Source organism: Sorangium sp. So ce131 (assembly GCF_051519095.1).
GTDB lineage: Bacteria > Myxococcota_A > Polyangia > Polyangiales > Polyangiaceae > Sorangium.
Genome location: NZ_CP150455.1, coordinates 5,168,945 through 5,284,048 on the forward strand (window position 1 = coordinate 5,168,945; position 115,104 = coordinate 5,284,048).

Consider the following 115,104-nt stretch of genomic DNA (forward strand, 5'->3'; position numbering starts at 1 on the left):
AGCACCTTCAGCCGAATCTCGTACTGTTCTTTGCGACAGGTGGAATTCCCTACGTTCTGCCGCTTCTACACTGTCTCGCCGATCGCGGACGCCTCAACTTCCTGGATGGGAAGACGTTCCATATGTTTCCCGGGCTCGTGTGGGAAGGGAAGATTGAAGGCGGCTCATCCGAGGACTACTTCTGCCGTACGTTTGCGGGACTGCTGCCGCTTGAGAAATGCGAGCGACTCAGTGTTCTTGTGATCGATACGACCAACACTGGGAATGCTGTCAACAACGCAGTCAAGGCGCTAGACAAGGCACTCAGCAGTCGATTGGAATCCAGGCCCGACCGCGTTGAGATTCGCGTGGTGGGAATTGTGAACGGCTCCCACCCCGTAAAGGAACGTGACCGCCGCAAACGCGCACAAATTGCCACGCCACAGGGGGCCGCGTGGGTGAAGTTGCCGGACGGATATTCCAACGTATCGCCCCTTGAAGCGCGCGCTTGGGTCGCGTTCACTCGCGACGCGGGTCCAGCGCCTTTTCAGCTATACATTTCATATTGGGTAGAGAGCGCGTTGCCGACAGAGGACGAGGCGGAACTACTTGGGGCCAAGAGCGATCATGCGGCGCTTGCAGTCGAATCAACTGAAGAAGCGGGCCGGCTGGTGATTCTGCACGCGAATGGCTGTAGGTCGCCGATAGCACTCGGCCGCACGCCCGGTTCAACGCTAAGCAAGCTTGTGGCCTCCGCCGATACGGCGACGCCTTGGCAAACACTCATGAGAACGGATTCGTTTGCCGAGGCAGAATGTGCAAGCCTTGATGAGGCGGCGGAAGTCACCGAGGACTATCTGCGGTTGATGGAGTTGGACAATGCCGATGCGGCAACAACAATCGCGGCGCTAGCGGTTGCTGACTACGGGCTTAGGCAGGTGGATGTCTATTGGCTATCCAAGCAGCACCGGAATGTCATTCTACCGCACGCGTTGCAGCTTTTGGGGAAGACCCGTTCCCTTTTGGCGCGAAATGAGTGTCGCGACGAGACAGTTGAAGCCGCGATTGCTCTGTTCGCGAACGTCTACCCGGACCTTGCCGCAGATGCTCCCCGTGGCACGGACCAGCAGGCGCTGCATTGGTGGCTGGAGCGTATAGGGGAGAGGCTTGCAGACACTCGCGAAGCAGCACGACGACGAGGTCCCTGATTGCCGTGAACTGCCTGCCGAAGCTACTAAGCTACCGCCACGTCCATCGAAGAGCCGGCCGCGCCGAACGCAGCTTCAGCCACGCCGACCAGGCAGCCCCGGCTAACCAGGGCTTGCAGGCGACGGCGGTGCGCGCCGCGCCTGAAGCCCAAGCCGTTCGGCAGACGGGCGCTGTCTCAAAGCGGGCCAGATCGGAATCGCTCACCTGCGCGAGAGGCAGCGTAGCCGAGCCCGCGCTGCGCTGGCAGCCTCCAGGCGCGCCGCACCCGGTCGACGCGGCCTCGTCTTCCGTGCGAGCACCTACGAGATTGAGGGGAAGCGGATCCCCCCCCAGGACGAAGTGGGTCAGCGGGGCGAGGAAGCGGCCAGGGCGGGCCACGTCACCCGACGTTGACGATCGGCCAGTAGAGCTGCTTGAGCGGGACGAGAGCACGCGTTTGCGGGTCGAGCTTCTCGTAGAAGTCGACGAGGATCTGCCTCAGCTTCGGGAGATTGATGAGCGTGACGGCGACCGAGGCACGCTCGGCCTCGTACAGCGCGTCCTTCGAGAAGCCGCCCGTGCTCACGTAGAGGCACTTATCTCCGGCCTTCCGGCCGCCCACGAACGCCCGGATCTCCTTCGAGCCGATCGCCTGTGTTCGGTGCTTGACCTCGACGAAGATCCTCGGCTCCTCCAGACCGAGACCATCACGGGATGCGAAGACGTCGACGCCTCGATCGGGCCCGGGCTCCGAGACGGTCGTGCGGTAGCCCATCGCTCGCAGGATGCCCGCCACCAGCTCCTGCATCTCCTTCCAGTCGAGTTTGTCGATCTGGTCTTCAATGAACTGGTCGGCCTTCTCGAACGTCTCCGCCGAGAGCATCTCAAGGGCCTCGTCCTCGGTCTCGTTCTCCGAGGGCGTGGGCTTCGCGATCGGCGGCGGTTCGAGCTTACCGAGCGGCACCGCGCGTTGGAGCAGGTCCTTCGCCGCATCAGCGTTGACCTTAAACACCGTGAGCACGGACCCGAGCGTGTTCTTGGACGCCGTCGACAGCGCGTCCCGCGAGACCTCGTGCGTCCAGTCGACGCGGCGGTAGTGCCGCTCAGCCGCGTTGCTCGAGTTCCACTGGTAGTCAGACTTCACCTTCCCGAGGACGTATCGGCGCCGGTCGCGGTCGCCGGTGACTACGTCGTCGCCGACCTTGATCTCGGAGATGAAGCGCAGGATCTGGCTCGCCCAGGACTCTCGGCTGCCCTCCTTCTCGTCCGGGTAGACCTTCGCGAAGCGCCCGCGGAGGTCGTCCTTGGTCACCCCTGTGGGGATCTGGCCCAGGTCCCGGTCGTCAGCGAAGGCGGCCACGCCGTCCTTAAGGAACTCGTCCACGTTCTCGCCGCCACGCCCAGCCCGGATCATCCACATGGCCGAGCATTGTACCCGAACCGGCCCGGAGCGGGTGCTTGACGATGTTGCCCACGCCGGTCCCCGCGACCTGGTCCTCGCCTCCCAGCGGGTCCCCAACGGGCGATTCCACGGCCGCCGAACCAGCCGCTGCACCCGACGCGCCGAGCACCCGCGCTGCGCGCGGCTGCTCGGCCCGCGGGTGAGCGGTATAGCGTTAGGCCGGTGACCGGACCGAACCGTGTACTTCGGTTGAGCCTGCCCGTCGCGGACTCGGACGCCTCCTTGGTCCATCGCCATCGCCACCCTCGTGCTCGCAAGTGGTGGCGCAATCGTCGATGTTCACCTTTGCGGCGGATTGAACGGGACAGCGGCCGAAAGATCGACGATCCGCTTCGAGGAGCACTCAATGAACAATGTCCTCTCCATCGAGCAACTCTTCTCAGAGCGCGTCCTACGGATCCCCGACTATCAACGCGGATACGCCTGGGATGAACCGCACCTCGACGAACTCTTGGAAGATCTCGAACTCCTGCCGTCAGGCAAATATCACTATACAGGCACTGTGGTTCTGCACGCCGCTGGTGGTATGGGATTGCTCGACGAGGAGGGGAAAAGCTACTCCGTGTTCAATGTCGTTGATGGTCAGCAACGTCTGACGACTCTCGTCATCCTCCTGGACAGTATCCGGCGGGAGATGCTAGCCGAGGGGCTCACCAAGCTCGCGGACGGGATCAAGAAGACCTACATCGGCGTCCCCGCTCTAAACGGGCAGCCACTGTACAAACTGACGCTTAATTCCGACTGCCATCGCTTTTTCGTTGAAAACGCGCTGGCCGATTCGCCTGGTCCGGAGGGGCCCGCCATCTTCTCGCAGCAGCGACTCGCGGCCGCGAGAGGTCATTTTAAGGATTTCCTGGTCCAAAGACGAGAGGAACTCGGCGATTCCTTTAGGCAGTGGCTTCTCGAACTCAGAAATAAGGTAACGCAACAGCTCAAGCTGGTTGTGTACATTGTGGGCGACGAATCCGAAGTGGGCGTCGTCTTCGAGACGATGAACAATCGGGGCAAGCAGCTTACTGAACTCGAGAAGGTAAAGAACTACCTTCTCTACCTGGCAAGTAAGATGGAGGTCGCGAACGACAGCGTTCGGGCGGCGATAAACGACACGTGGGCTGAAGTCTTCAAGAACCTGATGGCCGCCGGACTGGCACACGAGGCGGATAGACTCCTGCGTATGCACTGGGTTATGGTTTATAACCCGCGATCAAAGGACTGGGACGGCAGCAAGTCCATCAAAGCTCGGTTTAACCTGCGAAGGCATCAAGGCAAACACAGGCTCCTCCTTGAAGAGCTCACCCAGTACACGCGTACCCTGAGATCCGCGTCCGTTGCGTTCTGCGACATCCAAAGCCCGGCCCGTACCGAAGCGTTCGCGGGGCTCAAGCGGAATCCCGCAATGCGCGCCGAGATTGTCAACGTCAGCGAGAAACTGCGTCGCCTGCGCGTAATTGCGCCCTTTTTGCCGCTGCTTATGGCAGCGCGCTTGCGCTTTGCGGAGGATGCTGGTGCCTATCTCGACCTTACACGGCTCTGCGAGATCTTCGGCTTCCGTGTTTATCGATTTCTGGAAAAGCGCTCGAACACCGGCCAGAGCATGCTGTGGTCGCTCGGGCACAGGCTGTATGGGCAGCAGGTTTCGGTCGAAGAGGTTTCAGCGTCGATCCGTTGGCACATTCTGCACTACTGTCCGGACGATGTATTCACCGAGTCGTTTACTGCCGCAAACGGTGACAGTTGGTACCATTGGTCTGGGATTAAGTACTTTCTGTATGAGTATGAAGAACATCTCGCTTCCATTGCGAAGACGCCTGTGCAAGTGCTCTGGAAGACGGTGCAGGAGATGCCTCTGGAGGACTCTATCGAGCACATACTGCCGCAGACTGCCGATGACCCCTACTGGACGGCGCGCTTCAAGACGGCGGACCGGAAGTTGTATACGCACGACTTCGGCAACCTCTGTCTCACGCTCCACAACAGCAGCTATGGCAGGAAGTCGTTCCCCAACAAGAGGGGAACTCCGGGGGCGAAATGCCCGTGCTACGCCAACGCTGGTTTCTTTATGGAGCGGGCGCTTGCGGCCCTGAACGACTGGACGGTCAAGGATCTCTTGGATCGCAAGGCGACGATGGCATCGTGGGCGGTCGAGCGGTGGCACGTCGATGCCGTCGCTGATGATCAGGGCGCCGAGATCCAAGGCGACGACGAGGACGCTGATGAGTGACGAATCGGCGACTGCGACGTCTGCACGGCCCAACGAGGGCTTGCAGGCGACGGCGCTACGCGCCGCGCCTGAAGCCCAAGGCGTTGGACTGCGAAGCCCCGGAGATGATCAGCATGAAGAAAAGTAAGCTCTCTCGCGCAGTCGGGATCGCGCCACCTGGAGGCATCTTGCGTCGGACAGGCTCGGCGACGCGTGCCTGGGTCGCGCAGGCGCCTCTGGATGTCGATGGGCGCCGTGCGACCACCCCCTCGCGGGCGAAAGCCGTCATCTTTGCGGTAAGTGTGAGCAGTGATGTCCCACCGACAACAACCGCGCGGATCGATCTGATGTCCCACGTCGCGCAAACCATGCGGGGCCGAGTTGGGCGGGGGGTGTCGTCGTTGTGGGTCTTCCCGGGAGGGTACTTCGGATTCGATCCGAGACGCAAGGTATGGCTTGGTCTGCGTGATAGTGACGTCCAACAGATCGAGTGTGAAATCCGCCGCGCCGCCATGGAATTCCCGCGCGCGAGCGTGGTCGCGGTCGGCGTCGACTATCTCGACTGGCAGCAGGTATGGATACTGGAAGACTCTTCTGGTCAGGTGCAAATCCGTCAGATTACGCGAGAAGTGACATCGCTGGACCAGCGGATCTTCTCTGTCGGCCAGTTTCGCGCGGCAGCGTTTGTGTGTGGCGAGTTCACTGGCAGCCGAACGCGTCGGAACGGCCCCTTCTTTATCGATGCTGCCGGTCACCCCCACTATTTGGACGAGCCCGACAGGCAGCTCCGTAACTGCCACATTCTGATCGACCTCGCCCACCAGCGTGTTGCAGGAACGGTGAATGCGCCGCCGAACCGTCGGATGGTCCAACAGCGCCAAATGGAACGCTTTTCACGCCATGGCGTTGCCGTGCTGACCCATCATCATGACGGAAGACAGAGCAGCGGGCGCGCACATTCCAAGCATCAGTCGAACTGGGTCGTGTTCCCAGAAGGCGACTGGCTCAGCGGTGCCGACGTGGTGGAGATCCAGTGATGACTGGCTAGCGAGTGGCCGCACCCGACCGCGCAGTCCAACGAGCCGCTGGTGCTGACGGTCCGGGCAGCCTCGCTCCGCTAGGCAACCCGGCCCGCAGCACACCGACCATCCGTTCGGCGACTTGCGTTGTGCCGAGATGAGTCGGGAGAAAGAGAGGGCCAGTTTCAGGAAACGCCCGAGACCGTATCGATGGTGCATCCGTTGCACCTCCCCAGCGCGTAGGTAAAAGAAGCCGGATCGCAGCGCGAAGAAGTGTAGCGCAGCAAACCGAAAGGGTGGGAGCGCTGCCTCGGGCTCGCCGTCCTCCTCGACGTCGTGCTCGATTTCGAGATGCCCGTGCCGCCGAAGGGTTCGGAGCATCCGCCCGACGGCGTGCTCTATGACCTGACCGACCGCGCGGGTTGGAAGATGACCGAGTTCGTTCCACACGAGCTCGGTGCCGTCTTCGTGATAAGCCCCGTCGAGGAAGACCACGTGCAGATGCGGATTGAGCCGCATGTCGCCGGACGTGCGTTGCACGGCGGTCACCGCGCCGCTCTTGACCGCGCCGCACGCGCCTCGGCGCGCGGCGCGTTTTTCGTAGAACCGCTCCACGCTCTCGACGAAGAGGCGGGTCAGCACGCCGAACAACGCCCCGTCCTGGGCGAGCCTGCGCCGCCACGGAAACGGAAACGTCAACACCCACGGACGGTGCGCCACCTCGGGCAGGATGTCCTCGATCAGGTTCGCCGCCGTGGAACACATGCCGTCGGCCCAGACACGACGGGCAGAAACCGCGTCCTTTACAGCTGAAGGCCACCAGCCGACTCTCTTCGCAGCGCTCGCACCGGAGCCGCGCGAACCCGCGGCAGAGCAGCCCGCAGTCGAGGTAGGCTTCGATCTCCTTCTTCGCGTGCTTGGGTATCCGGACGGCGATGGCGCCGTCGTCGATGGCCCCGTACAGCGTCTCCACGTTGTCGCGCACGATCTCGTAGAGCGTCGTCTTCTCAGGGCGACGGCGCTCGTAGACGACGCCCGTGGTGCGAGCCGCGCTGGCCACACGGCGCCGACACCGCACGCCACACGCCACGCGGTGAGGGCGCGTTTTCGCCGCGAATTTCGACAACCCGCCGGGCTATAGCCCATGGCGGCGCCATGGCGGAGCGGCGGGCCGGGGGGCGGCGGGCCGCGACGCTCGCTGCCGCGGCGGCGGAGGCGCTCGCCGAGCACCCGCCTCGCGCTCGATATGTCGGCGCGCGAGAACGCGAGAGCGCGAGCGCGCAGCGTTGCAGGAGGAGATCATCCGGGTGCAGCAGAGCCGGCTAGCGGAGCTGTCTACGCCGATGATCCCGATCACCAAGCAGGTGATGGTCATGCCTCTCATCGGGACCATGGATGAGCCGTGTCAGGCTCGTGCTTGAATCTGCGCTCTGGCGCCGAGGCGCATGGTGCGCGTGCCGCCTCCGCGCCAGCATGCAGGAGCCGCTTCGCCACTCGTTTTCCCACCGCTCCCCGTGGCGTCCGCAGTTCCGCCATGGCGTCGCCATGCAGCAACGCGGCGAGAGGGTCGTCGCCTGCGCACGCCGCCGCGCTTGCCTCCCGGCACAGGCCTGCTGCTTGCCGGCATCACTTTCCGGATGCCTCCGGGGCGCTTCGGCACGCAACCGCCGCGTGCGGGCGATCCCAGGTGAGCCTGCGGGCACTGGCGAGCGGCAAGGCTCCGGCAGCGAGTCGACGCGAGCGGCGGGCTCGACGTTCGGCCCAAGCTTGCTCACCGCTTCGGTGCCACCGGCAGCCCGAGCAGCTGACCCATCGCCTCGTGCACGACCCGGGCCGCCACGTCATCCCCGAGGGCGACGGCTCGGCTCAGGGTGGCGGCGAGCGACGCAACCACGGCGGCTCGAGGCGATGGATCGACCGTCGCGAGTTCTCCGGGCCCAGGGCTCGGCGGTTGGACCGGGGTTGGGTCCATCCCTCCCGAGGGCGAGCGATCCGTCGTCACGCCCCCCTGAAATCCCGAAGAAAGCGACGGTCCGCGACGGTTCGCCCCCGCAGCGGAATCCTGGCGGGATTTCTGACACGCGGAACTAGCGGAGGTGGCCGACATCCGCGACAACCCGAGCGTGCCTAGGTAGACGACGGCGGCCCCGAGTTCGTGCCCGGGGACCTCGGCGTCGCCTAGGTGCGGAGCGGCCGTCCGGCGGCCCGACGCCCGCGCCGCGGCGAGGCACCGCGCCGATCGGCTCCGGCGCCCTGCGCTCGACGGCGGCCGCGCCGAGTTCCTCCTCACCGAGCCGCTGGATGGTGAACGACCACTGGCCCGAGCGCGTCCCCGGGCGCAGCGATCCGAAGCCGCGCCCTTACGACCCGCGCCGCCGGCACCGGCACGGGCGCCCCCATGGCCCCGTACAGCTCCCCCGGCCTCCCCGCGCCTGCCACGCAGCTGTCGGGCACAGCAGCCAACATTTCGAAACTATTCAGGTTTATTTCTGCGTCTCCGAATTGTTTTTCCCTTGCAGCACATGTCCCCGAACACGCTCGCCGCGCGCAACAGCCGCCGCGCTGCCTCGTCGAGCGCCCCGAGCCGCGACTCGACCATAGCGACGACCGTCTCTGGCATGTTCGAGCCCTTGCCCTCGGCCGTCCAGCGGATCAGCTCCTCCAGGTAGAACGCATTCCCTTCCGACAGACGCACGATCCTCTCGATTACCTCGGCGTGTGCGCGCTCACCCAGCACGTGACGTGCGAGCCGCTCGCTCGCGCGACGACTCAGCTCGCGGAGCCGCATCTCGTGCAGCCGGCGATCGCCCCAAAGCTTCGGCGAGACCTTGCGCACCTCAGGCCGCGCTAAGGCCAGAACCAAGAGCGGACGCTCTCTCAGATCGCGCAACGCCGCGTCGAGGAGCTGCACCGTGATCTGGTCTCCCCAGTGCAAGTCCTCCAGCAAAACGAGCACCGGCGCCCTTTCGCATGCGGCGTCGATGAATTCGAGCAAGGCCGCGCGGACCTGGTCAGCCATCAGCCGCGCATCGAGCCGCGCGGCCTGTAGCAGCAGGCTATCCTCATCCGGGAACGGCGCGCCCACGACTTCGCCCAGAAACTCCGCTACGCGCTGCCGCTCGTTCGGCGCGACCCACTTGGCCACCTGGGCCGAGAGCCTGTGCCGCCGGAGCTCCAGCGCCTCACCTTCGCGAATCCCGCATGCGCTTCGCAGCGCCTGCGCCAGCATTCCCATGGGCGACCCCGCCCGCAGCGGGTCACCGCGCGCCACCCAGATCGACACCTCTTCGACGCGCCCCCTGACATCCTGCACGAACTCCTGCGCCAGCCGCGACTTGCCGACTCCCGGCGGCGCCACGATCAGCGCGGCTTGCGCCGTGCCTTCTTCCACAGTCTCGGTGAACAGCGCCCGCAGCGTGCCAAGCTCGTGATCGCGGCCCACGCAGGGCGTGGCCTTGCCCAGGAGCAGCCGCGCGCCCTCTGCGAGCACCCGCTCTCCACGCAACGCGAAGCATCCATCCTCCTGTACATCGAAGCGAGCGTCCAGGAGCCCCGCGACCATCTCGTCGATCACCACCACGCCTTCCGGTGCAGCGTCGCGCGCCTTGGTATCCAGGAGCCGCGCTGCCCGGTCGATCGCCCGCCCCCAGGACCGCGCCCCGCGCTCGCCGCGCCCCATGGACAGCACCACGCGGCGCCCTCCGGCACGCGCGCGCAGCGAGAGCGCGCACCGCGCCGCCTGCGCGCAGAGATCGGTCGCCAGGCCCGCTCCCTCCAGCATCACCACCACCGAGCCGTCGAGCAGGCGCTCGCTCATGCCGCCATGCACCTCGGCCTCGCGCAGCATCATCATATCGTCAGAGGCCACAGCCACGGTTGAAGCATCATCGAGCGGCTTCGTCTCGGCATTCGCAGCTGCGCTCACCAGGATCACCGCCACCGAGCGCTGCTCATCGCGTGTCAACGACGACGCCCGGATCGAGGCTCCGAAGGCAACCGCTGGAGCGCATGCAGCGCCGTCGCTGCTGCCTGGCCATCAATCGGCCGCTCTTCTCGTTGCTTGGACAGCATCCTTCGCAAAAGCTCGTCAAGCAGCTCCGGGATCGCGGGCCGCACGCTCCGCGCCCTCCGCGTCTCCTCGAGGAGCACCTTGGTCAGGATCGCCGCCACGTGCTGACCGCCAAACGCAGGTTCGCCCGTCAGACACTCGAAGAGCACACAGCCAAGGGAGAACACGTCCGCGCGCGCATCGATACTCGCCTCACCGCGTGCTTGCTCGGGCGCCATGTACCCTGGCGTGCCGATCAGCATTCCCGAGCGCGTCATCCGCGTCGCGTGCCCGAGCCACGCGATGTCGCACGGGGCGATTATTCGCCCACCGAGCCGAGCGTGTAAAGCCTTAATGCCAGGCGCGGAGCCGCGTCGAGAAGCGCGATCGCTTGCAATGACACCGCGGCCCGGGGGGACTCGCGGCGGCTGCGCGACGCACGACCACGGCGCAGGCGCAGGCGCAGGCGCAGGCGCAGCGTAGAGTAGAGTAGAGTACGGCGTGCCGGTGATGGATTCGCACGAGCTCGGCGTCGCGCTGTACGAAGTTTTGAGCCGCTGCCTGGCTTTGGGGGGCGATGTGAGATTACAGTCTCCAGGCGCGCTTCGGCGATCGCCGGACGGCTCGGGGCCACGCGCGATCGACTGGACGCTCCAACCCGAAATCCGCTGCCACGCGGTTCCACGTCGTTCCCGATCGCCTGGGACGCAGCGCCGGACTTCACGGCATGAGTCGTTCGATTCATCGGGTTGCGCGTGCGCCGCGCGTCCGGAGCCTGCGCTGATAGGCCCCGCAGAGCAGGCGCCTCAGGTGCGCGTCATGGGTTCACGACGGACGCTTCGAACGCGGTCGTGGCGCTCTCGTGCCTCCACTGGAGGCGCGCCTTGTCGCTCGCTTGAAGGAACGACTCGCACGCCGCGGAGGGCGTCGCCCCGGGCGAGTCCGAGGCGCACTCGTCCACGAGCGCGGTGAAGTCGTCGCGCGTCTTCCAGAGGCTCTCGCCGGCCAGGAAGGCGTGCTCCAGGCTGGTCCTGGCGAGCTTCTTGAGCTCGGGATACGTGAGCCCGTGCTCCTCGACGGCGCGGGTGTACTCGTGGGTGATGTCGATGCGCAGGATGCCTTGATCGTCCGTCGACAGCGCCACCGGTACGCCCTTCGCCATGTACCGCTTCAGCGGGTGCTCGCTGCCCTCCACGTCGAGCAGGGCGTCGTTGGAGGTCAAGCAGATCTCGACCATGACGCCCATGCGCGCCATGTCGGACAAGAGGTCGTCCGCGCCGTCGCCGGCCATCTCGCCGAGCGCGTCGACCCCGTGGCCGATGCGCTCCGCGCCCGCGATCTCCACGGCGTTCCGGATATGATAGTCGAGCTCCAGCTGTCCCTCCGGCGTCATCGGGAGCACCTCGGGGATGAGCTCTCCCGCGTGAAGCCCGACGTGGACCGGCTTCCGGGTGGCGTCCTCCTCGTTGAAGCGATCGAGCACGTTCAGCGCCATCATCTCGTCATTGTAGTAGCGCAGGGAGTTCGCGTTCTCCTCGGGCGAGACCAGGTTCACCCCGACGATCTGCGGGACGACCTGGGCGAGCTCGAAGGCGAAGACCCATTGCCCGAAGACGTGCGCGCGGGGCCGGGTCCGGTTGGCCGCGACGAGGAAGCGGACGTCGACGTTGCACCCCGGGTCGGCCGCCGCGGTGCCGCAGCCGAGCAGCACGTCGGAGCCCGAGAGCGCGCTCTCGATGCTCACCTTCGCGGCGTCGATGGCCGGCCCGAACCCGGGATCCGCGATGATGTCGGCGCGCTTCTCCAGGAGGTACGGCTCGTCCCATTCGTCGTCCGGCAGCATCGTGCCCTCCGCGATGGTGCCCGCCGTGCCGGAGCCGAAGCCCTGCATGAGCTCGATGTACACCTGGTTGTTCGTCCCGGCCGTGGAGCGGATCTGCGCCACCATGTCGTCGCCCCGCGCGTCGATGAGGACCCCTCCGAACTTGCCGAAGGAGTCGAAGAAGTGCTGGTGGCCTTCGAGGAGCGTGCCCATGAAATCCTCCATGGACCATGCCTGGACGATGCTGTCGTACAGGGCCGGATCCGCGAGCGCGTCCAGGATGGGCACGCTGCCGTCCGTGCAGGGGCCCGACGAGGCCACGAAGGTCGTCGTGTTGATGCAGGCCCCGTCGGCGGCGCCCCACGCGATCATGCTCTCCGGGGTGACGGCGCCCGAGGTGTGGCTGTGGAGATCACCTCCCTTGGGCATGGCCAGCACGAACGCTCGGACCGCGTCGTGATCGCCGCGGATCTCCTCGAGCTTCGCGGCCACCTGCTCCTCGGCCGTTTCGCCCGGACCGCCGCCAGCGCCGCCGGTACCGCCGGTGCCGCCGTCGCCGGTGCCGCCGGTGCCGCCGGTGCCGCCGGTGCCGCCGTCGCCAGCGCCTCCCTCGCCACCAGCGCCGCCGGTGCCGCCGGCGCCGCCGGCGCCGCCGTCTGAGTCATCCCCGCAGGCGGGGACGCCGAGAAGAAGGCCGAAGAGGAGTGGAACGAGGTGTCGGCTATACATTCTGGTCCTCCGATGCCTATGAAAAGGCAAACACGATGTGAATGAGGTAGGGGCCAGCGCCCGGGACCGGCCTGGCAAGGCGTCAAACCTTCCGGCGTCGCACCCGGAACGAAGACCGGGCCCCTGCGAGCCGAGGCGGACCGATTACAACAGCGCGTCGGCGCTGCCTATAGGACCTTGGTCCTACTTCTCGCCGCGCGGGCTGCGCGGTGGATCCGGGAGGTGCGCGGCCTGGCCGAGGAGCTCCGGGTCCACGAGCTCGGCGCGCGGCTCGGCGCGCCGGAGCGCGCCCGGCCCTCGGCCTTGGCGGATGGGGGTGATGGACGCTGACGGCGGCAACGGCCGAGCGTCAGCCCGGCGTGAACTCGATTTCGTACCGGGTGACGCTCCCGCCCGCGCGCTTCGCCTCGGCCTCGTCGAGGATCCGGTACCTGGGCTTCTGTCGCGAGAACGCGCGCGCGATCCCCGCCACGACGCCTTCGTTGACGTAGCAGGGGTAGGGCGTGTCGTCGGCGAGCACGATGCACGTCGAGGTCTCGCGCTCGACGCGCCAGCAGCCCGCGAGCCACCGGGGCGCCCTCATGTGCGACTCGAAGTACGCCACCTCCGTGAAGCGCAGGGCGTCGGCGACCGTGCGGACCTGGAGGGGCCACGGCATGGTCTCATAGATCTTCTCCCCCGCGTGCTTCGCGACGCCCTTGCCGATGCTCACCTCGAGCAGATAGAAGGCGGCGACGAGCTTCCACATGGGCCAGTCGGTCCCCTCGACGTACTTCAGGCGCTTGAAGAGCCCGGTGATGAGGCCCGGGAAGACATCGAATCCGCTCCGGAAGATCTGCGCGTTTCGCGGCGACGCCAGCACGCTCGCCGGCAATCGATCGCGAAACTGCGGCGGGAGCGCGTCATAGATCCCAGGGCACTCGGACTCCATCACCCGCCGGGTGACATGCTGGACGCTCGCCCTGGCGCTGAGAGGCGGCCCTGCCGGATGCTCGAAGAGCTGCCCGCTCGGCGCCGCCGCGCCGTCGTGACGGACGCCGTGCCCCACGAGGTGGGTCCCATGCGCCAGCTTGCGCTTGCAGTAGGGACAGCCGCTCAGCTCCAGCGTCCGCATCATGGCACGTTCCTCGAGCTCGGGTCTGATGGTGCCAGGATCATGCCCGTACCGCGAAGCACCACGCGTACCGAGGGAGCTCGCCAGGCCCAGCACCGCAAACGTCGCGGAAACGCGCAGGCTGGATGGCGATGTGAGGCCCCGGGGCCCTGCTCCAGGGCGCTCCGGTGCCTGATCGAGCATGCAGCAGGTGCTTGCTCGAGCAGGCACCCACGCCGCCTCCGCGCCGAGCAGCTGGGGCCGCGCGCGCGGCACGGCGGACGATTTCGTGCTCGCCATCGCCCGTCATCGCCGTGCGCGCGCTCCTCGCGCGGATTCGCGCGGATCGGCGCGGATTGTTCGACCGCCGGTCAGCTGCTATCGCGCGGTGCCCTAACACACGGCGCGCGACGAGCGCAATGGGACCAAGGTCCCATGGAAAAGTCCCGGCGCTCGCGGGTATCCACGGCGTGCTTCCCGGCGGCGCGCGGGCAGCGCGCCTCGCCGGTCGTCGCCTTGCGTCCCGGGCGAATGCGAGGTCGACGGAATGACGTTTTAACAAAGAACCCCGATCGACGGATCGCGGAGCGGGGCAGACATGACGGCAACGAGCAACGCGCAGCACTTTCTCCGGGTTCCTCTCCGGCTACAGGCCATGTGCCTGGACGACGGCGACGACGACGCGGCCAGGGACCGGAGGCGTGTGGTCCGGGCCATGGCGGACTACCGCCGGCTGCCGTTCCGGGCCGGAGGGGTCGACTACGACGACAACCCCAACCTGAGCGAGCACCTCCTCGCGCCGCCGTTCTCGCGGGACCTGCCGCTCCTGCCCGGCATCCACCTGCACTGGCTCCTGCCGGACGCCCTCGCCCGGGGGGAGCACGAGGCGCAGGGGACGCGGTTCCCCGAGGTGCCGAACCGCTGGCTCGTCCTGCGCAGCGGCGGGGGGAAGCCGGAGCGGCAGTGGGTGGTGGAGAGCGATTACCTCTATCCGGAGGGCTGGGGCGACGACATCGAGAGCGAGGGGGAGGCGCCGGTCAACGTGATGGCCGTGCCCGATCCGGCGCCGGGAGAGGGGTATCGCTATCGCTTCCTCGGGCGCGCCCTGCCGCTCGCGGAGTGGCGCACCACGCACGCGGATCCGAAGAACGAGCACCTCGCGGCGCTCACCGCCGTCGGGCCCGAGACGGAGGTCGCGGTCCTCGATCCGGTGCGGGCGACGTTCGCGTCGTTCTACCCGAACTGCCGCACCGTGTTCGGGTTCCGGGACGCGGACTTCCCGACGCGCACGCCGCCTTCGGGGCTGCGCTACGACGTCATCGGCTGGTACGGCGACCCGCGGCGCGACTGCCTGGCCCCGCTGCTCGCCGCGGCTGACACGCCGGCGAAGCTGAAGGCGCTGCTCGAGGAGAAGCTCGAGTGGACGCTCGCGGCGGCCCCGCCGGGCGAGGCGCTGCCGCAGGCGACGCTCTTCCACGCGCGGCTCACGTTCGCGCCGGGCGCGCGCGCGGCGCGGGATGTCGTCCGCGACCTGCCCCCGCCGCAGCTCGCCGTGGGGCAGACCGAGACGGAGGCGCTGGCCGCCTACCTGGCGTACCTGCACGCCCCCGAGACCAACGAGGAGGCCCTCGAGAAGCGCCGCCTCATCGAGGACCAGCTCGAGGCGCTGCAGCTCGCGGACCGGCTGGAGGGGCACCGGCTCGACCTCGACGCGATCCTCTACGAGGCGCGCCACGAGCGGGGGTTCGCCTCGCACGCGGCCGGCGTCCGGTGGGCGGTGCAGCCGGAGACCGAGGGCGCGGGGGACCTGTTCGCGCGGCTGCGCCGGGCGCCGGCGCGCGCGGCGCGGACGCAGCCGCCCGAATGGGCGGGCCTGCTCGAGGCGCTGAACACGCTCCAGGACGAGCACCAGCGCGCGCTCGACGAGCTCGAGCACCTGCGCCAGCGGATGTACGTCCGCTGGCACGCCCTCGTGAACGCGAGGGAGGTCGTGGGCGTCAACTTCTTCGAGGGCTACGTCGTGCCCGTGCGGCGCCGGCGCACCTCCCTGGGGCAGCTGGCGCTCGAGCAGGACGAGGCGACCGGCGGTTTCCGCGCCCGCGTCGAGCCCGTGGTCCACCGGATCGTCTCCCGCCTGAGCAGCTACTACGCCGACTACGTGGCGAGCCTCAACGCGGGGGCCCCCTTCGATCTGGACGAGTCGGGCGACGATTACTGGGTCTGGCCCGTCGAGTTCCCCAACTGCATCGACGAGGCGTTCAGGCTGTCCGCCGATCACACGGTCGCGGTGCTGCAGAGGGACGAGGCGTGGGAGATCCACGACCGCGGCGTCGTCTATCCCGTGCGCGCGGACGCCGAGGGGCTCCTGCTGGAGATCCCGCCGCCTTCGTCGTCGATCGCGGGGCGGCTCGCGGCGGCGCTCGAGGCGCTGCAATCGGCCGTGCTGGCGTACAACGCGACCGAGGCGGGGGCGGCCGCGCCGTTCGCCGTGCGCACGCTGCCGGCGGCGCCTTATTACGAGCCGGCCGATCCGGTCCTGCTCATCACGGGCGAGGCGGCGGCGGGCGCGATCTGGAAGGGCGGCGCAGACGAGGACCTGCTCCCGTGCGACCGCGTGGACGCGGCGCTCGACCTCGCGGCGCTGCCGGACGCCACCGTCGCCGCCTTGCAGGCCTACCTCGCGGGGCTCGGCGCGGACGAGGGGAGCGTCTGGGCGGAGCCGCCGTGGAACCCGTTCCTGATGCACTGGTCCTTCCACGTCGCCTCCTGCGGCCGCGACGAGAACGGCGACTACGACCCCGAGCTCGTGCGCACGCACTACAAGCTCGACACGCAGGCGGTGGATCACGCCCTCCTGCCGGGGCAGGAGGACAGCTTCTCGTCGATGGTCAGCAGCTACACGGGCGTCAGCCTGCTGACGCCGTCGGCGGGCCTGGAGGTGCGCGAGCGCCTCGTCCACTACCTCGAGCACGGCGTCTTGCAGGACTACTACGAGGAGCACGGCGTCCCCGACGACGAGCGAGGCAAGGGCTACCTCGAGCAGCACTTCGCCGAGATCAAGGCGTGGTACCTCGGGCAGACGACGCCGGCGCCGGGGATCGAGGACCCCGTGTTCACCGCGCTCTGGGCCTACGAGGAGCTGGAGCGGGCGCCGTGCCTGGCCCAGTCGCTCGGCAACTTCAACAAGGTGCTGCTCCTCCGCGAGCCGACGATGCAGCTCGGGATCGCCTTGCCCACGGCCCGCGACGACTCGGAGGACCTTTTCTACACGGACACGGCGCGCGACGTGATGGGCCGCAGCATCCAGCGCCGGCCGCTCGCGTTCGACCGCTTCAACCCGCTGCGCGCCGGGGCCATGTCGATCACCGGCCTCAAGCTGGTGGACACGTTCGGGCAGGCGAAGGACGTGGTCGACCTCGAGTCGTCCGCCGACGCGAAGGTCATCACCACGACCGACCAGACACCGTCCGAGGGGCTCCTCTACCACGTCCTGCTCACGCCCCGGCTCTCGCAGCCGGCGCGCCTGCGCTTCGAGTGGCTGCCGGCGGAGCCGCTGGAGGGCGCGCGCCAGCGCACGAGCGAGCACCCGGACACCAATCCAGTCTGCGGCTTCCTGCTGGTCAACACCCTCGACGGCGCGCTCGCGGTCTACGACAAGGAGGGCCGCGCGCTCGGCGCGCTCGACCGCGGCAACACGTGGCGCACCGCGCCGGAGAGCGGCGGCCGGGTGCGGACGGACGCGCGCGGCGACTTCCAGCTCCCGAACGCCCACCTCGATCGGGTGGTCAAGCACGTGCGCGCAGAGGGCCCGGACTTCCTGCGCCTCTTCCTCTCGGCGCAGCGGACGGCGCTCGACACCATCGATCCCGAGGCGAACGCCGCGAACCCGGGCCGGGCGCTGCTCGTGGCGCGGCCCGTGGCGGTGGTGCGGGCCGCGTTCGCCCTGGAGCTCCAGGGCCCGCCGGCCTTCGATCCGAGCGCGGTGGCCGACGTGACGGGCGAGGGCACGACCACGACCCGCGGGCTGGAGCAGGTGAAGATCCCCGTGCGTCTCGGCGAGTTCGCGCAGCTCGACGACGGCCTCGTGGGCTACTTCCTGGAGCAGGACGACGGGTCGTACGCGGACGGGGTGTTCTACTCGCCGCAGCTCCGCGCGATCGGGCACGACAAGATCCGCACCTACGCCGACGGATCGCTGCATGTCGAGCGGACGCCCGACGGGCCGGAGCAGCGCGTGACGCTGCTGCTCGACCCGGGGGGCCAGGTGCACGCGACCACGGGCGTGCTGCCGAGCTCGCAGCTCCGCCTGGCGCCGGCGCACTACCGCGAGGCCCTCGACGCGATGGAGGTCAGCTTCCTGACGGCGCCGCTGCTCACGGACCGGGGGGCGCTCCGGCTGGAGGTGCCGCGGCAGCCGGGGCACGTGTGGTCGTGGGTGACGCAGGAGGCCGGCGGCGGCTGGGCCGAGACGAGCGAGCTCGCGCCGCCGAACCCGCGCGCCGCGTTCGCCGCGCCGCAGGAGCTCCGCGAGGGCTGGCTGATGCTGCGGCGCACCGAGGGATCGGGCGGTTGAGGCGATCTCGACGTCATCATCGAGCATCGACCCCACCTGGCGAACCCAGAGAGGGGCTCTAGCGGGTGCGGCTCGTGGCGAGCGAGTGAGGGGCCGCGCGGCCTTTGGTGGAGAGGGAAGACATCATGACGGAAGAGACCAATAAGAAGATGCCATTCGGGTTCGAGGTCAGCTACGAGCTGTTCAACGCGCGCGGCGAGCGGCTGCGGGACACGCTGCTCCTCGAGAACCCGGGCGCCGGCCACACGCTCCGGCTCGACATCGAAAACCTCCTGACCGACGAGGCGATCGTCCTGCGCCAGCGGCCGACCGCGGGCGAGGTGCTGGGCGCGCATCACTTCCGGCTGCGCTTCGCGGCGGGCGCGCTGGCCGCGCGGGAGACACGCGTGGTGGGGGCGGACTGGGACATCCGGCGCGTCGACCGCGAGGACGGCGCGACGGACGTGTACCTGGCCTGGCGCAGCCCGGACGTCCGGATCGCGCCGGGAGACCGGCTGATGCTGCTGGTCCAGGGACTGTACGCGGCCCCCGACGCCGGTACGGAGGTGATCGTGGACCTCTCCTGGCCGGCGCTCGTCGTGCCGGAGGGCCCGGACGATCCCAACGTCTTCCACCTCGTCCCGCCCGAGGGCAGCGCGGGCTCGGACTGCTCCCTGGCCCAGCAGCTCGCCCTCGGCGTGCGCGACCGGCGAGGGAGGCCGGACATCCCGCTTCGGGCGCGCTTCGAGGGGTCCAATCAGGTGATCAACATCGCCACGACCCCGAACACCACGCTGACCCTTCGTCTGGTCAACAGCGCTTCGCCGCAAAGCCAGGAGATCCTCCGCTTCCACCGCGACCCGAGCGATCCCGCGAAGAGCTCCCGCCTGGTCGTGGCGCTGCCCGTGGAGACCGCCGAGGCGCAGCCATGGGCGCTTGGTTACAAGTCTTTTCTAGAACGTACGAAGATCACGCTCGCCGACTGGACGGTCTCCGGGCCCACGCTGAACGCTGACGGCGACCTGCTCGAGTGGGAGCTCACCCCCACGAAGGACGTGACGATCGCGCCGCGGGAGTCCCTCACGCTGACGCTGAGCGACATGGCGACGACTCACCCGAGCGGGACGGCGTACCTCGAGCTCCGCTACAGCGCCGTTCCCGGCTACTCGGACGGGGAGATCCTCTGCCCGGTCGAGAAGTCGCCGATCCACTTCGGTCGGGTCGGCACCTACACGAATGTCGGGATCGGACATGCCGAGCCATCCGCTTCGCTCCACCTGCACAGGGGCGACATGATGATCGACACCGGTGAGATCCAGCATGGCAACTGGTTCATGTTCCGGGCCTTCCAAAAGACCCACGATGACAACCCCGTCGCGCAGTTCTCCCACCAAGATGCTCTTCTGATGACGCTGTCTCGCCTCGGAAAGTTGCGCTTGCACGCGCCCTACGCGGAGCTCCACGGCGCGCACGCGCTCACGTTCCGTGCCGACGTGGAGGAGGGCGACACCGTGGCCCGCTTCCTCAAGCAGAACGAAGCGGTTCCCCTGATGGAGCTGCTCGGCGACGGCACGTTGCGCCTCCTGCGCGGCAGGTTCAAGGACGATACCGGCTTCGTGGTCCCGGTGGGCACCGTCGTCGCCTACGCCGGCACCGCGCCTCCCGCCCCCGAGGGATGGCTGATGTGCGACGGGGCCGAGCATGACAGCAAGGACCACCAGGAGCTGTCTGACCTCCTCGGCACCACCTATGGCGACGCCGGGGAGGGCAAGTTCCGTGTCCCCGACCTGAGCACCAGCGCTCCGGCGCAGTCGAGCCAGCTCCTCCACTACATCATCAAGGCCTGACCCCAAGCCGGCAACCCAAGGAATAGGGAACGACGATGACGCCACAGACTGAAAAGAAGATGCCGTTCGGGTTCAAGGTCAGCTACGAGCTGTTCAACGCCCGCGGCGAGCGCCTGGAGAACGTGCTGCTCATCGAGAAGCTCGGCTCCGGCCATGCGCTCCAGCTCGACATCCTCAACATCCTGACCGACGTGACGATCCTCCTGCGCCAGCGGCCGTCCGCGGGCGAGGGGGGAGGCGCGCACCATTTCCGGCTGCGCTTCCCGGCGGGCGCGCTGGCCTCGCGGGAGACGCGCGTGGAGGGGGCGGACTGGGACGTCAAACGCGTCGACCGCCAGGACGGCACGACGGACCTGTACCTGGCCTGGTGCAGCCCGGACGTCCAGATCGCGCCGGGAGACGGGCTGGTGGTGCTGCTCCAGGGCGTGTCCGCGACGCCCGACGCCGGCGCCGAGGTGGTCCTGGGCCTCTCCTGGCCGAAGCCCAACGTGGTGGAGAGCTTCGACGCTGCCAATGTGTTCCCCCTCAACCTGCGCGGTCCCGGGCAGGGCGGGGACTACCTCCTGGAAGAGACGCTCCACCTCGGGGTGCGCGACCGGCGGGGGAGGCCGGACATCCCGCTGCGGGTGCGCTTCGACGGGCCGAGCCGGGTCCTCAACGTGGACAACCAGACGAACACGTTGACCCTGCGCCTCGTGAACAGCGCCTCGCCGAGGAGCCAGCAGAAGCTGCGCTTCGTCTACGACGCCAACCAGCCGGAGCGGACATCCCGCCTCGTGGTGGCGCTGCCCGTGGGGACCCCGGCGGCGCAGCCGTGGGCGCTCGGCACCAAGGATCAGGTGAACGGCGTGTCGATCGCGCTCGCCGGCTGGACGGCCTCGGGTCCCACGGAGAGCGCCGACGGCGACCTGCTGGAGTGGGTGCTCACCCCCGGGAGCGCCGTGGAGCTCGCGCCGCAGGAGTCGCTCACGCTGACGCTGAGCAACCTCGCGACGCTGCACCCGAGCGGGACGGCGGACCTCGAGCTCCGCTACAGCGCCGTGCCCGGCTACTGGGACGGGGAGATCCTGTGCCCGGTCGAGAAGGCGCCGCTCGTCTTCGGCCGGGGGGACGAGCGCGACCGCATCGGGATCGGGGGGAACGTGCCGGACGCCAGGCTCCACGTGCGCAACGGAGACCTGCTGCTCGACAGCGGCCAGCTCCAGAACACGGGTCCGCTCAGGTTCCGGTCCGATACGAATGGGACCGGGGAAAGCCAGGTCGCGCAGTTCTTCAAGAAAGACGAGGAACAGCCCCTGATGGAGCTGCTCAGCGACGGCAAGATGCGCCTCGGCGTCGGCACGACGGCCCCCGGCAAGCTGACCATCCACGGCACCAGCGGCGTCAGCAACGAGCCCGTCCTGTGGGCCGACGCCCGCACCGGATCCCTGGCCAGGGTCGAGCTCCCCGGGGACGTCCAGCTGCGCGAGCGCGCCACGAGCAACCTGGCCTATCTTCAGGCATACGACGACAGCTCGACGCGCGACATCGGGCTCGTCCTTCGCACCCAGAAAGGAAGCCAGCGCGTCGATGCGCTGCGCCTCACCCCCGAGGGGAGGGCCAAGGACAGGACCGGCTTCCTGGTCCCGGTGGGCACCATCGTCGCTTACGGCGGCAGCGCGGCCCCCGAGGGATGGATCGTGTGTGATGGAAGGTCGGTGTCGAGCACGGAGTACGCAGAGCTGTTTGCCGTCCTAGGCACCAAGTATGGCGGCTCCGGGTCGAGCTTCAATGTCCCCGACCTGAAGACTCGAGTCCCGGTCGGGGTCGGCTCAGGCTTCGCGCTGGCAGCGAGCGGGGGATCGGCCACGCATACCCTGACCATCGACGAGATGCCGGTCCACAACCACGGGGTGAATGACCCTGGTCATTCTCATCGGAGCCCTGTCTATCATGGGAGCGGTGACGATAACAGGCACTCAGATGGCGATGAAGGCGACCGTGACGGGTGGAGCCCGACAGAGAGCTCAACAACGGGAATATCGATCCAGAACTCCGGCGGAGGGCGGGCCCACAACAACATGCCGCCATACCTGGTCGTCAACTACATCATCAAATACTGACCCCCAGCCAGCGGACCCAGGAGGCGGACCATGGCCCTCGATATCGTGATCGGCGAAGACGATCTCGCCAGCATCCGGACGCTGCGCGAGGCGCTGTACGCCCAGTTCCAGGTGGACTTCTTCCCCGGCTTCCTGGGCACCCTCGACGAGCAGCTCCCGCTCCAGAGCGCGACGTTCTACGCCAACACCCAGAAGAACCAGTACGAGATCGCCTTCGCGATCGGCATCAAGGTCTCCGAGGACAACGAGGGCGAGGCCCAGCACCTGATCCTCGGGATGAACATCGTGATCAAGCCGGACAAGAACACCGGAGGGAAGCGCCTCGCCGAGTACGGGGGCAAGATCGACGTCCCGGTCTCGGACGACGTCCGGATCGCGTTCGAGGGGCAGTTCACGAGCAAGATGGGCGACATGTACGTCGCCCAGCTCAACGTCACCGGCGAGCCGGCCATCCCCCTGCACGCCCTGTTCGGCGGCGTCGCGCCGGGCCTCGCCGCGCTGATCCCGGAGGAGCTCGCGATCCCGCTCGGGGGCAACGTCGTCGCGGTCCTCTCGGGGCGCGCCGGCAGCGGCCTGGGGAGCAGGATCCTCGTGGGCGTGGGCTTCCACGCCGGCGTGAACCTCGGGCAGCTGCCGCTCGTGGGCCTGTACTTCGAGGACGGGAAGGCGCAGGCCGACTTCACGCTCGAGCTGCTCGCGACGACGCACGACTTCACGCACAAGGAGCTCAAGGCGCTGAACGGGGTGCTGGAGGAGCTGAGCTCGCCGTTCCTCATCCGGCCGTCGAGCTCCAGCGCGCAGGACCTCACGCGCGGGGCGCACCTCGTCGGGTACGCCGCCTTCGGGGACATCCGACAGACGTGGTACACGCCGCTCCGGCCGCGCTCGGGATCGTCGAACCCGTTCCTCGCGGCGTCCGCGCGGTCGGCCGGGCGCGCGGCGCGGAGCGCGCCGGAAGACGCCCTCGTCACCGTCGGCCAGAACGGCGCCTGGATCGACGTGCAGCGCGCCGTGGGCCCGGTGCACTTCGCGCGGCTCGGCCTGACGTACAGCGACGGGGCCGCGGAGCTCGTCCCGGAGATCGTCCTCTCGGTGGGCCCCCTCCGCCTGCTGCTGAACGGCGTCTCGGTGCGCCTCCCGCTGCCCGGGGGCGACCCGGAGCTCCGCCTCGACGGCTTCGGCCTCGCCTACGAGAACGACGCGCTGCGCGTCGGCGGCGCGTTCCTGCGCAGCGAGCGCGACGGCTTCGAGGAGTACGCCGGCATGGCCGCGCTGGAGCTCCGCCTGAAGGCGAGCGGCGGCAAGCCGCCCGCGTCGATCGGCCTCGCGGCGATCGGGGCCTATGCCTACGTCGAGGACCGGCCGTCGCTGTTCCTGTACGCGACGCTCAAGTACCCGCTCGGCGGCCCGCCGTTCTTCTTCGTGACCGGCCTGTCGGCCGGCTTCGGCTACGGGCGCTCGCTCGAGGACCCGCGGCTGGAGGACGTCGCGCGCTTCCCGCTGGTGGCCCAGGCGATGGACGGCTCCGGCGACGACGACACGGACGACCCCGGCGTGGTCGCCGCGGGCCAGCTCCGCGAGCTCTCCCGGTACATCAAGATCGCCCCGGACGCGGGCTTCCTGGCGATCGGGGTCAAGTTCACCTCGTTCAAGATGCTCGAGGGGTTCGCGCTGCTGACGGCGGAGCTCGGCGACCGCTTCGAGCTCGGCCTGCTCGGCCTGACGCGGCTGGAGGTGCCGTTCGGCGTCCCGGAGCCCCTCGTCGTGATGGAGACGGCGTTGCAAGCGCGCTTCGCCCCGTCTGAGGGGACCCTCCTCGTGCAGGGGCAGCTCACGGACGCGTCGTACCTGCTGTCGCCGTCGTGCCGGCTGACGGGCGGGTTCGCCTTCGCCACCTGGTTTGCCGGCGAGAGGGCCGGCGACTTCGTGTTCACGATCGGCGGCTACCACCCGTCGTTCAAGGTCCCGAAGCACTATCCCACCGTGCCGCGCGTCGGCTTCGACCTGAGGCTCGGGAGCACGCTGTCGCTCCGGGGCGAGGCCTACATGGCGCTGTGCGCCCACGCGGTGATGGCGGGCGGCAGCTTCGCGGCCGACTTCGAGGCCGGGCCCGCCTGGGCGTCCTTCCGCCTGGGCGCCGACTTCCTCATCTGCTGGAAGCCGTACTGCTACGACGTGCACCTGCGCCAGCACTTCAAGTTCGGTCTGGGCCCCCTGTCGGCCAGCCTGGGCGCCGAGCTGCACGTCTGGGGCCCGGACCTCGGCGGCTACGCCAAGCTCAAGGTCTTCCTGTTCTCGGTGACGGTCAGGTTCGGCAACCGGGACGCGTTCGGGCCGACGCCCATCGGCTGGGGCGAGTTCCGCGCGTCGCTCCTGCCCGCGGACGAGGAGATCTGCAGCGTCGCGGTGGCCGAGGGCCTGATGCGGCAGGTCAAGACGGTCACGGGCGAGGCGCTGTGGGTGGTCAACCCGAAGGAGGTCGCGCTCACGACCGACTCGGTGATCCCGATCAAGGAGGCCTACCACCCGGGGGTGAGCTCGCCGGCGAGGGGCAACGCCGGGTTCGGGGTGGCGCCCATGGGCGTGACGGCGGGCAACCTCCGGAGCGAGCTCCGCGTCTCCATCTGGCGCGACGGGGTGGACGTGGAGCGCGACAAGTTCAGGCTCACCGCCCTGCAGCGGAGGGCGCCCGCCGCGGTGTGGGGGGAGCCGCGGATGAACGGCGACCGGCTGCGTTTCCCCGACGTCAACGGGACCCCGTTCGTGGAGGGCGCGCTGAGCGGCCTGCGCATCGAGCCCGCGCAGCCGCCGAAGGGCGGGGACACCGACGACGTGGCCGTGAGGCTCCTGCTGTTCGAGCCGGGCGACGCCCTCGGCGCCCACGCCTTCGCGGCGCTGCCCGCGTTCCGCGCGGCCGCGGGGGACGATGCCGCGCGGCGCGCGGCGATCCAGGGCTCGATCGCGGGTCACGCAGGCAGGGACGCGCTGCTCGCCGCGCTGGGCTTCGACCCGGCCGCGGACGTGGCGCTGGACGCGGGCGTCGCGGACACCTTCGTGTTCGCCCCCCAGGTGAAGGACACGAGCGCCGCCGCGTAGGCGGCGCCCACCACGGATGCACGAGGGAGAGCCATGCCGTCTGTCAATTTGCGCGCGTTGCGGGGGTCGGGGCTGCGCGTCCGCGGGTCGCTCCGGACGCCGAGCGAGGACGGGACGATCGAGTTCCTGGAGTTCCACCAGCCGGCGCTGGAGAGCGGGACGTACAAGGTCGAGATCCAGCAGACCCTCGAGGCCGACGGGAAGATCCCGAGGCAGGTCTTCACCAAGCGGCTCAGCTTCGCGGTCCTGGGGGAGCGCTTCGGCCCGCTCGGGCCGGAGGACATCGTCGCGATGTTCCCTCCGCCCGGCAGCGTGGGGGAGCACGCGAACGTGCTCCCGCACATCACGCTGAGCCGCAGCACGCTCCCCTGGGAGCGCCTGCCGGGCCTCGTGGACGAGAACCGCTCCTGGATGGCGCTGCTCCTGTTCCGCGCGTCGGACTTCGTCGACCAGGGCGTGGAGAAGCCGCGGGTGCAGACCCTCACGCTGGGCGAGCTCGTGAAGACGCCCGCGGCGACGGCGCGTTTCCCCGAGGGGGTGGCCCTGGAGGAGGGACAGCAGGCGTCGGACGAGGTCACGGTGGTCGACGTGCAGTGGAAGACGCTGCAGCACCTGCTGCCGACCGCGGCGGAGCTCGCGCTGCTCGCGCACGCCCACCAGCGCAAGGACGGCAACGCGGTGCCCGAGGGGGACCTCGACGCGACGGTGGTCTGCAATCGCCTTCCCGAGCCGAACGGCACGAGCACCGTGCACCTGGTCTCGCTGGAGAAGTGTTATCCGAACGGGGTCTTCCATGCTCAGGGCGCCGGGCCGGACGAATGGATCCGGCTGGTGAGCCTCGCGAGCTGGACGTTCGACAGCGTGGACCCGGAGCAGAGCTTCAGCGAGCTGCTCAAGGGGCTCGACCGGGCGCCGGCCGAGCTGCGGGCGCCTGTGCCGGAGGCGCTGCCGCTGGCGAGCCCGGCGGCGCCGTACCTCGAGCAGGGCTACGTGCCGCTGCCGCACCGGATGCGCCGGGGGAGCAAGAGCGTGTCGTTCTACCGGGGGCCGTTCGCGCCCGGGATCGGCGCGGAGGAGGTGAAGCTGCCGGCCGAGTGCGCGGACGAGCTCGTGCGTTACGACCCGGACACGGGCATGTTCGACGTGTCGTACGCGGCCGCGTGGGAGCTCGGGCGGCTGCGGACGCTGGCGAACACGCGCGTGGCGCTGGAGCTGCTCCGCTGGACGCGCGAGAGCGCGCAGCAGCGGCACGCGATGCGGCAGCGGGCGGCGCGGCGGCTGCCGCTGCGGCAAACGCGGTCGGAGCCGGTGGAGATGCCGGAGGCCGTGGCCGAGTGGTTCGCCGACCTGGAGCACCTGGTGGGGCTCCCGTTCAGCTACCTGGTGCCGGACGAGCGCCTGCTGCCCGTCGAGGGGCTGCGGTTCTTCTGCGTGGACCCGGCCTGGGTGGAGTGCCTGCTCGACGGGGCGCGCAGCGTGGGCCGGGTGACGAACGCGGATCTCGAGCACGCGCGCACGGTGCGGGCGAGCCGGTCGGAGGGGCCGCAGCGGGTGAGCGGGTTCCTGATGCGGTCGAGCGTGGTCTCGGGCTGGCCGGGCCTGGTCGTGGAGGGCTACCCGGAGCGGCTGCTGGACCCGAGCGTCATCCCGCCGGCGACCGACGCGCTGACGCCGCTGCGGTTCGACCGGCTCGCCTCGGACACGCTCCTCGTGCTCTTCGCGGGGGAGGTGAAGACGCTGGACGTGTTCCAGGCGCCGGAGGCGATGCACTACGGGCTCGACGCGCAGGAGGACGGAGGGCAGGAGTTCACGAAGAACCTGCGAGACCCGTCGGGGGTCAGCCAGCCGGAGGCCGTCGTGGTCCCGTGGCGCCACGCGGACAGGCAGGTGGTCGACATCGCGGGGCTGGCGGAGCGGATGAAGGCGGCGCTTGCGCCGGTGCGGGCGGAGCTGCCCTTCACGGGGGCGCAGTTCGCGCTGCAGATGATCGAGGGGACGGAGCGGGTGCGGTTCGTGGGCAGCGGCTGAAGCGCGGGTCGCCCTGGATCGGCGCCGCCGCTCTTCAGCCACCTCATGAGCGCAGGGCGCTCACCAGCGCCGCCGTGTCCCAGTAGAACGGCCTCAGCTCGATCACCTTCCCGTCGCGCAGCCTCCAGTACTCGGCCACCTTCGTCTCGAACTCCCTGTCGCTGCCCTTGAGCCCGAGCTTCAGGCGCAGCATCACGATCACCTGGTCCCCGTCGGCGATCATGCCGTCCACCTCGACGTGGAAGCTGCGGACGCTCTCGAAGACCCTGGCGAGGAGCCTGCGAAAGCCCTCGGGACCATGGTAGGTCCCCCCGTAGGGGAGCGACTCGGCCTCCTCGATCACGAGCTCGGGATCCATGAGCGAGAGCATCGTCTCGAAGTCACCAGCCTTGCCCGTGTCGTAGATCGACTGAATCACCTGCTGGTTGGTCAGCTTCATCGTCATCTCCTGGTGAGCGCCCCACGACAGCGTGGATACGGGTCGGCGCCGTGGACCTGCATCCGCGGCGCAAGCTTACCAGCCCGGTGACCTCCGGCGGTCCCTACTCGACGACGATCGCGACGGAGGCCGGGAGCGTGCCGACATCGACCTCGAGCATTCCCCCCTCGTACGTGAACTCTGCCTCGCGGTCTGCCTCGAAGTCGAGCGAGGCGAGCGTGACCCGGGACGGCCTTTCGTCCGTGCGGAAGCTCGCCCGGAAGCCCGTGAGCTCCACCACGCCAGCATCGTAGGTGTGGTTGATGACGTGGAGCACCGTGCGGCCGTCCTGCAGCCGCACGAGGTTGTGGCTCGCCTTCCTGGAGTCCGGACACACCGCCGGGTTCTCGGACGACACGCACTCTCCGAAGGAGAGGGTCACCGTCTCCGCCAGGTCGGTCGCGCCGTGGTACGGGTCCTCGTGGGATTTGTAGTGGTCGCGGAAGCGCGCGAAGAAGTCCATCATCGCGATTGCACCTCCGAGGTAGCCGATCCAGATCGGTGTAACCGAGGTTGGGTAGCCCACTTACGATTTCCCGGTTTGTTCCCCCGCCGAGCCCGCTTGTCCGAGGTTGGCTCTCGGATCACGTCTGGATTCGGCATCCCCGGCGACGTCGAAACACGCGTGGTTTCAGCTGGTTACCGCTCATCTGGACGTGCGCCGGGCAATGTGGGCCCAGGGCCGAGGTGGTGCGCGGCGCCTCCGCGCGGCCCCGTCGCCTCTTGACAAGGTGCCGCTCGATCGCGCTTGCTGACGTGATCCCTCGCCGTCTCGGGGTGCATCGCGGGCGAAAGGCGCATGATGACCGGTCTGGATCTCTTCGCAACGCTCCATCACATCGTGAAGGAGGCCGTGGGCATCCTGCCCTCCGCGCAGCGCGGGATCCTGCTCACCCGCGACGGTGAGCGGCTGGTCCACAGGCTCTCTGTCGGCCTCGATAACGTGCTCGCGAGCCCGCCGAGCCTCTTCGCCGACGCGGGGCCGGCCGCCGAGCTCTCGACGCTCGAGTCGGCGGACGGCGCTCGCGTCGTGGCGGCCGCCGCGTGGTACCGGGCGCACCTGCCGGGCGAGCCGGCGCTGCATTGGGTGCCCGCGGGCGCGGCCGTGGTCCTCGTCCCGGTGCGCGTGCAGGGACAGACGTTCGGCGTGCTCGCCGTCGAGCAGGCGGACGAGCAAGCGCCTTCGGACGAGCGCTCGGCGCGGCTCCGCTCGCTGGCCGAACGCGCCGCCGCGGCGCTGGAGCGGCGAAAGCTCTACGACGACAAGGCCCAGTCGGCGCAGGAGATCCGCGTGCTCGAGGCGGTGCTGAACACCGTGGCCGCGCGGACGAGCCCGCATGAGCTCGTGGAGGTGATCTCGAAAGGCATCAAGAGCGTACAGCTCAGGCCGCAGTGGAGCTCTGTGCACCTCGTCCTGCTGAGCGACGCGCCCCGCGGGGGCTCCGCCTCGGGCGGCGGCGCCGCGGCTCCCGAGACCCGCAGCTACTACGTCCCGCGGCGACCGCCGGTGGCGTACTGGAACAACATCCGTGACGGCGCCCTGACCGCGGGGCGCAACCTCGGCATCAACCTGGACGTGCGCAGCGCCCACATCCTCAGCGGCGGCGCCCCAGCCGACATCGCCCAGCGCGAGCTCGTCGACGAGGGCGTCGAACGGGGAGTGGACGGCATCATCGTGTCGCCGATCAACCCGGAGCTCATCGAGCCGGCGATCCGGCGCGCGACGGCGGCCGGGATCCCGGTGGTCACGATCGATACGCCCCCTGTCGAAGGCAGCAGCGCTCTGGCCTACGTCGGCACCGACAACACGGCGGCGGGGCGGATCGCCGGGGAGCTCTTGGCGCGGCTGCTCCCGGACGGAGGCAAGATCGGCGTGCAGACGTACTCGGTCGGATCCATCCACAGCATGGAGCGCATCACGGGGTTCGAGGCGGCGCTCTCCGGCACGTCGCTCGACGTGCTGCCGCCGACCGAGGACCTCCACGATCTGCCTGCCGCGATGCGGCTCGTCCGGGAGGCCGTCGAGGACCAAGGCGTCGCCGGCGCGTTCGGCGTCTGCGCCGCGAACGGCCCGTTCTGGGGCGCGGCCGCCAGGACGCTGGGACGGGAGGGGAGGCTCAAGGTCATCGCCTTCGATCTCCTCATGGACACGATCTCGATGCTCAGGGAGGGCACCATCCACGCGGCCATCGTCCAGCGCGAGCACGACATGGGCTATCGCGCGGTGCAGCTGCTCCACGACATCGTGTCGAGCGGCGCCGAGGCGGCCCTGGCCGGGCTGCCGACGCGCGCGGCGGCCGGGAAAGGGCACGCGCTGCGCTTCATCGACACCGGCGTCGACGTCGTGACCGTCGAGAGCACGCCGTGGTCCATCGCGCTCTCGGATTACCTGACGCTGGACGCGACCCGCAGGGCGACGAAGCGGCGGCGCCGGTTGAACCGGGCCGGCCGGCCGATCGAGATCCTCGCCGCCGGCATGAACGTGGGGGAACAGGACTTCCGCGAGGAGCGCGCCCCGCTCGAAGCGGGGTCGCTGGTGGAGCGCGTGCTGAGCACCGCCGGATCGATCATCGTCGACACGCACGCGAGCGAGCTCCACGCCGCGCCCGATGTCGTCGAGGCGCGCGGGCGGGGGGTGCACACCCTGGTCGGCGTCCCGCTCCTCGCGGGAGGAACCCCGTTCGGCGTCCTCGTCCTGGAGAGCGAGCGCCGCGCGGCGTGCTCGCTCGAGGAGGCCGCGCTCCTCGAGCGTGTCGCCGACACGGTGGCCGTGGCGGTCGAGAACGCGCAGCTCGTCCACCGGATCACGGAGCGGACGCATGAGCTCGAGCAGGCGAACCGGCACCAGGAGTCGCTGCTCGACACGATCCGCGAGCTCTCGAGCCCCGTCGTGCCCATCGCGCGGAACATCCTGGTGATGCCGGTCATCGGGACGATGGACGCGCAGCGGTCCGGCCGCTTCATCGAGTCGATGCTGCGGGACATCACCGAGCGTCAAGCGCGCGTGGTGCTGGTCGACGTCACGGGGATGGCGGCCGTCGACGCCGCCCTGGCGGAGTACCTCCTGCGGGCGGCGCGGGCGGCGCGGCTGCTCGGCGCCGAGGTCGTGCTCGTCGGCATCACGCCGGCCGCGGCGCGGCTGATGGTGGAGCAGGGCCTGGACCTCGGGGGCGTCGTCACCCGCTCGACCCTGGAGCTCGGGTTCGCCTACGCACTCTCGAAGACCGGCGGCCAGATCGTCTACCGCCGCGCATCGTAGCCTGAGCCTTTGGGTGAGATGCGCGCCAGCTCGTGTACAATCGTATCATGAAGCGTGGTCTTCGTTCTGCGTTGCTTGCCGTGGTGCCGGCGCTGACGGGCGCATCGTGCGGGGCGCTGCTCGGCCTCGATGACTTCACCGACGCTCAAGCGCCGGGCGGCGGGGGTGGCGGAGGGACCGCCTCCTCCTCGGGCGGCGCGGATGGATCGGGGGCTGCCACGTCGGGCGGCGCGGATGGATCGGGGGGCGCACCGTCGGGCGTAGGCTCGGGCGGCGCTCCCGCCGGTGTGTGTGCTCCGAGCAGCGACGTGCGGTGCTCGGGGAACACGCCGCAGCGGTGCGACGACCGCGGAGCGTGGCAAGACGAGGCGCCGTGCCCCGCCAGGGCGCCGGTGTGCCGCGGAGGAACCTGCGTGACACCTCCGAGCTGCGCCGACCTGGCACCGACGTGCGGGCCGATGAGAAACGAGAGCTGCTGCGCGACGACGGCGGTGCCGGGCGGGAGCTTCAACCGGAGCAACGACAGCGAGCATCCGGCCAAGGTGAGCGACTTCCTGCTGGACCGGTTCGAGGTGACCGTGGGGCGATTCCGCGCGTTCGTCGATGCGTACCCGGGGAGCTTCCCCGATCCGGGAGCCGGCAAACACCCGAAGATCGAGGGGAGCGGGTGGGATTCGACGTGGAACGGGTATATGGCTTCGAGCGCGGCGTTGCTCAAGGACGAGTTGAAGTGCAACGCGACGTTCCTGACGTGGACGGATACGGCGGGCGACAACGAGAGTCTGCCGATGAACTGCCTGAGCTGGTATGCTGCGTTCGCGTTCTGCGCCTGGGATGGGGGCCGCTTGCCCACGGAGGCGGAGTGGAACTACGCAGCGGCGGGCGGAGACGAGCAGCGGCCGTACCCGTGGTCGACGTCACCCACGGATGAGACGATCGATCAGAGTCTTGCGGGGTATGGCTGCACCTTCACGGATACCCCAGAGAAGTGTACGTTTATAGACATCTTGCCTGTCGGATCACGGAAGCCAGGGGATGGGAAATGGGGGCAGGCCAACCTGGCCGGGAACGTGCGAGAATGGGCTCTGGACCTGAAGGAGAACTACTCCGAAGATTGCACGGACTGCGCTAACCTGGAGGGGGGATACGAACGGGTATCGCGGGGCGGCTCCTTCTCGGATGACGCGCAACACCTGCTTTCATCCGCCCGCGACAGCTACGACGCGCCGGAGCGCCGCCCCTTCATCGGGGTCCGCTGCGCGAGAAACCCGTAGTTACGAGCTAAGCCACGCTCGTATCGAACCACGCATCGAAGCGATCGACGTCGCAGGAGGCGGCCAGGGCGCGGAGCGGGAACACGCGCCAGGGGGCGCTCGTGGCCAACCACGCCTGATCGCGAGGTTCGAGCGTGACGCTGGGGAGCGGAGCGGCGGGCGCGGAGCGGGTCTGCCCAATCGGTGACCGTCGCGCGAGACGGTGTTCACGCAGCGGCTACGGTGCCAAATACCCCGGCCGTGCCGAGCTCGATGTCGCGAGCCGGCAGGTTGACCACATGCTGTCTACATGACAGCATGCTGCCATGTCCGACCAACGCGATGTCCACCTGCTCGTGCTCGATACCCTCGCCGACTGGGAGCCCGGATTCGCGATAGCCCATATCAACCGCCCGGCCCCCGGCGTGCCCTCTCCGTACCGGGCCCGCACCGTCGGGCTCGATAGTTCACCCGTGCGAACGGTCGGCGGAGTCACCATCCTGCCGGACCTTTCGCTCGACGAGCTGCGTCCGGCAGACAGCTCGCTGCTGATCCTGCCGGGGGCCGACGTCTGGGCGGAGCCGAAGACGGATCCCGCGCTCGCCAAGGCGCGTGAATTCGTGGACGCCGGCGTGCCCGTCGCAGCAATCTGCGGCGCGACCCTGGGGCTGGCCCGCGCCGGACTGCTCGACGATCGAAAGCACACCAGCAACGATCCGAGCTTCCTAGAGACCAGCGGCTACCGCGGCGGCGCGCACTACCTGAACGAGCCCGCGGTGGAAGATCGCGGCGTGATCACGGCCTCGGCCATGGCGCCCCTCGAGTTCGCGCGCGTGATCCTGGCCCGCCTGAAGGTGTTCTCGCCGGCCGCCCTCGAAGCCTGGTACGGGCTGTACAAGACGCGGGAGCCGTCCTGCTACTACGCCTTGATGGAGGCGCTCGGACGTGGTGGTCAAGCGTAGCTCTGGCGGGGACGCGCTGACCGAGCTGCCTCGGGGCGCCTGGCAGGAAATGCAGGTACTCTGTCTTCCGGTCGGGTGCGCGACGGGTACCCTTGTCGCGTGAACCGGCCCCGTCCATCGAAGAGCTCTCCCCGCGCCGCGCCGGGCGCGATCCGCCATGCGCAGACGCGCAGGATCGTGGTCGTGGCCTACGACGGCGCGAGCGCCATCGACGTGGTGGGGCCCGTCGACGTATTCGCCCTGGCATCGGCTTCGGCCAAGGCGAAGCACCCCGGGGCTCCCCCGGCCTATGCCGTCGAGATCGCCGCGGTGTCGGGCGGCGTCATCCGGACGTTGTCCGGGGCGCAGATCGTCGCCCACAAGGCGCTCGCGGACCTGGCCCCCGGCGTCGACACGGTGCTGGTCGCCGGGGGCGATCCCCAGGAGGCGATGCGCGACGCCCGGCTGCTCGGCTGGCTCCGCGCGACGACGCCCGAGGTGCGGCGCATGGGCGCTGTCTGCACCGGCGCCTTCGTCCTCGCCGCCGCCGGGCTGCTCACAGGGTGCCGAGCGGCCACGCACTGGCGCGCGGCGGCCGCGCTCTCGCGCGAGTTTCCCGGGGTGGACGTCGACCCCGACGCGATCTTCGTGCGGTCCGGGAACATCTACACGTCTGCGGGCACGACCGCGAGCATCGATCTCGCGCTCGCGCTGGTGGAAGAGGACCTCGGATACGACGTGGCGCTCGAGGTGGCGAGGGACCTCGTGGTGTTCCTCAAGCGCCCGGGCGGACAGTCGCAGTTCAGCCGCCCGCTCCTCGCGCAGACCGTCGCCACGGGGCCGCTGCGCGGCGTGATCGACTGGGCCCTCCGGCACCTCGACGCCGATCTGCGCGTCGAGGTGCTGGCCGAGAAGGCCGGGATGAGCCCCCGCAACTTCGCGCGGACGTTCACCCGCGCCATGCAGATGACCCCCGCGAAGTTCGTCGAGGCGGCGCGGCTGGAGCAGGCGCGCTCCTGCCTCGAGGGGGGCCGAGCGTCCATCAAGCAGCTCGCGCGCGACTGCGGCTTCGGCACGGACGAGCGGATGCGGCGCGCGTTCCAGCGCGCCCTGCAGGTCACGCCGGAGGACTACCGGCGGCGCTTCGGCCGGCCCTGAGCCGGCGTGTCCTGAAAGCAGGGTAGGTTGTCCTTTCGAGCCGCGCCGGCGTCGCGCACAGTCAGGTCCACGAGGCGCGTCGACGTCGAGCGCTCTTCGAGGCCGGGCGCGGCGCCGCGCCGAGGGGAAGGGCCGCGATCCGGATGATCCGCGGACGAAGGAACGAAAGGACGAGGGACGAGAGATGACGGAAGCTTATGATATCAAGATGCCGGGCCCGCAGCCGCCGCTCCAGGTCGGGATGGTGCTCTACCCGGGGCTCACGATGCTGGACCTGATCGGTCCTCAGAGCGTGCTGGCCCCTCACGCCGCGACGCACCTCCTCTGGAAGAGTCGCGAGCTGGTCGCATCCGATTCGGGGGTCTCCATCCAGCCGACCGCGACCTTCAGCGACTGTCCGGATCACCTGGACATCCTGTTCGTGCCGGGCGGCATCGGCACGGCCGACGCCATGGTGGACCAGGACATCCTCCGCTTTCTGAGGGACCAGGGCGCTCGGTCCAGGTACGTGACCTCCGTGTGCACAGGATCGCTCGTCCTGGCCGCAGCAGGGTTGATGGGAGGATACAAGGCCACGACGCACTGGGCCACGCGCCACGTCCTCGAGGCGTTCGGCGTGGAGTGTGTGCGGGCGCGCGTGGTGGTCGATCGCAACCGGATCTCGGGCGGCGGGGTGACGGCGGGCATCGATTTCGGGCTGACGCTCCTCGCGCTGCTGCGCGGCGAGGACACCGCGAAGATGACGCAGCTCATGCTGGAATACGACCCCGCCCCGCCGTTCGACGCCGGAACGCCGGAGGCCGCGGGGCCCGAGCTCGCGCAGCGCATCATGAGCGTCCTTGAGCCGCTCGATCGGACCATGCGGAAGGTCGCCGCAGAGATGAGCAGCAGAGCGAGCTGAAAGCCCGGCGCGACGTCTCCGCTGCGCCGCCGGACCGCTCCGGCGCGCTCGACGCACGGCGCGCTGTCCGGCTCCCGGGGGGAATGTGAGATTGCCGCCTACGCGCGCGCCGGACGGTCCAGGGCCGCAAGCAAGCGACTGGACGCTCGAACGCGAAATCTATAGCCTCCGGTAGTGTGGCGTACGAGCGATTCCGGCGAGCTCGCCGGCAACTCGGGGCGCCGCCCGTGCTCGGCTCTCGCGAGGGCGTCGAGCGCGTACGGGCCCGGCTGCCCTGACGGTCTGCGGCCGGATGGACGCGTCCGCCGCGAGAGCATCGAAGTTCGTTGGGGGACGCCGCCGAGGGATCGCTGCCAGTCGCCGGCTGGGCCACCGAATCAACCGGTTTCTATCCAGGAGGAACATCTCATGACCGCGCCCACCGCCGCCGATGGCCCCGTCGCCGCCTGCCCTCATTTCAACCCGATGGCGCCGCGCCACCTGGCCGATCCCTACCCGATGTACGCCGAGCTGCGGCGCGACACGCCCGTGTTCTACAGCCCGGACCACGGTTTGTGGGTCGTCACCCGTCACGCGGACGTCACCGCGGCCTTGAAGCAGCCGGAGATCTTCTCGTCGGTCGGCTCGCTGCAGACCAGCGTCACGCTGCCGCCCAGCGTCGCCGCGGTGATGGCGACCGGCCTCGGCTCCGCCTCGCTGATCGTCGAGAGCGATCCGCCGGCGCACACGCGCATGCGCGGGATCGTCAACAAGGCGTTCACGGCGCAGCGCATCGCCCGCCTCGAGCCGCAGGTGCGCGCGATCGCGGACGAGCTGATCGACGCCTTCGTCGCTGACGGCAAGGCCGACCTCGCCACGCAGTTCGCGAGCCTGCTGCCAGGCCTCGTCATCTGCGACCTGATCGGCGTGCCGCGGGCGGATTTCCCGCAGCTCAAGCGCTGGTCCTCCGACTGGCTGGAGGTCCTGTCGGCCAGCGCGCCGGAGGAGCGCCTCGTGGCCTGCGCCCACAGCTTCATCGCCAGCCAGCGGTATTTCCTGGCGCAGATCCGCGCTCGTCAGGAGCAACCGCGCGAAGATCTGCTGACCGTGATGCTGCCGATCGAGCTCGGGGGCACGGCGCAGATGAGCACGGAGGAGGCGGCCTACAACGCGCTCGATATCATCGTCGCCGGGCACGAGACGACGTCCAATGCGATCCTGAACGGGCTCGGGCTGCTCTTCGCCCACCCCGAGCTCCTCGACCAGCTCCGCAGGGACCCTGAGCGGATCCCGAACGCGGTGGAGGAGATCCTCCGCATGGACACCTCGGTGCTCGGCCTGTTCCGGGTGACCACGCGCGCGACGGAGCTGGGCGGCGTGACGATCCCGGCGAACGCCCGCATCTTCCTGCTCTACGCCGCCGCCAACCACGACGACGCGCAGTTCTCGGACCCCGAGCGCTTCGACATCGCCAGGGAGAACGCCCGCGAGCACGTGGCGTTCGCGCGCGGAATCCACGCCTGCCTCGGCGCCTCCCTGGCCCGGCTGGAGCTGCGCATCGCGCTGGAGCGCCTGCTCACCCGGCTGCCGAACCTGCGCCCAGCCGGAGGCGCCGCGCCTCAGCGGCTGGAGCATTTCTTCATACGCGGTTACACGTCGTTCCCGATCGCCTGGGACGCGGCGCCGAACGCCGCCGCCTGAGTCGTTCGATTCTGCGGGGGGGCGCCGCTGCGGAGGGGGTGGAGGCCGCCTTCGAGACCCGGCGCGCATCGCGAGGCGATCGGGTGGCCGATTCGACCAACTCCCTGGCCGGCGCGACCAAGCGGCCCCTGAGGCCGATCGCTATATCTGCCCCACGTCCAGCCGCGGAGGCGCGCGCGTCGCGCCTCGCCGGACGCGTGGAGGCTCAAACCATGATCCGTCGAATGAAACTCTCGGGAAATTCACGGAGGGGCTCGATGTCCCTCGCGCTCGTCACCACCCTTGCCGTCGCAGGGTGCTTCCATGACTCGGACGATGATCATGGTGGCGGCTCGACGAGCGCAGGGCACGACGCCTCGTCAGGCTCCGGCGAGGGCGGCTCGTCGGCCTCGGGGGAGGGCGGCTCGTCGGCCTCGGGCGAGGGCGGCTCGTCGAGCTCCGGCGACGGCGGCTCGGACCGTTGCTCCCCGGTCGCGACGCACGACGGGATCATCTCGATCCAGGATGTATCGATTCAAGGCGCTCCGCAGGCGGGCCACGGCCTCACGGTGCAGGTCCTGTTCACCTCGTCCAGGCCTCCTGCGTACGAGCAGGTGGCCGGGGACATCGAAGGGTGCAGGGCGTGGGTCTACGACACGGAGGACAACCCGCCGCCGGCCCTGACGGATCAGGGCGAGATCACGATCGCCGGCCTCGCCGGCGGGCCCATCACGTGCCGCTTCGCTGGCTCGGGTTATGTGTGCCCGACGTCGACCGGGGCCGGACAGGCGAGCGTCGCTCCGGGGCAGACGGGGACCGCGGCCTACACGATCGACGGCGCGACGTTCTCCGCGGCAGACGTCGGCCGTTACCTGCGCGTCACCGGCGCGGCGAACGCAAAGAACCAGGGCGCATTCCCCATCGTCGCCGTGGAGTCGAGCACGACAGCGGTCGTGGTCAACCAGGGCGCGACGGAGGAAGACTTCGCGGCCGAGTACACCGTCGTCGCCGGGGCGGGGCCGGTTCCGAACAGCCCCACCGACCCGATCGAGCGCGGCGCCGAGGTCGTCGTGGGCATCTCGCCCGGCGGCGCGATGGCCTTCGACTTCCCCGACACCGCGCCGATCGCCGCCGGCGAGGCGTTCACCCCCGACACCGCGTCGGCGGCCGCCCTCGTCGCGCTGCCGCTCGACGGCAGCGCGCTGACGCTGGGCTGCGGCGGTCCGGGCGGCGCCTGCGGGGCAGCGCAGGCCACGGTCGTGCGCATCACCAGCACGGATGGCGACGTCGAGGGCATGTCGCCGTTCGCGATGCCGCCGCCCGCGCGCAAGCAGGTCGAGATTCAATGCGTGGCGCTCGGCGGCGATGGCACGGTGACCATCCCGGCCGAGGCGATGAAGCTGCTCCAGGAGGCCCACCAGGTCTCCCCGATCTCGCGCATCCGGACGGCGCTGATGCGCGAGGGATGGGCGAGCGCGACGAACGCCGCCCCGCTGCCCCCGAACTCCACGACCCTGCTCGTCGGCCACGGGCTCATCGGCATCACCAACCCCTGACGCCCGCCGCGGCGGCGCCCTGATCGGGGTGTCAGATCGCGCGCGCCCCGCGATCTCGCGCCACGGCGAAACCTGGCTTGCGACCGCCGGTGCGGATCGTGCATGTATACACGAGCGCATGCACCGCCCGCTGCCCACCGTCATGCCGTCCGTGGCCAGGCTGGTCGTCGACCTCGGGCTCCGCGACGGCATCCGGCTGGGCGCGATGGAGCGCGCCGCGCGCCTGCCGTTGCTCGCCGCCGATCCCGAGCGGCGCATCGAGATCGACCGGCTGCTCGATCTGTGGACCTATCTGGGTCAAACGCTGGACGACCCGTCGCTGCCGATCCGCGCCGCGCACCGGGCGAAGCTGGAGGACCTGCACGTGCTCGGCTTCGCGATGATGACCGCGCCCTCCCTCCGCGATGCGCTCGGCACCGCGGGGCGCTACAGCGCGCTGCTGACCGACTCGGGACGATGGGAGACGATCGAGACCGCGAGGCGCGTCGAGGTGCGGTGGCATCGCCTGCGGCCGCTCACGCTCGGTCACCGCCTCTCCAACGAGACCGCGCTGGCGCAGAGCCTCGCCTGCCTGCGGCAGCTGGCGGGCGACGACCTCACGCCGCTGGAGGTGAGGTTTCGCCACGCGGCGCCGCCGAACCGGTCCGCGCACCTCGAGTTCTTCCGTTGCCCCATGAGGTTCGACGCGCCCTGGGACGGGCTGGTCTTCCGCCGCGAGCTCCTCGACATGGCGCCCGCGGGCGCGAACCAGAGGCTCTGGGAGTACCTCTGCCGGAGCGCGAGCGCCCTCTGTGAGCAGCTCGCGCCGCCGTCGCTCGTGGACGGCGTGCGGCACCACATCGTCCGCGCGTTCTCGAGCGCCGAGGGCGGCGTCCCGTCGCTGGACGAGGTGGCTCGCTCCCTCGGCACGACGGGACGGACGCTGCGCCGGCGCCTTCAGGTCGAGCGGACGAGCTTCCGGAAGCTGGTCGAGGAGGTGCGCCGCGACCACGCGGCCGACCTGCTGGCGAGGAGCAGCGTGACCGAGACGGCGCTCCGGCTCGGCTTCTCGGACACGACCGCGTTCAGCCACGCGTTCCGGCGCTGGTTCGGCTGCCCGCCGCGCGCGCTTCGAGGCTCAGGGAATCGCTGCGATCCCTGAGCCCGCCGTCGCGCGGAGCGCCGTCGCGTCAGGCTCAGAGCCCGATCACGGCGATGGGGATGTTCACCTTGGGGCTGCCATTGCCGAGCTGGCCGTCGTTCGCGCTGCCCCAGGTCGAGACCACGCCCGTCCAGCGCAGCGCCGCGGTGTGGGAGTTGCCGGCGCTGATGGCCGCCGCGTCGGCGAGGCTCGCGACGGGCACCGGCGTCAGCACATCGCCGGTCGCGCCGGTTCCGAGCTGCATGCTGTCGCCGTCACCCCAGCAGAACGCGCCCCCGGCCGCCGTGACCGCGCAGGTGTGCCTGTCGCCCGCGCTCACCTGCACGGCGTCGGCGAGGCTCGAGACCGCGAAGGGAATGGTGGCGTTCGTCGTCGTGCCGTTCCCGAGGCGCCCGTCGGTGCCGTTGCCCCAGCAGCTCACGGCGCCCGTGCGGTGGACGGCGCACGTGTGCGAGGCCCCGGCGTCGATCCCGATCGCGTCGCTCATCCCCAGGACCTCGACCGGTACCAACGAGTCCGCCATGGTCGCGTTCCCGAGCTGTCCGCTCGTCCCCTGGCCCCAGCACGAGACGGCGCCTGACGCGCGCAAAGCGCACGAGTGAGAGGCGCCGACCTCGACGTCGACGGCGTCGGTGATGTTGAGCACGGTGACGGGCGAGAGTCCGATCGACGTGGACCCATTCCCGAGCTGTCCGTTGTAGCCGATGCCCCAGCAGCTCACTTGCCCGTTCCGGCGCACGGCGCACGTGTGAGCGCGGCCCGCGCTGATCGCGACGGCGTCCGACAGGCCCGACACCGTGCTGGGTGAGCTGGCGCTCACGAACACGCCGTTTCCGAGCTGTCCGCCCGACCCCTGGCCCCAGCAGCGAGCCTGCCCGCTCCGCAGCAGGGCGCATGTGTGGTTGTCGCCCGCGCTGACCTGAACGGCATCGGTCATGCCGAGCACGCTGCCTGGGGTCGTCCGGCCCTCCGTGGAGCCGTTTCCGAGCTGCCCATTGATGCCTGCCCCCCAGCACGCGACCTGGCCGTTCGAGCGCAGCGCGCACGTATGCGAGGAACCCGCGGCGATCTGCGTCGCGTCTTCCAGCGTCACGGCGTCGACCGGCGCCGGCGCGGTGCCGGTCGACCCGTTCCCGAGCTGCCCAGCTCCTGCGTTCCCCCAGCAGCGGATCTCCCCGGTGGCCCGCACCGCGCACGCGTGGCGCGAGCCGGCCGTCACGGCGCGCGCGTCGCCGAGGCCCACCACGTCGGCGCCGGCCATGTTCGTGGCGAACGCGCCCTGTCCGAGCTGGCCATCGACCCCGTACCCCCAGCACCGGACCGTGCCGTCCCGGCGCAGCGCGCACGTGTGGCCCAAGGACAGATCCGAGCCCGATTCATTCACCCCGTTGCTCGCCTCGATCGCGACGGCATCGGCCAGGTTCGACACCGCGACGGGCGTGAACATGTCGGTCGTGCGGCCGTTGCCGAGCTGGCCGCTGGACCCTCGGCCCCAGCAGACGGCGCTGCCGTTCGCCCGCAGCGCGCAGCTGTACCCCCAGCCGGAGGATATCGAGATCGCGTCGCTCAGGCCGAAGACGGCGACGGGCGTCGTCTGATGCGTGGCGAGGCCGTTTCCGAGCTGGCCCGCGGCGCCTGCGCCCCAGCACACGACGGCGCCGGTCGCGCGCAGCGCGCACGTGTGGGCGCCGCCCGCGTCGATCGCGAGGGCATCGTCGAGGCCGGAGACGGTGACCGGCGTCGTCGCGGTCGCCGTGGACCCGTTGCCGAGCCTGCCCGCGGCGCCTGCGCCCCAGCACACGACGGCGCCGGTCGCGCGCAGCGCGCACGAGTGATCGACCGACACGTCGATGGCCACCGCGTCGTCGAGGCCGGAGACGGTGACCGGCCTCGTCGCATTCGCCGTGGACCCGTTGCCGAGCTGGCCCGCGGTGCCTGAGCCCCAGCACACGACGGCGCCGGTCGCGCGCAGCGCGCACGCATGGTAGGAGCCGACCGCGACGGAGACGGCGTCGTCCAGGCTCGAGACCCACGTCGGGGTGCCCGACGACCTCGTGGTGCCGTTGCCGAGCTGGCCGCTCCCGCCGCTGCCCCAGCAGGCGACCTGCCCGTTCACGACGGCGCACGTGTCCGACGCGCCCGCGCTGACCGTGCGCCTCTCGCAGGCGCCGTCGTCGACCCAGAGGCCTTCGACGCAGCTCGTGTGCTGGACCCCGCCGGGGCACATGGCGAGCTCCAGGTCGCCGTCGACGCACACATCGGGATCGACGCACTCGCCCGCATCCACCCACGCCCCCAGCGTGCAGACCTGCGCCTGGCGCCCGCGCCCATTGAGTCCGCACGCGACGTCCTGGATCGCGCCGTTCGCGCAGACGTCGGGATCGGCGCAGGCGCCGTCGTCCTGCCACTGCCCCGCGGTGCAGACCTGGGGTACCGAGCCGGCCCCGTTGAGCCCGCAGGCCGCTCGCTGGGTCGCGCCGTTCGTGCAGGCGTCGGGATCGACGCAGGGGCCGCCGTCGCGCCACTGCCCCGCGGTGCAGACCTGGGGTACCGAGCCGGCCCCGTTGAAACCGCAGGCCGCCTGCTGGGTCGCGCCGTTCGTGCAGGCGTCGGGATCGACGCAGGCGCCGTCGTCGCGCCACTGCCCCGCGGTGCAGACCTGGGGTACGGAGCCGGCCCCGTTGAGCCCGCAGGCCGTTCGCTGGGTCGCGCCGTTCGCGCAGGCGTCGGGATCGACGCAGGCGCCGTCGTCCTGCCATTGCCCCGCGGTGCAGACCTGGGGTACGGAGCCGGCCCCGTTGAAACCGCAGGCCGCCTGCTGGGTCGCGCCGTTCACGCAAACGTCGGGATCGACGCAGGGGCCGTCGTCGCGCCACTGCCCCGCGGTGCAGACCTGGGTCCTCGAGCCGGCCCCGTTGAGCCCGCAGGCCGCCTGCTGGGTCGCGCCGTTCGCGCAGACGTCGGGATCGACGCAGGCGCCGTCGTCGCGCCACCGCCCCGCGGTGCAGACCTGGGGTACGGAGCCGGCCCCGTTGAAACCGCAGGCGACCTGCCGCGCGGCGCCCGTCTCGCATTCATCCGGATCGACGCAGGCGCCCGGCACCCAGGCGCCGCGGGCGCAGACCGAGGTCTGCGTCCCGGCGCCGTTGAGGCCACACGGCTCGCGCTGCTCGGCTCCGTTGACGCACACGTCGGGGTCAACGCAGGCGCCGTCGTCGACCCAGACGCCATCCGCGCAGATCTGCGGCTGCGCGCCGTTGCCATTGAGGCCGCACGGGACGCTCTGCGACGCGCCGGCCGTGCAGCCGGGGGCGGCGCCGCCGCCGCCGTCGCCGCCCGAGCCTCCCGAGCCGCCGTCGCCGCCAGCGCTGCTGGTGGTGGTCGTGCCGGTGCCGCCGTCGCCGCCGTCGCCGCCGTCGCCGCCGTCGCCGCCGTCGCCGCCGTCGCCGCCGTCGCCGCCGTCGCCGCCGTCGCCGCCGTCGCCGCCGTCGCCGCCGTCGCCGCCAGCGCTGCTGCTGGTCGTGCCGGTGCCCCCGGTGCCGCCGTCGCCGCCCGAGCCTCCCGAGCCGCCAGCGCTGCTGGTGCTGGTCGTGCCGGTGCCCCCGGTGCCGTCGTTCGGCTGGCCGTCGTCGCCGCACGCCACGGCGACGAGCGCGACGAGCGCGATGAGCCCCCGCGCGAACAGCACGCGATGCGCGCTCCGCCCTCCTACCGTCCTGCCGTCCGCGATGCGAGGGCGCCTACGCGTGATCATGGCAAACTCCTCCCAAGGATAGGAGACCAGTAACGCTGGAATATTTCCCGGCGTCAATCCTCACAGCGGTAGGGATCGCGATGCCCGCGCCGTGGTGTGGGCGTACGCGGTGCAACTCGGCGTCGCCCTGGCCGTCGCCCCGTCGTGCCGCTCGAGGTCGCGCGGGTGCCGCGGGCGCCCGCGCAACCTCGAGGTGACCGCGGGACCCGCACGTGACGACGCACGTGGCGGCGAGCTTCTTCACCACGAGCGCCGATGTGTCGGGCTCACCGGAGCGCGCCGCGCCGTCGGGCTCGGAGAGCTGCGGGATGGAGCTCGATGCGACCGTGACGTCGGCTGCAGCGGCCCGCGCGAGCCGCGGTGCCGTGGAGCGACGCAGCGAGCATCCCCGCGAGCCAGCGAGGCTCGCGCTGGTCGCGCGACGTGATCTTTTGATCAACCGGATCGATCCGTTTGATTCATCCGCGCAGGATCGTGGGCCCTGCCGCGAGAGCCTGCCGAGGCGACGGCATTCAACAGAAGATCGCCCTGGTGAACCTTGGCCACGTGGCTGGCACGCATCGTGCCGGCGGCGCAAGTGTGTTGAAATGCCAGCGGTGCGATCGGCGGGATCAACGAGCGCCGCGCTGCGAGCTTACGGGCACCTGCAGTGGTGAGGAAGGAACGAGGGAAGGCAGGATGGTGAAGCGGATCGGGTGGCTGTGGATAGCCACGTTGATGCTCGCATCGTGGAGCTGCACGTTGCCGGCGGGGTGCGGCGAGGACGCGTCGCCGGCTGGGAACGGCGGCGGGGGAGCCTCTGGAACGTCGAGCGGCGGGGGTGGGGGAGCCCCTGGAACGTCGGGCGGCGGCGGGGCCTCCGGAACGTCGGGCGGTGGAGCCTCTGGAGCGTCGAGCGGCGGCGGCGGCGAGGCCTCTGGAACGTCGAGCGGTGGGGGGATGTCGACCTGCACACCCGACCTGACCCGGTGCGGCGACCTGTGCGTCGACACCGCGACGGATCCGGCGAACTGCGGTAAGTGCGGGCACACGTGCACCGCGGGGACGCTCTGCGCCGCGGGCGCGTGTGTCCCGTCCACGTGTATCGGGGCGCTCGGGCTGCCCGGGCCGCCGCACCCGTTGGCGGGCTCCCTCCCGACGGCCGTGGCGGCCGGCGATCTGAACGGCGACGGCCAGCCTGACCTCGCCGTCGCGAACAGCGGCAGCGACGATGTGAGCGTGCTCCTCAACCTGGGCGACGGCACCTTCGCCGTTGCGGTCGACTATGCCGCTGGCTTGCGCCCTCGCTCGATCGCGGCGGCGGACGTGAACGGCGACGGCCAGCCTGACCTCGCCGTCGCGAACGGCGGCAGCAACGATGTGAGCGTGCTGCTCAACCTGGGTGATGGAACCTTCGCCGCACCGGTCAACTACGCGGCCAGGGGGGCTCCCACCTCGGTCGCGGCGGCGGACGTGAACGGCGACGGCCTGACCGATCTCGCCGTCGCGAACGAGGCGTCCAGCAACGTGAGCGTGCTGCTCAACCTGGGCGGCGGCACCTTCGCCGCCCAGGTCAACTACGCTGCGAGCCCGAGCCCCATCTCGGTCGCGGCGGCGGACCTGGACGGCGACGGCATGCTCGACCTCGCCGTCACAGACTGGAACGAAACCCGCGTGGGCGTGCTGCTCAACCTGGGCGACGGCACCTTCGCCGCCCCTGTCTACCACCCGGCGGGCGGGCTCGCCGGCTCGGTCGCTGCGGCGGACCTGGACGGCGACGGCCTGGCCGACCTCGCCGTCGCAAACGAGGCGTCCAGCAACGTGAGCGTGCTGCTCAACCTGGGCGACGGCACCTTCGCCGCCCCCGTCCGATACGACACAGACACGGGGACCCGCTCGGTCACGGCGGCGGACGTGAACGGCGACGGCCTGCCCGATCTCGCCGTCGCGAACTACACCCGCAGCAACGTGAGCGTGCTGCTCAACCTGGGTGACGGCACCTTCTCCGCGGCCGCCCACCATGCTGCAGGCCGAAACCCGACCTCGATCGCTGCGGCGGACCTGGACGGCGACGGCCTGGCCGACCTCGCCGCCACCAACGTCAATGGCGGCAACGTGAGCGTGCTGCTCAACCTGGGCGACGGCGCCTTCGTCGCCCCGGTCACCCGCGCGGGCTCGCAGCCCGCCTCGGTCGCGGCGGCGGACCTGGACGGCGACGGCCTGGCCGACCTCGCCGTCGCGAACCAGGACAGCGACAACGTGAGCGTGCTGCTCAACCTGGGCGACGGCGCCTTCGCCCCTGCGGTCAACTACCGCACGGGCGTGGACCCCACCTCGGTCGCTGCGGCGGATCTGGACGGCGACGGCCTGCCCGACCTCGCGGTCACGAACCTCAACAGCGCCAGCGTGAGCATGCTGCTCAACCTGGGCAATGGCACCTTCGCCCCTGCGGTGAGCCATCGCGTGGTAACGAACCCCACCTCGGTCGCGGCGGCGGACTTGAACGGCGACGACATGCCGGATCTCGCCGTCGCCAGCCTGAGGCTCGAGAACAACCTCGACGTGCTGTTCAACCTCGGCGACGGGAGCTTCGCCGCCCCGGTCAACTACTCTGCGGGCCGCGCAGCCAGCTCGGTCGCAGCGGCGGACCTGAACGGCGACGGCGCGCTCGACCTCGCCGTCGCGAACAACATCGACGGCGACGTGAGCGTGCTGCTGAACCTGGGCGACGGCACGCTCGCCGTTCCCGTCAACTATCTCGCGACCTCGCGCCCCGTGTGGGTCGCGGCGGCGGATCTGAGCGGCGACGGCGCGCCCGATCTCGCCGTCGCGGACCAGGTCCAAAACAACGTGAGCGTGCTGCTCAACCTGGGCGACGGCGCGTTCGCCGCTGCGGCCTACTACGCCGCCGACGCGAACCCCACCTCGGTCGCGGCGGCGGACCTGGACGGCGACGGCATGCACGATCTCGCCGTCACGAACTGGGACAGCAACAGCGTGAGCGTGTTCTTCAACCAGGGTGCCGGCCTCTTCTCCGCCCGGATCAACTACCCTGCGGGCGTGCAACCCAGCTCGATCGCAGCGGCGGACCTGAACGGCGACGGCAGGACCGACCTTGCCGTCGGGAACCGGTACAGCAACGACGTGAGCGTGCTCCTCAGTACCTGCCTCCACTAGCCAGCGTGGATCCTCGAGGTCGACGTCGCGGCTCAGGGGCCGCGAGCGTGGCGACCACGGCGGGCGATCGCGAGGGCCTGATCGAGCACCTCGAATCGCTGCAGGCCGGCCGCCGGCCGCCGCGGGTCTGCGGGCGCACGAGGCCGGCCTCCCTGCGGGGCTGGCGGTGCTCTCTCTCAGCGCAGATCACTCGGGTTGAGGGCGGCTGCACCCACAATGCGCGAACCCCGCTCGGCTCCTTGACACGCTGGGGCAGCCGTCGGATACGCTATTCACGATGCGTGGAGGCGGCAGAAGTCGGGGATAGGACGCCACGGTTCGCAGCCTGCATGCGAAGACGCGAGCACACGTCGTGCAGCACAGCTGGTTCGACGTTGGTCCGCAGGAGAAGCCGATGAAGCGCACATGGACAATCCTTGGTGTTGCTGATGTTGCTCGAAGCTTCAGATGGTATCAGTCGCTGTTCGGGCAACCGGAGACGGCTCCCGCCCATGATTACTTCGGGCAGATCCTGGACACGGACGGAACGGTCTTGCTTTGCCTCCACCGGTGGGGGGCCCACGAACACCCGCCGTTGAGCAGTCCCGACCACGCTCAACCTGGCAACGGGCTGCTCTTGTTCTTCCGGGTGGATGACTTCGACGAGACGCTGCTCCGGGCCCGCGCGCTCGTCTCTCAACTGGAGGAGGAGCCGTCCTTGAACCCCAGCACCGGGACCAGAGAGTTCGCGCTCCGCGATCCTGATGGCTATTACGTCATGGTCAGCGCGCTGGCTGCGGCCTGACAGCTCATACCTGCCTCCTCCCACATCCACCACCCCTGACGACGTCCCCTGAGCGGCGCCCACCCCCGGTTGCCCCTCCGCGCCGGCGCTTCACGGCCCCGACTTAAGTCACTTGACTTGTAAGTCGGTTGCCTTAGAACTGTCGCAGGAGGTCTTGATGAGCACTGACAGCAGCGAGCAGGTCCTGGAGTATCCGTTCCGCGCCCCCACGGCGGTCGAGCCGCCGGAGGAGTGGGCGAGGCTCCGGAAGGGGTGTCCGGTCGCCCATGTCCGGCTGCCGAGCGGGGACAACGCGGTGCTGGTCACGCGTTATGACGACGTGCGTCAGGTGCTCTCGGATCCGCGGTTCACCCGCAACTTGAGCCAGGAGGGCGCGGCGAGGCTCACGACGAACGAGGGGGGCAGCGCCTTCGAGAGCGAGGCCGCGGCCGAGATCTCGGGCGGCGAGCAGCACGAGAAGTGGCGGCGCTTCATCAGCCGGTGGTTCACCGTCAAGCGCATCTCCGCCATGCAGCGGAGCATCGAGGCGATGGCCCATCAGCTCATCGACAAGATGGTCGCGAAGGGGCCGCCCGCCGACCTCGTGAGCGAGCTCGCCTTTCCCTTGCCGGTCTGGGTGATCGCCGAGATCCTCGGCGTCTCCGTGGATGACCGCGACAGGCTCGCTCACTGGTCCAACGCGATGCTCACCCTGTCGCAGTTCACCCAGGCGGAGGTCGACAGGGCCCAGGCGGAGTTCGTCCATTACCTGATGGGCCACATCGCGAAGAAGCGCGCGCAGCCCGGGGACGACCTGCTCAGCGATCTGATCAGGGCCGCCGACCAGGGAGAGCAGATCAACGAGAAGATCCTCTTGATGACGGCGCAAGGCATCCTGGTGGCCGGGCACGAGACCACCTCGAACATGATCGGCAAGATGGTCGCCATGCTGCTGTCGGACCGGAAGCGCTGGGAGCAGCTCGTCGCCGAGCCCTCCCTCGTCCGCACCGCGGTGGAGGAGGTGCTGCGCTTCGACGCCAATGCCGGCTTCGGGCTGCCGCGCTTCATCACCGAGGACATCGAGCTCTCGGGCACGAAGGTGCCGAGCCGCACGACGGTCATCTGCAGCATGGCCGCGGCCAACCGGGACGAGCAGGCCTTCGAGCGGGCCGACGACATGGTGCTGAACCGCTCGCCGAACCCGCACCTCGCGTTCGGCGCAGGCGGCCACTCCTGCGTCGGTCAGGCGCTCGCGCGGACCGAGCTGCAGACGGTGCTGAGCGTGCTCCTGCGCCGCCTGCCGTCGCTCGATCTCGCGGTCGCGCCCGAGGATCTGCCGCGCCGCGAGGGTCTGCTCGTCGGCGGGATCGAGGAGCTCCTGGTACGCTGGTGAACATGGCCGGATCGAGGGTGAGGCATGCGCAGGGCAGCGATACGAGAGAGGTCATCCTGGACGCGGCGGAGCGGCTCTTCGCCGAGCACGGGGTGGCGGCGGTCTCGAACCGCCAGGTGAGCGAGGCGGCCGGCCAGGCGAACAATTTCGCGGTCGGTTATCACTTCGGCACCAAGAGCGATCTGGTGCTCGCGATCGTGCGGCGGCATGTGCCGTTCATCGAGCGGCGGCGCGAGGAGATGCTCGCGCAGATCAAGGGTTCGTCGGACCTGCGCGACTGGCTGGCGTGCCTCGTGCGGCCGACCGTCGACCATATCGCCTCGCTCGGCAGCCCGAGCTGGTACGCGCGTTTCTCCGCGCAGGTCATGACGGACCCTGCGCTGCGCAAGCTGGTGATCGACGAGATGGTCGCCACGCCGGCCATGCAGGAGACCATCGCGGGGCTCGAGCGGCTCAGGCCGATCTGGCCCGAGGAAGTGCTGGAGGAGCGCGGCGACATGAGCCGGCACCTCATCGTGCACATGTGCGCGGAGCGGGAGCGCGCGCTGCAAGCGGGGAGCGCCACGCCGCGGGCCACGTGGGAGGCGGCGGCGGTGGGGCTCGTGGACGCGCTGGTGGGGCTCTGGACGGCTCCGGTGACCGCGACGACGTGAAACGGAAGCGGAGGGACGAATGGAAACGAGCTCGAAGCTCAAGGTGGTCGTGGAGTACGAGAAATGCTGCGGCGCGGGCCAGTGCGTGATGGTCGCGCCGAAGGTCTTCGATCAGCGGGAGGACGGGATCGTGATCGTGCTCGACGCCGAACCGCCGAAGGAGGAGCACGCGGCGGTCCGGGAAGCGGTCGCCGTTTGCCCCGGCGCCGCGCTCCGGGTGGACGAGGGTGAATGAGGAAGCGCGGGCAGGATCAAGCCGCGTCATCGCTCCGGAAGGTCATGCTCGGTATGAGCGGCCGTCTCTTGAAAGCGCGCGCCAGGGCGCCGCGCAGATCCCGCTGGATCAGAGGCAGCGCGGGGAGGGGAAGGTGATCGTCACATTCCGGATCTCCTGGCGCGCAACGGCATCTCCCGTGCCGGCGGCGAAGCCATAGAAGAAGCTCGATCCGACGGGAAAGCCGCTGATGGCGAATCCCTGGATGTGGGGCTCGCCGTCGATGCTCACGTTCACCTCGCCCTGATCGAAAATGACCCGGGCCGTATGGAACGCGCCGTCGCCGAGCGCGACGCTGCTCTCCACCTGGCTCAGCGAGCTGAGGACACCCGCCCTGCAGGGCCGGGCGAGGTCGTCCACGCCCACGTGGTTGCTGTTCCAGTCTGCGCAGTCGAAGTTGTTGTAGGTGTCGAGCTCGACGCCGTAGCCCTCGAGCCCGGCCATGCCGAGGCCGCCGCCGGGCTCGCCCACGATCGCCTCGCCCGTCGTCTGGAGCATGAAGCCCACGCCGTCGCCGCTGCCGAGGCGGAACTCGAACGTCGCGGTGAAGGCGTCGGCGGCGATGGGGTTCCGGTAGACGATGGTGCCGGCCTGCAGGTTATCGGACTCGGTGAGCACGCCGGTCCGCGCCGCCCGATCCCAGAAGGCGGTCCCGTTGAAGAACCACCCCTCCGGCGGCGAGATCATGTCCGCGGCGAGGGTCGCCGCGCAGACCGTTCCCTCGGGGCACGTGCTCTCGTCGGTCTGCCCGTTGCAATCGTTGTCCACGAGGTCGCACACCTCGGGCGCCGGCGCCGTCTCGCCCGTGCACGGGCCCCAGGCGCCCCGCGAGCAGACCTGCACGCCGGCCTTGCACGCCCCGACGCCCTGGGTGCCCTGCGGGCCCGAGTAGCAGCTCCGCTCTTGCCCCTCCACGCAGGCGCACCCTTCATCGACGATCCGATCGCAATCGTTGTCAACGCCGTCACAGGCCTCCGGCGCAGGCACACACACGGCGCCGACCTCCTCGGCGCCGGCCTCCTCGAGGATGTCGCTCCGGGCTCCGCACGTGGAGACGGCGGCGGCGAGCGCCGGGAGAAGAAAGAACGCCAGCGCGCGCGCCCGCAGGCCTGCGCCGGCCGCTGCGCGCGAAGAGGAGATTGTCTGGGAAGGTGGCATGAGCCCTCGATGCTGAGCGCGACCGAAGGTCACGTGGAGGATGCGGGACGTCCTCGCGCACCAGCTCTTTCTGCCCGCAGTGTACCAGATCGAGAGAAACGCGCGTCCAGGCATCCGCCTAACGCGGCCCAGGCGCCGCGGCGCCGTCGGAGCGCTCGCCGTCGCGGCGCTCCGCGCGCAGCCGCCGCGCGACGACGACGTGACCGAACAGGGCCGCCATGACCATCACCGCGGGCAACCAGACGAACGGCGGGTAGCAGACCCAGGTGTTCACGTGGCCCGGGTCATCGCCGAACGCTCGAACCATCGGGGACGACAGCACCGCCACCGCCGCGATCACGGAGAGCAGCACGATCCCGAGCGCGTTCCACGCCGCGGCGACCCAGAGCGGGACGCGGCGTAACGCGATGAGCGGCGCCAGCACGAGCGCGCTGGCGCCGGTCAGGATGTCGAGGTTGAGGCCTGAATAAGACATCTCCGCCGGCATCACCCCCTCGGCGGCCGCGCGGTGCATCAGCAGCTCGAGCGGGAAGCGGAACGCCTGCGCGCCCACGAGCGCCGCGAGCGGCAGGCCGAGCGCGAAGCGCCGCCCGAGCGGCGAGAGGCCGAGCGAGAGCCCGCCGGCCATCACGACCGCGAACATCAGCGCCATCGGCGGCGGCCGCAGATCGAAGCGCGCGAGCGTCCCGCTCGCCGCGAGCGCCCACGTCGCCCCCATCCACAGGGCGACCCCCGCCGCCGCCGCCGCGGCCGCGCGGCGAGACGGCGCCGCCCCCGCGGCGGCGCTCCCGCGCGCCGCCCCCCACACGAAGAGGGCGGCGACCAGCAGCGCCAGCGCGGCAAAACCAAGCTCGAGCGGCGCCGACGCGGCGGGAGGCGGGTACGTCACGAGCTGCTTTTACACCGGTTCTCGGTCGGCCGCGCAGCCCGCGTTCGTGCAGGCGCGCAGCGCCGTCGTCCACCGCTGCAGACCGGTTCTACTCGATCTCCGCCGGGATGCGCCCCGCGACCTCTTTCTGACAGCTCGCTCCGTTCAGAAGGCATCCGATGGCCACCGGAACGGAACCGCTCATCACCCTGCCGAGAAAGCCGTCGTGGCCTTCCGGCGACTGCACCTCGATGACATGATGACGCGCGCCGTCATGCACCCCGGCGGTGCCGAGCCCGATGACCGGCGGCGATGTGGGGACGAGCACACCGACGATTCCCACGAACGCGAACGCAGTATAATTTCTCATTGTCTCCTCCCGCTCGATGCGTGTTTCGATGCCGGCGGCGCCGCGTGCAATCGCGGGCCGGGGCAGGGGGGACCCTACGATAGAAAAGGCTATCGGATTCGCCGCGCCGGCGTCCACCGCAATACGCATTCGCCAGCGCGCTTCCGAGCGCCAGCTCTCGTTACGAGGCTCCAGCCGCGAGCCCGCCGCAGGTCCACGAGCCGCGGCGGCTCGTCGCAGACGATCTTCGCCAGCACGGGCAGCAGGTGGTCGGTCGGCCCTGTCGAGATCGAGGGGGTGGAGCGGGTGCGGTTCGTCGCCAGCGGCTGAAGCGCGAGCTGACGGCCGGCCGCCTTCACCGGCGCGGCGGCCCCTCCGCCTCCTGCCGCGTCTTCCGCCGGCGGCGGCGGTCGCGCTCCTCGACGATGAGCCGCTCGAGCGTGGCGGAGCGGTTGGGGCGGCGGCCCAGGGCGTCCTCGGCGGCGAGTTCGTCGAGGAGCTTGTCGGCCTCGTCGGAGATCGTGAAGTTGACCCGGTGGATGCCCACGCGTCAGCCGCCTCGCCGGCGCAGCTCGGCCTCGAGCTCGGCGATGCGCCGCTCCGCCGTCGCCCGGGCGGCCTGCTCGGTCTCCGCGCGCCGTCGCTCGGCCTCCTCGGGGGTGAGGACGAGCTCCGCCCCGTCCGAGGTGCGGGCGAGGCGGAGCGCTGCCGGGTGGCCTCCGGCCGGGACGACGACCCAGTGCAGCCCGAGCACGGCGCACGGGCTGCGCTCCCCCTCGACGACGCGCTCGACCAGGTCGCCGTCGATGCGATCCCAGACCCGCAGCCGCTCCCCGGGCGCGGCCTCGGGGTCGAACGCGACGAGCTCCAGCACGCCGAGATCGTGGTACTTGCGGAGCTTGTCGGCCCAGGTCTGCGGATCCGCGTCGTGCTCGCTCACGATCTCGACGGCGAGCTCAGGGGCACCGCGCTCCCACGTCTTCCAGGAGCCGAACGGCGTGTCCGGGGTGCCGAGCCGGACGAAGGCGTCCGGCGCCAGGCACCGGCTCGGGTCGGACGCGGCCCAGTAGACGAACTGATCGGACCCGATCGCCGCGCGATCCGCGAAGGTCTTCAGCACGAGGTAGAGCAGGGTCCTGATCTCGAGGTGGCGCTTGGTCTCCGGCACGACGGCCTCTTCCGGGAAGTGGAGCGGGGAGGGCGCGCGGACGTGACGGAGACGACGCGCGAGCGGGGCGTGCTGCATGGCGACAGTATACACACGGGGTGTGTATACGTCGAGGGGGCATCCTGGACGTCGCTCCTCAGACCACCGCCGTGCCGGCGATCTTCGTGATGGCGAGGACGGCGCGGAGCAGCTCGCGCGCGCTCGGGGCGACGTAGCGCACGCGGCGCGAGTCCAGGCGGACCACGCCGGGGACGAGCTCCGCCGCGTCGGCATATGCGGTCGCGAGCAGCGAGACCGTCACGCCGATCGGCAGCGGGAGCGTGTAGGGCTTCACGCGAGCGAGCCCCCGCAGGGCCTCGCTCGCGGCGGCCCGGATGCGCCGGCAGGCCTCGTCGGGGTGGATCGACCGCGCGCTGTAGCGTGTGATCGACTGCTTCACCGCCACGGTCGTTACGCCCGGGAACCGCTCGCTCGCGTGGGCGGTCACGGCCTCGTCCCCCGTGACCAGCGCCACGGGCACCCCCGCCTCGCCCACGACGAGCGCGTTGATGGCCGCCTCATCGACCCACAGCCCGGGATCGTCTGCCGCGCTCTGCGCGGGGTGCAGCCGGATCTCGCCCACCACCGCGCCGTAGTAGGTGTGATCGAGCACGCTCGCGCGCAGGCCCGCGCCCCCGTGATACCCGACGAAGAACGCCGCGTCGGGCTGGCCGGCGTCCAGCCCCTGCACCATCGACAGCGGCTTCAGCGCGCCCGAGATCACCTCGACGCGCGGATCCAGCTCCTCGAAGAGGAGGTTGCGCATGTCCCCGTGGCTGTCGTTGACGACGACCCGCGTGGCCCCGGCGTCGAACGCGCCGAGCGCGGCGGCGTTCGCCTCGCGGCTCATCCACGCCCGCGCGCGCTCGTAGTCGCCGCCTCCCCGGCGCGTCTGGTCGACGTGCACCACCCCCGCGCATCCCTCCAGGTCGATCGAGATCAGCACGAACATCGGTGTCCCTCCTCGCGCCGCCGCGGCGGCCACGCAGGGGCTAGCGCCGCGCGCCGAGGCGAGCCACGCCGGGCCGACGTCGGCGTCGAGACGAAGGTCGCGCTCGCCCGCCGCGGGCAGGCGGACACCGCCGGACGTGTGTCCCCGCGGCGACGGGCGCCGGACGTGTGTCCCCGCGGCGATGGCCGCCGGACGTGTGTCCCCGCGGCGACGGGATCTCGATCTGTTCGGCCTCTCCAGCGCTCTTCGATGGGAGCTCAGAGGCAGCGCGGGGAGGGGAGGGGGATCTTCACATCTTCAACAAGTCGAGGTAGCCGAGCGCGCAGCACCGACCGCGCTTCGTGCGGCCAGGACTAGCCGGTGGGCGCCCCCGCGAGCGGCGCACCGTCAAGCGCTGCACCGGGGGCCGGCAGCGCCCCCGCGCCGGCCGGCGCAGCGACGGGCGCTGCGTCGGAAGCAGGCGCAGGTGCCGGCAAGGCGGCGCCGGGTGGCGCGGCGGTGTCCTCCGGGGGGGCGTCCGCGTCGCTGGACGACGCCGTGCGGCCGCCGCGGCCCTTGTAGAGCGACGGCGCGATGGTCTCGGCGTCTCCCTCGTTCCAGCGCAGGTAGGCGACGGCGCGGCGGGTCTGGTCGTAGGCGTGCACGAGCAGCGCGAACGCGCGCGCCCGCTTGTCCGCGGCCTCGGTCGGCCCGGGCCCCTTGCCGTGCTCGCGCACGCCGAGGGCGGCGAGCAGCTGCGGCCCGATCTCGCCGGCGCGCTTCACCTCCTCCTCGGTCGCGGCCGTCTTGCCGGCGATCTCGGGCCAGCTCGCGCCGAAGAGCGCCGAGAGCGCGACGAGGTCGTTCGCGGTGTCGATGTGCCCCTGGCCGGCGCGGATCTCCGCGACCGTCTCCGCGTCGAGCAGGCCGCGGCGGGCGAGGGCCTCGGCGTCGCTCAAGAGGTCCTCGCGGAGCGGTGCGGCCGGTTGATGCGGCGCGTTGGCTACGCGCGCTACGGCGCGTCCGCCGCATCGTCTCACCCTGGCTGAATGACCGCCTCGTGCGCGAGCTCACGTGCCCGCTCGTAGACCTAGACGAGCAGCACTCCTGGGTCGGGCGGCACTGCGCCGCCGTCGCGCTGCACTACGTCTACACGAACCTCTGCCACATCCCGCGCAACATGCGAATCACCGCCGCCATGGCGGCGGGCATCACGGATCGCGTCTGGACCCTGGAGCCTTTCGCCATCGCAGCGATCTCGCGCAGGACGTCGCTCGGGTAGCGGCCTTCGTTCTTGGCGATGGCCTGGACGACCTCGGCCAGGGGGACAAGTTCGACGACTTCACCCTGCCCTGAGCTCACGCGCGCGCTGGTTTTGGCGGCCCTGGCATGCCGCTGGCAACAAAGTCCCGCACGCGACGGAGTGCGTCGCGTGGAGGTGGACCATGCACACCAGGATCGGCCTGACCCTGGCCGCGCTCATGGGGGCGCCTGCCTGCGGGGTACCAGACGAACCGAGCGAAGCGGGAGGCGGGGGCGCGGAGGACGTCCCCCCAGCGCTGCGGAGCTTCGAGGTGAGCCTCGACGAAGCCACGACGGCCGAGAGCGTGATCCCCCAGATCCTCGAGGCCGGGCGGCCCGAGCTCGCGGCAACCTGCGCGGACCACCCCGACGAGGTGATCCGCATCTTCAGCCCGATCGAGCCGAGCGCCTACGCTGACGTCGCCTGCGCCTCGGTGCTCAGCGGCGGCGCCGCCGCCCCGGAGCAGAGCGCTGTACCTGCCTCGGAGGGGGCGGAGCCGATCGGGTCGGTTCAGCAGCCGTGGAGCCCGCTCGGCCTCGGGTGCGGCATCTTCGTGCTGGGGTCCAGCCTGGTCGCCAGCCGCGCGATCTGCCCGAGAGCTCGCAATCAGCGCGACCTGAAGCGCTGCCAGAACTGGTCGGACACAGGCTTCGCGGGCCTCTCGATCATGTGCGCCTTTCTCTGACCGGTGACCTATGTCCAAAATCCCGCGAACGATAGGGATTTTCGCGTCCGGCGGCGCGCTGATCGCTGCCGCACTGACCACGCCGTCTGAGGCGCCCGGCTACTCGTGGGGGGACCTAGCGCGCCTCGCGCTTCCCTTCGCGCTCTTCGTGTACGCGCGGTGCTGGCTCGACGAGGGGCGCGCACGTGAGCGCGCCGCACGCGGGGTGAGGGACGAGCTGTAGCCGCGCCGGCCGGCCGCGAGGCACGACCCGCCGGGCCCGCCGCCCGACCTGTCGCCGCACGGCCCGCCCCTCGGCCACGAAGCCCCAAGCGAACACCCGGCAGCGCTGCGCCTCGACAAGGCGGAGCGCCACCCCATCCGGCAGCCGCCCTGTCACCCTGGCGACCACGCTCGTACCGGTCCCTCGCCACCACCGACCGCTGCTCGAGCCCCACCGGGGCAAGCTGCGCCTCGTCGTGCTCTGCGCGTGCTTCGGCGGCGACGCCTCTCCAGAGGGCCGGAAGAGCTGACGGCCGAGGCGATCCGCTTGCACCCGCTGGTGCGGGAGTTTGCCGAAGCGACGATCGCGGATGGCGAGGCGTTCGCAGACGCGTGCGCGGGGCGGCTGACCGCGGCGTTATGGGACATCGGGCGGCTGCACGAGGAGGCCGCGGCGCGGGGGGCGTACGCGGTGCTCGAGGATCTGCGGGACGGCAAGATGCTGGCGTAGCAGTGACACCCGATGGACGCTTCATCCTCGCCTCCAGGCAGGGAACCCTCAGCATGTGGGTGCTGTCGACCGGGAAATACGTCGAATTCGGTTCTCCGGAAAAAACGGCTGGATATCGCGTGTATGAGGGGGCAGTGGACTTCGTTGCGGTGACGCCGGATGGCCGTCTTGCCATCTCAGCGTATCGGGACAAGCTCACGGTGTGGGAGGTCTCGACCGGACAGGTCGTTCGCATCATCGAAGTCCCTACCGCCACGGTGACCGACGTTGCGGTGACGCCCGATGGCCGCTTTGCCGTTTCCGCCTCTTCGGACAGGACGCCGTTCCGCGGCGAGGACCACGGCGCTCCCAGCCAGCGCCCGTACCGCCCTGGCTGCGACGCTGAGGTCGTGCTGCGACGCTGAGGTCGTGCTCGATCCCGACGGAAATAACCTCAGGTCGCCCACGACGGCCGGCGAACAGGTCGGCGGACGCCATCGAGATCATATTCTGACCTGGGCGAGGGCGCCGCTTTGGCGCGGATCCACCACCCTTGCGCACCTTAGGGTGAATCCGGCGACTCCCGAGCGAGGCGCTTCCATCGTTCCTGATTTCACTTCAGCCCTCCCGGTGGTATCGTAACCGACATGCCCCGGTCTCGGTGTCCAGGAGCGTTGGCGCATCAGCGCGTCAATGAGCTTGGGCACGGCGACGGCACGGAGGGTACTGCTCGTGTGGCAAACATCGGCTTCCGGTGGACGAGTTGACGCCGATCTGCAGATGGTGGACAGCGCGCGTGCCGTTGCGGCGCGCTCCAGCCGCTCCGGCGACGCCGGTCCCGCTTCTTCTGCAGCCGGGCGGGGCGACGTGGCGCAGGACCCGCGGCGCAACCAGCTCGTCGCCGGGCGGTACAAGCTCTTGCGGCTGGTCGGACGCGGCGCCATGGGCGAGGTGTGGCTCGCGCACGACGGGGCTCTGCGGGTCGACGTCGCGCTCAAGCTCCTCGCGGTCCAGTGCGAGAGCCAGGCTGGCACCGCCCTGGAGCGCTTCCGGTTCGAGGCCCAGGTCGCGGCGCAGCTGGCGCAGAAGACGGACTACATCGTCGCCGTGCGCGACGTCGGCAACGATCCTGCCGTGGGTCCGTACCTCGTCATGGGCTACGTCCGAGGTCGGTCCCTGAGGCAGCTGATGCAGGAGCGGGGGCCGATATCCCCGGCGGAGCTCGCCCCGCTCCTCGGCCAGATCGGAGAGGCCCTCTCGGTCGCGCACGGCCTTGGCATCGTGCACCGCGACGTCAAGCCGACGAACGTGCTGCTGGAGGAGGAGCACAACGGTGAGGTGCGCGCCAAGGTCGCGGACTTCGGCATCGCCAAGTGGATCCGAAAGGAGCTGCCGGCCGACTTCCCCCGTCGAACCGCCGACGGCGTGGTGCTGGGCACGCCGGCGTACCTGAGCCCGGAGCACACATGCGACGGGGACACCAGCCCGCACTCGGACCTATGGGCGCTCGCGGTCGTCTCGTACGAGGCGCTCACCGGCCGGCTGCCCTTCCCGGGCCGCACCATGAGCGACGTGCTCGCCTCGATCCTGGCCCGAGCGCAATCGCCGCGGTCGGCGCTGTACCCGGAGGCGCCGCCGGCGGTCTCGGCCTGGTTCGCGCGCGCCTTCGCCCTGAATCCGGCGGAGCGGTTTCCCTCGATCGAGGCCATGGTCGCCGCCTACAAGGCCGCGGTCGGCACGTCGGGTGCGCCGGCGCGAGCCGAACCGGCGCGCCGGGGCAAGCTGGGCCTCGCGGCCGGCCTCGTCGTAGCGCTTGGCGCCGTGTTATCGACCGGCGCGCTGCGGCCGCAGGCGGACGTGCCCGCCGCGCTGCGGGCGTCGAGCGTCGACGCGCGCGCCGCCTCCATCGTTCGCGCCGCGCAGGCGCGCATCGCAGCCCAGGCGAGCCCACGCCCCGCGGCGACACCAGCTGACGCCGCGGCGGTGCGGGCCGCCGTCCCCGCGCCCGAGGAGGCCCCCGACCCCGCGGCCGCGCCGCGCCCCCTCTCCGCGCAGGCCGCGCGTCCGGTCGACCTCCGCCCGGCGCCGCGGAGCGCGCGCGTCCCCCGCGGCAACCGCGCGACGGGCGCGCGAGGCGTGCCCGCCGAGCGCGAGCTGCTCAGGACGCGCCACTGAGCGGCGATGACCCTTCATCCACCTGCCGCGGCGCTATTTCTGGCGTCGAGGCCGCCCTTCTTCACGATGAAGGCGGCGATCTCCTCGACCCCCTTGTTCTCCTTCAGGTTGGTGAAGAGGAACGGCCTGTCGCCCCGCATCTTCCTGGCGTCCCGGTCCATCACCTCGAGGCTCGCGCCGACCATGGGCGCGAGGTCGATCTTGTTGATGATGAGCAGGTCCGAGCGCGTGATGCCCGGGCCGCCCTTGCGCGGGATCTTGTCGCCGGCGGACACGTCGATGACGTAGAGGGTCAGGTCGGCGAGCTCCGGCGAGAAGGTCGCGGCCAGGTTGTCTCCGCCGGACTCGACGAACACGAGGTCGAGCGGGGCGAGCCGCTGCGCGATCTCCCGGACGGCCGCCAGGTTGATGGAGGCGTCCTCGCGGATCGCCGTGTGGGGGCAGCCGCCGGTCTCGACGCCGACGATGCGCTCGGGGCTGAGCGCGCCCGAGCGGGTCAGGAACTCCGCGTCTTCCTTCGTGTAGATGTCGTTGGTGACGACGGCGACGCGCCACTCGTCGCGCATGCGCTTGCAGAGGCGATCGACGAGCGCCGTCTTGCCGGAGCCGACCGGCCCGCCGATACCGACCCGGAGGGGACCGTGGGTGCTGGTTGTCATGAGCGGAATAACCTCGTGTGTTGGGTTTCGTGTTGCATCGACGAGAGATCGACCATCGGCGTCGCGGCGCCGATGTGGTCGAGCGGGGTCTCGCGGGCGCGCCGCGCGGCGGCGGCGATGACCGGCTCGAGCGCCGCGACGACCCGCTGGCCGTCGGTCTGGCCGAGCGGGATCAGCCGGATGCCCGCCGAGACCAGGCCGGAGCCGAAGGCGTGCAAGTACGCCGCCAGCGCCGGCTCGAGCGGCACGCCGTGCGCGGCCGCGGCGAGCCCGACGGCGACCGGCAGCGCCGCCTCGCCCGCGTGGCGCTCCGCGAAGGCGTCGAGGCGAGGGTGCGGCCAGGCGGCGCGGGTGATGGTGAGGAACGCGGCGCCCTGCTGCGCGCTCTCCAGCGCGAGCTCGCGGGTGCCCCGGAGCGCCGCCGCGAGCTCGGCCACCTCGTCGAGCTCCTGGTCCTGCTTGGCGCGGTAGGCGGCCGCGAGCAGCGCCGCGTCGACCCGGCCGGAGCCCTCGCCGAGGATCGTCGCGACCCAGGCCCGGAGCTGCTCGGCGGTCGTGACCAGACCGGCCTCGACCGCCCACTCCAGCCCGTGGCTGTAGCTGAACCCGCCGACCGGGTAGGCCGGCGACATCCAGCTCAGCAGGCGGTAGAGGGCTCCCTCTGCGACGGCGCTCACCCGCGTCCGCCCTCGCGATCGTGCACATGGCCGTGGGAAGGGTCGTGGTCGTGGGAAGGGCCATGCTCGTGGGAGTGCCCGTGCTCGTGGGAGTGCCCGTGCTCGTGGGAATGCCCGTGCTCGTGGTCGTGGGAATGCCCATGCTCATGGTCGTGGGAATGCCCGTGATCGTGAGAATGGGAATGCCCATGCTCATGGTCGTGGGAATGCCCGTGATCGTGAGAATGGGCGTGCCCATGCTCGTGGGAATACCCGTGCCCCTGCGGCGCCTTCTGATCGTAAGCGCCGCGCTCCGGCGTGAACGGGGCGCGCAGCGGCGTCGCGTCGGCGCCGAGCCCCCGGACCATGTCCACGATCACATGATCATCGCGGATCAGGATCCGCGCGCCCTCGAGCGCCGCCGGGATATGGCGGTTCCCGATATGCCAGGCGATGCGGGGCAGATCCTTCACGTCGCGGCAGGTGACGGCGACGAGCTCCTCGTCCGCCGCGCGCACCTCGATCCAGCCGCCGTCCTCGAGGCGAAGCCCGTCCCCGTCGCCGAGCACGGTCGCCTCTGGAAGGTCGAGCAGGAACTCCCATCCTTGATCGGTCGCGAGCCGGATCCGCCGGCGGTGCCGGTCGTCGTAGGCGAGCGTCACGGACGCCTCGGCGGCGGTCTCGGGAGTGCTCCCGCGGGGAACGACCTCGATGGCGCGTCGCATGTCAGTACAGGAAGTATCGCTGGGCCATGGGGAGCACGTCCGCCGGCTTGCAGGTGAGCACCACGCCGTCGGCCTTCACCGTGTAGTGCTCCGGGTCGACCTCGATGCGCGGCGTGGCGCTGTTGTGGATCATGCTCGCCTTCGAGATCCCCTTCCGGGTGTTCTCCACCGCGATGAGCGGCCGCGACAGCCCTGCGGTCTTCTCGATCCCGCGCGCGATCGACGCCTGGCTGACGAACAGGAACGAGCTCTCGATCGCGTTCCGGCCATACGCCCCGAACATCGGCCGGTAGTGCACGGGCTGCGGCGTCGGGATGGCGGCGTTGGGATCACCCATCGGCGCCATGACGATCGAGCCGCCCTTGATCACCATGTCCGGCTTGACCCCGAAGAACGCCGGCGACCAGATCACGAGATCGGCGAGCTTGCCGACCTCGACCGAGCCGATGTGCCGGCTGACGCCCTGGGCGATGGCCGGGTTGATGGTGTACTTGGCGACGTACCGCTTGGCGCGGAAGTTGTCGTTGTCCCGGGTCTCCTCCGGCAGCTTGCCGCGCTGTCGCTTCATCTTGTCGGCGGTCTGCCACGTCCGCAGGATGACCTCGCCGACGCGCCCCATCGCCTGGCTGTCGCTCGACATCATGGAGATGGCCCCGAGGTCGTGGAGGATGTCCTCGGCCGCGATCGTCTCCTTCCGGATACGGCTGTCGGCGAACTTGACGTCCTCCTCGATGTTCGGGTTGAGGTGGTGGCAGACCATGAGCATGTCCTTGTGCTCCGCTACCGTGTTGATCGTGTAGGGCCGGGTCGGGTTCGTGGACGACGGGAGCACGTTGGGCTCCCCGACCAGCGCGATGACGTCGGGCGCGTGGCCGCCGCCCGCGCCCTCGGTGTGGAACGCGTGGATCGTACGCCCTTTGAAGGCCCGGATCGTGTCCTGCACGAAGCCGCCCTCGTTCAGGGTGTCGGAGTGGAGCGCCACCTGCACGTCGTAGTCGTCGGCGACCGCGAGGCAGTTGTCGATGGCCGCGGGCGTGCTGCCCCAGTCCTCGTGGAGCTTCAGCCCGCAGGCGCCGGCCTCGATCTGCTCGATGAGGCCGGCGCGCAGGCTGGTGTTCCCCTTGCCGAACAGGCCGATGTTGATCGGCAGCGCCTCGGCGGCCTGGAGCATGCGCCGGAGGTGGAAGGGCCCGGGCGTACAGGTCGTCGCGGTCGTGCCCGCCGCCGGCCCGGTGCCCCCGCCCATCATCGTGGTCAGGCCCGAGCAGAGCGCCTCCTCGACGAGCTGCGGGCAGATGAAATGGATGTGCGTGTCGATGCCGCCGGCCGTGACGATCTTCCCGCCGCCCGCGATGATCTCCGTGCCGGGGCCGATGACGATGGTCACGCCGTCCTGCACGTCGGGGTTGCCGGCCTTGCCGATGGCGGCGATCCGGCCGTCCCTGAGGCCGATGTCCGCCTTGACGATGCCCCAGTGGTCGAGGATGAGCGCGTTGACGATCACCGTGTCGACGGCGCCCTCGGCCCGCGTCCGCTGCGACTGGCCCATGCCGTCGCGGATGGCCTTGCCGCCGCCGAACGTGACCTCCTCGCCATAGCCGTGGGAAGCGGTGAGGTCCTGCTCGACCTCGATGAAGAGGTCGGTGTCGGCGAGCCGCACCTTGTGGCCCACGGTCGGGCCGTACAGGTTCGCGTAGCTGGAATGAGGGATCGGATAAGGCATCGCCAGCGTCTCCTAGAGTGGCCCGTTGATCTTCCCTTGAAAACCCACGACGACGCGGGCGCCGCCGTAAGCCACCAGGTACACCTCGTATCTGCCGCCCGGCTCGAAGCGCCTCGCCGTGCCGGCCGGGATGTCGAGCCGCATGCCGCGGGCCCTCTCGCGGTCGAAGACGAGCGCCTCGTTCACCTCGTAGAAATGGTAGTGGCTGCCGACCTGGATCGGCCGATCGCCGGTGTTCTCGACGGCGAGCACAATCGCCTGCCGGCCCTGGTTGAGCTGGATGTCGACCGCGATCTCGGGGGTGATGATCTCTCCGGGAATCATGAGGCCTCCTCTACGTCTGCGGCTCGCCCTGGGGATCGGAGGACCGCGCGCGCCGCGGGCCGATCGGGTTGTGGACCGTGACGAGCTTCGTGCCGTCGGGGAACGTCGCCTCGACCTGGACGTCGTGGATCATCTCGGCGACGCCCTCCATCACCTGATCCGTGAAGAGCACGCGCGCGCCTTTGCTCATCAGCGACTCGACGGTCGCCCCGTCGCGGGCGCCCTCGAGCACGAAATCGGAGATGAGCGCGACCGCCTCCGGGTAGTTGAGCTTGACGCCGCGCTCCAGCCGCCGGCGCGCCACCATCGCGGCCACGGAGATCAGCAGTTTGTCCTTCTCGCGGGGGGTGAGATTCATCGGCTCCTCCTCAGATCGACCAGAAACGAGGCATGCGCGCCGGACGACCGGAGCGCGCCGCCCTGAGCCACGCGACGAGATCGGTGAGGTCGCGCCGCACGTGCTCCGGCTCCGCGCCGAGCGCCCGGGCCACGAGCACCCCGCCGACGAGCGTGGCGCCCGCGCGGCACGCTCCGCGCGCGAGCCGCGCCCGGGCCTCGTCGACCCACGCCGCCGCGTCGTCGGCGACGAGCAGCACGAGCCCCGCCGCCGTGGCGCCCCCGAAGCCCGCGGGGTCCGCGACCTGCGCGGCGATGTCGCCGGACAGGCCGAGCGCGTCCGCCCACGCGAGCCGCCCGCCGCGCCGGACGCGCCAGGCGTCGTGCAGCGCGCCGGACGCGAAGCGCTCGCCCCGGGCCAGCCGGCCGAAGACGACGAGATCCAGCGCCAGGAGGCTCCCGCCGGGCGCCACGTCGAGCGCGACGCGCCGCTCGAGGCGCGCGTTATTGAACAGGATCGTCTCCTGGGGCAGCCACTCGAGCGCCGCGCCTTCCTCCACGCGGAGATCGAGCGACAGGCGGCAAGGAGCGCCGAGCGAGGGATAGATCTTCTCCGCGGCCTGGCTCGTCACCGTGGCCGCGGCGCCGCGGCCCGCCTCGACGGAGACGCGGAGCACATCGCCCCCGGCCATGCCGCCGGAGGTCGTGACGAACACCCCGAGCAGCGGTTCGCCCGGCGCCTGCCGCGGGAAGTCCATGCGGCACGGCACGCGGTGCTCGATGTGCACCGGCCACGTGCGATCGTGCCGCTCGAAGCGGACCTCGAGGAACCCGTCGTCCCGCTGCAGCCCCAGGCGGTGCTCGGGGTAATCCTGCGGATCAACCACGGAGCTCCCCTGGGAATCGTGCAAAGTACCCCACCTCGCGCCGTTCGCTGCTCGCCGGTCCGGCGCCGCCCTTGTACTCCGGCCGATACAGCGCTGTCCATAGGGCTTGGTCACGCGGCGCGTGATCCGCGTGTTGCCGAGGTGATCGGCGGGTCGGCCGCGCTGGGCGCTCGCCTCGCGGTCACACCGCAGGGCGCTCGCGGCTCTCCCGGCGGTTGTCCGGGTGGACCATCCGCAGGCGGGAAGGATCGTACGTGAAGAACGCGTCGAAGAGGTTCAAGAACGTGTGTTTCTCCCGGACGAGCCGCGAGCACACGTCGGGGCTCAGATCGGCGGGCTGCCCGCCGCGCAGGATCGGGAGGTTGAGGTCGGCGTCCGGGTTGCTCTCATCGCGGCTCGGCGCCGGCGCGAAGTTCAGGAGCCAGGAGGCGCGATCCACCGCCGAGGTGTTGGCGCGGCTCCCGTGCCACACGTGGTTGTGCAGGAACAGGGCGTCGCCGGCCCGCATCGTCATCTCGAGGGTCCGCTCCGGCGCGTCGAGCGGATCGACGTACATACACGCCCGCGTCTCGTCGATGTCGACGAGGGGTATCCAGAGGTGCACGGAGCCCTTGTGGCGCCTGGACGCCTCGGAGAAGGCTTCCTTGCCGCCGTCGACGTCCCGGTGGCGCTTGGTGGCGTACGAGGAGCCCGCGCGCACCACCATGACCTGCTCGTACTCGAGGAACACCTCGTCCCCGAGGATGCGCTGGAGGAGCGGCCCCAGCTTCTCGGCCATGGCCTGGAGCAGATAAGGGACGCGGAGCAGCACCTTCTCCAGGTTGATCTTGTCCCGGTGCGCGGCCCTGTCCCTCTCCCACACGTCGGCGATGAGGGGATTCACGACGCCGCGCAGGGCGCTCACGACGTCCGCCGACAGGACGCCTCGGACCACGGCGAACCCGCGGCGCTCGAAGTGCTCCTTGACCTCGGTCGCGTAAAACGCGTTGTCGACGGCCCGGATCCCCTCCCACACGTCCACCGGCCCGCCCTGATCGAGCGAGTGGGCGAAGAACCGCTCCGTCCTCTCCGCGCCGTCGGCGCGGCGCACCACGTACCGAAACGGCTCGCCGGGGGCCAGCTTGCCTGGGTCGACGGTGTAGACGTGCGGCAGGGCAGGGTGGGGCGCGCAGTCGACCGACACGCCGCCCTCGGACCGGGCCAGAAGGCGCTCGCCGTGCTGGAGGTGCATCTCGATGAGCCGGTGGTCGCTCGGATTCATGGCAAGCTGGCGAGGAATATACACCGGCGGCGGCGTGCGCGGCCGCCGAGGTTCGCCGCGGTCGGGTGATCCGCCGGCGATCCAGCGGCCTGCGGCCGGGAGCCTGTCCCCGGGGCTCGCCGGGGGCGGGCTCCCTCTGCCCGTCGAGCTGGTGCGCTCTTCTTCGTCCAGGATCGGCGTCTCGTGGCGCATGTCCCGCGCAGGGTGCAGCCGCGACGGCCCTCCGCGCCATGGGACCTTGGTCCTACGCCGCCTGCACCCTTGCGTTCGGAGCGACCGGGGACCAGGGAGGGACCGGGGACCAGGGACGATAGGAGCGCCGCGCAGCGCGCTTGCGCGCCGGCGCTCCGCTGGACCTGGCTCGACGGTGCCCTGAAGTCGACGGCCCCAGGAAAGGAATACCGATGAACTTTCTGGATCGCTCGCTTCTCCCCGAGAACCAGGAGAAGCTCGTCATCACGGTGGCGCCGTACGGGCCGGAGTGGGAGCCGGCCGATTTCCCCGGAGACATTGCGGTGACGATGGAAGAACAGGTCCAGAAGGCGGTGGATTGTTACTCCGCGGGCGCCACCGTGCTGCACGTGCACGCGCGCGAGGCGGACGGCAAGGGCTCCAAGCGGCTGTCCAGGTTCAACGAGCTCCTGGCGCGGCTGCGCGACGTGGTGCCCGACATGATCCTGCAGGTCGGCGGATCGATCTCCTTCTCCCCGGAGGGCGAAGGGGCGCAGGCCAAGTGGCTGAGCGACGATACGCGCCACATGCTGGCCGAGCTCTCGCCGAAGCCCGACCAGGTCACGATCGCGATCAACACCACCCAGATGAACGTCGTCGAGCTGATGACCGAGGACGACTATGCCGGCAGCTCGTTCGCGCGGCCGGAGGTCTACGAGGCGTACCGCGAGATGACCGTGCCCGCCGGCCCCGCCTGGGTCGAGGAGCACCTCCGGCGGCTCACGGCGGCGGGCATCCAGCCCCACTTCCAGCTCGCCAACGTTCCCCAGCTCGAGACCGTGGAGCGCCTGATCCGCCGCGGCCGCTACGCCGGGCCGCTCAACATCACCTGGGTCGCCATCGGCGGCGGGTTCGACGGGCCGAGCCCCTACAACATGATGGAGTTCGTCCGCCGCGTGCCCGACGGCGCCTGCCTGACGCTGGAGACGCTCATGCGCAACGTGCTGCCGATCAACACGATGGCGATCGCGATGGGGCTGCACACCCGCTGCGGCATCGAGGACACGCTCTGGGGACGCAAGGGGCAGCGCATGACCTCCGTGCAGCAGATCGAGCAGCTCGTCCGGATCGCGCGCGAGCTCGGCCGCGACGTGGCGGACGGCAGGGAGGCCCGCCGCATCTACAAGATCGGCGAGACGTACCGGGACGCCGAGGAGACCCTGTCGAAGCTCGGTTACGCGCCCGATCGCAAGGCGGGCGAGCGCGGCCTACCCCGGCGCGAGGCGGCCTAGCGCCTGCAGGAGATCGGGAGAAGTTTCATGGCACATGCAATCCGGTTCCACCGGACCGGCGGGCCGGAGGTCCTGCGCTGGGAGGAGGCCGTCGTCGGCAGTCCGGGTCCTGGCCAGGTCCGGGTCCGGCACGTCGCCGTCGGGCTCAACTTCGCCGACACGTACTTTCGCACCGGGCTTTACCCCGTGCCGCTCCCCACCGGCATCGGGGTCGAGGCCGCTGGCGTGGTGGAGGCGGTCGGCGAAGGTGTCACGAACGTCGCGCCGGGCGACCGGGTGACGTACACCGGCTTCCTGGACACGCTCGGGGCCTACTGCACCGAGCGGATCCTGCCCGCGGCGCCGCTGATCCGGCTGCCTGACAACATCGGCTGCGAGACCGCCGCGGCGATGACGATGCGCGGTCTGACGGCGGCCTACCTGCTGCGCCGCATCTGGCCTCTGAGGGCCGGCGACAGCGTCCTGGTGCACGCGGCGGCGGGCGGCGTGGGCCTGATCGTGTCGCAGTGGGCGAAGCTCCTCGGCCTCACGGTGATCGGCGCGGTGTCGACCGAGGCCAAGGGGGACATCGCCCGCGCCCACGGCTGCGACCATGTCATCCATCCCGGCCGCGAGGACGTGGCGAGGCGCGTGCGCGAGCTGACGGGCGGAGCCGGCGTGTCGGTCGTCTACGACAGCATCGGCAGGGACACGTTCGCCGGCTCGCTCGGCTCGCTGAGGCGGCGCGGGCTGCTCGTGTGCATGGGCACGGCCTCGGGCCCGGTGCCGCCGCTCGACGTGGCAGAGCTCGCAGTCAAGGGATCGGTGTTCGTCACGCGCCCCGCGCTCGCCGACTACATCGCCGATCCCGCGGAGAAGGCCGAGCTCGCAGGCGAGCTGTTCGGCCACGTCGCCGCGGGGCGCATCCGGATCGAGATCAACCAGCGCTACAGGCTGGAGGACGCGGCGCAGGCGCACCGCGACCTCGAATCGCGCCGGACGACGGGATCGTCGATCTTCGTCGTCTAGCGCGCGAAGCCGACCCCAGACCGCCGTGCCGGCGCCAAGGAAACAGGAGGACCAGAATGACCACCTCAGCACTCGCCAGATCGGCCGCCGCCCGCCCGGAGACGCGGGGATCCATCCCGGTCGAGCCGCTCACCTGCACCATCGGCGCCGAGCTCCGCGGCGTGAGCCTGGCCGACGCCGCGCGCGACGACGCGCTCTTCGCCGGGATCAGGGCGCTCCTGTTGAAGCACCGGGTCCTGTTCCTGCGCGACCAGGACATCACGCGCGCGGATCACGTCGCCTTCGCGAGGCGCTGGGGCGAGCTCGAGGACCACCCCATCGCCGGCAGCGATCCCGATCATCCGGGGCTGGTGCGCATCTACAGGGACCAGAACAGCCCGCCGGATCACTACGAGAACTCGTACCACTGCGACGCGACCTGGCGCGAGGCGCCGCCGATGGCCTGCGTCCTGCGCTGCGTCGAGACGCCGGCGGTCGGCGGCGACACCATCTGGGTCAACATGGTCGAGGCGTACAGTCGCCTGCCCGAGCACATCAAGCAGCGGATCGCCGGGCTCCGCGCGAGGCACAGCCTCGAGGCCACCTTCGGCGGAACGATGTCGATGGAGAAGCGCCACGCGCTCAGGGCCAGCTACCCCGACGCGGAGCACCCGGTGGTGCGCACCCATCCGGAGACCGGCGAGAAGGTCCTGTTCGTCAACGCCTTCACCACGCACTTCGTCAACTTCCACACGCCGGAGAACGTGCGCGTCGGCCAGGATTTCACGCCCGGGGCGAGCCACCTCTTGAGCTACCTGATCAGCCAGGCGGCCATCCCCGAGTACCAGGTCCGCTTTCGCTGGAAGAAGAACAGCGTTGCGATCTGGGACAACCGCTGCACCCAGCACTACGCCGTCCAGGATTACTGGCCTGCGGTGCGCAGGATGGAGCGCGCCACGATCACCGGCGACCGGCCCTGCTGACGTCCGCGAGCTGCAAGTCCGGCTCCGGATGACTCCCGAAGTGATCCCCAGCCGCGCACGGCAGAGGAGCTGAAACGCGCGGTCAGGGCAGGTTCTCGAGAGGATCCGTCTTGCCGACGCCGGCGTGCGTGACGACGATGGCCTTGACGGCGGCCGAGCTGTCGAGCGGATACTCGTACGGCGCGGTCCAGACGCAGTCCGCGCCGGAGGCCTGGGTCCCGGTGGTCGCCTCGAACAGGTTGTCGATGCGATCCGTGCCGCCGGCCGGGCTGTCCAGCGTGGTGATGGGGTTATTGACCTTGTAGAAGTGGTTGCCCTCGACCCGCAGGCAGGCGGCAACCCGTGAGTTCACCCCCGACGTCGGGACGTTCTCGAAGTAGTTGTTGAACACGTGGCCGTTGCCGCCGCGGTAGCTCGGGAGGCGCGAGTTGACGTTGTTGATGTGGTTGTGATGGAAGGTGATGCGGCGGTCGCTGTCGTCGCTGTCCGACGAGCCGACCAGCATGCCCTTCCAGTGATCGTGCAGGTAAGTCCACGAGATCGTGATGTCCGAGGACTCGTGGGTGGCGTCGATGAGGCCGTCGTACTTGTCCTTGTTGGAGTTCACGGCGGGCGAATCGGCCCAGAGCTCGCAGTGGTCGATCCAGACGTTGTGGCTCTCGTCCATGTGGATGCCGTCGCCGTTGCCGCTGCTGGCGAGCACGTGGTGGATCTTCAGGTTGCGGATGATGATGTTGGAGGACCTCCTCAGGTTGAGCCCGATCCCCTCCAGCTCCCCGTTCGAGCCGACCCCCACGATGGTCTTGTCGGAGGCGACGTCCACGTCCTCGCCGCTGCCGCTGATCTTGCCGGTGATCTGGATGATCAGGGCGCCGGACCGCTTGGCCTCCGTCCTCAGGGCGTCGAGCGAGCTCACCGAGACGACCTCGCCGCCCTTGCCGCCGGTGGTGCCGCTGCCGGTCGTCGCATACCCGTAGAGCCGGAAGTCGACGCCGCCGGGGGTGCCACCGCCGGAGCCGCCGCTGCCGCCGGAGCCGCCGCTGCCGCTCGTCGCACCGCCGCCGCTGGAGGAAGATCCGCTGCTCGAGCTGCTGCTGCTGCTCGAGCCATCGGCGACCGGCTGAAGCTCGATGTAGTCGACCTTCAGATCGTAGTCTCCTCTCGCAGTTCTAGCAAGCGGCGGGCCGATGCTACGGGAGCGCCGTGGTCTGGGCGAATCGAGCCGATTCTGCGCTGCGGATGCAGCTTGCGTGCAGCTTTTGGATCTGGGTGGACCGCGCTGAGGTGACGCTGTAAACCCGGCGTTGACGGAGCCAGCTGACGCCGGAGATCGACTATCCGTTGCCGCGTCCTCTCAAGGGTGGAAATTCGAGCGAATATCCACCTGAGCTCGCTCCGCGTCCTCGATGGCCCTCTGCTGGGATGGGGCGCCGCGCCGTTGGTTCATCGCGCCGGAGGGAGCGGCGGCGGGAGGCAGGGCTCTGGCGACCGGGTGGTGGACGTCCTGCCCGACCACGTCCCCTCCGATATCTCCGAGCAGGGGCGCCGCATCACGCTCGCGGAGCGCCTGTCGCGCTTGCGGGACAGCTCCGCGACTTGCTCCCGCAGCCGCGCGATTTCTGCTCTCAAATCCTCCATCGACGGCATCATGCCGAGTCGACCGCATCCGCGTGTCTGGGCTTCATTCCCCGTGCGATCACTGGGTGAGCACGATGCTGTCGACCAGGCCCGTGGTGCTGCTGACGGGAGTGCCGAGCAGGCATCCGACGACGCTGCCGAGATAGCTGATCCCGGACGTGACCTTGGTGGCAGAGTCTCCGGCGTAGCGCCCGGCGGTGACGGTCCCGGTAAAGATGGCGGTTTGGCCGGCGACGGTGGGGGCTGACCAGGTGATGGTGCTGGTGCCGCCGGTGGCGTCGTTCCAGGTGACGGTCTCCGTCTCCGGCGGCCCCGCGGTGACGGGCACGCAGCTGAGGGACACCGCGATGGAGGCGGCGCCGGTGGCGCTGGGGCCGATCGCGCAGGTGTCGTAGTCGAAGGCCTCGGTCACCGTGACGGTCTGCGGGGTGGCGGTGACGGCCGGGCTGAAGGATCGGCTGAAGGATCCGGCGCAGTGAACGTCGATGACCGCTGCGCGCGCGGGTGCAGCGAGGGTGAAGCACACCGGGGCTGCGGCGGCCATGATGGCGGCAACGGTGAGCTGGGCGACTCGCAGCGTGTTGATCTTCGCGTTACGGAGCATCGGTCATCCCTCCTGTGAGAATCGTGGAGAGCCCAGGTTATTGTGGAGTGGCATGCAAATCGTGGGATGAAGGTATTCACCGCAGGCCCCTGCGCGCCTTTCGCGTTTCGGGGCGCTGTCGTCTGCGCACAGGCGGCAACGTTCGTGCAGCGGCGCCATGGCGAAGGCGGTCACGGGCTCGGCGTCGCGCGCCGGCCGGTGAAGGTGTCGGAGGCGATGGGATCGCCGGTGTCGGTCGAGGGATCGAGCGGGTCTTCGCCGTCCTCGAAGGTGCGCACGACGAGCGAGCCGGCGATCTCGCCGCAGCCCTGACCGACCGTGTCGAGGACGATATCGATCCGGGCCGTCGTCAGCAGGGTGTTGTCCTCGTCGTAGACGAACGCGAACAAGGCGCCTCGAGCGCCGTCATCTCCGACCTTCTCCCAGCTGCCCTGCTGGTTCGAGAAATTGTAGAGGGGCTGCGTCGAGGTGGTCCCGAAGAAGGACCCGTCGGCCCCGAACGTCCAGAAATCCCTGGCCCCGCCCGCTTCCGAGATCAGGTAGGTCCCGGCGCACCTGCGGGGGAAGCCGCCGGCCAGGGTTGGCGCCGGCCGGAGGGCGAGCCCGAGGGCCGCGAGCGGGAGCAGCGAGAGCGCGAACAGGAGCCTCTTGTGCATTCGGGTTTCGATCCTTTTCCACGCCCTCTTGACGGGGCGGAGGCGTATGCCATGGCCGCAGCGTAAACGTCAGCGCCGTGGGCGGTCAGGTTGTTTCACTGTGAATTCACTGTGAATCGCATCGCCGGGTCGGCGCTCGCGCCGCTTCTCGCGCGCTCCGCGGCGAAGAGCGCGCGCGGATCCGGCGCGGGCGGCGGCAGCCGATCAGCCGGGCATCCGCAATTTGCCTGCGGGAAGGGGGAGACCGTGAGCCGCTCCGGCTGAAGCTCGCCGAGGTGTACGCGCGCGAGATGGGCAAGCTCGACGAGGCGGTGAGCGTCTACCGCGGCCTCGTCGAGGACGATCCGTCCGACGAGGACACGATCCGTGCGCTCGACGCGCTCCTCCGCGCGAACGAGCGGAAGGACGACCTCCGGTGGCTCTTCCGGTGAGGTCGCGCTCGACGCTCTCGCCCGCTTCTTTCACTTTACCAGATCTGCGTGCTTCGTCGCAAGTGCGGGAATCCGGCCCTTTGTTTGTCCCTTCAGATTGCTAAGCCGTGCCAGCCCGACGTATCGCGTCGCGCGACACCCCCTACGCTTGGACAAGAACAGAGGACCAGACATGCGTCATCTCAAGAGCGCTCTTTCCTATCTCGCGATCCCTGCTTTCTCCGCCCTGCTCCTCGCGAGCTGTACGGGCGCCGGCCCCTCCGCGGCCGATAGCGATGAAGGCGACGAGGCCGTGGGCGAGGCCCATGCGGCGCTCACCCCCGAGCAGTGCAACTACTTCGATGTCAACGGCACGGTCCAGATCTGCCACCACACGGGCTCCACGACGAAGCCGTACACGATCGTCCGCGTCAGCGAGCAGGCGTGCGTCAACGCACACAGCGCCCACAGCGGTGATTACGTCACCAGCCTTGACCCGAACTCCCCGCTCTACGACCCGACGTGCGGCGGCCAGGGCTGCCTGGCCGTGAACGCGCCGTGCGACGCCACGGTGCCCTGTTGCGACGGCCTCACGTGCCAGAGCGGAACCTGCGTCGACGTCGACGAGTGCGCCGCCGGCACGGACAACTGCGACGCCAACGCGGCGTGCACGAACACCGCGGGCTCCTTCACCTGCGCCTGCAACACCGGCTACACCGGCGACGGCGTCACCTGCACCGACGTCGACGAGTGCGCCGCCGACACCGACAACTGCGACGCCAACGCCACCTGCACGAACACCGCGGGCTCCTTCACCTGCGCTTGCAACACCGGCTACACCGGCGACGGCGTCACCTGCGAGCCGGACGGCCCGAGCTGCCCGTGCGCTGCGTACCCGGAGTGGCAGGCCGCGCTCGCCGGGACGCTCGTGACCTCGGGACCGTGCCTGAGCTATTCTTTCCCCGCTCCCTACGGGACTCAGGTAGATAGCGTGAACAACAACGCCTGGGCTTTCTCCAGGAACGGCTCGACCGTCGTCCGCCTCATCGGCGGAGCGGCGGACGGACGGTCCGCTCCCTTTGACCCGCCGTCCACCGAATACTTCTGCGGTCTGCAAACCCACAACGAGTCCTTATTTTGCGGCGGCCAAGGCTTTCCTGTGTCGCTCAACGGTCTGACCGCGGAAGAGGGCGCGGCGTGCAAGGCCGAGATCCTGAGCTGGGCGACGTCGCAATGACGTGACGTCTCACCCGCCCATCTTCGCCCACAGCCGCCCCAGCTCCGCGGCCCCGCTCGCCCCCAGCTTCTTCATCGCGCGCCCGCGGTGACGCTCCACCATCCCCACGGAAATCTCGAGCTCGGCCGCGATCTGCTTGTTGAGCATCCCCCGCGCCACCCGCGCGCACACCTCTCGCTCGCGGGGCGTCAGCGACGCGAGCCGCGCCGAGAGCGCGGCATGCTCCTCGGCGACCGCCGGCGAGAGCGCCCTCGAGGCGATGAGCCCGCGGCTCCGCGTCTCCGCGGGCGTCTCGTGAAATGCCTGGACATAAGCCGCCTCGAAGCGCTCTGTCCGCAGGAAGCCGGCCGCGTGCACGACGCGCATCACCGGCACCTCCGGCTCGGACAGCAGCGTTCGCCGCGCCTGGGCGAGCCGCCGCTCCCGGACGAAGGCCGCTGTCGTGGTGCCCCGGTGCTTCCAGAAAGCGGCGTCGAGCGCCGCCGTGCTCGCGCCCGTGAGCGCAGCCAGATCGCGCGCGCGGATCGGCTCCCCGGCGTGGGCCTCGACGAGCTCCTCGACCCTCCGCACCGCCGACCGGCTCGACGGCGGCGCAGGCCTCTCCAAGAGGTGGGCGAGATCATGGGGCTGCCCGAGCAAGAGAGCGCGGGCCACGGCCTCGCACAGGTTGTTGACGAGCACGGGGTGCTCGATCGGCGTGCCTCGCGCGACCTCGTCCGAGAGGAAGAACAGGAGCCGCTCCAGGTGCGCCCCCGCGCCGCCCCCGGTGCGCATCTGGAGCGAGAACACCGGGCTCTCCGCCACTTGCTCGCCGGTGAGCGCCTCGAGCTGGGCCGCGAGGAAGGCCGGATCCACCCGCACGTTGTTCGAGCGAAACCCTCCGGCGCTGGTCCACTCGACCGTGGTCCCCGGCGAGCAGACGGCCACGCCCTGCCCGAGCGCGATCTCTGCGCGCTCGCGCCCCACGCCCGCCCGAGCCGAACCGCTGGTGAGCAGGTTGATGACGTGCGCGCCGGGCTCCACCGCGAGGTGGACGGGCGACGAGGCATCGCAGACCCCTTGAACGAGCGCGATCGGGCCGAGCTTGGCTACCCGGGCGCTCCACGCAAAGCCCTCGGCGGAAGTCTCCAGCGCGAGCGGACCGTAGAGGGAACGGAGCCAGGTGTAGGCCGATGCGAGGTCGTTTACATCGATGCGCAGGTACGGGTCGACCGTGGGGGTCTTGTCAGGGACGTGCATCGAGCCCGGGGACCTCCCATGAGCCGTGAAGACTGCCACGCAGTGGGCGCAGGGTTGAACCGGCCAGTCCGGCCGGTCTCGTCAGTGGACTGCCCGGACGAACCGCAGCGTCAGGGCGAAGAGGGTCAGAGTCCGTTGGGGATCACGGTGAGGGTGCCGGAACCCCGGTTGGTCAGGATGAGATCGTCGTACCCATCGCCATCCAGGTCCGCGGCGGCGATGGCGTTGGGGCCTGGCGAGGTGCCGGTCGGGACGACGGAGCCCGAGACGAAGGTCCCGTTGCCGTTGCCGGTCATCGGGCGGACGCCGCCCGAGGCGCTGGTGACCAGGATGTAGGCGTCGAGCTTGCCGTCGCCGTTGAAATCACTGGCCACGACCCCCAGCGCCGAGTTGGCGCTCACGGTGGGCGCAGCGACGGACTGAACGCCGCTCGCGACAGTGCCGTTGCCGTTCCCCTTGAAGAAGAAGAGGTACCGGCCGGCCGCGCCGTTCGAGAGGATGTCGAGCTTGCCGTCGCCGTCGGCGTCGCCGAAGGCGATGCCCGCCGTCTGGCCGTTGGCGGAGTTGGTGTAAGCGACCGGTGCGGCGAACGAGCCGTTGCCCTGGTTGATGAGGATCGACAGGCGTGCGGAGCCGGGGCTCGTCACCACGATATCGGAGAAGCCGTCGCCGTTCAGATCACGGCAGGCGATGGTCGACTGCACGCCGCCGGTGCCCGAGATGGTGATGAACGTGGGCGCGCCGAAGCTGCCCGTGCCGGTGCCGGAGATCACGCTCACCTGGTTCAGGGTCACGCTGGTGGTGGCGATGTCGGCCGCCCCATCGTTATCGAAGTCCCCGGTGCAGAGGTGCACGGAGCCCGGGGTGCCGGTGGTGAAGCTCGTCGGCGCGCCGAAGGTTCCGGGCGCGCTCGGGCCCAGGTTTCGGTAGACGCTGATGCTCCCGTTGACGATGGGCAGGTTGGTCTGGCCGTTGACGGTGACGGCATCGAGCCACCCGTCGCCGTCCACGTCCACCGCCACGACCGCGTTGCTGGAGAGCGGGGCGCCCGTATAGTAGAGCTCCGGCTGGACGGTCGCGTCGCCGTTGCCGTGGAACACGGAGAGCGACCCGGAGGGGGTCAGCAACGAACCGGATTCGGCGTTGGCCACCAGGACGTCGAGCTTGCCGTCGCCGTTCACATCGGCGACCGCCGGAGCCAGCGGGCTGTGGGGGACGGAGGTGTCGATCGGCGTGCCGGGGACCTGACCGGAGGGCGGGGTCTGGCAGCCACCGTTCGAGCAGATTTCACCCGCCGCGCACGCGCTGTTGCAGGCGCTGCAGTGGGAGGCGTCGCTCTGGAGGTTCACCTCGCAGCCGTCGGACGTGAGCCCGTTGCAGTCCGCGAGGCTGCCTTCGCACGCCTCGCAGTTGGTCCCCTCGTAGGTGGGCGCGCACTCGCAGGTGTAGCTGCTGAGGCCGTCGGTGCAGGCCCCGCCGTTCTGGCACGGGTTGGGCGCGCACTCGTCGATCTCGGTGCACGTGGCGCCATCGCCCGAGTAACCCGCGTTGCAGGCGCAGGTGAACGAGCCCGACGTGTTGGTGCACGTCGCGTTCGCATCGCAGTTGGCCGTAGCGGCGGCGCACTCGTCGACGTCGGTGCACGTGACGCCATCGCCGGAGTAACCGGCGTTGCAGGCGCAGGTGAAGGAGCCCGGCGTGTTGGTGCACGCGGCGTTCGCGCCGCAGTTGTCGGTGTCCAGGGCGCACTCGTCGGCGTCGGTGCACGTGACGCCGTCGCCGGAGTAGCCCGCGTTGCAAGCGCAGGTGAAGGAGCCAGCCGTGTTGGTGCACGCCGCGTTCGTGTCGCAGTTGTCGGTGCCGAGAGCGCACTCGTTAACATCGGTGCACGTGACGCCGTCGCCGGAGTACCCTGCGTTGCAAGCGCAGGTGAAGGAGCCCGCCGTGTTGGTGCACGCGGCGTTCGCGTCGCAGTTGTCCGTGCCCAGGGCGCACTCGTCGACGTCGGTGCACGTGACGCCGTTGCCGGAGTACCCTGCGTTGCAAGCGCAGGTGAAGGAGCCCGGCGTGTTGGTGCACGCGGCGTTCGCGTCGCAGTTGTCCGTGCCCAGGGCGCACTCGTCGACGTCGGTGCACGTGACGCCGTTGCCGGAGTACCCTGCGTTGCAAGCGCAGGTGAAGGAGCCCGGCGTGTTGGTGCACGCGGCGTTCGCGTCGCAGTTGTCCGTGCCCAGGGCGCACTCGTTCACATCGGTGCAGGTGCCGCTCTGGCAGGTGAGGCCGTCGCAGCACGGCACCGTGGGATCGCACGGCGCGTTCACGGCCAGGCAGCCCTGGCCGCCGCAGGTCGGGTCGTAGAGCGGCGAGCTCGGGTCGAGGCTGGTGACGTAGTCCTGGGCGTGGGAGCTGTGCGCGTTGATGCACGCCTGCTCGCTGACGCGAATGATCGTGTACGGCTTCGTCGTGGAGCTGGTCTTGTGGCAGAGCTGGACCGTACCGTTGACGTCGAAGTAGTTGCACTGCTCCGGGGTCAGCGCGCCATGGGCTTCGCCCACGGCCTCGTCGCCGTCGTCGCCGTCGGCCGCGGACGGGCCGGCGCTGGTGCAGCTCGCGAGCAGCAGGGTGGAGAAAGCCGGGATCGCCAGATAACCGAGAAGAGAGCTCTTGAGATGGCGCATGTTGGTCCTTTGTTGATGTTCAAAGCAGGGGTGCCGCGCGATGCCGAGCCTGGGCTGGCTGGAGAAATCTCGGATCGCACAATTCCCAATTCAAGATCGATGCCAGTGCGAATACTTCTTTTGGGGAGGTGATGTCGAGGCAGGCCCCTGCGCGCCTCTCGCGTTTCGCGCGCGCCGCCGCACGAGCCGCCGGCTCCCGTGCTGAAATCGCGCTGAAATCAGGGCACGCCGGCTCATCGGGCCCATTGGCCCGGTATCGCGCACACCGCGGTCCCCCCACGAGCAGCCCCCGGGGCCAGCCGCGCTCCGCCGCTGCTGCTGCTGCCTGAATGCCTCAGCTGCGGAGCGTACCCCTCACCACCCTGAATGATCGCGGACACTCCTCCGCAATCGATAACTGAGTGTCGATCGGCATGTTACTGGCCGGGCGATCCATGTAAATCGAAAAAATGCTTTCGCGCACGTTCAGAGGGGCTGCGTCGAGGTGGTCCCGGAGAAGGACCCGTCGGCCCCCGAACGTCCAGAAATCCCTCGCCCCGCCCGCTTCCGAGATCAGGTAGGTCCCGGCGCAGGTGGCAGGGAAGCCGCCGGCCAGGGTAGGCGCCGCTCGTCACGGGCAGGTGTCGATCGCGGTGCTCGTGATGGGTGCCCAGGTGCTCGAGCCGCCGGCGGCGGTGTACTGCACGGTCGCGGCGTTGTCGGCGCCGCACGGTTGCGATTTGCCGTTCGAGCCGGCGGCGCGGATCTGCTGCACCGAAGAGGCCCGCGCCGAGCAAGGGGACCACGGCGACGAGGGCGCCGAGCCCATGACGGAGACGGATCCTCGAAAGCTCGTTCATGACGGAAGAACCCTCCTGTCCGGCGCTCCGCGCGATCACGGGAGATACCGGCCGTTGTTCGCCTGGGGTCCGCGGCGGTGGCGGCGGGTGCATCCCCACGACAGCGCACGGTAGATCTCCGGCGCGGTGCTCCGTCATGTTGTTCACTGTGAATCGCACCGAGAGCCGAGACCTCACCGGATCGCCTTCGAAACCCGGCGACGCCGTATGACGTTGTCGTGGCGTGGGCCGGCGCGAGCGGGTGCGAATCGCACCGTGCCTCCGGGCCGAGGTGGCCGACGGCGCCGCGATCCTCCCGCTGGAGCGGCACCCGGACCTCCTCCCCTCTTGAACAATCCTCGCCAATCCCAGTTGCGCGCTCGCGGGCGCGGGCCACCGGGAAGAACCCGAAGTCCGTCCTTGGTTGCCACGCGCCTCGGAGGAGGCGCGATGTGCTCACGATGGAAAGTCCTCCCTGGCGGCCTTCCGGCCAGGACGCCGTCCTCGGCGCGAGTCATCGTAGGACCGGCGTTGCCCTCCCGACGGGGCGGAGGCGCGTGTACCCTGACCGCGCACGGTCAACGTCAGCGCAGCGGCCCATCACATTGATTCACCGTGAACTCGCCGTGAATCGCATCGCCAGGTCGGCGCTCGCGCCGCTCCTCGCGCATTTCGCGGCGGAACGGCCGGGCGTGGGGCGAGGTCCCCCGCTCTCCGCCGGGTGTGAAACCCGGTGCGATTCACGCCGTTGCGTTCGGAGGGTCCCTAGGTGAGGATGCTGATACGATGAAGCGATCTCCGCAGACCGACCAGCGCGCCGCCGTCGCGGCCGAGCTGGAGCGGGTGGTGGCGAGCCCGGTGTTCGGCGGGTCTGCGCGGCAGATCCGGTTGCTCCGCTTCCTGGTTGGCGAGGCGCTCGCGGGGCGCGGCGCCGAGCTGCGCGCGTCTCTCCTCGCCACGCGCGTCTTCGAGCGGCCCGAGGGCTTCGACTCCGTCGAGGACTCGATCGTGCGCGTCGAGATGAGCAAGCTCCGGCGCGCCCTTGAGCGCTACTACGCCGCGAGCCCCGCCGCCACGGTCCGCATCGAGCTGCCGCGCGGCCGCTACGCCCCCATCTTCGTCACGGGGCCGGCCGCGGCCGACCCCGCACAGCCCTCCGTCGCCCCGCGTCCCTCGATGGATTCGCAGCCCGCCGAGGGGCCGGGTCCAACGTCCCCCCGAGCGGGCAGTATCCCGGACAGCGCCGGCGGGCCCGTGGTCGCGATCCTCGCCTTTACCTCGATCGCTGCCGCCTCCACCGCCTCGAACGCGGCCGCGCCGCAGAGCGAGCCGCTGGAGCTGGGTTCTACGGGCACGCGGCGCTGCACCGTCGCCCGCGGCCTGACCGACCGGCTCGGCGACCTCTTCGTTCGCGCCCCGCGCGTGCGCGTGCTCTCGCGCGCCGCGACCCTGGACGAGGCCGAGGCGCGGGGCGCGCGCTACGTGGTCGAGGGGTGCGTGCGGCTCGTCCCCGGCGCGCTCCGCGTGGCGGTCAAGCTCCACGACACCACGCGCGGGATCCAGGTGTGGGGCAGGACGTTCGACCGCGTCGACGTCGAAGACCGCCTGTTCGCCGTCGAGGACGAGATCGCCCGCGAGATCACCACCCTGCTCGTCACGCTGCCCCTCGGCGTGGTCCATGCCATCGAGTCCGAGGAGCGCTCCGTCCACGCTCCCCGGTCGGCGTATGACGTGCTCCTGCGCTTCCCCCGGTGGCTCGCCACCTTCGATCCCGACCTGCAAGCCGAGCTCGCGGACCACTGCGCGCGCTTCCTCCACCTCGACCCCGATGACGGGGCGCTGCTGGCGTATTCCGCGTTCTTTCAGGTGCTCTCGTCGTGGACGGCGGCCGGCAGGGACTATGATCTTCGCCTGGCAGAAGGCCGCGCGCGCCGGGCCGTGGCGCTCGAGCCCAAGCTGGCCAATGCCCACCAGGTGCTCGCGTTCGTGCTGCTCGAAGCCGGCGACGGCGTGGGGGCGCTGGCCGAGGCCGAGATCGCCTTGAGGCTCGGCGGGCCGCTCATGCTCACGGGCTTCCTCCTCGCGCTCGTCGGCGAGTGGGAGCGCGGCACGGCCATCCTCCGCAAGCACCAGGGCTGGACGAAGCGTTATCCCGGCGCCGTCCACCACGCCCTCGCGCTCGACGCCTGTCGCCGCGGCGACTACGCGGCTGCCCTCGTCGAGGCCGAGGCCATCGCTCCCCTCCACCTCGCCTGGGGCGCGCTCGACCGCGCCGTCGCCCTGGCCCGCCTCGGCCGCCTCGCCGCCGCCCGCGCCGCCGCCCGCGAGCTCGCCGCCATCCTGCCCCAGGTCGCGCGGGATCCCCGGGCCGTCGTCCGCCGGATGACCGCGGACCAGGCCCTGGCCTGTGACCTCGTGGAGGCGCTCGCGCTCGCAGGGCTCGGTTGAAGGGGAGACGAATCGTGGCGGCCGCCGGTGTACCCCAACCACCGGTTGGGCACGCGAGGACGTCGAGCACAAACGTGCGGCGCAGAAGCTCGGCGCGGTTTATCGACCAAGCGCGCTCGGAGAAGGCGGCAAAAGCCCGCGGAGCCATTCCGGGGCGTTAACATGTGAATCGCGCTCGTTAACGCGTGAATCCAGATGACGAGGCTCCGCCGGCCGGGTACGAGCCCGATAGCGGCGGAGATCCGCTCGGCTGCGAGCAAACACGCACCGCCGCGAGAGTCGTGTCGTGTCTTGACGCGGCGTCATTCATGCCGCTCGAGGAGAACCTCCATCACCATGACAACGCTGTCCAACAAGCGCTACGTCACGTTCAGCTCGATCCTCTGCACCGCCTCCCTGGGTGTCTTCGCGGTCGGTTCCGGGTGCAGCGAGGCCCCGTCCTACCTCGCCGGGGCCGAGCAGGTCGGCGAGGCTGACGAGCACCTCACGCCGGAGCAGTGCAATTACTTCGATGTCAACGGCACGGTCAGGATCTGCCACCACACCGGCTCGTCCAGGCACCCCTACACCATCCTCAACATCAGCGACCAGGGCTGCATCAACGCACACGCGGGGCACGCGCTCGACTACGTCGCGGTGAACGACCCGACCTGCCAGGGCGGCGGTTGCCTCCCCCAGAACGCCCCGTGCGACGCAACCCTGCCGTGCTGTGGCGATGCGATGTGCATCAATGGCACCTGCCAGGACCTGTGCGCGGGCGTGACCTGCGCGGCGTCCGACCAGTGCCACCTGGCCGGCACCTGCGACCCGAACACCGGGCTCTGCTCGAACCCCGTCGCCCCGAGCGGCACCGGCTGCGACGACGGCGACGCCTGCACGCAGCCCGACACGTGTGATGCCGGCGTCTGCGCCAGCGGCAACCCGGTCACCTGCACCGCGAGCGACGAGTGCCACGTGGCCGGCTCCTGCGACTCCTCCAGCGGCGTCTGCTCCAACCCCGACGCCCCGGATGGGATCTACTGCAGCACGGGGATCTGCAAGACCGGGGCATGTTACACGCCCACCCTGAGCTTCCAGGCCAACCAGGACTACGCCGTCGGCAGCCGCCCCCAGGGCGTGGCGGCGGGGGACGTCAATGGCGACGGCAAGCCCGACCTCGTCGTGATCAACGTCAGCAGTGCCGACGCGAGCGTGCTGCTGGGCAACGGCGACGGCACCCTCACGGCCGCCGGCACCGTCTCCGGCATCGGCACGAACCCCGGCGGCGTGGCGCTGGCGGACCTCGACGGCGACGGCAGGCTCGATCTCCTCGTCGGGGGCTTCAACGTCCCCGGCATCGGCGGCCTCCGGGTGCTGCTGGGCAACGGCGACGGCACCTTCCAGCCCGCCACCCTCTATGTCGTGGGCAATCAACCGACCGCCGTGCAGGTGGCGGACTTCAACGGCGACGGCAAGCTCGACGTCGTCACGGCCAACTTCGTCGGCAGCAGCCTGAGCGTGCTGCTGGGCAACGGCGACGGCACCCTCCAGCCCGCCGTCAACTACGCCGCCGTCGGCGCCAACACCCCCAACGACGTGGCGGTGGCGGACGTCAACGGTGACGGCAAGCTCGACCTCGTCTCGGCCAACTTCAACAGCAACAACCTGAGCGTGTGGCTCGGCAACGGCGACGGCACCTTCCAGCCCGCCATCGTCTTCCCCTCCGGCGGCTCCGGCGTCGGCGCCGTGGCGGTGGCGGACCTCAACGGCGACGGCAAGCCCGACATCGCCGCGGCCCACCAGAACTCCGCCAACGTGACCGTGCTGCTGGGCAACGGCGACGGCACCTTCCAGGCCCCCGTCGTTCATGCCGTCGGCGGCAGTTTTGTCGTCGACGTGGCGATCGCGGATTTCAATGGCGATCTCAGGCTCGATATCGCCGCGACCAGCTTCAACAACCACGCGGTGGGCGTGCTGCTGGGCGACGGGGCTGGCGCCTTCCAGCCCGTCACCCTCGTCCCCGTCGGCAACAACAGGCCTTACGGCTTGGCGGAGGTGGACCTCAACGGCGACGGCAAGCTCGATATCGCCACGACCAACTTGTTCGAGAACAACGTGAGCGTGCTGATCAACCAGTCGTTCTAGAGTTTTCTGTTTTACATCATCGTCCTTCTACGATATACCTCGTCCTGCTCCGACGCAGGAGTGCAGGAACCGGGGCGTTACCCAAGCTGACCGCTCGGGCTGTGGTCGATGCGTCGGTCCCACGGGGCGCCGCGGCGCTCGCCTGGAGGCCCGAGAAGCTCGATGACCGATCCCTGGCTCACCATCGTCATCCCCATTCGCAACGAGGCGTCGAACCTCTGGTTCACGCTGAACGGCCTCGATTTCCAGGGTCTCGACGGCGTCGAGATCATCGTGGCCGACAACGGCGGCATCGGCAGCAAGGATATCGAGGCCGTCACGAAGGGGTTCGGGGCCCCGGCTCGGTACCTCCTCGCGGACGAGACGGCGTCCGTGAACCATCCGCGCAACGCCGGCGTGGCCGCGGCGAGGGGGCGATGGATCCTGATCCTCGACGCCCACGTGCTGCTCTCGCCGGGGACGATCGCCCTCCTGCGACGGCGGGCCGAGGAGGAGGGCGCCTATCCGCCGCTCTCGCTCGTCCACATCCCCTTGCGCAACACCGGTAGGACTCACGTCCTGGGGCACTACAAGCTCACGCTGGAGGACGATTTCTGGGGCAAGTGGGGCCCGGTCGTCCGAGAGACCGACCGTCCCTACCGCATCTCGGCGTCGGGCAACTACGCCCTTTTCACGCGGAGACACGATTTCGCGGCCGTTCGTGGCTTCAACCCGCGGTTCGTCGGGTACGCCGGTGACGAGGTGTACTTCCAGCTCAAGTACTGGCGCCTCGGCGGCTCGGTCTGGCTGGAGCCCCTCGTCTGCGCCGCGCACTACTCCGGGCCGCGCGCGTACCGCGTCCGGCAGGACGAGGTCGATCGGAACCTCGGCCTCGCGGGCCGCGTCGTCGTGGGTCCGGAGTTCCTCCCGCGGTTCGGGCCGAAGCTCGCCGCACACGCCGTCGCGAAGGGCCGGGACCCGGAGCTCCTCGCCCGCGCGCTCGCCGAGGGCGTCGCCGCGGCCGAGCAGAGCGGCGAGCCCGCCTGGCTCGAGGGCGCCGCCGTGTATTCCTTCGACGACGTCATTGCGCTGTGGCGGCGCGAGGACGTCCCGGTGGCGTGAGGGAGAGCGCCGGCATGCAAGAGGGCTTCGACATCGACGCCGTCTACCTCTGGGCGAACGCGTCCGATCCCGAGTGGCTGGCCACGCGCCGCGCGCACCGCAAGGAGCAGGAAGGGGACGGCTACATGGAGGCCGACGAGGCTTGCCGCTACCGCGACAACGAGGAGCTGCGCCACAGCCTGCGGAGCGTCGAGCGATATGCGCCCTTCCTGCGGCGGATTCACATCGTCCACGGCGGCGCTCCCCCCTCCTGGCTCCGCACGGACGATCCCATGATCCACCTCGTCCGGGACGACGATCTCTTCCCCGACCCCGCGCTCGCCCCCTCATACAACTCCCAGGCCATCGAGGGCTTCATCCACCGGATTCCGGGGCTCGCCGAGCACTACGTCTACTTCAACGACGACAACTTCCTGAACGCTCCGCTGCGCCCGGCCGACCTCTTCGACGCCGACGGGACCGCCGTCGTCCAGATGAGCTGCTTCCCCATGTTCAAGTACCGCGAGACGACGGACGCCTGGGTGCACAGCATGTGGCGGACCTTCGAGGCGCTGGGCCGGCACATGGGGGACAGCTACGTCCCGATCTTCCGGGCGAGGACGCCGATCAAGCTGTGGGCCCGCGGGCCCCTCACGCCGGAGCGCGCCTGGAACCTGCCGGAGCACGTCGCGCAGCCCTTCCGCAAGAGCATCTGGCCCCGCGTCCACGAGGTCTTCGCGGACGAGGTCCGCAAGCTGACGCGCCATCGCTTTCGTCACCCGGAGGTCATCGGGCCGAACATCGTCGCGACCTACCTCAGCCTCGAAGAGAAGCTCGCGCGGTTCGTCGCCCCGGCGCGGTCGCTCCACGTCTGGGGGAGCATGAAGCCCGAGCACCTCGCCGCTGCGCGTCGCATGCTCGTGGACGGGAGCGAGGAGCGGCGACCGATGTTCTTCTGCCTCAACGACACGAACGTGCCGAGCGTGGACTGGGGCGCCTACGTCGCGGATATCCTGGGGACGCTCTTCCCCACGCCGAGCCGCTGGGAGCGCGCCTGAGCCGAGCTCGCCTTTGCAGCGGGTGGGTTAGATGAAGGAGGCCGACGCGTTCGAGGGCGAGTCGCCAGGATCACAGGCAGTCACCGATCCGGGGTTTGGGGCGGAGGGCGCCGCCAGGCGACCCGGAGCCCCAAATGTCAGCCTGAGCTTTGGGAGCACGAGCCCTCGACGCCGCTCTCCCCCGTGCTCACGGCGACGGCGCTGTGCCTGCCGAGCCGCTCCAGCCCCTCGCCGAGGGGCACCCGGAACGCGTGGACGTTCGCGCTCTCGGCGAAGCGCGTCCACACGTCGTCGACGAGCTGCGCGCCGCCCTCGGCGCCGTCGGGCATCGCGGCGCACGCCTCGGCGAGCCCCGAGATCAGCGCGTCGTAACGCTCGGCGCGCACCGCGTAGCCGTGCGGCCACGCGCCGGCGCGCACGCGCAGCACCGCGCCGCCGGAGGTGACCTCGTGGCGGGTGATCTGGTGGTTGCCGAAGAGGATCGCGTCGCGATCGGGGTAGGAGCGGAGGAGCTCCTCGATCTTCCGGTTGGCCACCTCCCGGGGCACGATGAACTGGAAGTCGTCCTCGAAGATCGCGACCTCGGGCAGCCCGAGGTCGCGGGCACTCCGGAGCGCCGCGAGGTGCGAGAGGCCGCGCGCCTTATGCGGGTTGCCGGGGACAAGGGCCGCGGGGACCTGCTCCACGCAGTCGCCGAAGATCCCCATGTGGCGGAACAGCTCGGCCCGGATCATCGCCTCCCGCTCCTCCCGGCGCTCGCCCTCGAGGCACACGTAGAGGACGCCGCCGAAGCGGTTGAACGCGCAGTAGCGCAGGATGCAGTCGTTGATCCAGCCGTTGAAGCGCGCCTCGAGCGTGTGGTTCGCGTAGTTGCTCAAGAACCACCCGCGCGTGGCCGCCGGCCCCCGCGCGCGGAGGCGGGCGTAGACGTCGAGGAAGTTCGTCCGGTCGAAGAAGGCGCCCGTCTGCTCGTTGACGTACTTCCAGCCGCCGGAGATGTCGGCGTTCACCATCACCCAGGTGTCGAGGCACAGGGCCTCGGTGATGACGCGGGGCGAGGCGTCCAGCGTGCTCGGCACCAGGAGGACGTGCGCGGACTCCACCAGGTCCAGGAACATCCGGTAGGGCAGCCTGCCGAGCTTCTCGACGCGCGGGTGGTCGATGCCGAAGACGTCGTGCACGATGGCGACGCGGAAGTGGGGATCGACCTCGAGCAGCGTGCGGATGACGGTGAGCGCGAGATCGTGCCCCTTGACCACGCTGCTCCACCTCGTCGTCTCCGGTTTGTCCGCGACCGAGTGACCGGCGTAGTAGACCATGTCGAACGTCTTCGCCTTGCCGCGCTTGCGCACCTGGACGTAGTCCGAGAAGTCCATGTCGAGCAGCGGGAGGCCGCCGGGGAAGACGTCGGCCGGATCGCGGAAGTTGTGCATGAAGCCGATGAAGCGGTGGTAGCTCGGCTCGATGAAGAGGTCGAACGCGCGCGCCGCCGCCCGGTCGTTCGGGTTGTGGAGCCGCGCCGGCCAGTTCTCCAAGGCGCAGATGCCGACGAGGTAGTGCCCCTCGTCCACAAGGCGAGCGATCTCGTTTTCTTGGGAATGGTACGGCCGGTTGACCAGGTGGAGCTTGCTCGGCGCGAGCGACCCGTCGGCCTGCCAGCGCTGGATGGGCTGCGGGTCATTTTTCGGGGGCGGGAACGCGAAGTGGAGCCTCTGCATCGTCCTTGTCCGGCAGGCTGGCGCTGGGCGGCTCGGCTCGGCTCCCGCGCGCCAGCGCGCTCGCGACCTGTTGGCCCAGCGAGAGCACGTCGCTGAAGGCGCCGAAGTCGATCCTTTCCACGAAGAGCAGCACGCCGAAGCGCCTCTCCACCTCGCGGGCGATCGCGTGCACGTCCTCCGAGTCGAGCCCCATGCCGTGGTGGAACAAGGCGTCCGTGTGGCGGATCTGCTCGGGGGGGATGTCCAGCTTGAGGACGCGCACCAGGATGCGCTTCAGCTCTGCGCGGATGCTCTCCGGATCGTGCCCGCCTCGGTAGATTTCGTCTTCCTTGCCCGGTTCGACGGTCCGAGGCCGGCCCTCCAGCTGCTCGATCACCGTCATCCCGCGCGCGCACGAAGCCTCGAGGGCGGCGCGCTGGCCCGGAGGCAGGCTGGGCCACTCCGGCGGGTCGGCGCTCACCAGGGGCACGGCTCTTTCGAGCCACGCGTCCTGCGGGAGGCTCGGGTCGAGGAAGCCGAGGAGGCGCCGCAGCGTGGGCTCGGGGTCGGCCAGGATCGACTCGTAGCGCAGGTGGAGGACCCTCTCTCTGGGCAGGCCGGCGAGCATCGCCGCGCCGTGGGCCATCTGCGTCGACCACACGGAGCCGAAGTACTTGAGCGGGATCTGGACGCGCTGGAAGGCGTCCACGTCGAAGCTCGGCGCCACGAGCGGGCGCATCTCGCGGGGGAGCCGGGGCACGTCCTCGGGAGGAACCGGCTCGAACAAGGTCTTCCGGACACTCGTCTTGAACACGTGCGAGATCCCCAGGAGGCGCGCGGGCGGGAAGCGGCTCGCCGAGAGGGCCGCCTCGCGCCCGTCGCGGTAGAGGTGGACGAACCGGGCGTCGGGGAAGTAGCGCTTCAAGGCGGGCAGGATCTCGAACGAGGAGCCGGAGCACTCCACCCAGAGCCGCCGGCCCACCCGCTCGGCCAGCCACTGGAAGACGCGGCCGTAGTGGGAGCCGATACCGTCCATCGGCAACGCCTCCACGAAGAGGCGCAGCTCCTCGTGGAGGCCGTCGGGATCGTCGCTCAGCTCGGGCAGCGCCGTGGTGAGCAGCGGCGGGATGCCGCCCTCGCGGAACCGGCCCAGGCCGGCGAGCGGGTAGCGGAACTCGTCGATGACGATGCCGCGCGTGAGGAGCTGAAGCCAGAGCCGGTGCTGGGGCCGAGGCCTGGAGAGCGCCGCCCACAGGGTGGAGCCGTCCACCGTGTCCCACGGGAAGGCGCCGTCGCCCAGGGGATTGAACACCTCCGAGAGGCTCGCCACCTCGGGGTGCTGGGCGAGGAGGCGGGAGAGCATGGCCCCGCCGCAGCGGCCCGTGCCCACGACGAAGAGGGGAGTTTGCCAGCCTGACATGTTCGAACGCTCGGCTCCTTTCCGGCTGCTAGCCCCGGGGGCTCGCGGTGTCCAGCGAACCCTCGGGCGAGGTGGCAGCTGGCAGGCCGCTCCCTAGCAAGTCACGGCATCTCAGTAGGAGCGAGAGTGGGAGGGAAAGTAGGAGGGAAAACGCAGTGCCCGTTACCGTCGCACTGGCCGACGCTGCACACGGTGTCCGAGCTGAGGAAACTCAGCTCGCACTCTTGCTCCGCCGCGTCCCACACGTTCTCCACGCAGTCCGGATCGTAGCCCTCGGGGTCGGGGCACGTGCAGGTGTCGTCGAGCCCGCAGGTGCCGCCGGCGTTCGTGCACGCGTCGCAGACGAGGGTGTCGCCGCACCCGTCGGAGATGGTGCCGCAGCTCGCGCCTTGGGCCTCGCAGGTGGTCGGGGTGCAGGTCGAGACGCAGGTGCCGTTCGTACACGTCGCGCCGCTACAGCACGGCAGCGTGGCGTCGCAGGGAGCGTTCAGCGGCAGACACGCTCCGCCCTGACAGGTCGGGTCGTTCACGGCGACGTAGTCGCCGGCGTGCTGCGCGTGCGCGTTGATACACGCCTGCTCGCTGAGCTTGAGGACGGTGTATGGGTGCGTGGTCGAGTTGGTCTTGTGGCAGATCCGGACTGTGCCGTTGACGTCGAAGTACTCGCACTGGCCGGGGGTGAGCGCGGACTCGGCCGCGCCGACCTTCTCGTCGGTGGCCGCGCCGGAGCACCCGGCGGCCAGGTTAATGACGCCGGTGCAGACGAAGGGAATAAAGGACGCGATTCTAACGTAGTCCGCTTTCTTCATGCGATCTCCTTGCTTACGACGCAAGATGGTTCATCTGGCGCTTCCCCCTGAACGCAAAGGGAAACAGATGATCGAGTCGCCCCCCCGCCTCAGTCAACGAGCTCCTGGCGGGCGCCTGCGCATTTCTGCGTTTTCTGCACAGGAGCCTTCGTTCGCCGCATAGGTGGATCACTGCGAGCGCCGCGGCGTAGCCGCGGAACGGCCGCTCTCGACTCGAGGTCGCCGGCGCCGCGCGCGCCTCTTGCTCAGTCACCCTCCGCGCCGCGCGCGGGCGGCGGCCAGGGTGTCCGAGGGGCTCTCCCCGAAGCGCCGCCTGTACTCCACGCTGAAGCGGCCGGGGCTCGCGCCGAACCCCAGCGAGGCGCTGACATCCATCACCGTCGTCTCGGGCGCTCCCTCGAGCAGCGCGCGGCGCGCGAGATCGAACCGCCGCTCGCGGGCGAACTCCATCGGAGTCATGCCGTGCGCCGCCCGGAAAGCGATCTGCAACGAGCGCACGGGCACGCCGGCGGCCTCCGCGATGCGGGTCACCGTCAGCTCCTCGGCCGCGTGCGCGGCGATGAACTCCTCCGCGCGGCGCACGCACGGCCGCGAGGTGCTCGCCGGCGGGCGCTTGAAGAGGTGGGAGGCGCTGTGCGGCAGCCCGGTGAGCAGGGCCGTGAGGAGCGAATCGCGCAGCGAGGCGAGCAGGAGGAGCGAGGTGCCGGGCTGCTCGAGCGCGTGGAAGCACACCTGGACGACGTCTCGCACGAGCACGCCCGATCCCGCTTCGAGGGAGAGCGCCGGGGCAAAGACGATCGGGTCCTGCGGCGCCCTGCCGGCGAGCGCGGCCACGTGCGCCGGGAGCGCTGCGGCGTCGAAGACGACGGTCCGGGCGTGAACGACGACGTCGGTCTGGAGGCTCCCCGCGAGACCGGGGGAGAGCAGGATCCCGCGCCGTCCGGGGACCACGCCGAGCCGGTCGCCCCCGTGGCTCAACTCGATCGTTCCCTCGGCGGACGTCGCGAGGACATACCGGTCCTCCAGGTGGTTGAAGCGTACGCGGGCCCCGCCGCGGCAAGAGCCCCTCACGAAGGTCGCGGGGGACGCGCCCGTGACGCGCAGCTCGCACGAGAAGGATCCGCGGGAGAGCGGCTCCAGCTTCGTGCCTGGATGCAGGCGCTGCATGAAGACCTCCGCCTCGGAGGGGTCGGCCGTGCAGACCTCGCGCGACGCGATCGCCGCGGGGCTGTCGGTCCTTGTGCGATCTCGAGCGGGGCGAAGCGCGCGATTCGACATCTGGCCTCTCGGTGGCGCCATCGGAAGCCTTCTCGGCGCGGGGAGCTACGGCGCGGGCGACCGGTGGTAGAGAACCCCATTCAGGTACGCGCAATCGAACTCCGTGATCGGGGTGGCGCCGGGATCGAGCGGGTCGACGCCCGCGGCGAAGATCTTGCCCTGGCAGCTCGCCGTGAACGTGTCCGTGTTCGGGGCGAACACCAGGACATAGTCGACGACGGCGATCCCGGAGAACGCGGGCGCTGCGCCGGTCAGATCGAAGTTGAGGTTGAGCATGCGCACGGAGACCGTGTGGTCCCCCGCGCGCCGCCAGGAGCCCAGGCTGTCGCTGAACGTGAACCCGCCGGCGCCGAACGTGACCTGATCCGAGAGCGTCATCCCGGCCGTGCCGTCCCGGTGGAGGTGCATGATCTCGGCGCGATCCGGGAGGCTCGCCACGTACGTCCCGGCGAGGTCCGTGCCCTCCGCGAAGGCGCCCCCGGCGCCGGCGCAGAGCCCCCCGATCGCTGCGGCGAGGGCCGTGGCTGCAAGATGAATCCGAGAGATGGGCATCGCTGAACGCTCCTTTTTGTGAAACCTTCATCCAATCACGCCGTGCACCGGGACGCAGGTCCGTCCAATGTCTGCTCGGCCGTGCCGACCTGCTTGTCGTCGGCCTCGGTCGACTCCGGAGCGGCCGGCTCGAACCATGCGGCGAGGCCCAGCGCCGTGATGGCCAGGACGGACGCGCCTCTGAGGAAGCTCGATGTGCTCATGATGGAGAGTCCCCCCTGTCGGCTTCCCCGCCGGAACGCCGCCTTCGGTGCGATTCGTCGCAGGCCCCGCGTTGCCCTCCCGGCAAGGCGGAGGCGCGTGTGCCCTGACCGCGCACGGTAAACGTCAGCGCAGTGGCCCATCACGTTGTTTCACCGTGAATTCGCTGTGAATCACATCACCCGGTCCGCGGATCGCACCGCTCCTCGCGCATTTCGCGGCGGAACGGCCGGGCGTGGGGCGAGGACCACGCGCTCTCCTCCGGGGTGTGGACGCGGTGTGATTCACGTTGTTGCATCCGGAGGGCCCCTAGGTGAGGATGCTGACACAATGAAGCGTTCTCCGCAGACCGACCAGCGCGCGGCCGTCGCGGCCGAGCTGGAGCGGGTGGTGGCGAGTCCCGTGTTCGGCGGGTCTGCGCGGCAGATCCGGCTGCTCCGTTTCCTGGTCGGCGAGGTGCTCGCGGGGGGCGGCGCCGAGCTGCGCGCGCCTCTGCTCGCCACGCGCGTCTTCGAGCGGCCCGAGGGCTTCGACTCCACCGAGGACTCGATCGTGCGCGTCGAGATGAGCAAGCTCCGGCGCGCCCTCGAGCGCTACTACGCCGCGAGCCCCGCCGCCGCGGTGCGCATCGAGCTGCCACGCGGCCGCTACGCCCCCGTCTTCGCCACGGGGCCGGCCGCCTCCGCCTCCGCCCCCGCCCAGCTCCCCGTCTCCCCGCGCCCCTCGATGGATTCGCAGCCCGCGGATTGGCCGCATCCACCGTCCCCCCGAGCGGGCGGTATCCCGGCCAGCGCCGACGGGCCCGTCGTCGCGATCCTCCCCTTTGCCTCGATCGCCGCCGCCTCCACCTCCTCGAACGCGCTCGCGCCGGCGGGCGAGCCGCCGGAGCCGAGCTCTACGGGCACGCGAAGCTGCACCGTCGCCCGCGGCCTGACCGACCGGCTCGGCGACCTCTTCGTTCGCGCGCCGCGCGTGCGCGTGCTCTCGCGCGCCGCGACCCTGGACGAGGCCGAGGCGCGGGGCGCGCGTTACGTGGTCGAGGGATGCGTGCGCCTCGTCCCCGGCGCGCTCCGCGTGGTGGTCAAGCTCCACGACACCACGCGCGGGATCCAGGTGTGGGGCAGGACGTTCGACCGCATCGACGTCGAAGACCGCCTGTTCGCCGTCGAGGACGAGATCGCCCGCGAGATCACCACCCTGCTCGTCGCGCTGCCCCTCGGCATGGTCCATGCCATCGAGGCCGAGGAGCGCTCCCTCCACGCTCCCCGCTCGGCGTATGAGGTGCTCCTGCGCTTTCCCCGGTGGCTCGCCACCTTCGATCGCCGCCTGCAAGCCGAGCTCGCGGACCACTGCGCGCGCTTCCTCGACCGCGACCCCGACGACGGGGCGCTGCTGGCCTATTCCTCATTCTTTCAGGTGCTCTCGTCGTGGACGGCGTCCGGCAGGCACAACGGCCTTTGCCGGGCTGCCGAGCATGCGCGCCGGGCCGTGGCGCTCGAGCCCAAGCTGGCCAATGCCCACCAGGTGCTCGCGTTCGTGCTGCTCGACGCCGGCGACGGCGCGGGGGCGCTGGCCGAGGCCAGGATCGCCCTGAAGCTCGGCGGGCCGCTCATGTTCACGGGCTTCCTGCTCGCGGTCGCCGGCGACTGGGAGCGCGGCATGGCCATCCTCCGCAAGCATCAGGGCTGGACGAAGCGTTATCCCGGCATCGTCCACCACGCCCTCGCGCTCGACGCCTGTCGCCGCGGCGACTACGCGGCTGCCCTCGTCGAGGCCGAGGCCGTCGCCACCCCCACCCTCGCCTGGAGCGCGCTCGACCGCGCCATTGCCCTGGCCCGCCTCGGCCGCTCCGCCGACGCCCGCGTCGCCGGCAGCGAGCTCGCCGCCATCCTGCCCGACGTCTCGCGGGATCCCCGGGCCGTCGTCCGCCGCATGACAGCGGACCAGGCCCTCGTCGACGACCTCGTCGACGCGCTCGCGCTCGCAGGGCTCGGCTGAAGCGGGGAGACCTTCTAGGCGGGCCATGTAAGCTCAGAATACGATGTCGCGGCGCTGGTCGTGCAGGCTGGAGCAGCTCTACGAGGATCAACGCAAAACGGCGTAGGGCCTCGAAGCCCGCGGAGCGCGGCGTCCCCAGGTCGATCTACGCGCTCCGGTTTGATTTGCGTACGCGCCGCAGCGTCACGGCTTGGTTGGATCGATCGCTCGGCGCCGTCCGCGGGCGCCCCGGCGAACGACGCCGAACGTGCCTGCACAGGCTGGATGCCCCGTGGCACGCGCGGTGCTCATTTCTGGTCCGTGCTCCACGCCGGCCTGGAGGCTCACATGCACGCCCTTTGGACGTTCATGGCGCAGCGCGCACGGGTGCCCGCCTGCCGATGAACCTGCTCCCCGCGATAAGGGGACAATGGGAGCAGTCCGCTGCGTACGTTGTGTGCGTGCTCTGAGGTTCATGATACGTTGCAGGTGCTCTGTGCAACTGCTCGTGCAGTGAACAGATGTCAAGAGGGGGATTGGCGATGATGGGGACCAAAGAACACCGCGGTGACAGCGCGCGAGGGGAGCGCCCCCAGGGCGGGCAGCGCCACCATCGGTGGTTTGCTGCGGCGACGATAGCCATGATGACGGCCTGTGGCTCGGACAGCCTCCCGGGTGACGTGACGGAGAGCTCGGAGCTCGCTGCGCCATCGGCGGGTCCGGCGACCGAGAACCCGGAGCCAATTCCGAAGGAGCTGCGCGCTGCGTACATCGCGGCGGTGCAGGCGGGGGCCTCGGAGGCGTATGCCCCCGTCGCTGTCGGGCCGGCGAGGTTCGCGATGGAGAACCCGACGCAGCGGCTCACGGCCGTGCTGGAGCGGGCGGGTGTCGTCGTGTTGTCGAGCGGGCAGGCGTGGTCGCTCTCGATGCGCACCGCGGCGTTGGGGTGCGAGGGGTCGGTCGCAGCGCTGCCGGACGCGGAGCCGGACGCGGTCGAGTCGGACAGCAAACGGGTGCGTTATGTGCGCGAGAACCTGGAGGAGTGGTACCTCAATGGGCCCCTCGGACTCGAGCAGGGGTTTGTCGTGGCTCAGGCGCCGGCGTGCAGGGGGACGAAGGTCATCGGCTTGGAGCTGGGCGGCGACCTGCACGCGGAGCTGGACGATGCAGACGGCGATGGCCGCGGCGATGCGCTGCGGCTCGTTGATGCGGAGGGCCGGAGGGCGCTCTCCTATACCGACCTGTTCGTGAGAGACGCGACGGGCAAGGTGCTGTCGGCGTGGCTGAGCCTGGAGGGAGGGCAGGTCGCGATCCACGTGGACGATGAGGGGGCCGCGTATCCCATCGAAGTAGACCCGCTGATCGCGAACCAGCAGGCGAAGCTCGTCGCGAGCGATGGGGCGGTGGGCGACTACTTCGGCGCTTCGGTCGCGATCGCGGGGGACACGGCGGTCGTGGGGGCGGCGGGCGACGACATCGACTGGCGTGGCAGTCAAGGCTCGGCCTACGTCTTTGTGCGGAGCGGAACGAGCTGGGTCCAGCAGGCGAAGCTCGTCGCGAGCGATGGGGAATCGCCGGACGAGTTCGGCGCTTCGGTCGCGATCGCGGGGGACACCGTGGTCGTGGGGGCGCAATACAGCGACATCGACCTGAGTGCCAGTCAAGGCTCGGCCTACGTCTTTGTGCGGACTGGAACGAGCTGGACCCAGCAGGCGAAGCTCGTCGCGAGCGATGGGGAGGGGTTGGACCGTTTCGGCGTTTCGGTCGCGATCGCGGGCGACACGGCGGTCGTAGGGGCGGTGGACGACGACGGGCGCATGAGTCACGGCCACGGCTCGGCCTACGTGTTCGTGCGGAGCGGGGCGAGCTGGACCCAGCAGGCGAAGCTCGTCGCGAGCGATGGGGCAGGGGGTGACTACTTCGGCGTTTCGATCGCGATCGCAGGGGACACGGCGGTCGTAGGGGCGATGGACGACACCATCGACGGGCGCTCCCATCAAGGCTCGGCCTATGTGTTCGTGCGGAGCGGAACGAGCTGGACTCAGCAGGCGCAGCTCGTCGCGAGCGATGGGGCGGTGTGGGACCAGTTCGGCGTATCGGTCGCGATCGCGGGGGACGCGGTCGTCGTAGGGGCGAGGCTCGACGACGTTGACGGGCGTGCCGATCAAGGCTCGGCGTACGTGTTCGTGCGGAGCGGAACGAGCTGGGCCCAGCAGGCGCAGCTCGTCGCGAGCGACGGGGCAGCGGGTGACTACTTCGGCAGTTCGGTCGCGATCGTAGGGGACACGGCGGTCGTAGGGGCGGTGGACGACGAAACCGACGGGCGTGACCAGCAAGGCTCGGCGTACGTGTTCGTGCGGAGCGGAACGAGCTGGGCCCAGCAGGCGCATCTCGTCGCGAGCGACGGGGCAGCGGGTGACTACTTCGGCGGTTCGGTCGCGCTCGCGGGGAACACGGCGATCGCCGGGGCGATGATCGACGACGATGCCCGCGGCTCGGTGTATGCCTTCATCTTGTCGGCCGGCGTGGGTACCCCCTGCACGAGCGGCGCTCAGTGTGCGACCGGTCTCTGCGTCGATGGCGTCTGCTGCGACACGGCCTGCGGCGGTGGTGTTCCGAGCGATTGCCAGGCATGCAGCGTGGCGGCGGGCGCAGCGGAGAGCGGAATTTGCGGACTGGTCGCGGCGGGCGCTGAGTGCCGTGGCGCGGCGGGAGCGTGCGACGTGGCGGAGGCTTGCGACGGCGCGAGTGATACCTGCCCGGTCGATGCCAGGATGGCGGCGGGGACCGAGTGCCGGGTATCGGCAGGTGACTGCGATGTGCCAGAGGCTTGCGATGGAGTGGCCGATACGTGCCCCACGGACGCAACCGCACCCAGCGGCACGCTGTGCAGCGACGGAATATGTGTCGACGGCACATGCATGAGCGGCCCCGGCGGCGGTGGCCCCGGCGGCGGTGGCCCCGGCGGCGGTGGCCCCGGCGGCGGTGGCCCCGGTGGTAGCGGCGTGGGCGGCGGTGGCCCCGGCGGTGGTGGTCCCGGTGGCAGCGACGTGGGCGGCGGTGGTCCCGGCGGCGGTGGCCCCGATGGCAGCGACGTGGGCGGCGGTGGCCCCGGCGGCGGTGGCCCCGATGGCAACGGTGGGGGCGGCAGTGGCCCCGGCGGTGGCGGTTCCGGTGGTAGCGACGTGGGCGGCAGTGGCCCCGGTGGCGGTGGCCCCGGCGGCGGTGACTCCGGCGGCGGTGGCCCCGGCGGCGGTGGCCCCGGCGGCGGTGACTCCGGCGGCGGTGGCCCCGGCGGCGGTGACTCCGGCGGCGGTGGCGGCGCCTCCGGCGGCGGTGGCCCCGGTGGCAACGGTGTGGGCGGCAGCGGCGCTGAGCCCGATCAGAACTCCCCGAGCGGCGAGAGTAGTTGTGATTGCGGCGTTGCTGGAACCCCCACGCGTGGGAGCTCCCGCGCATGGGGTCTATTCGGCCTCGGTCTGCTCGCCCTGCGGCGCCGCTGCGTGACGAGGGGGAACCGCTCCTGATAGCTTCGCCAGCCCCTGCGTGAGCGCCGTCCGCGTGGTGAGACCTAGAGAGCACCGAACAGGTTTCAAGTTGTCTGAATTCAATGGGTTGCGAGGCCCGACCGATCTGCCGGGAAGCAAGCTCCAAGGGCGAGGAATGCGGGAAAGAGAGAAACCGCAAGGGACCAAGGGGCGCAAGGGACCAGAGACGAGATATTTCTTGCCTTCCCCTTGCACCCCTTGCGTCGTTGCGGTTTCTCTTCCCTTCTGTTGATCTCCTCGGAACTCCAACGTGATCGGTGCTCTAGAGGCTCTTGGGCTTCAAGAGAAATTGGGCGAGGAGATCGGAATGACCCTCCCCGAGGGGTCTCGGCACGTCCAGGACGTGGGCGAGTTCCGTGCCTCACAAGTCTGGCCAGGGATCCCGAGAGATTTCAACGCAAAGGCGCAAAGGCGCAAACCAGAATTCTTTGTATTTTTGCGCCTTCCTTTGCGTTGAAATCTCTCTTCTCTCGCCGTGATCCCTGCCAAGACTTCTGACAGGCCGAACTAGCCTAGTGTGCCGTGGTGTACGTGCTCGCTGCGCTCCCTGAACGCGGCCTGTGCCATCCTCGCTCCAGACTTGCGGCGACGGGCGAGGAGTTCCTCCGGCGGCGCTCCTGGCCCGGTGTGGCACACTCGAGCCCTTGTCCGGGCCCGGGTCGTCCGGAATACGATGGCGGCGGTGGCCGTGCAGGCCTACGCCTGGCAGCAGAACGTCGACGGCTCGGCCGGCAGCACCTCGCCGGTCGGCTCGCCGCCGCTCGGGGCGCAGCCGCCGGGGTCGACGGCGACGACCTCGGCCGCCTTGCTGCCGAGGGCGACGCCGGGCGGCGTGACCCCGCAGAACGACGCCATCGAGCTGACGAGGGTCGAAGCCACCTGGTCCGCGCACGCGCCGTCGCTGTAGACCGAGGCCATGATCGTGCACGACGCGCCCTCGGGCTCCCCGCAGCCGCACTCGGAGCAGCCGCGCGTGTCCTCGGCGCCGCCGTAGAAGACGTGCCGGTCGAGGTAGGGCTCGTCGCACGTCACGTCGCCCTCGTGGAAGACGCACGTCAGGAAGCCGCCGGGCGGCGGGACCCCGGGTTGCTCCGGCGACGGCATGCAGGTGCTCCGGTCGCCCGGGCACTCGGTGTACGCGCCGGGCAGGCAGGCGAGCGCGCGGGTCTGCCACGGGTCGAGGCGGGCCGGCGGCGGCGGCTCGTCCACCCTGGGCGTGCACGCGCCGGTCACCGCCACGACCGGCGCCTCGACCGAGAGCGCCTGCACACACGGCCGTCCGCCGCAGTCCTGGCCGGCGGGGATGGCGTTCGCGGCGGTGCAGGCGCCGTCCCAGGCCTCGGGCGCCGCGAAGGAGGTCACGGCGGCGCCGGGGGCGTCCTGGGTCGGTCCTCGCATGGCTCGATGTACATGCGTCTTCCGTTTTTGTGCCGCTCATGTAAGCTCAGACACGCGATGCCGCGGCGCTGGTCGTACAGGCTGGAGCAGCTCTACGAGGATCAAGATCCCGACTTTGTGCTGGACGCGATTCCTCACCTGATCTGCTGGATTGATCCCGGAGACATCGTACGCTCGCACCGTTTTGAACTGCGAGAGCACACCCGCAATGGAGATGTGGACCATGAGCTAACGCTGTCATGGGATGTGCGGCGGCTCTCGGAGCGCGATCCACGGCTTACGGTGGACCTCGTGCGCTTTCGTGACGGCAAGACACTGACCATCGAGGATCGCGCTAAATACGCAGCTTACGGACTCGCGATGGTGGCCATCTCATGTCTTCTTCGGCGCCGCGTCGTGAACGTCTCCTACTACCGGCCGCCCGACCTGCTCCTCGACACGGTATCCGGAGCCCTTCGCGGCGTGGAGGTTGCAGGTCGAGGCAGCAAGGGCTATGCGGCGTTCGCCCAGGCGGCAGACGGTACTCCGGGGAAGCTCGGGAAGCGAGCTCAGCTGATGGCGCGTGAGGATGTCGTGGAAGCCTACCTCTCGCTCTGGTGCCGCGAGCCCATGGTCTCAATCTGGGAGAAGGTGAAGCCGTGATCGCGACCGAACGCGACCGCCTCAGGCGTGAGGCGAGCGCCATGAAGATGCGAGCCATGCGGCTACGTGCGCTCGGTGACGTAGACGACCAGTGGAATGCGCTGGTTCTCCTGCGCGCGGCTGCTCGGAAGGAACTGGCCGCGCTCGCGGCGCAATCAGCTCCTTCCGAACAGGAGGAGGTTGGCGCACGGGTTGAAGCCTGCGGCCTCTTCCTGGACGCGCGGGATCCAGTGCGCGCAGCCGAGCAGTGGGCTCGCTTGCCGCGGTGGGCGTTCCTCTCGAGCCCCGGCGCCGCGATGCTGGATGCCCTGAGACCAGTCTACAAGGAGACGATCGCAGATTTTCACGCCGCATGGCACGAAGTGTCACGACCACCGGGTTTACAGGCGGAAATACGCAAAATTCGCGCGTTGCGCGACAAATATCCGGGGGTAGCAGAGCTGTGGTGGGCCCTCGCCAAGCGCTCGACCAACGTGGAGGAGCGGGGCCTGTCGCGCGCGCGCATGGCAGAGCTGGAGCCGAGCTTTGAACACGACGCGGTCGCCGACGAAGCCTGGAAGCGTGTAGGCGATAAGCTGGTGAGCTTGCTCAGGATAGAGATGCACGCGGAGCGGAAGGGAAGCGTGCTCGCACTCGACCTGGTGAGCCGGATCGCCGCCGTGTTTAGCGATTTGTTTGGTAGTTTCGTCGATCGGACATTCAATGAACATGTTGAGCTCACACCCAGAGGCGCTACTACAGGCTCATTCATCCTAGATGTCTCTGCGCTCGGCATGCCGCCGCACTCGCTCGAGGAACTGAACCGGATTCTCACCGAGGCCCCCGAGCAGGCTGGTACGCGGAAGCTGATGGAGCTCCTCTCGCTTTTGCAGAATAACGGGGTACGCTTCGGGGTCGCCGTCATTGCTGACCCCGACGCCGCGGCGGATGGCCATCGTCGCCTAGAGATTGATGCAAAGAGGCGTAGGGCCTTGATTGGGGCGACGGAAGAGGCCGCGCTGCGAGCTCTCGACTCGAGGGACATTCCTCAAGCCGACGTTCTGTCCCGCATCTTCGACATCGTTGACAGGATCGCGCGCGGCGAGGAGGTAAACGCCCATGCTATGGAAATTACGCAGCGACAGGTGGTCTACTATAGGCAGGCGACGAGAATCCTGGGCTTGCTGACGGAGTCCGACGAGCTGACCGCCGCGGGGCGACTCATCGCGCGCCTACGCGATGAGAAGGACCGTCTGCGCGCCACTGTCGTCTATTTTGAATCTAGTGTGTGTGGGGATGCATGGATCCGTTGGTCGCGAGGGAACACGCTTCTCGACGTCGATCCAGAGACGGCGCCAGAATTCCTGCGTGCGAGCGTCCCCGGACTGAACGGTCAGACCCGGGGACGCCGAGCGCAGACGTTGATCGCCTGGCACAGGGAACTCGTCGAGTACCATTACGCTCGGTGACAATAATTAAGCTACGCTCGGCACAGTCATGTTCGCCGATCTCGCTCCTGGCCACCTGCCGCGAGCAGACGTTCTCTCGCGACCTCGATCGCCTTCGTCGATACGTCATTGCCTAGGAACTCCCGCCCCAGCTCCACCGCGGCCACCCCTACGGACCCAGCGCCCATGAAGGGGTCGGCGACCCGATCGCTCGAGGTGCTGCTTTGGCGGACGAGCACGCGGCTCAGCTCCGTAGGCTTTTCCGTCGGATAGCCCCGCACGATCCTGGGCGCCTCGAGCACATCGGGAATACCGAGATCCGAGAGTTTGCGTTTGCCTTTTTCGAAGAATAGGATGAACTCGCACCGGCTCCGGTAGTGGTATCCCATCCCAATCTTCTTCTTGTCCCAGACTAATGGCTTCCAGAATTTGAATCCCACGCTCTCGGCGATTGGCTTAGCCACGAACATGGTTTCGGCGTCACAGAACAGGTAGAAGTGAGTGTTTGCTCGGAGGACCCGCCAGGTTTCGCGGAACAATTCTTCGAAGCGTGCATTTGGGAATATTGAGAACCAATCGTTGCTTGATGCCTTGCTGTGCTTGAGTCGCGTTGTTGTGCCAATCGCGCGATGCTTCTCGAGCGATTCGTATGGCGGATCGGTAATGACGAGGTCGATGCTCGTGGACGGCAAGGTGCGAAGCCAAGCCACTGCATCGCCTCGGTGAAGAGAGAAGGAAGACTCCGGACGTCGTCGCGAGAGCTCGCCCTCGGCCGTGGGGGCCTGTGCAACGAGATGAAGCGGGACAGGAAATCCCTGAGATCCTCCGTTCTGGGTATCTTCAACCGCGGCCGCGAGCTGTTTCTTCTTCATCGAACTACTGAACAGATACCACGATCCGCACAGGAACGGGGGGTAGAGCTCGATCCGGGCTGAGTGCGCCATGCTGGGGACGCACCACAGCTAGCCCGGCACGCTGTCGATGGGCTTGCCGAGGAGGTAGCCGATGCGGGCGCCCTGCCGCTCGAACGGGTCGAGCCGGGTCACAAGTACCCCCCTCCACCTGCCGCTGGCAGAGCACGTCGACCGCGCGCCGCCGCACGCCATCCGCCTCGGCCTTCGCGGCGAGCCACCGGGCCGGCGCCTTCGCCGCCTCGCTGCTGCCCGGTCGATAAGGTCCCATGGCTGGCGGCGTTGGCCGCCGGTAGGATCCCGCTGCTTGCCGGCGCTTGTGCACGATTCGCTATCGGGCGCAGTGACCGATCGGCATCCCGTGCAGGCCTACGCCTGGCAGCAGAACGTCGACGGCTCGGCCGGCAGCACCTCGCCGGTCGGCTCGCCGCCGCTCGGGGCGCAGCCGCCGGGGTCGACGGCGACGACCTCGGCCGCCTTGCTGCCGAGGGCGACGCCGGGCGGCGTGACCCCGCAGAACGACGCCATCGAGCTGACGAGGGTCGAAGCCACCTGGTCCGCGCACGCGCCGTCGCTGTAGACCGAGGCCATGATCGTGCACGACGCGCCCTCGGGCTCCCCGCAGCCGCACTCGGAGCAGCCGCGCGTGTCCTCGGCGCCGCCGTAGAAGACGTGCCGGTCGAGGTAGGGCTCGTCGCACGTCACGTCGCCCTCGTGGAAGACGCACGTCAGGAAGCCGCCGGGCGGCGGGACCCCGGGTTGCTCCGGCGACGGCATGCAGGTGCTCCGGTCGCCCGGGCACTCGGTGTACGCGCCGGGCAGGCAGGCGAGCGCGCGGGTCTGCCACGGGTCGAGGCGGGCCGGCGGCGGCGGCTCGTCCACCCTGGGCGTGCACGCGCCGGTCACCGCCACGACCGGCGCCTCGACCGAGAGCGCCTGCACACACGGCCGTCCGCCGCAGTCCTGGCCGGCGGGGATGGCGTTCGCGGCGGTGCAGGCGCCGTCCCAGGCCTCGGGCGCCGCGAAGGTGGTCACGGGGGTGGCGGGGACCGTGGCGGTACACGTTGCAGCATGAGCGGACCAGCCGAGCGGGAGCTGGCACGAGGCCGTGGCCGCGTCCGGCGGGTCGCACACGCAAGCCGCGCAGGCGAGCGGCTCGGGCGCCGGGTCGGCGAACCCCTCGTAGCCGACGTTCGGCGCGGCGGCAGGGCACTCCGGTCTCTCGTCCGGCGGGCCGAACCAGAGGAGCGCCGGGCCGAACCAGCCGAGCGGCGCCGGTGGGATGCAGTCGCCGGCGCAGGCCTGCTCTTCGCCCCCACCGGAACCGCCGCCGCCGGCGTCCCCCGCATCGCCCGCATCACCTGCGTCCCCCGTGCCCGCCTCGGGGTAGGGGCAGCCCGGGTAGCCGTATTCGCTGGGCTGACAGGGACCGTAGACGGCCGGAGCGTCGCCGCAGCCTAGGCCTAGGACCAGCAGAAAACAAAGAGGCAGGGAGGAGCCGATGCGCATGCCGAGCATGCCTATAAGGTGTTCCTGCATTCGCACAATAGGCAGTTTCCTTTGAACGATCTGTTGTTCTAGCCATTCCCGATCCGCTCTCGGAGTTCTCACCAAATGCTCGCAACAGACTCATTCTCTCAGGTCCCTTCAGTAGGCAGCCGTGACCCCAAAGCCCAAGGCAGCGCCAAGCGGCGATGACGTCCAGCGGAGTGGCGCTGGCGTCGTGCTGGCGTGCGTCACGCGTGTCAACTCTCCCTCGTTTGCCATCCAGGTCGCCTCGGCGTAGCCCTGCACGGACCACCTGCGGGAGAGCGGCCACTCGGTGCCGAGGCGCGCCCCGAGACCGAACATGGAGTCGCTGCGCAAGCTCATGGTCCACGGATCCCGAGGGGAGAACCGGAGGGCGCCGAGGGTCGCGAGCCCGCACGCGAACAGCGGGCGGCCGCGATAACAAGCCAACGTGACCGCCGTGAAGCCCGTGGTGCCCATGAGGAGGCCTTCCACCTCCTGCGCCATGGAAACGAGCCCTCGCCCTTCCACCGCGATCGACCAGTCGGACCGGCGAACGCCCAGGGACAGCGTCATTCCGGTCGTGACCCCCGGTGTGATCCCGAGGCCCAGGATCGCCCCGAGCCCCGCTTCCAGCCGCAGCCGCTCCGGTCGCTGCGGCGCCTGCGGCGGCTCCCTCGGCCGAGGTGGCTCCGGCGCGGCGCGCTGAGCCTGCGCCGCGGGCCCGGCCGGCGCCGCGGGCCCGGCCGGCGCCGCGGCCTCGGCTGGCGGCGAAGGCTCGGCCGGTGGACCCACCTGCTCCGGCGCGCCCATGAGCTGCGCCACGATCGCGAGGGCCACGCCGGACATCAGCTCCTCGCAGCCGCTCCCGGTGCCGAACCCGTCGGCCCACTCGGTTTCTCCCTCGCGGTCGCGCAGTGCCAGCGAGGCCGTGTGCTCCGGTCCCTCCCGCGCGATGTGGACCGTGAGGACCCGCGGCGCGTCGTCCTGGAACGGGTCGGCGCCGAGCCTGCGCGCCACCTCGGCGCGCAGGAACGCCTCGTCGGGGCAGCCTTCGGCGCCGGGCCGTCGCGCGAGCTCGAGCCGCACCGCGGCCCGGGGCGGCTCCGGCGCGGCGTGCGCCTCCGCCGCGCAGAGCAGGCCCATGACGGCCATGACGGCCAGGGCCGAGGCGCAGCCGGCTGCTGGCGGTGTTGTAGTTGAGGCCGAGCTCGCGGGCGATGTCGGCGAGCGGCACCTCGTAGGCCTCGTACATGACGAGCAGGACCCGCCGCTCGGGGTCGAGCGTGTCGAGCACCTCCAGCGCGAGCTCCATCCGCTCTTGCGTCGCGAGCTGCTCCTCGCTGCTCGGCGCGGGGTCGACCGCCTGGTGCTGCGACACCGGCTGCAAGCCGTCCAGGACCTCGCGGCGGCGGTGGGCGCGGTTCAGGTGATGGCTGACCTTGTGCAACGCGATCCCGGCCACCCATCGGGCTTCCGGGCTGCGTCGCTGGCGCTGCCCCTGCCGGCGCGGCGGGTCGACGGCGGAGGCGGGCTCGTGCTGCGGCGGGGTCCAGGCGGGGTCGAAGCGATCCAGGCTCTTGTACGCCGCGAGCAGGACCTCCTGCAGCACGTCGTCCACGTCGTCCTCGGCCACCCCCAGGAGTCGCAGCAAGCGGGGGAGGACCTCCATTGCGGCAGTGTGAACGGAATTCCAGATGTCGTCGCGGGATCGGCTCATATATAGAATTCCGCGGAGCTTTCCGGGTCCGTTTGTGGAAATGCACAGCCGGCGCACGGGCGGGGACGCCCCTGCACGTCGACCGCGGCCGCCGGAGACAAGCTGCGCTCCGGCGACGCTCTGGGCGGGGTAGCTGGGCTTGCCCTCCGGGACCGGAGACGGTGGGGCGGCTGAGTTGAGCTTGCCCTCCGGGACCGGAGACGATGGGGCGGCTGAGTTGAGCTTGCCTCCGGACCGGAGACGGTCCGGAAGGTGAGTTGGGCTTGCCCTCCGGGACCGGAGACGATGGGGCGGCTGAGTTGAGCTTGCCCTCCGGGACCGGAGACGGTCCGGCAGGTGAGTTGAGCTTGCCCTCCGGGACCGGAGACGATGGGGCGGCTGAGTTGAGCTTGCCCTCCGGGACCGGAGACGATGGGGCGGCTGAGTTGAGCTTGCCCTCCGGGACCGGAGACGATGGGGCGGCTGAGTTGAGCTTGCCCTCCGGGACCGGAGACGATGGGGCGGCTGAGTTGAGCTTGCCCTCCGGGACCGGAGACGGTCCGGCAGGTGAGCTGAGCTTGGTGGTGGAGTACTTCTGCCGAAGGTGGAATCTTTTGAACCGCCAAGGACGCCAAGAAAACCACAAAAACACAAATATCTCGGTGTCTTACGGCGCCATGACGGTTCCATCCTTCCGGCAGGGCGGGGGAGCTCCCCCACCGCCCGGAGCTTGCCCTCCGGGAGTCGGAGAAGGTCCCGGCGCAGGTTTCTACGCAGCGCAGAGGGGGAAGCCAGACGTTGCCAGGTAACCGCCCAGCCATCGCCATGGGCATGGCTCCTTGCGGGTCTCGCTGAGGTCGACGATGCTGGGCGTGGGGCGGCGTCGGCCCACGGCCCCGCGCCAGCCCTGGCCGAGAAGGCGGGCGTAGGAGGATGCCCGGCGAGGCGGTCTTCGCCCGCGTCGCAGACCGAGGCCCGCGTTGTTCAGGGTGCGCCGGCGTCGCCAGCGGCCGGAGCCGCGAGCGACGCTCGCGCCCACGCGGCGGGCAGCAGCCCGTCCAGCCGTTCGCGCGACCAGCCCGCCTGCAGCGTGCCGATCACGTCCGTCGCCCAGGCGAGCGGGTTGACTCCGTGCATCCGGCACGAGCCAAATACCGTGTAGCCTCAAGACGGGGCTCGTGCAGCGGGTACGCCGTGTTGCGCGGCGAGAAGGCTCCCGACGACGCGCCGGCCCGCGAGCTGGGCGCGATGGGGCTGCTCTGAGTCAGCGCGCGCGCCGGTAGTGCATGGCGACCGCGCCGCTGCGGAGCGGCTTCGCCGAGACCAGCTCGAGCCGTCGCGTGCTGGGCAGCCCGCTCTGGTACAGGGTCGGGCCGTGGCCGGCGATCCTGGGGTGGACGAGGAACTTGTACTCGTCGATCAGATCCAGCCGGTCCAGCTCGGTCGCGAGCTTGCCGCTACCGAGGAGCACGCCGGCCGGGGTCGCGTCCTTGAGCTTCTGCACGCCCGTGCGCAGGTCGCCGGCGATGTGGTGGCTGTTGGTCCACGGGAAGTCCTTTCGCGTCGACGACACCACGTACTTCGGCTTGGCCTCCAGCTTGACCGCCCACTCGCGGATCGCCGGCGGCGCCTCCTCGTCGCCGCGGGCGACCGCCGGCCAGTAGCTCTCCATCATCTCGTAGGTGACGCGGCCCCACAGCATCGCCCCGCCCTCGTCCATGAGGCGGGTGAAGAAGGCGTGTGTCTCGTCGTCGGCGATTCCCTCCTGGTGGTCGACGCAGCCGTCCAGGGTGACGTTGATGCTGAAGGTCAAGAGTCCCATGCGGCGAGCCTAACACTCCTGGCGATGGAACGGCAGGCCGTCGCAGAACTTGTCGCTGAGGATGTGCGCCAGGAGCGAAGGTGTCGCGAGCGCGCGCGGCAGGATCTGCGGCGGCAGCGGTGCGGCCACGATCGTCCCGCCGCGATGCGGGCGGCGCCGGTGCGGGCGGTGCGGATGCCGGCGGCGCCGGCGCAGGTGACGCCGGCGCCGCCGCGTCGTGGTCCTGCGCCAGGAAGTCCGACGCCACGTCGCGGGATCGCCCCGGGTCCACCGCGTTGGTCACGCCGAGCACGAGCCGCTGACCGTGCCTCGACGCACGGTCGCCGCACGGAGCGCCGCGCAGGCTCCTACAGCACTGCGCGGCGTCGAATCTCGAACCCCGTCCCAGCTAGAACGACTGGTTGACCAGCACGCTCACGGTGTTCGCTTGCCGTCACCGTTGACGTCCGCCACCGCCACGTCGTTGGGGGTGTTGGCGCCGAATCTGCGCTCTCTGGCGCCGAGGCGCATGGTGCGCGTGCGGCCTTCGTAGAAGGTGAGCGCTGACGCCGCCCGACACGAACCCCGGGCCGGCGCTCATGTGCGCCGTCGTGTTGAAGGATCGGGTAGGGGCCGTCCGCACGCGGCTCGAAGACCGGCACGAGCGCGCCGGGCTGCTCGGGGGGCGGCAGGGGCTCAATCTCGTGCCAGAGTGCGTCGGGTAGGAGGGGACACGCCATGACGGCGGCCCACGTAACCACGATCACGAGCTTACAGGTCGGCACCGGGCAATTCATGCATGTTCGCTAGGCGCACTACATTGGCAGCTTGCATTTGCCCCGGATCCCCATCCCGCCTCTCGTCGACTGTTCTCCTGTCCCTTGACAGCCCGGCCCACGACGCTGTAACCCGAAAGATCGGGCATGGACGCTGGGACGCCATCTCTGCATCGCTTCCACAGGACGACGTGTGGCTCACGCATCGCAGACGACTTGTGCGCTGTATGGAAACCGGGCTGCGCGTGGGACCCGCGTTCCCTGCGCTCGGCGTCGTGCTCGCCGGCGGCGCCCGGTCACCCCCCGTATCCGTCACAGGCCACGCCCGGGGGTCCCTCGCTGGAGGATGGATTCTCACGGGAGTACCGCGCGCGATGGAGCGAACCACCGACGAGGAGGTGTCTCATGACCACGATTGGACGATGTTGGACGGCGGCCTTCGGGCTCATCATGGCGACGGCGGCGTGTGGATCGAGCGATACCCCCGGCGTGGGCACGAACGTCCCACGCATCGAACGGGCGCCGACGCCAGAGAACGAGTTCACTCCAGTGAAGCTCGAGACGACGGTCGACAACCTCATCGCCAAGGTCAATGAGGGCACGGTCGAGCCGATGCAGATGGTGGTCCTGCTGAAGAACCTCACCACCTTCTTCACGTCGATCGCCACGGGGGCGAGCCGAGCGATGAGCGAGATCGAGGCCACGGGAAACGTGCTCGGGCCCACTGACCAGTCGCCCGATATGACGACATCACAGGACCTCCAGAACCAGCAGATCAGGCAGGCGGTAGCGGACGGCGTTGAAGGGATCGGCATCTCGCCCTACGGTGACATCAACGGAGCCGCGATGGATGAGGCCGTCGCGCAGGGGGTCCACGTGGTGACCCTCGACGGCGACGTGCCGGCCTCGAAGCGCTCGCTCTACGTCGGAACCCTCAACAAGTCTGCGGGAGCCACGGCAGGGGAGACCTTGCTCGCGATGCTGCCCCCGCCGCCAGGTACCGTGATCATCCACGGCGCCGTCGGAGGGTTCTGGGCGGACGGGTACCATCGGACGCAGGGGGCCTGGGAGGTGATCGCGGCAGCCGGTTACACGCCCCTGGTGAGCGAGGCCGCCTACCACCTCGACGAGGCCGTCGACGTCGACTCGATGAGATCCCGGATCGAGGCCGCGGACCCGCCCGTCGTCGGTATGGTCGGCCTGTTCAGCATCTCGTACCGGTGCGTGATGAGCGCCGACGCCGCGGGCATACCGGATGTCCCCATCGTCGCGTTCGATTTCGATCCGAAGACCGTCGAGTACATGCGCGAGGGGCGCATCAGGGCCACACACACACAGCGGCAGTACTACCAGGGCTACCTCGTGCCCTACATCCTCTACGGCATCAAGACCATCGGCCTCGACGGGACCAAGGAGATCCTCGCCCCGCTGATGGACGGCGACAGCACGGTCAACACCGGCATCGACATGGTTCCGGCGGACAAGATCGACGCTTACAACGATTTCCTCGACACGATCGGCGCAATCCAGTAGCGGGATCGCGGCTCGAGTGAAGCGGGGCGAGTGCAGCGCGAGCATCGTGAAGTCGGGCATCGAGTACATGGCCGAGCTCTACGATCAGTACCGCGCGCTCAGCGAAGGCGCGGGCGTGGGGTTCTTCCAGATCGGCGGGGGCATCGCGGGGGACTTCCCCATCTGCGTGGTGCCATCGCTCAAATACGATCTCGGCGAGCCGGCCCGTCCCTGGACCTACTTCTGCCAGATCTCCGACTCGACGACATCCTACGGGTCCTACTCGGGCGCCACGCCGAACGAGAAGATCACCTGGGACAAGCTGACCGCGGACACGCCCATGTTCGTGATCGAGTCGGACGCGACCATCGTGGCGCCGCTCGTGCTCGGAGCGCTGCTCGAGTGCAAGCGTCAACCGGCCGAGGCGCGGGCCATCCTCGAGGCGCACGGCGCGTCAGGCGAGGGGCCCTCTCAGTTGTCGCAGCCCTCGCTTCCCGCTGAGCAGTACACGCTCCACCACGGGTTGCACCTGTCCGCGTCGTCTTCGTCGCCGTAGCTCATGTCGAGCAGCCCAGCGAAGCTGGTCCCGGCGTCCCCGTAGCGCAGGTGCATGTGCTTGACGGCGCCGTCGCCGTGCGGCGGGCGCATGACCACATAGCGGAAGGCCTCGCAGCCATCCCCGCCGGAGGTGAGCGCGAACTGAAGCCACACGGAGTCCGGGACCTCCGGGAAGTAGTGGGGATCCGGAGCGAAGCCCTCGTAGGCGTACCCGCACTCCTCCGCGAGCGGCGTCGTGCCTTCTCGATCGCTGTAGAACGAGAACGATTTCATCTGGTCGAGGGCGACTCGTCCCGGATTGCGCGGGTCGTCCGGGCACGCTGCGGCCAACGGATCCGACGTGTACTCGCCGTCTACGCCGAGGTAGGGAACGCCCTTGTTCGGCTCCTCGGCGACGACTTGTGTCTCATCGGGATCGTCGTTGCCGCAGCCGAGCAGGACCACAGAAACGAGAGCGCCACACAGCGCACCGATGCGTCGATACGTCATCTTCTGAGCTCCTCCGCCATCGCGAGCCGCCGAATCCCGCGACGGCGGAAGTCGAGCGGCGAACGTCATGTAGCACACTGCGCTAGGTTGGTAGCACGATTTTTTAGATTCGTGCTACGCAGCCTCAACGATGAGGGGGATGGCTCGTGGTCCTGCGCGGGCGGCGAGGGGGCCATGGGGGGCGACGGTAGCTGCGACGGCCCCAGAGCGCGGCGGCCGGGACGGCTCATTCACGCGTCCGGCCGGAGACGCCGGGGCGCGGCACGGCGGTCGGCGAGGAGCACCTCAAGGAGGCGCTGCACGAGCTCCTCGTCGACGGGGGCCGCTCACCCGGAGCGTCCTCGGCGCTCACACCCACCGCCCCTCGTGATCCCACCCAGCCGCCCGCCGGACGCGCCGTAAGTCCCTGCTGTTCTCCCGGCTCCGGGAGCGGCTCCGGATGTGCCACGCGACGCCCGGAGGATCTTCGGCCGAGCGCTCACGGGTGCCATCGCCATCTCGGCTCACGGCGCCGCCGCCCGGCTGCGGGCGCCTGCGCGCCTATGCCGTTGGCCCAGGGCAAAGGCCAGCGCGGCCGCGAGCGCGACCAGCGGGACGACCTGCAGGGCGCCGAGGAGGCCGATCCGGTCGGCGAGGAGGCCGGTCACGAGCGGCGCCGGGGCCATGCCGAGCAGGTTGTTGGCCAGCGCCAGCGTCGCGAACGCGGTCGCGTGGATCGACGCCCGGGTCAGGCCGGCGACCATGGCGCTGGCCGGGCCGGCCGTGCCCCCGGCGAACAACGTCCCGGCCCCGAGGAGCACCAGCTGCATGGGGCCTGCGTCGAGCCGGAAAGCCACGCCCAGCAAGGCGCAACAGATCAGGGTGTAGGCGATGGCCATCCGCCACTGGCGAGCCGGCTCGCGGCGGCTCAGCCTGTCGGTCAACACGCCGCAGGCGATCATGCCGGCGCCGCCGATCAGGACGAAGGCCGCTGCGGCGGCGCCCGCCCGAGCGACCGTCATGCCGTAATAGCGGTTCAGGTAGCTGGGCATCCAGGTCAGCACGGCCCCCATGACGAACAGGTGCAGACCGCTGCCGACATAGACACAGACGACCGAGAGCGTCGGAAACAGCGCCTTCAGCACGGAGCGGAACGTCATCGGTCGGCGCGCAGGGGGCCGCGCGACAGCGGCGCGCTGGCCCTCCTTGGGCGCTGGTCGCAGCCGCTGTTCGGTGACGGCGACGCGGTAGATCACGGCGAGGACGAAGCCGAACAGGGCCATGACGCCGAACGCCCAGCGCCAGCCCAGCCTCGCCGCGACGTAGCCGCCCAGCGCCATGCCCAGCACGGCGCCGAAGGCGCCGCCGGCCGCGAAGGCGCCGCTCAGGCTGGCCCGCTGATGGCGTGGAAACACCGACAAGACCACCGCGATCCCGACGCTGCCATAGGCGGCCTCCCCGACGCCGACCACCGCGCGAGCGACGAGCATCTCGCCGAAGTCGGCCGACATCGCACACCCCAGCGTCGCCACGCTCCACAGCGTCGCCATGAGCGGCAGGCTCCGGGCGCGGCCCCAGCGATCGGCCAGCACGGACAGCGGGATGGCGAGCAGACCGACCGTCAGCGCCACGACGCCGCTCAGGGCCCCCATCTGGGTATCGGACAGGCCCCACTCCACTTTCAGCGACGGGAAGACCGCGTTCAGGACCTGCCGCGACATGTAGTCGGACAGCAGCAGGCCGAAGCTCAACGCAAAGACCAGCCAGGCATAGGCGCGCGACACGGCGGGCGCCTCGGGGAGCTCATCCGCGTCGCGCTCGTGGGAATGGGGTGCCAAGACGGTCTCCTTTCGCGTCGAGGATATCCCTGCCGCTCGTGTCGAGGATATCCCTGCCGCCTGCGGTTGCTCGACCCGTCGACCCATCCACACGTGGCACACGGCGCGCGATCTGCAGCGGTCCGGAAGACGGTTCCTGCCCCACGCCGCGGTACGCTGCGCTCGCTCGCCGGCGGGCCGGCGCACCGCGCTCGTCGGCCGTGGTGCGGTCGACCCCGAGCGCCTGCGCGCCCTCGAAGGCGACCGGGCGTCAGGCGTGCCCCTCAGCGCACGAACACCGGATTGGTGAACGCGACGGGCGCGGTCGGTTCATGACGGGCGCGCCACCTTCCCGGGCGCAGCCCTCGGCTTTACAGCCTGCCCGGAGGCCCCACCATGGCGAACGCACCAGGCGACCCGAGCATCGACCCGGACAAGGCGACGACCGAAGAGCTCGTGACGGACGAGGCGGGCTCGTCGGGGGAGGGAAGCCTCGGCGACATGGCGGCCCTGGAGCAGATCAACTGGCTGATCCTGCTCGACATGGCAGCCGTCGACGCGTACCGCGCGGCGAGCGGCGCCTGCAAGACGCCGGAGCTCATGGAGCAGCTGGAGGCGTTCCGCGAGGATCACGCGCGGCACGTGCGCGAGCTCTCGGATGCGCTCGGCACCGCGCTGCCCGACCAGCCCGACGATCGCGGCGTGTGCATCCGCCGGTACACCGAGCTGTCGGCGCGCGAGGACCGGACCGCGCTCGTCGCCATGCGCGGCAACGAGGAGCTCACGAACAGCGCCTATGCCGCCGCGCTGGCGAGCGACCTGCCGGCCGACGTCCGGCGGATCGTGGAGGCGAACTGGCAAGACGAGCGGCGCCATATCCGCTGGATCAGCGAGGAGATCCGCAGGCGCGGCTGGGAGCTCCCGGAGGTGCCGCCGACGCTCGCCGAGGCCGCCTGAGCGGCGGTCACCCGCTTCGGATACGGGCCCATCTCGACGTTTTCGGTGCTCAGCCCCCTTTCGTGCGCTTCCGTGCCGAAAATGCCGATCTGGGTCCGTCTCCTGTGCGGATGACCGCCGCTCTGTAATGCATCGAGCAGAGGCGGAGGAAAACCGCTCCAGCGCGGAAGCAATACAGCGTGGCAGGCGTCGGGGTGATCCTGTTCGATCCATCGTGATACGAGCTCGAGGATCGAGCTGTCAAGCGGTAGGCGGACGAGCGACGAGGAGCCGGATGAGGTCCGAGTCAACGCCACGCCGTGGCGTGATGCAGGACACCACCATCGGCGTCCGTTCTCGGAAGTGGCGATCTTGATCAGTCGGCGAGGTGGTGCAGCGTCGAGCCTGTCACGGGCATGTAATTGTTGATCACCAGCGGCTCCACGCCGGTCGTGAACTCGAACGGACCCACCACGTGAACCACCTCTTCGCTGGAGTCGCCGCCGCCCGCGCCGCCTCCGCCCGCGCCGCCTCCGCCGCTCGTGTCACCTCCGGCCGCGCCGGTTCCGCTTCCGCCCGCGCCGCCTCCGCCGGCGGCGGCGCCACTGTCGCCTCCCGCGCCACCGGCTCCGGCCGTGCCGCCGCCACCCGCGCCGTCGGCGCCGCCCTCGCCGCTCGCCGCGCCGCCCTCGCCGCTCGCGGCGCCGCCCTCGCCTGCCGCGCCGCCCTCGCCTGCCGCGCCGCCGCTGCCAGCCGCGCCGCCGCTGCCAGCCGCGCCGCCGCTGCCTCCCGCGCCGCCGCTGCCTCCCGCGCCGCCCTCGCCGAACTCGCCGCGCTCGCCGGCGCCGCGGGCGCTGGATGTGCTGCGGGGCCTCGTGACGGTGATGGAGTCGACGTAGACGACGGTCGGGTTGGTCCAGGGCCCCAGGTCGCCCGCCGTGATCTGAATCCCGACCATCTTCGCCACGGTGCGGTTGAAGACGGGAGACGCCGAGGCCAGGGCATCGACGTCGATCGTGAGGTCCGTCCACTCTTCCAGGCTGGGGATCGGATCCCATGCATAGCCGATGGGCGCGTAGCCCAGCTCGACCCCGTTTTGCACGAACGTCTGCACGGCGCCGCCGGTGCCTGAGTAAGTCCTCACGCGGAACGTGACGGTGGCGCCGGTCATGTCGACCGGCTCGGCGAACTCGATGATGAACTGCGTCGCTTGCCACGGGAGCGTGAGCGGCACGGACAGCCGCGCGCAACCAGAGCAATGCTCGCCCGCGTCGACGCCTCCGCCCGAGCCGTCGCCGCCGGCCCCCGTGCTGGACGAGCTGTTGTTCCCGCTCGTCGAGCTCGACGACGTGCTGGAGCTCGCCGGCGTCCCGCCGGCGCCGCCGCTGCCTGCGCCGTCGTCACCGCAACCCGTCATGGCCAGCGCGCCGATCAGCAGGCCGTACACCGCTGGAGAATGAACTGTTGTCATCCTGGCTCCTCTTTGATATATCCGGCCGGATCGCATGGCCTGAGCCGCCGCTCTCCGTAGCAGGTCCCACAGCGCCAGAGATTCCTCCGCGCCTGCCTGCACGTCGCGAGCGTATCCCGGGGCGAGGCTCGTCTCAACAGCACGAACGGCTGAAGCCATCGTCCGGAGCTCAGCGCGCTCGGTGGTCACCCTCTGGAGCGGCGATTCGCGTCGGTTCGCCCCTTGTTCACGCCCCTTGCCGCGCCGCTCTCCGAGGCGTTACCCGCCTTCCGAACGAAGAGGTGCATGATCACACAGGCCCCTACATGACCGGTCTGGAGCGTGGTGTCGGCAACATGGTCGCCCCCGCACCCTCACCGACAGCGGTGGTGTGGAAGCAGCAGGGGCACGCTCGTCGTGGCCCACTGCCCTGCGTACGCGTCGGGGGTGTAGAGGAGCGGGACGGGGATCACTCCACGGCGATATCGACCGGCCCCGCGGCGGGGAACGAGAACGTCTGCTGCTTGATCGCATGATCGATCCCCACACAGATGTCGTTGGTGCAATCCTGGTCACCCCAGAAGGTTACATGCGCGGTCAGGGTGCCAGCATCGAGCGCGACGAGCTTGTCGCAGGCCGGGGGGAATTCGAGGCCGTCTCCACATTCGGCGGGCAGATCATGGTGCTCGAGGACGCGGCCATCCCAGGTGAGATCGACGCTCTCGTTCGGCTCGAGGGTCTTCAGCTCGCTCGAGAGGCAATCGAGCGGGCCCTGGTCGTCGTTGTCCATGTACCACCCGCAGGTGCGCCACCCGGACAGGTCGGGCGATTGCGGCATCGCATCGCCCTCGCTGACCTTGAACGCCCTCGAGCATTCGCCGTTGTCGTCGTAATAGATCGGCGTGGCGCGCTTGTTCGTGAGTTTGAAGACCACGTTCCCGGGCGACGCCTCGTCACGCAATTCGTCGCACTGGGACGAGGCCCCGCCATCGCCGCCTTGGCCCCCCTCACCGCCGCCACCGCCTCCACCGCCGCTGCAGCCAAGAAGCGCGACTCCCAAGAAGCCGAGCCCAACAACGAGAAGACTCTTCATGGAGACGCGCAGGGGCATGTGTCATGCCATGCGCCGGCGAGCGTATAACTATTTGATTTTGCGAGGATTTTCACCGGGCGAGCGACGGACAGCCGTGTGCCGACGTGGGCCAGGACCGGCCGCGCTGCCCTCCTCAGACTTCTCGCTCGACGCGCGTGTAGGTCTCGACGAAGCCGCGATCCCACCACACGGGATTGTTGCACCCACCGAAACGTCGAAGGCCCGCGGGCTGACCTGCGTCGAGGTGGATGGGGTCCAGGGGAACGGCGCCCGTGAGCTCGCCGCCGGGCCATTTTCGGTTGACGCCGCAGTTGTGAACGTTCACAAATGCGCTCGAACGGGCCACGGCGAACAACTCACCGCTGATCATCCGGTCCTGCAACGGCCAGCCGAGCCAGCTGTGGACCAGGATGTGAACGCCTCGCCCGCTTGAGCACCGGAGCACCTCACGCCAGCGCCCATCGGCGCAGTCACCACGCGCGAAACCGAGGAGCGAGATGGCACGTCTGGGAAGCAGCTCGAGAGCACGACTCCTGGTGGCGCTCTCATGGATTTCCGGGTGCAGCGACCCGGTGACGACGACCGGCGGAGACGCAGGACCCGCTGCCGAGCCCCCCGCGTGCTCCGAGGGCACCTGGGATCACGACGGCGATAACGCGAAGAGCTGCGTCGCATGGACAGGCTGCGCGGCAGGCACCTTCGCCAGCGCCGAGGGCTCGCCCACCGCCTCAAGTGTACGAACGGCGAGCACACGGCCTCG

The 115,104-nt window shown here is 70.0% G+C and carries 91 protein-coding genes and 5 pseudogenes (2 of these 96 only partly in view); 44 read left to right on the forward strand and 52 right to left on the reverse strand.

The genetic code is table 11. From position 1 onward, the window contains the following. A protein-coding gene (locus tag WMF43_RS18590) for a hypothetical protein (protein ID WP_437681883.1) crosses the window boundary here: on the forward strand, positions 1–1,187 show its 3' portion. Its footprint begins 262 nt before the window's first position; only the last 1,187 of its 1,449 coding nucleotides appear in the window; its start codon lies beyond the left edge, outside the window; the stop codon is at positions 1,185–1,187. Between the two features lie 380 nt (positions 1,188–1,567). Here the strand turns inward: WMF43_RS18590 and WMF43_RS18595 are convergent, their stop codons facing one another. Next, a complete protein-coding gene (locus WMF43_RS18595) occupies positions 1,568–2,587 on the reverse strand; it encodes a restriction endonuclease (protein WP_437681884.1) in 1,020 nt (339 codons plus the stop codon). 388 nt (positions 2,588–2,975) lie between these two features. Here WMF43_RS18595 and WMF43_RS18600 point away from each other — a divergent pair, with 388 nt between their 5' ends. Together WMF43_RS18600 and WMF43_RS18605 are read left to right on the forward strand one after the other, a co-directional pair. Further along, positions 2,976–4,850 (forward strand): DUF262 domain-containing protein, encoded by a 1,875-nt coding sequence (locus WMF43_RS18600; protein WP_437681886.1) that lies wholly within the window; start codon positions 2,976–2,978, stop codon positions 4,848–4,850. Between the two features lie 104 nt (positions 4,851–4,954). Next, positions 4,955–5,866 carry a hypothetical protein gene (locus WMF43_RS18605; RefSeq protein ID WP_437681888.1) on the forward strand — a complete coding sequence of 304 codons (912 nt, stop codon included), beginning with the start codon at positions 4,955–4,957 and terminating at the stop codon, positions 5,864–5,866. A gap of 372 nt (positions 5,867–6,238) precedes the next feature. Here WMF43_RS18605 and WMF43_RS18610 read toward each other — a convergent pair. From WMF43_RS18610 to WMF43_RS18640, 7 genes and pseudogenes are all read right to left on the reverse strand, one after another. Continuing rightward, positions 6,239–6,613, reverse strand: a pseudogene (locus WMF43_RS18610) (transposase); the annotation flags it as partial. A gap of 61 nt (positions 6,614–6,674) precedes the next feature. Then, positions 6,675–6,938 (reverse strand): annotated as a pseudogene (locus WMF43_RS18615) (hypothetical protein); the annotation flags it as partial. Positions 6,939–7,619: 681 nt separating this feature from the next. Next, positions 7,620–7,742 (reverse strand): hypothetical protein, encoded by a 123-nt coding sequence (locus tag WMF43_RS18620; RefSeq protein WP_437681889.1) that lies wholly within the window; start codon positions 7,740–7,742, stop codon positions 7,620–7,622. 579 nt (positions 7,743–8,321) lie between these two features. Next, complete coding sequence (locus tag WMF43_RS18625) at positions 8,322–9,788, reverse strand: ATP-binding protein (protein WP_437681891.1); 1,467 nt, start codon at positions 9,786–9,788, stop codon at positions 8,322–8,324. A gap of 20 nt (positions 9,789–9,808) precedes the next feature. Beyond that, entirely contained in the window at positions 9,809–10,159 is a 351-nt protein-coding gene (locus WMF43_RS18630; protein ID WP_437681892.1) for a protein kinase domain-containing protein, read from the reverse strand. 554 nt (positions 10,160–10,713) lie between these two features. After that, positions 10,714–12,447, reverse strand: coding sequence for an adenosine deaminase family protein (locus WMF43_RS18635; RefSeq protein WP_437681893.1), 1,734 nt, complete (start codon positions 12,445–12,447; stop codon positions 10,714–10,716). 349 nt (positions 12,448–12,796) lie between these two features. Next, positions 12,797–13,564 (reverse strand): hypothetical protein, encoded by a 768-nt coding sequence (locus WMF43_RS18640; protein WP_437681895.1) that lies wholly within the window; start codon positions 13,562–13,564, stop codon positions 12,797–12,799. A 574-nt stretch (positions 13,565–14,138) separates the two neighbouring features. Here WMF43_RS18640 and WMF43_RS18645 point away from each other — a divergent pair. The 5 genes from WMF43_RS18645 to WMF43_RS18665 all read left to right on the forward strand — a co-directional run bounded on the left by WMF43_RS18645 (position 14,139) and on the right by WMF43_RS18665 (position 27,165). After that, positions 14,139–18,113 (forward strand): hypothetical protein, encoded by a 3,975-nt coding sequence (locus tag WMF43_RS18645; protein ID WP_437681896.1) that lies wholly within the window; start codon positions 14,139–14,141, stop codon positions 18,111–18,113. A gap of 125 nt (positions 18,114–18,238) precedes the next feature. After that, positions 18,239–19,939 carry a phage tail protein gene (locus WMF43_RS18650; protein ID WP_437681898.1) on the forward strand — a complete coding sequence of 567 codons (1,701 nt, stop codon included), beginning with the start codon at positions 18,239–18,241 and terminating at the stop codon, positions 19,937–19,939. 35 nt (positions 19,940–19,974) lie between these two features. Then, positions 19,975–22,041, forward strand: coding sequence for a phage tail protein (locus WMF43_RS18655; RefSeq protein WP_437681900.1), 2,067 nt, complete (start codon positions 19,975–19,977; stop codon positions 22,039–22,041). A gap of 30 nt (positions 22,042–22,071) precedes the next feature. Continuing rightward, positions 22,072–25,137, forward strand: a complete 3,066-nt coding sequence (locus tag WMF43_RS18660) for a DUF6603 domain-containing protein (RefSeq protein WP_437681902.1) — start codon at positions 22,072–22,074, stop codon at positions 25,135–25,137. Positions 25,138–25,170: 33 nt separating this feature from the next. Beyond that, positions 25,171–27,165, forward strand: coding sequence for a hypothetical protein (locus tag WMF43_RS18665; RefSeq protein ID WP_437681904.1), 1,995 nt, complete (start codon positions 25,171–25,173; stop codon positions 27,163–27,165). A gap of 43 nt (positions 27,166–27,208) precedes the next feature. On the opposite strand, the gene WMF43_RS18670 is transcribed toward WMF43_RS18665, so the two are convergent. Then, positions 27,209–27,604, reverse strand: a complete 396-nt coding sequence (locus WMF43_RS18670) for a nuclear transport factor 2 family protein (RefSeq protein ID WP_437681906.1) — start codon at positions 27,602–27,604, stop codon at positions 27,209–27,211. Between the two features lie 103 nt (positions 27,605–27,707). Continuing rightward, on the reverse strand, positions 27,708–28,109 hold the full coding sequence (locus WMF43_RS18675; protein ID WP_437681908.1) for a hypothetical protein: 402 nt from the start codon (positions 28,107–28,109) through the stop codon (positions 27,708–27,710). Positions 28,110–28,442: 333 nt separating this feature from the next. On the opposite strand from WMF43_RS18675, the gene WMF43_RS18680 reads away from it, so the two are divergent. The 8 genes from WMF43_RS18680 (at position 28,443) to WMF43_RS18715 (ending at position 39,511) form a co-directional block, all read left to right on the forward strand. After that, a complete protein-coding gene (locus tag WMF43_RS18680) occupies positions 28,443–30,902 on the forward strand; it encodes a substrate-binding domain-containing protein (RefSeq protein ID WP_437681910.1) in 2,460 nt (819 codons plus the stop codon). 458 nt (positions 30,903–31,360) lie between these two features. Then, positions 31,361–32,176, forward strand: a complete 816-nt coding sequence (locus tag WMF43_RS18685) for a formylglycine-generating enzyme family protein (protein WP_437681911.1) — start codon at positions 31,361–31,363, stop codon at positions 32,174–32,176. Positions 32,177–32,481: 305 nt separating this feature from the next. Continuing rightward, the gene (locus WMF43_RS18690; RefSeq protein ID WP_437681913.1) at positions 32,482–33,117 is read left to right on the forward strand and encodes a type 1 glutamine amidotransferase family protein; all 636 of its coding nucleotides are present in this window, start codon (positions 32,482–32,484) and stop codon (positions 33,115–33,117) included. Positions 33,118–33,294: 177 nt separating this feature from the next. Next, a complete protein-coding gene (locus WMF43_RS18695) occupies positions 33,295–34,254 on the forward strand; it encodes a GlxA family transcriptional regulator (protein WP_437684034.1) in 960 nt (319 codons plus the stop codon). A gap of 184 nt (positions 34,255–34,438) precedes the next feature. Beyond that, positions 34,439–35,155: a DJ-1/PfpI family protein gene (locus tag WMF43_RS18700; RefSeq protein ID WP_437681915.1), complete on the forward strand. Its 717-nt coding sequence runs from the start codon at positions 34,439–34,441 to the stop codon at positions 35,153–35,155. A 408-nt stretch (positions 35,156–35,563) separates the two neighbouring features. Next, positions 35,564–36,835, forward strand: coding sequence for a cytochrome P450 (locus tag WMF43_RS18705; protein WP_437681917.1), 1,272 nt, complete (start codon positions 35,564–35,566; stop codon positions 36,833–36,835). A gap of 257 nt (positions 36,836–37,092) precedes the next feature. Further along, on the forward strand, positions 37,093–38,370 hold the full coding sequence (locus WMF43_RS18710; RefSeq protein WP_437681919.1) for a hypothetical protein: 1,278 nt from the start codon (positions 37,093–37,095) through the stop codon (positions 38,368–38,370). Between the two features lie 118 nt (positions 38,371–38,488). Continuing rightward, complete coding sequence (locus WMF43_RS18715) at positions 38,489–39,511, forward strand: AraC family transcriptional regulator (RefSeq protein ID WP_437681921.1); 1,023 nt, start codon at positions 38,489–38,491, stop codon at positions 39,509–39,511. A gap of 34 nt (positions 39,512–39,545) precedes the next feature. On the opposite strand, the gene WMF43_RS18720 is transcribed toward WMF43_RS18715, so the two are convergent. Then, positions 39,546–43,265 carry an RCC1 domain-containing protein gene (locus WMF43_RS18720; protein ID WP_437681923.1) on the reverse strand — a complete coding sequence of 1,240 codons (3,720 nt, stop codon included), beginning with the start codon at positions 43,263–43,265 and terminating at the stop codon, positions 39,546–39,548. A gap of 939 nt (positions 43,266–44,204) precedes the next feature. On the opposite strand from WMF43_RS18720, the gene WMF43_RS18725 reads away from it, so the two are divergent. The 5 genes from WMF43_RS18725 to WMF43_RS18745 all read left to right on the forward strand — a co-directional run bounded on the left by WMF43_RS18725 (position 44,205) and on the right by WMF43_RS18745 (position 49,465). Next, the gene (locus WMF43_RS18725) at positions 44,205–46,421 is read left to right on the forward strand and encodes an FG-GAP-like repeat-containing protein (protein WP_437681925.1); all 2,217 of its coding nucleotides are present in this window, start codon (positions 44,205–44,207) and stop codon (positions 46,419–46,421) included. A gap of 394 nt (positions 46,422–46,815) precedes the next feature. Further along, complete coding sequence (locus WMF43_RS18730) at positions 46,816–47,205, forward strand: VOC family protein (RefSeq protein ID WP_437681927.1); 390 nt, start codon at positions 46,816–46,818, stop codon at positions 47,203–47,205. Between the two features lie 157 nt (positions 47,206–47,362). Then, on the forward strand, positions 47,363–48,577 hold the full coding sequence (locus WMF43_RS18735; RefSeq protein WP_437681929.1) for a cytochrome P450: 1,215 nt from the start codon (positions 47,363–47,365) through the stop codon (positions 48,575–48,577). Between the two features lie 2 nt (positions 48,578–48,579). Further along, a complete protein-coding gene (locus tag WMF43_RS18740) occupies positions 48,580–49,230 on the forward strand; it encodes a TetR/AcrR family transcriptional regulator (RefSeq protein WP_437681931.1) in 651 nt (216 codons plus the stop codon). Positions 49,231–49,249: 19 nt separating this feature from the next. Beyond that, positions 49,250–49,465 carry a ferredoxin gene (locus WMF43_RS18745; protein ID WP_437681933.1) on the forward strand — a complete coding sequence of 72 codons (216 nt, stop codon included), beginning with the start codon at positions 49,250–49,252 and terminating at the stop codon, positions 49,463–49,465. Between the two features lie 108 nt (positions 49,466–49,573). On the opposite strand, the gene WMF43_RS18750 is transcribed toward WMF43_RS18745, so the two are convergent. From WMF43_RS18750 to WMF43_RS18780, 7 genes are all read right to left on the reverse strand, one after another. Then, on the reverse strand, positions 49,574–50,662 hold the full coding sequence (locus WMF43_RS18750) for an L-type lectin-domain containing protein (protein ID WP_437681935.1): 1,089 nt from the start codon (positions 50,660–50,662) through the stop codon (positions 49,574–49,576). A gap of 118 nt (positions 50,663–50,780) precedes the next feature. Continuing rightward, the gene (locus WMF43_RS18755; protein ID WP_437681937.1) at positions 50,781–51,551 is read right to left on the reverse strand and encodes a hypothetical protein; all 771 of its coding nucleotides are present in this window, start codon (positions 51,549–51,551) and stop codon (positions 50,781–50,783) included. Between the two features lie 88 nt (positions 51,552–51,639). Continuing rightward, positions 51,640–52,029: a hypothetical protein gene (locus WMF43_RS18760; RefSeq protein WP_437681939.1), complete on the reverse strand. Its 390-nt coding sequence runs from the start codon at positions 52,027–52,029 to the stop codon at positions 51,640–51,642. Between the two features lie 205 nt (positions 52,030–52,234). Then, complete coding sequence (locus WMF43_RS18765; RefSeq protein ID WP_437681941.1) at positions 52,235–52,426, reverse strand: hypothetical protein; 192 nt, start codon at positions 52,424–52,426, stop codon at positions 52,235–52,237. 3 nt (positions 52,427–52,429) lie between these two features. Next, the gene (locus WMF43_RS18770; protein WP_437681943.1) at positions 52,430–53,125 is read right to left on the reverse strand and encodes a Uma2 family endonuclease; all 696 of its coding nucleotides are present in this window, start codon (positions 53,123–53,125) and stop codon (positions 52,430–52,432) included. Positions 53,126–53,183: 58 nt separating this feature from the next. After that, complete coding sequence (locus tag WMF43_RS18775; RefSeq protein ID WP_437681945.1) at positions 53,184–54,038, reverse strand: M55 family metallopeptidase; 855 nt, start codon at positions 54,036–54,038, stop codon at positions 53,184–53,186. Positions 54,039–54,391: 353 nt separating this feature from the next. Next, positions 54,392–54,976, reverse strand: coding sequence for a hypothetical protein (locus tag WMF43_RS18780; RefSeq protein ID WP_437681947.1), 585 nt, complete (start codon positions 54,974–54,976; stop codon positions 54,392–54,394). 101 nt (positions 54,977–55,077) lie between these two features. On the opposite strand from WMF43_RS18780, the gene WMF43_RS18785 reads away from it, so the two are divergent. The 5 genes from WMF43_RS18785 to WMF43_RS18805 all read left to right on the forward strand — a co-directional run bounded on the left by WMF43_RS18785 (position 55,078) and on the right by WMF43_RS18805 (position 58,871). Then, the gene (locus tag WMF43_RS18785) at positions 55,078–55,299 is read left to right on the forward strand and encodes a hypothetical protein (protein ID WP_437681949.1); all 222 of its coding nucleotides are present in this window, start codon (positions 55,078–55,080) and stop codon (positions 55,297–55,299) included. A gap of 163 nt (positions 55,300–55,462) precedes the next feature. Beyond that, complete coding sequence (locus WMF43_RS18790; protein WP_437681951.1) at positions 55,463–56,005, forward strand: hypothetical protein; 543 nt, start codon at positions 55,463–55,465, stop codon at positions 56,003–56,005. A gap of 529 nt (positions 56,006–56,534) precedes the next feature. Continuing rightward, on the forward strand, positions 56,535–56,717 hold the full coding sequence (locus tag WMF43_RS18795; RefSeq protein WP_437681953.1) for a hypothetical protein: 183 nt from the start codon (positions 56,535–56,537) through the stop codon (positions 56,715–56,717). Between the two features lie 2 nt (positions 56,718–56,719). Further along, positions 56,720–57,121, forward strand: coding sequence for a WD40 repeat domain-containing protein (locus tag WMF43_RS18800; RefSeq protein WP_437681955.1), 402 nt, complete (start codon positions 56,720–56,722; stop codon positions 57,119–57,121). A gap of 442 nt (positions 57,122–57,563) precedes the next feature. Then, complete coding sequence (locus WMF43_RS18805; RefSeq protein WP_437681957.1) at positions 57,564–58,871, forward strand: serine/threonine-protein kinase; 1,308 nt, start codon at positions 57,564–57,566, stop codon at positions 58,869–58,871. Positions 58,872–58,885: 14 nt separating this feature from the next. On the opposite strand, the gene ureG is transcribed toward WMF43_RS18805, so the two are convergent. The 8 genes from ureG to WMF43_RS18845 form a co-directional block, all read right to left on the reverse strand. Continuing rightward, the gene (ureG, locus tag WMF43_RS18810) at positions 58,886–59,530 is read right to left on the reverse strand and encodes an urease accessory protein UreG (RefSeq protein WP_437681959.1); all 645 of its coding nucleotides are present in this window, start codon (positions 59,528–59,530) and stop codon (positions 58,886–58,888) included. After that, positions 59,527–60,207, reverse strand: a complete 681-nt coding sequence (locus WMF43_RS18815) for an urease accessory protein UreF (protein ID WP_437681961.1) — start codon at positions 60,205–60,207, stop codon at positions 59,527–59,529. The genes ureG and WMF43_RS18815 overlap by 4 nt, the downstream gene beginning before the upstream one ends. Beyond that, entirely contained in the window at positions 60,204–60,911 is a 708-nt protein-coding gene (locus tag WMF43_RS18820) for an urease accessory protein UreE (protein WP_437681963.1), read from the reverse strand. Before WMF43_RS18820 ends, WMF43_RS18815 begins: the two co-directional genes overlap by 4 nt. Position 60,912: 1 nt before the next feature. Then, positions 60,913–62,634, reverse strand: coding sequence for an urease subunit alpha (ureC, locus tag WMF43_RS18825; protein ID WP_437681965.1), 1,722 nt, complete (start codon positions 62,632–62,634; stop codon positions 60,913–60,915). A 12-nt stretch (positions 62,635–62,646) separates the two neighbouring features. Next, positions 62,647–62,958, reverse strand: a complete 312-nt coding sequence (locus WMF43_RS18830; protein WP_437681966.1) for an urease subunit beta — start codon at positions 62,956–62,958, stop codon at positions 62,647–62,649. Positions 62,959–62,968: 10 nt separating this feature from the next. After that, positions 62,969–63,316, reverse strand: a complete 348-nt coding sequence (locus tag WMF43_RS18835; protein ID WP_437681968.1) for an urease subunit gamma — start codon at positions 63,314–63,316, stop codon at positions 62,969–62,971. A 10-nt stretch (positions 63,317–63,326) separates the two neighbouring features. Next, positions 63,327–64,181, reverse strand: a complete 855-nt coding sequence (locus WMF43_RS18840) for an urease accessory protein UreD (RefSeq protein ID WP_437681970.1) — start codon at positions 64,179–64,181, stop codon at positions 63,327–63,329. Between the two features lie 181 nt (positions 64,182–64,362). Next, positions 64,363–65,442: a phytanoyl-CoA dioxygenase family protein gene (locus WMF43_RS18845; RefSeq protein WP_437681972.1), complete on the reverse strand. Its 1,080-nt coding sequence runs from the start codon at positions 65,440–65,442 to the stop codon at positions 64,363–64,365. 404 nt (positions 65,443–65,846) lie between these two features. On the opposite strand from WMF43_RS18845, the gene WMF43_RS18850 reads away from it, so the two are divergent. From WMF43_RS18850 to WMF43_RS18860, 3 genes are read left to right on the forward strand one after another with little or no spacing between them, the layout of a single operon-like run. Further along, positions 65,847–66,905, forward strand: coding sequence for a 3-keto-5-aminohexanoate cleavage protein (locus WMF43_RS18850; protein ID WP_437681974.1), 1,059 nt, complete (start codon positions 65,847–65,849; stop codon positions 66,903–66,905). A 27-nt stretch (positions 66,906–66,932) separates the two neighbouring features. Then, the gene (locus tag WMF43_RS18855) at positions 66,933–67,913 is read left to right on the forward strand and encodes a quinone oxidoreductase family protein (protein WP_437681976.1); all 981 of its coding nucleotides are present in this window, start codon (positions 66,933–66,935) and stop codon (positions 67,911–67,913) included. 56 nt (positions 67,914–67,969) lie between these two features. Next, entirely contained in the window at positions 67,970–68,875 is a 906-nt protein-coding gene (locus tag WMF43_RS18860; protein ID WP_437681978.1) for a TauD/TfdA dioxygenase family protein, read from the forward strand. 82 nt (positions 68,876–68,957) lie between these two features. Here WMF43_RS18860 and WMF43_RS18865 read toward each other — a convergent pair whose 3' ends face one another. Beyond that, the gene (locus tag WMF43_RS18865) at positions 68,958–69,791 is read right to left on the reverse strand and encodes a pectate lyase family protein (RefSeq protein ID WP_437681980.1); all 834 of its coding nucleotides are present in this window, start codon (positions 69,789–69,791) and stop codon (positions 68,958–68,960) included. Positions 69,792–69,876: 85 nt separating this feature from the next. Here WMF43_RS18865 and WMF43_RS18870 point away from each other — a divergent pair, with 85 nt between their 5' ends. Next, entirely contained in the window at positions 69,877–69,999 is a 123-nt protein-coding gene (locus WMF43_RS18870) for a hypothetical protein (protein WP_437681982.1), read from the forward strand. A 572-nt stretch (positions 70,000–70,571) separates the two neighbouring features. Here WMF43_RS18870 and WMF43_RS18875 read toward each other — a convergent pair. Together WMF43_RS18875 and WMF43_RS18880 are read right to left on the reverse strand one after the other, a co-directional pair. Continuing rightward, positions 70,572–71,117 (reverse strand): hypothetical protein, encoded by a 546-nt coding sequence (locus WMF43_RS18875; RefSeq protein ID WP_437681984.1) that lies wholly within the window; start codon positions 71,115–71,117, stop codon positions 70,572–70,574. 170 nt (positions 71,118–71,287) lie between these two features. Then, positions 71,288–71,773, reverse strand: coding sequence for a hypothetical protein (locus WMF43_RS18880; RefSeq protein WP_437681986.1), 486 nt, complete (start codon positions 71,771–71,773; stop codon positions 71,288–71,290). Between the two features lie 275 nt (positions 71,774–72,048). Here WMF43_RS18880 and WMF43_RS18885 point away from each other — a divergent pair, with 275 nt between their 5' ends. Together WMF43_RS18885 and WMF43_RS18890 are read left to right on the forward strand one after the other, a co-directional pair. Further along, the gene (locus WMF43_RS18885) at positions 72,049–72,204 is read left to right on the forward strand and encodes a hypothetical protein (RefSeq protein WP_437681988.1); all 156 of its coding nucleotides are present in this window, start codon (positions 72,049–72,051) and stop codon (positions 72,202–72,204) included. Positions 72,205–72,376: 172 nt separating this feature from the next. Continuing rightward, positions 72,377–73,420 (forward strand): calcium-binding EGF-like domain-containing protein, encoded by a 1,044-nt coding sequence (locus WMF43_RS18890; protein WP_437681990.1) that lies wholly within the window; start codon positions 72,377–72,379, stop codon positions 73,418–73,420. A gap of 9 nt (positions 73,421–73,429) precedes the next feature. Here WMF43_RS18890 and WMF43_RS18895 read toward each other — a convergent pair whose 3' ends face one another. From WMF43_RS18895 to WMF43_RS18905, 3 genes are all read right to left on the reverse strand, one after another. After that, positions 73,430–74,659, reverse strand: coding sequence for a LuxR C-terminal-related transcriptional regulator (locus WMF43_RS18895; protein ID WP_437681992.1), 1,230 nt, complete (start codon positions 74,657–74,659; stop codon positions 73,430–73,432). 125 nt (positions 74,660–74,784) lie between these two features. Beyond that, positions 74,785–77,337, reverse strand: a complete 2,553-nt coding sequence (locus tag WMF43_RS18900; RefSeq protein WP_437681993.1) for an EGF domain-containing protein — start codon at positions 77,335–77,337, stop codon at positions 74,785–74,787. A gap of 610 nt (positions 77,338–77,947) precedes the next feature. Further along, entirely contained in the window at positions 77,948–78,145 is a 198-nt protein-coding gene (locus tag WMF43_RS18905; RefSeq protein ID WP_437681995.1) for a hypothetical protein, read from the reverse strand. Between the two features lie 796 nt (positions 78,146–78,941). Here WMF43_RS18905 and WMF43_RS18910 point away from each other — a divergent pair. From WMF43_RS18910 to WMF43_RS18925, 4 genes are all read left to right on the forward strand, one after another. Beyond that, positions 78,942–80,603, forward strand: coding sequence for a hypothetical protein (locus WMF43_RS18910; RefSeq protein WP_437681996.1), 1,662 nt, complete (start codon positions 78,942–78,944; stop codon positions 80,601–80,603). A 336-nt stretch (positions 80,604–80,939) separates the two neighbouring features. Then, entirely contained in the window at positions 80,940–82,727 is a 1,788-nt protein-coding gene (locus WMF43_RS18915; RefSeq protein ID WP_437681998.1) for an FG-GAP repeat domain-containing protein, read from the forward strand. A gap of 162 nt (positions 82,728–82,889) precedes the next feature. Further along, positions 82,890–83,828 (forward strand): glycosyltransferase family 2 protein, encoded by a 939-nt coding sequence (locus WMF43_RS18920; RefSeq protein ID WP_437681999.1) that lies wholly within the window; start codon positions 82,890–82,892, stop codon positions 83,826–83,828. Between the two features lie 14 nt (positions 83,829–83,842). Continuing rightward, positions 83,843–84,865 carry a Stealth CR1 domain-containing protein gene (locus WMF43_RS18925; RefSeq protein WP_437682001.1) on the forward strand — a complete coding sequence of 341 codons (1,023 nt, stop codon included), beginning with the start codon at positions 83,843–83,845 and terminating at the stop codon, positions 84,863–84,865. A gap of 137 nt (positions 84,866–85,002) precedes the next feature. Here WMF43_RS18925 and WMF43_RS18930 read toward each other — a convergent pair whose 3' ends face one another. The 6 genes from WMF43_RS18930 to WMF43_RS18955 all read right to left on the reverse strand — a co-directional run bounded on the left by WMF43_RS18930 (position 85,003) and on the right by WMF43_RS18955 (position 90,824). Further along, positions 85,003–86,583, reverse strand: coding sequence for a hypothetical protein (locus WMF43_RS18930; protein ID WP_437682003.1), 1,581 nt, complete (start codon positions 86,581–86,583; stop codon positions 85,003–85,005). After that, positions 86,543–87,982 carry a hypothetical protein gene (locus WMF43_RS18935; protein ID WP_437682005.1) on the reverse strand — a complete coding sequence of 480 codons (1,440 nt, stop codon included), beginning with the start codon at positions 87,980–87,982 and terminating at the stop codon, positions 86,543–86,545. Before WMF43_RS18935 ends, WMF43_RS18930 begins: the two co-directional genes overlap by 41 nt. Before the next feature lie 101 nt (positions 87,983–88,083). Further along, positions 88,084–88,791, reverse strand: a complete 708-nt coding sequence (locus WMF43_RS18940; protein ID WP_437682007.1) for a hypothetical protein — start codon at positions 88,789–88,791, stop codon at positions 88,084–88,086. 249 nt (positions 88,792–89,040) lie between these two features. Next, a complete protein-coding gene (locus WMF43_RS18945) occupies positions 89,041–90,069 on the reverse strand; it encodes an AraC family transcriptional regulator (protein ID WP_437682008.1) in 1,029 nt (342 codons plus the stop codon). Positions 90,070–90,114: 45 nt separating this feature from the next. Next, positions 90,115–90,621 carry a hypothetical protein gene (locus tag WMF43_RS18950; RefSeq protein ID WP_437682010.1) on the reverse strand — a complete coding sequence of 169 codons (507 nt, stop codon included), beginning with the start codon at positions 90,619–90,621 and terminating at the stop codon, positions 90,115–90,117. Between the two features lie 35 nt (positions 90,622–90,656). Continuing rightward, positions 90,657–90,824 carry a hypothetical protein gene (locus WMF43_RS18955; protein WP_437682012.1) on the reverse strand — a complete coding sequence of 56 codons (168 nt, stop codon included), beginning with the start codon at positions 90,822–90,824 and terminating at the stop codon, positions 90,657–90,659. 328 nt (positions 90,825–91,152) lie between these two features. Here WMF43_RS18955 and WMF43_RS18960 point away from each other — a divergent pair, with 328 nt between their 5' ends. After that, the gene (locus WMF43_RS18960; protein WP_437682014.1) at positions 91,153–92,820 is read left to right on the forward strand and encodes a hypothetical protein; all 1,668 of its coding nucleotides are present in this window, start codon (positions 91,153–91,155) and stop codon (positions 92,818–92,820) included. Between the two features lie 620 nt (positions 92,821–93,440). After that, the gene (locus tag WMF43_RS18965; RefSeq protein ID WP_437682016.1) at positions 93,441–96,326 is read left to right on the forward strand and encodes a hypothetical protein; all 2,886 of its coding nucleotides are present in this window, start codon (positions 93,441–93,443) and stop codon (positions 96,324–96,326) included. 717 nt (positions 96,327–97,043) lie between these two features. On the opposite strand, the gene WMF43_RS18970 is transcribed toward WMF43_RS18965, so the two are convergent. Then, entirely contained in the window at positions 97,044–97,745 is a 702-nt protein-coding gene (locus tag WMF43_RS18970) for a hypothetical protein (protein WP_437682017.1), read from the reverse strand. Between the two features lie 6 nt (positions 97,746–97,751). Between WMF43_RS18970 and WMF43_RS18975 the strand changes: the two genes are divergently transcribed. Continuing rightward, entirely contained in the window at positions 97,752–98,387 is a 636-nt protein-coding gene (locus tag WMF43_RS18975) for a hypothetical protein (protein ID WP_437682019.1), read from the forward strand. Beyond that, entirely contained in the window at positions 98,384–99,835 is a 1,452-nt protein-coding gene (locus tag WMF43_RS18980; protein WP_437682021.1) for a hypothetical protein, read from the forward strand. The genes WMF43_RS18975 and WMF43_RS18980 overlap by 4 nt, the downstream gene beginning before the upstream one ends. A 26-nt stretch (positions 99,836–99,861) precedes the next feature. Here WMF43_RS18980 and WMF43_RS18985 read toward each other — a convergent pair whose 3' ends face one another. The 8 genes and pseudogenes from WMF43_RS18985 to WMF43_RS19020 form a co-directional block, all read right to left on the reverse strand. Further along, positions 99,862–100,686 (reverse strand): DNA-methyltransferase, encoded by an 825-nt coding sequence (locus tag WMF43_RS18985; RefSeq protein ID WP_437682023.1) that lies wholly within the window; start codon positions 100,684–100,686, stop codon positions 99,862–99,864. 90 nt (positions 100,687–100,776) lie between these two features. Continuing rightward, positions 100,777–100,920: a hypothetical protein gene (locus WMF43_RS18990; RefSeq protein WP_437682024.1), complete on the reverse strand. Its 144-nt coding sequence runs from the start codon at positions 100,918–100,920 to the stop codon at positions 100,777–100,779. Between the two features lie 174 nt (positions 100,921–101,094). Continuing rightward, positions 101,095–102,264: a hypothetical protein gene (locus WMF43_RS18995; RefSeq protein WP_437684036.1), complete on the reverse strand. Its 1,170-nt coding sequence runs from the start codon at positions 102,262–102,264 to the stop codon at positions 101,095–101,097. A 108-nt stretch (positions 102,265–102,372) separates the two neighbouring features. After that, positions 102,373–103,389 carry a hypothetical protein gene (locus WMF43_RS19000; protein WP_437682026.1) on the reverse strand — a complete coding sequence of 339 codons (1,017 nt, stop codon included), beginning with the start codon at positions 103,387–103,389 and terminating at the stop codon, positions 102,373–102,375. Between the two features lie 73 nt (positions 103,390–103,462). Further along, a pseudogene (locus WMF43_RS19005) lies at positions 103,463–104,623 on the reverse strand (hypothetical protein); the annotation flags it as partial. Between the two features lie 294 nt (positions 104,624–104,917). After that, positions 104,918–105,097 (reverse strand): annotated as a pseudogene (locus WMF43_RS19010) (transposase domain-containing protein); the annotation flags it as partial. A gap of 100 nt (positions 105,098–105,197) precedes the next feature. Next, positions 105,198–105,755 (reverse strand): dihydrofolate reductase family protein, encoded by a 558-nt coding sequence (locus WMF43_RS19015; protein WP_437682028.1) that lies wholly within the window; start codon positions 105,753–105,755, stop codon positions 105,198–105,200. A gap of 9 nt (positions 105,756–105,764) precedes the next feature. Next, entirely contained in the window at positions 105,765–105,884 is a 120-nt protein-coding gene (locus WMF43_RS19020) for an IS66 family transposase (protein WP_437682030.1), read from the reverse strand. 1,031 nt (positions 105,885–106,915) lie between these two features. Between WMF43_RS19020 and WMF43_RS19025 the strand changes: the two genes are divergently transcribed. After that, positions 106,916–108,043, forward strand: coding sequence for a substrate-binding domain-containing protein (locus WMF43_RS19025; RefSeq protein WP_437682032.1), 1,128 nt, complete (start codon positions 106,916–106,918; stop codon positions 108,041–108,043). Between the two features lie 7 nt (positions 108,044–108,050). After that, positions 108,051–108,470: pseudogene (locus WMF43_RS19030) on the forward strand (deoxyhypusine synthase family protein); the annotation flags it as partial. Positions 108,471–108,493: 23 nt separating this feature from the next. Here the strand turns inward: WMF43_RS19030 and WMF43_RS19035 are convergent. Then, positions 108,494–109,069 (reverse strand): hypothetical protein, encoded by a 576-nt coding sequence (locus WMF43_RS19035; protein ID WP_437682034.1) that lies wholly within the window; start codon positions 109,067–109,069, stop codon positions 108,494–108,496. Between the two features lie 503 nt (positions 109,070–109,572). Further along, positions 109,573–110,886, reverse strand: a complete 1,314-nt coding sequence (locus tag WMF43_RS19040) for an MFS transporter (RefSeq protein WP_437682036.1) — start codon at positions 110,884–110,886, stop codon at positions 109,573–109,575. Positions 110,887–111,261: 375 nt separating this feature from the next. Between WMF43_RS19040 and WMF43_RS19045 the strand changes: the two genes are divergently transcribed. Next, positions 111,262–111,822, forward strand: coding sequence for a ferritin-like domain-containing protein (locus WMF43_RS19045; RefSeq protein WP_437682038.1), 561 nt, complete (start codon positions 111,262–111,264; stop codon positions 111,820–111,822). Between the two features lie 355 nt (positions 111,823–112,177). Here WMF43_RS19045 and WMF43_RS19050 read toward each other — a convergent pair whose 3' ends face one another. The 3 genes from WMF43_RS19050 to WMF43_RS19060 form a co-directional block, all read right to left on the reverse strand. Next, the gene (locus tag WMF43_RS19050) at positions 112,178–113,272 is read right to left on the reverse strand and encodes a hypothetical protein (protein ID WP_437682039.1); all 1,095 of its coding nucleotides are present in this window, start codon (positions 113,270–113,272) and stop codon (positions 112,178–112,180) included. A 448-nt stretch (positions 113,273–113,720) separates the two neighbouring features. Next, complete coding sequence (locus WMF43_RS19055; RefSeq protein ID WP_437682041.1) at positions 113,721–114,362, reverse strand: hypothetical protein; 642 nt, start codon at positions 114,360–114,362, stop codon at positions 113,721–113,723. A 115-nt stretch (positions 114,363–114,477) separates the two neighbouring features. Further along, on the reverse strand, positions 114,478–114,714 hold the full coding sequence (locus tag WMF43_RS19060) for a hypothetical protein (protein WP_437682043.1): 237 nt from the start codon (positions 114,712–114,714) through the stop codon (positions 114,478–114,480). A gap of 303 nt (positions 114,715–115,017) precedes the next feature. On the opposite strand from WMF43_RS19060, the gene WMF43_RS19065 reads away from it, so the two are divergent. Further along, positions 115,018–115,104, forward strand: partial view of a hypothetical protein gene (locus WMF43_RS19065; RefSeq protein WP_437682045.1) — the 5' end (the start) only. The gene runs 213 nt beyond the window's last position; the window shows 87 of its 300 coding nt (coding positions 1–87); the start codon lies at positions 115,018–115,020; the stop codon falls past the right edge of the window.

What these genes read in the sequence shown, in the direction of transcription:
- WMF43_RS18595 (WP_437681884.1), bottom strand. Translation starts at nt 2,587, where the DNA reads ATGTGGATGATCCGGGCTGGGCGTGGCGGCGAGAACGTGGACGAGTTC.
- WMF43_RS18600 (WP_437681886.1), top strand. Translation starts at nt 2,976, where the DNA reads ATGAACAATGTCCTCTCCATCGAGCAACTCTTCTCAGAGCGCGTCCTA.
- WMF43_RS18605 (WP_437681888.1), top strand. Translation starts at nt 4,955, where the DNA reads ATGATCAGCATGAAGAAAAGTAAGCTCTCTCGCGCAGTCGGGATCGCG.
- WMF43_RS18630 (WP_437681892.1), bottom strand. Translation starts at nt 10,159, where the DNA reads ATGCTGATCGGCACGCCAGGGTACATGGCGCCCGAGCAAGCACGCGGT.
- WMF43_RS18635 (WP_437681893.1), bottom strand. Translation starts at nt 12,447, where the DNA reads ATGTATAGCCGACACCTCGTTCCACTCCTCTTCGGCCTTCTTCTCGGC.
- WMF43_RS18640 (WP_437681895.1), bottom strand. Translation starts at nt 13,564, where the DNA reads ATGATGCGGACGCTGGAGCTGAGCGGCTGTCCCTACTGCAAGCGCAAG.
- WMF43_RS18645 (WP_437681896.1), top strand. Translation starts at nt 14,139, where the DNA reads ATGACGGCAACGAGCAACGCGCAGCACTTTCTCCGGGTTCCTCTCCGG.
- WMF43_RS18650 (WP_437681898.1), top strand. Translation starts at nt 18,239, where the DNA reads ATGACGGAAGAGACCAATAAGAAGATGCCATTCGGGTTCGAGGTCAGC.
- WMF43_RS18655 (WP_437681900.1), top strand. Translation starts at nt 19,975, where the DNA reads ATGACGCCACAGACTGAAAAGAAGATGCCGTTCGGGTTCAAGGTCAGC.
- WMF43_RS18660 (WP_437681902.1), top strand. Translation starts at nt 22,072, where the DNA reads ATGGCCCTCGATATCGTGATCGGCGAAGACGATCTCGCCAGCATCCGG.
- WMF43_RS18665 (WP_437681904.1), top strand. Translation starts at nt 25,171, where the DNA reads ATGCCGTCTGTCAATTTGCGCGCGTTGCGGGGGTCGGGGCTGCGCGTC.
- WMF43_RS18670 (WP_437681906.1), bottom strand. Translation starts at nt 27,604, where the DNA reads ATGAAGCTGACCAACCAGCAGGTGATTCAGTCGATCTACGACACGGGC.
- WMF43_RS18675 (WP_437681908.1), bottom strand. Translation starts at nt 28,109, where the DNA reads ATGATGGACTTCTTCGCGCGCTTCCGCGACCACTACAAATCCCACGAG.
- WMF43_RS18680 (WP_437681910.1), top strand. Translation starts at nt 28,443, where the DNA reads ATGATGACCGGTCTGGATCTCTTCGCAACGCTCCATCACATCGTGAAG.
- WMF43_RS18685 (WP_437681911.1), top strand. Translation starts at nt 31,361, where the DNA reads ATGAGAAACGAGAGCTGCTGCGCGACGACGGCGGTGCCGGGCGGGAGC.
- WMF43_RS18690 (WP_437681913.1), top strand. Translation starts at nt 32,482, where the DNA reads ATGTCCGACCAACGCGATGTCCACCTGCTCGTGCTCGATACCCTCGCC.
- WMF43_RS18700 (WP_437681915.1), top strand. Translation starts at nt 34,439, where the DNA reads ATGACGGAAGCTTATGATATCAAGATGCCGGGCCCGCAGCCGCCGCTC.
- WMF43_RS18705 (WP_437681917.1), top strand. Translation starts at nt 35,564, where the DNA reads ATGACCGCGCCCACCGCCGCCGATGGCCCCGTCGCCGCCTGCCCTCAT.
- WMF43_RS18710 (WP_437681919.1), top strand. Translation starts at nt 37,093, where the DNA reads ATGTCCCTCGCGCTCGTCACCACCCTTGCCGTCGCAGGGTGCTTCCAT.
- WMF43_RS18715 (WP_437681921.1), top strand. Translation starts at nt 38,489, where the DNA reads ATGCACCGCCCGCTGCCCACCGTCATGCCGTCCGTGGCCAGGCTGGTC.
- WMF43_RS18720 (WP_437681923.1), bottom strand. Translation starts at nt 43,265, where the DNA reads ATGATCACGCGTAGGCGCCCTCGCATCGCGGACGGCAGGACGGTAGGA.
- WMF43_RS18725 (WP_437681925.1), top strand. Translation starts at nt 44,205, where the DNA reads ATGTCGACCTGCACACCCGACCTGACCCGGTGCGGCGACCTGTGCGTC.
- WMF43_RS18730 (WP_437681927.1), top strand. Translation starts at nt 46,816, where the DNA reads ATGAAGCGCACATGGACAATCCTTGGTGTTGCTGATGTTGCTCGAAGC.
- WMF43_RS18735 (WP_437681929.1), top strand. Translation starts at nt 47,363, where the DNA reads ATGAGCACTGACAGCAGCGAGCAGGTCCTGGAGTATCCGTTCCGCGCC.
- WMF43_RS18740 (WP_437681931.1), top strand. Translation starts at nt 48,580, where the DNA reads ATGGCCGGATCGAGGGTGAGGCATGCGCAGGGCAGCGATACGAGAGAG.
- WMF43_RS18745 (WP_437681933.1), top strand. Translation starts at nt 49,250, where the DNA reads ATGGAAACGAGCTCGAAGCTCAAGGTGGTCGTGGAGTACGAGAAATGC.
- WMF43_RS18750 (WP_437681935.1), bottom strand. Translation starts at nt 50,662, where the DNA reads ATGCCACCTTCCCAGACAATCTCCTCTTCGCGCGCAGCGGCCGGCGCA.
- WMF43_RS18760 (WP_437681939.1), bottom strand. Translation starts at nt 52,029, where the DNA reads ATGCGTATTGCGGTGGACGCCGGCGCGGCGAATCCGATAGCCTTTTCT.
- WMF43_RS18770 (WP_437681943.1), bottom strand. Translation starts at nt 53,125, where the DNA reads ATGCAGCACGCCCCGCTCGCGCGTCGTCTCCGTCACGTCCGCGCGCCC.
- WMF43_RS18775 (WP_437681945.1), bottom strand. Translation starts at nt 54,038, where the DNA reads ATGTTCGTGCTGATCTCGATCGACCTGGAGGGATGCGCGGGGGTGGTG.
- WMF43_RS18790 (WP_437681951.1), top strand. Translation starts at nt 55,463, where the DNA reads ATGCACACCAGGATCGGCCTGACCCTGGCCGCGCTCATGGGGGCGCCT.
- ureG (WP_437681959.1), bottom strand. Translation starts at nt 59,530, where the DNA reads ATGACAACCAGCACCCACGGTCCCCTCCGGGTCGGTATCGGCGGGCCG.
- WMF43_RS18820 (WP_437681963.1), bottom strand. Translation starts at nt 60,911, where the DNA reads ATGCGACGCGCCATCGAGGTCGTTCCCCGCGGGAGCACTCCCGAGACC.
- ureC (WP_437681965.1), bottom strand. Translation starts at nt 62,634, where the DNA reads ATGCCTTATCCGATCCCTCATTCCAGCTACGCGAACCTGTACGGCCCG.
- WMF43_RS18830 (WP_437681966.1), bottom strand. Translation starts at nt 62,958, where the DNA reads ATGATTCCCGGAGAGATCATCACCCCCGAGATCGCGGTCGACATCCAG.
- WMF43_RS18835 (WP_437681968.1), bottom strand. Translation starts at nt 63,316, where the DNA reads ATGAATCTCACCCCCCGCGAGAAGGACAAACTGCTGATCTCCGTGGCC.
- WMF43_RS18845 (WP_437681972.1), bottom strand. Translation starts at nt 65,442, where the DNA reads ATGAATCCGAGCGACCACCGGCTCATCGAGATGCACCTCCAGCACGGC.
- WMF43_RS18850 (WP_437681974.1), top strand. Translation starts at nt 65,847, where the DNA reads ATGAACTTTCTGGATCGCTCGCTTCTCCCCGAGAACCAGGAGAAGCTC.
- WMF43_RS18855 (WP_437681976.1), top strand. Translation starts at nt 66,933, where the DNA reads ATGGCACATGCAATCCGGTTCCACCGGACCGGCGGGCCGGAGGTCCTG.
- WMF43_RS18860 (WP_437681978.1), top strand. Translation starts at nt 67,970, where the DNA reads ATGACCACCTCAGCACTCGCCAGATCGGCCGCCGCCCGCCCGGAGACG.
- WMF43_RS18875 (WP_437681984.1), bottom strand. Translation starts at nt 71,117, where the DNA reads ATGCTCCGTAACGCGAAGATCAACACGCTGCGAGTCGCCCAGCTCACC.
- WMF43_RS18880 (WP_437681986.1), bottom strand. Translation starts at nt 71,773, where the DNA reads ATGCACAAGAGGCTCCTGTTCGCGCTCTCGCTGCTCCCGCTCGCGGCC.
- WMF43_RS18890 (WP_437681990.1), top strand. Translation starts at nt 72,377, where the DNA reads ATGCGTCATCTCAAGAGCGCTCTTTCCTATCTCGCGATCCCTGCTTTC.
- WMF43_RS18895 (WP_437681992.1), bottom strand. Translation starts at nt 74,659, where the DNA reads ATGCACGTCCCTGACAAGACCCCCACGGTCGACCCGTACCTGCGCATC.
- WMF43_RS18900 (WP_437681993.1), bottom strand. Translation starts at nt 77,337, where the DNA reads ATGCGCCATCTCAAGAGCTCTCTTCTCGGTTATCTGGCGATCCCGGCT.
- WMF43_RS18905 (WP_437681995.1), bottom strand. Translation starts at nt 78,145, where the DNA reads ATGGGCTCGGCGCCCTCGTCGCCGTGGTCCCCTTGCTCGGCGCGGGCC.
- WMF43_RS18910 (WP_437681996.1), top strand. Translation starts at nt 78,942, where the DNA reads ATGAAGCGATCTCCGCAGACCGACCAGCGCGCCGCCGTCGCGGCCGAG.
- WMF43_RS18915 (WP_437681998.1), top strand. Translation starts at nt 80,940, where the DNA reads ATGACAACGCTGTCCAACAAGCGCTACGTCACGTTCAGCTCGATCCTC.
- WMF43_RS18920 (WP_437681999.1), top strand. Translation starts at nt 82,890, where the DNA reads ATGACCGATCCCTGGCTCACCATCGTCATCCCCATTCGCAACGAGGCG.
- WMF43_RS18925 (WP_437682001.1), top strand. Translation starts at nt 83,843, where the DNA reads ATGCAAGAGGGCTTCGACATCGACGCCGTCTACCTCTGGGCGAACGCG.
- WMF43_RS18930 (WP_437682003.1), bottom strand. Translation starts at nt 86,583, where the DNA reads ATGCAGAGGCTCCACTTCGCGTTCCCGCCCCCGAAAAATGACCCGCAG.
- WMF43_RS18935 (WP_437682005.1), bottom strand. Translation starts at nt 87,982, where the DNA reads ATGTCAGGCTGGCAAACTCCCCTCTTCGTCGTGGGCACGGGCCGCTGC.
- WMF43_RS18940 (WP_437682007.1), bottom strand. Translation starts at nt 88,791, where the DNA reads ATGAAGAAAGCGGACTACGTTAGAATCGCGTCCTTTATTCCCTTCGTC.
- WMF43_RS18945 (WP_437682008.1), bottom strand. Translation starts at nt 90,069, where the DNA reads ATGTCGAATCGCGCGCTTCGCCCCGCTCGAGATCGCACAAGGACCGAC.
- WMF43_RS18950 (WP_437682010.1), bottom strand. Translation starts at nt 90,621, where the DNA reads ATGCCCATCTCTCGGATTCATCTTGCAGCCACGGCCCTCGCCGCAGCG.
- WMF43_RS18955 (WP_437682012.1), bottom strand. Translation starts at nt 90,824, where the DNA reads ATGAGCACATCGAGCTTCCTCAGAGGCGCGTCCGTCCTGGCCATCACG.
- WMF43_RS18960 (WP_437682014.1), top strand. Translation starts at nt 91,153, where the DNA reads ATGAAGCGTTCTCCGCAGACCGACCAGCGCGCGGCCGTCGCGGCCGAG.
- WMF43_RS18965 (WP_437682016.1), top strand. Translation starts at nt 93,441, where the DNA reads ATGATGACGGCCTGTGGCTCGGACAGCCTCCCGGGTGACGTGACGGAG.
- WMF43_RS18970 (WP_437682017.1), bottom strand. Translation starts at nt 97,745, where the DNA reads ATGCGAGGACCGACCCAGGACGCCCCCGGCGCCGCCGTGACCTCCTTC.
- WMF43_RS18975 (WP_437682019.1), top strand. Translation starts at nt 97,752, where the DNA reads ATGTACATGCGTCTTCCGTTTTTGTGCCGCTCATGTAAGCTCAGACAC.
- WMF43_RS18985 (WP_437682023.1), bottom strand. Translation starts at nt 100,686, where the DNA reads ATGAAGAAGAAACAGCTCGCGGCCGCGGTTGAAGATACCCAGAACGGA.
- WMF43_RS18990 (WP_437682024.1), bottom strand. Translation starts at nt 100,920, where the DNA reads ATGGCGTGCGGCGGCGCGCGGTCGACGTGCTCTGCCAGCGGCAGGTGG.
- WMF43_RS18995 (WP_437684036.1), bottom strand. Translation starts at nt 102,264, where the DNA reads ATGCAGGAACACCTTATAGGCATGCTCGGCATGCGCATCGGCTCCTCC.
- WMF43_RS19000 (WP_437682026.1), bottom strand. Translation starts at nt 103,389, where the DNA reads ATGGCCGTCATGGGCCTGCTCTGCGCGGCGGAGGCGCACGCCGCGCCG.
- WMF43_RS19015 (WP_437682028.1), bottom strand. Translation starts at nt 105,755, where the DNA reads ATGGGACTCTTGACCTTCAGCATCAACGTCACCCTGGACGGCTGCGTC.
- WMF43_RS19025 (WP_437682032.1), top strand. Translation starts at nt 106,916, where the DNA reads ATGACCACGATTGGACGATGTTGGACGGCGGCCTTCGGGCTCATCATG.
- WMF43_RS19035 (WP_437682034.1), bottom strand. Translation starts at nt 109,069, where the DNA reads ATGACGTATCGACGCATCGGTGCGCTGTGTGGCGCTCTCGTTTCTGTG.
- WMF43_RS19045 (WP_437682038.1), top strand. Translation starts at nt 111,262, where the DNA reads ATGGCGAACGCACCAGGCGACCCGAGCATCGACCCGGACAAGGCGACG.
- WMF43_RS19050 (WP_437682039.1), bottom strand. Translation starts at nt 113,272, where the DNA reads ATGACAACAGTTCATTCTCCAGCGGTGTACGGCCTGCTGATCGGCGCG.
- WMF43_RS19055 (WP_437682041.1), bottom strand. Translation starts at nt 114,362, where the DNA reads ATGCCCCTGCGCGTCTCCATGAAGAGTCTTCTCGTTGTTGGGCTCGGC.
- WMF43_RS19060 (WP_437682043.1), bottom strand. Translation starts at nt 114,714, where the DNA reads ATGATCAGCGGTGAGTTGTTCGCCGTGGCCCGTTCGAGCGCATTTGTG.